At 45.0% G+C, this 85,523-nt stretch carries 63 protein-coding genes, 2 tRNA genes and 1 pseudogene; 27 read left to right on the top strand and 39 right to left on the bottom strand.

Annotated features, from left to right (window positions below; all coding sequences use genetic code 11):
• Positions 1-149, top strand: a pseudogene (locus QUA40_RS03855) (IS4-like element ISSysp3 family transposase); the annotation flags it as partial.
• A 64-nt stretch (positions 150-213) separates the two neighbouring features.
• Here the strand turns inward: QUA40_RS03855 and QUA40_RS03860 are convergent.
• The 3 genes from QUA40_RS03860 to QUA40_RS03870 all read right to left on the bottom strand — a co-directional run bounded on the left by QUA40_RS03860 (position 214) and on the right by QUA40_RS03870 (position 1,741).
• Positions 214-612 (bottom strand): alr0857 family protein, encoded by a 399-nt coding sequence (locus QUA40_RS03860; protein WP_333121919.1) that lies wholly within the window; start codon positions 610-612, stop codon positions 214-216.
• Positions 613-758: 146 nt separating this feature from the next.
• Positions 759-1,274: an HNH endonuclease gene (locus tag QUA40_RS03865; protein ID WP_333121920.1), complete on the bottom strand. Its 516-nt coding sequence runs from the start codon at positions 1,272-1,274 to the stop codon at positions 759-761.
• A 212-nt stretch (positions 1,275-1,486) separates the two neighbouring features.
• Positions 1,487-1,741, bottom strand: a complete 255-nt coding sequence (locus tag QUA40_RS03870; protein WP_333121923.1) for a hypothetical protein — start codon at positions 1,739-1,741, stop codon at positions 1,487-1,489.
• Positions 1,742-1,834: 93 nt separating this feature from the next.
• On the opposite strand from QUA40_RS03870, the gene QUA40_RS03875 reads away from it, so the two are divergent.
• Both QUA40_RS03875 and QUA40_RS03880 read left to right on the top strand, forming a co-directional pair.
• Complete coding sequence (locus QUA40_RS03875) at positions 1,835-2,170, top strand: ribbon-helix-helix domain-containing protein (protein ID WP_333121924.1); 336 nt, start codon at positions 1,835-1,837, stop codon at positions 2,168-2,170.
• A gap of 262 nt (positions 2,171-2,432) precedes the next feature.
• Positions 2,433-3,782, top strand: coding sequence for a D-alanyl-D-alanine carboxypeptidase (locus QUA40_RS03880; RefSeq protein ID WP_333121926.1), 1,350 nt, complete (start codon positions 2,433-2,435; stop codon positions 3,780-3,782).
• Between the two features lie 257 nt (positions 3,783-4,039).
• Here the strand turns inward: QUA40_RS03880 and QUA40_RS03885 are convergent, their stop codons facing one another.
• Positions 4,040-5,146, bottom strand: coding sequence for an N-acetylmuramoyl-L-alanine amidase-like domain-containing protein (locus QUA40_RS03885; protein ID WP_333121928.1), 1,107 nt, complete (start codon positions 5,144-5,146; stop codon positions 4,040-4,042).
• A 179-nt stretch (positions 5,147-5,325) separates the two neighbouring features.
• Here QUA40_RS03885 and QUA40_RS03890 point away from each other — a divergent pair, with 179 nt between their 5' ends.
• Entirely contained in the window at positions 5,326-6,822 is a 1,497-nt protein-coding gene (locus tag QUA40_RS03890) for a serine hydrolase (protein WP_333121930.1), read from the top strand.
• Between the two features lie 464 nt (positions 6,823-7,286).
• Here QUA40_RS03890 and QUA40_RS03895 read toward each other — a convergent pair.
• Positions 7,287-7,358, bottom strand: a tRNA-Gln gene (locus QUA40_RS03895).
• A 101-nt stretch (positions 7,359-7,459) separates the two neighbouring features.
• A complete protein-coding gene (locus QUA40_RS03900; RefSeq protein ID WP_333121932.1) occupies positions 7,460-10,234 on the bottom strand; it encodes a GAF domain-containing protein in 2,775 nt (924 codons plus the stop codon).
• 772 nt (positions 10,235-11,006) lie between these two features.
• On the opposite strand from QUA40_RS03900, the gene QUA40_RS03905 reads away from it, so the two are divergent.
• The gene (locus QUA40_RS03905) at positions 11,007-11,393 is read left to right on the top strand and encodes a response regulator (protein WP_333121934.1); all 387 of its coding nucleotides are present in this window, start codon (positions 11,007-11,009) and stop codon (positions 11,391-11,393) included.
• A gap of 147 nt (positions 11,394-11,540) precedes the next feature.
• On the opposite strand, the gene cheB is transcribed toward QUA40_RS03905, so the two are convergent.
• The 10 genes from cheB to QUA40_RS03955 form a co-directional block, all read right to left on the bottom strand.
• Positions 11,541-12,626, bottom strand: coding sequence for a chemotaxis-specific protein-glutamate methyltransferase CheB (gene cheB, locus QUA40_RS03910; RefSeq protein ID WP_333121936.1), 1,086 nt, complete (start codon positions 12,624-12,626; stop codon positions 11,541-11,543).
• A gap of 152 nt (positions 12,627-12,778) precedes the next feature.
• Positions 12,779-15,280, bottom strand: coding sequence for a hybrid sensor histidine kinase/response regulator (locus QUA40_RS03915; RefSeq protein ID WP_333121938.1), 2,502 nt, complete (start codon positions 15,278-15,280; stop codon positions 12,779-12,781).
• Between the two features lie 135 nt (positions 15,281-15,415).
• Positions 15,416-17,236 carry a methyl-accepting chemotaxis protein gene (locus QUA40_RS03920; protein WP_333121940.1) on the bottom strand — a complete coding sequence of 607 codons (1,821 nt, stop codon included), beginning with the start codon at positions 17,234-17,236 and terminating at the stop codon, positions 15,416-15,418.
• A gap of 471 nt (positions 17,237-17,707) precedes the next feature.
• Positions 17,708-19,171: a methyl-accepting chemotaxis protein gene (locus QUA40_RS03925; RefSeq protein WP_333121942.1), complete on the bottom strand. Its 1,464-nt coding sequence runs from the start codon at positions 19,169-19,171 to the stop codon at positions 17,708-17,710.
• A 340-nt stretch (positions 19,172-19,511) separates the two neighbouring features.
• A complete protein-coding gene (locus QUA40_RS03930) occupies positions 19,512-20,630 on the bottom strand; it encodes a chemotaxis protein CheW (RefSeq protein WP_333121943.1) in 1,119 nt (372 codons plus the stop codon).
• Positions 20,631-20,748: 118 nt separating this feature from the next.
• A complete protein-coding gene (locus tag QUA40_RS03935; protein ID WP_333121945.1) occupies positions 20,749-22,407 on the bottom strand; it encodes a CheR family methyltransferase in 1,659 nt (552 codons plus the stop codon).
• Positions 22,408-22,737: 330 nt separating this feature from the next.
• Positions 22,738-24,507, bottom strand: a complete 1,770-nt coding sequence (locus QUA40_RS03940; RefSeq protein WP_333122014.1) for a R3H domain-containing nucleic acid-binding protein — start codon at positions 24,505-24,507, stop codon at positions 22,738-22,740.
• A 131-nt stretch (positions 24,508-24,638) separates the two neighbouring features.
• Entirely contained in the window at positions 24,639-25,790 is a 1,152-nt protein-coding gene (gene ldpA / locus QUA40_RS03945) for a circadian clock protein LdpA (protein WP_333121947.1), read from the bottom strand.
• A 425-nt stretch (positions 25,791-26,215) separates the two neighbouring features.
• Complete coding sequence (locus QUA40_RS03950) at positions 26,216-27,538, bottom strand: four-carbon acid sugar kinase family protein (RefSeq protein ID WP_333121949.1); 1,323 nt, start codon at positions 27,536-27,538, stop codon at positions 26,216-26,218.
• Between the two features lie 192 nt (positions 27,539-27,730).
• A complete protein-coding gene (locus QUA40_RS03955) occupies positions 27,731-28,399 on the bottom strand; it encodes a hypothetical protein (protein WP_333121950.1) in 669 nt (222 codons plus the stop codon).
• 96 nt (positions 28,400-28,495) lie between these two features.
• Here QUA40_RS03955 and QUA40_RS03960 point away from each other — a divergent pair, with 96 nt between their 5' ends.
• On the top strand, positions 28,496-29,665 hold the full coding sequence (locus QUA40_RS03960) for an IscS subfamily cysteine desulfurase (protein WP_333121952.1): 1,170 nt from the start codon (positions 28,496-28,498) through the stop codon (positions 29,663-29,665).
• Between the two features lie 257 nt (positions 29,666-29,922).
• Here the strand turns inward: QUA40_RS03960 and QUA40_RS03965 are convergent, their stop codons facing one another.
• Positions 29,923-30,945 carry a glycosyltransferase family 2 protein gene (locus tag QUA40_RS03965; protein ID WP_445301119.1) on the bottom strand — a complete coding sequence of 341 codons (1,023 nt, stop codon included), beginning with the start codon at positions 30,943-30,945 and terminating at the stop codon, positions 29,923-29,925.
• Positions 30,946-31,000: 55 nt separating this feature from the next.
• Positions 31,001-31,729 carry a C40 family peptidase gene (locus QUA40_RS03970; RefSeq protein ID WP_333121955.1) on the bottom strand — a complete coding sequence of 243 codons (729 nt, stop codon included), beginning with the start codon at positions 31,727-31,729 and terminating at the stop codon, positions 31,001-31,003.
• 95 nt (positions 31,730-31,824) lie between these two features.
• Here QUA40_RS03970 and QUA40_RS03975 point away from each other — a divergent pair, with 95 nt between their 5' ends.
• Positions 31,825-32,763, top strand: a complete 939-nt coding sequence (locus tag QUA40_RS03975) for a serine hydrolase (RefSeq protein WP_333121957.1) — start codon at positions 31,825-31,827, stop codon at positions 32,761-32,763.
• Between the two features lie 219 nt (positions 32,764-32,982).
• Positions 32,983-34,746 (top strand): macro domain-containing protein, encoded by a 1,764-nt coding sequence (locus QUA40_RS03980; RefSeq protein ID WP_333121959.1) that lies wholly within the window; start codon positions 32,983-32,985, stop codon positions 34,744-34,746.
• Between the two features lie 118 nt (positions 34,747-34,864).
• Here QUA40_RS03980 and QUA40_RS03985 read toward each other — a convergent pair.
• The 4 genes from QUA40_RS03985 to alr all read right to left on the bottom strand — a co-directional run bounded on the left by QUA40_RS03985 (position 34,865) and on the right by alr (position 38,359).
• A tRNA-Ser gene (locus QUA40_RS03985) sits at positions 34,865-34,953 on the bottom strand.
• A 97-nt stretch (positions 34,954-35,050) separates the two neighbouring features.
• Entirely contained in the window at positions 35,051-36,190 is a 1,140-nt protein-coding gene (locus QUA40_RS03990) for a patatin-like phospholipase family protein (RefSeq protein WP_333121960.1), read from the bottom strand.
• Positions 36,191-36,237: 47 nt separating this feature from the next.
• Positions 36,238-37,131, bottom strand: coding sequence for a mechanosensitive ion channel family protein (locus QUA40_RS03995; protein ID WP_333121962.1), 894 nt, complete (start codon positions 37,129-37,131; stop codon positions 36,238-36,240).
• Between the two features lie 10 nt (positions 37,132-37,141).
• Positions 37,142-38,359, bottom strand: a complete 1,218-nt coding sequence (gene alr, locus QUA40_RS04000; RefSeq protein ID WP_333121963.1) for an alanine racemase — start codon at positions 38,357-38,359, stop codon at positions 37,142-37,144.
• A gap of 134 nt (positions 38,360-38,493) precedes the next feature.
• Here alr and QUA40_RS04005 point away from each other — a divergent pair, with 134 nt between their 5' ends.
• Positions 38,494-40,074, top strand: coding sequence for a peptidoglycan-binding protein (locus QUA40_RS04005; protein ID WP_333121965.1), 1,581 nt, complete (start codon positions 38,494-38,496; stop codon positions 40,072-40,074).
• Between the two features lie 96 nt (positions 40,075-40,170).
• On the opposite strand, the gene QUA40_RS04010 is transcribed toward QUA40_RS04005, so the two are convergent.
• From QUA40_RS04010 to QUA40_RS04025, 5 genes are all read right to left on the bottom strand, one after another.
• Positions 40,171-41,190 carry an S-layer homology domain-containing protein gene (locus QUA40_RS04010; RefSeq protein ID WP_333121967.1) on the bottom strand — a complete coding sequence of 340 codons (1,020 nt, stop codon included), beginning with the start codon at positions 41,188-41,190 and terminating at the stop codon, positions 40,171-40,173.
• A 78-nt stretch (positions 41,191-41,268) separates the two neighbouring features.
• Complete coding sequence (locus QUA40_RS28935; RefSeq protein ID WP_445301120.1) at positions 41,269-41,349, bottom strand: DUF3370 family protein; 81 nt, start codon at positions 41,347-41,349, stop codon at positions 41,269-41,271.
• 24 nt (positions 41,350-41,373) lie between these two features.
• A complete protein-coding gene (locus tag QUA40_RS04015) occupies positions 41,374-42,255 on the bottom strand; it encodes a hypothetical protein (protein WP_333121968.1) in 882 nt (293 codons plus the stop codon).
• Between the two features lie 318 nt (positions 42,256-42,573).
• Entirely contained in the window at positions 42,574-43,179 is a 606-nt protein-coding gene (locus QUA40_RS04020; RefSeq protein ID WP_333121969.1) for a DUF1517 domain-containing protein, read from the bottom strand.
• A 456-nt stretch (positions 43,180-43,635) separates the two neighbouring features.
• Positions 43,636-44,181: a hypothetical protein gene (locus tag QUA40_RS04025; protein WP_333121971.1), complete on the bottom strand. Its 546-nt coding sequence runs from the start codon at positions 44,179-44,181 to the stop codon at positions 43,636-43,638.
• Positions 44,182-44,538: 357 nt separating this feature from the next.
• Between QUA40_RS04025 and rfbB the strand changes: the two genes are divergently transcribed.
• The 4 genes from rfbB to hpsJ-A all read left to right on the top strand — a co-directional run bounded on the left by rfbB (position 44,539) and on the right by hpsJ-A (position 48,413).
• Positions 44,539-45,645, top strand: coding sequence for a dTDP-glucose 4,6-dehydratase (gene rfbB, locus QUA40_RS04030; RefSeq protein WP_333121972.1), 1,107 nt, complete (start codon positions 44,539-44,541; stop codon positions 45,643-45,645).
• A 385-nt stretch (positions 45,646-46,030) separates the two neighbouring features.
• On the top strand, positions 46,031-46,882 hold the full coding sequence (crtA, locus tag QUA40_RS04035; RefSeq protein ID WP_333121974.1) for a cyanoexosortase A: 852 nt from the start codon (positions 46,031-46,033) through the stop codon (positions 46,880-46,882).
• Positions 46,882-47,550, top strand: a complete 669-nt coding sequence (locus QUA40_RS04040) for a cyanoexosortase A system-associated protein (RefSeq protein ID WP_333121976.1) — start codon at positions 46,882-46,884, stop codon at positions 47,548-47,550. Before crtA ends, QUA40_RS04040 begins: the two co-directional genes overlap by 1 nt.
• A gap of 185 nt (positions 47,551-47,735) precedes the next feature.
• Positions 47,736-48,413, top strand: a complete 678-nt coding sequence (gene hpsJ-A, locus QUA40_RS04045) for an HpsJ-like protein, cyanoexosortase A-associated (RefSeq protein ID WP_333121977.1) — start codon at positions 47,736-47,738, stop codon at positions 48,411-48,413.
• A gap of 429 nt (positions 48,414-48,842) precedes the next feature.
• Here the strand turns inward: hpsJ-A and QUA40_RS04050 are convergent, their stop codons facing one another.
• Both QUA40_RS04050 and rpaB read right to left on the bottom strand, forming a co-directional pair.
• Complete coding sequence (locus tag QUA40_RS04050) at positions 48,843-49,484, bottom strand: cofactor assembly of complex C subunit B (RefSeq protein ID WP_333121978.1); 642 nt, start codon at positions 49,482-49,484, stop codon at positions 48,843-48,845.
• 69 nt (positions 49,485-49,553) lie between these two features.
• Positions 49,554-50,285 (bottom strand): response regulator transcription factor RpaB, encoded by a 732-nt coding sequence (gene rpaB, locus QUA40_RS04055; protein ID WP_071587789.1) that lies wholly within the window; start codon positions 50,283-50,285, stop codon positions 49,554-49,556.
• Positions 50,286-50,448: 163 nt separating this feature from the next.
• Here rpaB and radA point away from each other — a divergent pair, with 163 nt between their 5' ends.
• The 8 genes from radA to QUA40_RS04095 all read left to right on the top strand — a co-directional run bounded on the left by radA (position 50,449) and on the right by QUA40_RS04095 (position 72,072).
• Positions 50,449-52,005 carry a DNA repair protein RadA gene (radA, locus tag QUA40_RS04060; protein WP_333121980.1) on the top strand — a complete coding sequence of 519 codons (1,557 nt, stop codon included), beginning with the start codon at positions 50,449-50,451 and terminating at the stop codon, positions 52,003-52,005.
• A gap of 171 nt (positions 52,006-52,176) precedes the next feature.
• A complete protein-coding gene (locus tag QUA40_RS04065; RefSeq protein WP_333121981.1) occupies positions 52,177-52,407 on the top strand; it encodes a type II toxin-antitoxin system prevent-host-death family antitoxin in 231 nt (76 codons plus the stop codon).
• Between the two features lie 338 nt (positions 52,408-52,745).
• A complete protein-coding gene (locus QUA40_RS04070) occupies positions 52,746-53,600 on the top strand; it encodes a TIGR02587 family membrane protein (RefSeq protein ID WP_333121982.1) in 855 nt (284 codons plus the stop codon).
• On the top strand, positions 53,597-54,001 hold the full coding sequence (locus tag QUA40_RS04075) for a TIGR02588 family protein (protein ID WP_333121983.1): 405 nt from the start codon (positions 53,597-53,599) through the stop codon (positions 53,999-54,001). Before QUA40_RS04070 ends, QUA40_RS04075 begins: the two co-directional genes overlap by 4 nt.
• A gap of 981 nt (positions 54,002-54,982) precedes the next feature.
• Positions 54,983-60,682, top strand: coding sequence for an AAA family ATPase (locus tag QUA40_RS04080; protein ID WP_333121984.1), 5,700 nt, complete (start codon positions 54,983-54,985; stop codon positions 60,680-60,682).
• 393 nt (positions 60,683-61,075) lie between these two features.
• The gene (locus QUA40_RS04085) at positions 61,076-66,853 is read left to right on the top strand and encodes an amino acid adenylation domain-containing protein (RefSeq protein ID WP_333121986.1); all 5,778 of its coding nucleotides are present in this window, start codon (positions 61,076-61,078) and stop codon (positions 66,851-66,853) included.
• A gap of 278 nt (positions 66,854-67,131) precedes the next feature.
• Positions 67,132-70,992 carry a beta-ketoacyl synthase N-terminal-like domain-containing protein gene (locus QUA40_RS04090; RefSeq protein ID WP_333121988.1) on the top strand — a complete coding sequence of 1,287 codons (3,861 nt, stop codon included), beginning with the start codon at positions 67,132-67,134 and terminating at the stop codon, positions 70,990-70,992.
• 45 nt (positions 70,993-71,037) lie between these two features.
• A complete protein-coding gene (locus QUA40_RS04095) occupies positions 71,038-72,072 on the top strand; it encodes a methyltransferase (protein ID WP_333121990.1) in 1,035 nt (344 codons plus the stop codon).
• Between the two features lie 344 nt (positions 72,073-72,416).
• Here the strand turns inward: QUA40_RS04095 and QUA40_RS04100 are convergent, their stop codons facing one another.
• From QUA40_RS04100 to QUA40_RS04135, 8 genes are all read right to left on the bottom strand, one after another.
• Positions 72,417-73,010 carry a CPBP family intramembrane glutamic endopeptidase gene (locus QUA40_RS04100; RefSeq protein WP_333121991.1) on the bottom strand — a complete coding sequence of 198 codons (594 nt, stop codon included), beginning with the start codon at positions 73,008-73,010 and terminating at the stop codon, positions 72,417-72,419.
• 46 nt (positions 73,011-73,056) lie between these two features.
• Positions 73,057-74,232: a DUF3326 domain-containing protein gene (locus QUA40_RS04105; protein WP_333121993.1), complete on the bottom strand. Its 1,176-nt coding sequence runs from the start codon at positions 74,230-74,232 to the stop codon at positions 73,057-73,059.
• Complete coding sequence (locus QUA40_RS04110) at positions 74,229-74,420, bottom strand: hypothetical protein (protein ID WP_333121995.1); 192 nt, start codon at positions 74,418-74,420, stop codon at positions 74,229-74,231. The genes QUA40_RS04105 and QUA40_RS04110 overlap by 4 nt, the downstream gene beginning before the upstream one ends.
• A gap of 57 nt (positions 74,421-74,477) precedes the next feature.
• Complete coding sequence (locus QUA40_RS04115; protein ID WP_333121996.1) at positions 74,478-74,795, bottom strand: 2Fe-2S iron-sulfur cluster-binding protein; 318 nt, start codon at positions 74,793-74,795, stop codon at positions 74,478-74,480.
• Between the two features lie 262 nt (positions 74,796-75,057).
• Positions 75,058-75,603 carry a Uma2 family endonuclease gene (locus QUA40_RS04120; RefSeq protein WP_333121998.1) on the bottom strand — a complete coding sequence of 182 codons (546 nt, stop codon included), beginning with the start codon at positions 75,601-75,603 and terminating at the stop codon, positions 75,058-75,060.
• Positions 75,604-75,715: 112 nt separating this feature from the next.
• Positions 75,716-76,897 carry a GTPase gene (locus tag QUA40_RS04125; RefSeq protein WP_333122000.1) on the bottom strand — a complete coding sequence of 394 codons (1,182 nt, stop codon included), beginning with the start codon at positions 76,895-76,897 and terminating at the stop codon, positions 75,716-75,718.
• 203 nt (positions 76,898-77,100) lie between these two features.
• The gene (locus QUA40_RS04130) at positions 77,101-77,640 is read right to left on the bottom strand and encodes a Uma2 family endonuclease (RefSeq protein ID WP_333122002.1); all 540 of its coding nucleotides are present in this window, start codon (positions 77,638-77,640) and stop codon (positions 77,101-77,103) included.
• Positions 77,641-77,834: 194 nt separating this feature from the next.
• Positions 77,835-78,476, bottom strand: coding sequence for a PD-(D/E)XK nuclease family protein (locus QUA40_RS04135; protein ID WP_333122003.1), 642 nt, complete (start codon positions 78,474-78,476; stop codon positions 77,835-77,837).
• A 236-nt stretch (positions 78,477-78,712) separates the two neighbouring features.
• Between QUA40_RS04135 and QUA40_RS04140 the strand changes: the two genes are divergently transcribed.
• Both QUA40_RS04140 and QUA40_RS04145 read left to right on the top strand, forming a co-directional pair.
• The gene (locus QUA40_RS04140; protein ID WP_333122005.1) at positions 78,713-79,660 is read left to right on the top strand and encodes a hypothetical protein; all 948 of its coding nucleotides are present in this window, start codon (positions 78,713-78,715) and stop codon (positions 79,658-79,660) included.
• A gap of 47 nt (positions 79,661-79,707) precedes the next feature.
• Positions 79,708-83,175: a tetratricopeptide repeat protein gene (locus QUA40_RS04145; protein WP_333122006.1), complete on the top strand. Its 3,468-nt coding sequence runs from the start codon at positions 79,708-79,710 to the stop codon at positions 83,173-83,175.
• A 133-nt stretch (positions 83,176-83,308) separates the two neighbouring features.
• On the opposite strand, the gene QUA40_RS04150 is transcribed toward QUA40_RS04145, so the two are convergent.
• Complete coding sequence (locus QUA40_RS04150; RefSeq protein ID WP_333122007.1) at positions 83,309-83,752, bottom strand: hypothetical protein; 444 nt, start codon at positions 83,750-83,752, stop codon at positions 83,309-83,311.
• Between the two features lie 144 nt (positions 83,753-83,896).
• Between QUA40_RS04150 and QUA40_RS04155 the strand changes: the two genes are divergently transcribed.
• On the top strand, positions 83,897-84,109 hold the full coding sequence (locus QUA40_RS04155) for a helix-turn-helix domain-containing protein (protein WP_194009260.1): 213 nt from the start codon (positions 83,897-83,899) through the stop codon (positions 84,107-84,109).
• A 57-nt stretch (positions 84,110-84,166) separates the two neighbouring features.
• On the top strand, positions 84,167-84,379 hold the full coding sequence (locus QUA40_RS04160; RefSeq protein ID WP_333122008.1) for a helix-turn-helix transcriptional regulator: 213 nt from the start codon (positions 84,167-84,169) through the stop codon (positions 84,377-84,379).
• A gap of 35 nt (positions 84,380-84,414) precedes the next feature.
• Here QUA40_RS04160 and QUA40_RS04165 read toward each other — a convergent pair whose 3' ends face one another.
• Positions 84,415-84,783, bottom strand: a complete 369-nt coding sequence (locus QUA40_RS04165) for a hypothetical protein (RefSeq protein WP_333122009.1) — start codon at positions 84,781-84,783, stop codon at positions 84,415-84,417.
• A gap of 108 nt (positions 84,784-84,891) precedes the next feature.
• Here QUA40_RS04165 and QUA40_RS04170 point away from each other — a divergent pair, with 108 nt between their 5' ends.
• Positions 84,892-85,128 (top strand): DUF4160 domain-containing protein, encoded by a 237-nt coding sequence (locus QUA40_RS04170; RefSeq protein WP_333122010.1) that lies wholly within the window; start codon positions 84,892-84,894, stop codon positions 85,126-85,128.
• On the top strand, positions 85,109-85,417 hold the full coding sequence (locus QUA40_RS04175; RefSeq protein WP_333122012.1) for a DUF2442 domain-containing protein: 309 nt from the start codon (positions 85,109-85,111) through the stop codon (positions 85,415-85,417). The genes QUA40_RS04170 and QUA40_RS04175 overlap by 20 nt, the downstream gene beginning before the upstream one ends.
• Positions 85,418-85,523 lie beyond the last annotated feature (106 nt).

The following is an 85,523-nucleotide window of genomic DNA, read 5'->3' on the forward strand; positions in this document are numbered from 1 at the left end:
CTTGGTTGATTGCTCGACTTGGGGGTTGGTCTGGTTATAGTTCTCAGAGACCTCCCGGAATGCCTACCCTTGTTCATGGACTCCGACAGTTTGAATCCATCTTTTTGGGATGGAAACTAGCTCAGAATCAACTTGTGTGTACACGGTAGATAAGGAGAGAGGGGGAAAGAGAGAAATCTTCCCTCTTCCCTCTTCCTTGTTCAACATCCGATATTAATCGCCGACTTCCCCGACAACCTCCGCAGCAGCCTGAGTTTCGAGCCAAAGTTTGAGCAGCAAGAGCTCTGCCCGATCGCCCAACACAGTCGCAAACACGCCGTCAGCCCCCTCAGACGCGCCAGAAATCCACGTACCGCGCAGAGTGACTTCTACAAAGTCAGCATCAGCAACACAAAGCTCGATCGCATCGTTGTCGTTTCGGCGGGCCTCAGATTCCAACAGAGACAGCGCTGGCAAATTCGCCGGCAGCAAAAATGCCGCAGTGCTCGGTTCGACGCTGATGCTTTGACCAACTCGCATAGCCAGCACAACTCGCAGCGCCACTAACTGTTCGGGAGATTGAGCCAAACGCTCGAGGTTAAAGCCCGTTTCAGTGTAAGTCAACTTCAGCATATTGACAGCCTTAAATTTGGAATTGAAAGTTTAAAATTGGTAATTGAAAATTGGCGATCGGGAACTGGTAATTGGGAGTTAGGGCAGATTTTAGATGAGAATTACGCATCAATCTAAAATCTAAAATCTAAAATTCTTCCCATGCCCTATTCCCCAATTTGGTATTCGTGCCAAAACAGTTCGGCAAAAGCAACAGTGGGGTGTATGGGGGCCTTCGGCTTAGTTCGCAGAGACATTCCAGCTTCTATGGGAGTTCGATCGCCCTTACGAGAGTTGCACCGTTCGCAAGCCGTCACCACGTTGTCCCAAGTATGCGGGCCACCCTTCGATCGAGGCATCACGTGATCCAGCGTCAAATGCCGATTGCTACCGCAGTATTGGCAAGAATGAGCGTCGCGGCGCAGAACTTCCCGGCGATTGACCGGGGGTACTTTCCAAAGGCGTTCCCTGTTACCAAAAGTCAAGCGGATTTGTTCGGGTACGTGGATGCTGGTGCTGGGCGATCGTACCAGCCAGCCGTTGCCGATGCTAAAATCCAGAGGTTCAGCCTTGCCTGTTACCAAAAGTACGATCGCCCGTTTGATGTTGACACGGCTCATCGGTAGGTAATTCTGAGAAAACACCACCACAGATTGCCTCAATACATCAGTTACTACGTTCACGGCTTGCTCCTCCTCATCAATTTTGGATTTTAGATTTTAAATTTTGAATTTTGCTTGCTTCGTCAGCATTGGCTACATCTGGTTTTTTCCCAGTTCCCCAAGCGGATCGAATTTCTCAAATATCCAATCAAATGCCCCCGCTTCTCTTACTTAGAAGCGGGGGCTAGAAAAACTGCTAAAGGCAAATTTTCATCCTGTCTTGGTACAGTCGTTTAGCTGTACCTCCCGCTTCGCGTATCTCGATATGGCTGTGCCACTTGCAGACCGTGCTGGTCTACCTCGTTGTAATGAATTTCTGCAATTTCTCCTAATCCACTATAACCGTGTTTATTTAGGCCCCGGCCCGCCCACGAGGTCGCTGCGACAGTCGCCAAACCCGTGCTAAAGACGTGCCGTAACGACTCGGAGCGACCCGTGGGGCGATCGCACTTCAGTTGATAGGTGGAGTAGGTGGGGAGAAATTTCACAGCAGGGAGAAGGTGGTTAAGAGGCTTTCAATCTAGCTGTAAACATACTACACTGATATTACACATATGTCCACCCGTCACGGAGAAAAAATTATGCATACCCTACCTAGAACCTCAACCACCGAAATGGAAGTCACCAGCATTCGACTCGAAAAAGAACTCAAAGAGAGACTAAAAGAGCTCGCAGGCAATCAAGGCTATCAAGCTTTGATTCGAGATTTGCTCTGGAATTACGTGCAACAGAAGTCTGGAGAGTATCGGCAGATGTTTTCTCGATCGGATATTCGAGCCAGCATTAATGCCACAGCACAGCAAGAGGAACGCTGCGCGCTTACAGGAGAGTTGATCCGACCGGGCGGGCCAATGTTATTAGGCCTGACAATGCACGGCGAAATGGTGCCGCTGAGTATAGGGAGTATGGCTGGATAAACCAGTTTATCGAAAATTTGCGAGAGCGATCAGCCTGGGGTGAAGGCCCCAGGCGCTGAAGATGGGTTTCCGAAGCATTTCAAGGAGATATATTTAACGAACCGCGAAGACGCGAAGTGCGCGAATAAAGATTAGAGAAGGAAGAAGATAGGCAATTTTAGCGGTTCGGGAGTTTGGTAACGCAGATCCGGAGGCTCGCCCCACGCGCGAGAAGAATGCTAAACTTTCCATCGGGCGTGCCGAACAGACGATCGTACATTTGATGAAAAAAATTAAAGTAATGCTGAAAAACCGCTACTTGACTGCTGCGAGTTCGATCGCCCTTCTCACAATTATCACCGGATGTGCAGCTACTGAATCGCCCCAACTTGCATCTCCCTCTCCTGTAGCTGAATCTTCCCCGCCGCCAGTTAAACCAAGTCAGCCTCAGCCCTTAATAGTCTCTGCTACCAATCCCGAAACCCCCACAAATACCAAAATCCAGCAATATCTCAACGGGTTGGCCGCCCAAGGTTTTGCCAAAGAAGACCAAGGCATCTGGATGCAATCAGGCAATACTTTGCTAGCCAATCATCAAGGTACAGTTCCTCTCTCGGCCGCTTCTATTACCAAAGTAGCAACATCTCTCGTCGCGCTGCAACAATTCGGGCCGGAACATCAATTTATTACCTTAATTGGTACAACAGGAAAAATAGAAAACGGCGTATTAAAAGGCGATTTAATTGTACAGGGAAGCGCCGATCCGTTGTTTGTTTGGGAAGAGGCGATCGTCCTCGGTAACGCCTTAAATCAAAAAGGGATCAAGCGAGTTACTGGCAATTTGATAATTGTCAATAAGTTTTACATGAATTTTGAATTAAATCCCCTCACATCTGGAAAATTGCTCAAACAAGGATTGAACAGTGAAATCTGGCCCAGCGAAGCCGCCGCCCAGTATCAAACACTGCCTCCAAATACGCCGAAACCCCAAATAACAATTGAGGGTACTGTCAAAGTTTTGCCAGCACCTCCCAATGACGTGCAGCCTTTAGTCAAACATTATTCTTTGCCCCTTGCCGAACTGATCAAAAAAATGAATCAGTACAGCAACAATCTCATGGCAGATATGCTAGCTGATACTGTCGGCGGCGCCAAAACAGTCGCGCAAAAAGCAGTAGCAGCAACCGGAGTTCCTCCCGGAGAAATTCAACTCGTCAACGGTTCGGGATTGAGCGAAGAAAATCTCATTTCTCCCCGGGCTGCTTGCGCGTTGTTTATAGCTTTAGAACGCTATCTTGAACCTTACAGCATGACAGTTGCTGATGTCTTAACTGTAGTTGGGAAAGATAAAGGAATACTGTCAGAACGGCCACTTCCCAAATTAGCAGTGGTCAAATCTGGCACGTTGGATAATGTTAGCGCTTTGGGCGGAGCGCTACCAACTCAAAAACAAAAAACAGTGTGGTTTGTGATTATGAATCGCGGGGAAAATGTCGAGACATTTCGCACTCAGCAAGAGGTTTTGCTGAAAAGCTTTTTGAATGAGTGGGGAAGTGTTAAAGTTTCGCCGCCGGAATTAACCCCAAATCCCACTAGAAATAGTAAGGTATCTCGCAGCGAAATTGTTCAATAAGCTGTTGTGCATTTAAATTGTCTATTCGGGGTGGGTTCGCCTGCCCACCCCCCAAGATAGTTTGTAGGGTTCATCAGCACAGAATACCTCTTACCAAAATCCCACAATTTCTTAAAATTATCTGCGTTCATCTGCGTTTATCTGCCTTCAATCTGCAGTTTGTTGATTATTATCGAAGATTTATGCAATAAGTATAGAGATTTTGAATTTGCAGCTAAAATAATGCAAGCTGATGCACCCTCCCAGCACAAACCAATTTAATTAGGTGTTCTCGCCCTAGCTACTACAATGCCGATCGCACTTTCGACTCTGCTAATATATCTCTGCAAGTCGTAAGCAACTGTCACCTCCCCAGCCGGCGAAGCGTGAATTAAACCCATATTGCCGTCAGCATTGCGGTAGACTAAACCAGTGTGGGTGACATCCAATCCTTTAAGATCCGTCGCTACCGCTACAATATCCCCCGGTTTTAACTGAGAATAAAGACTTTTGATCTGATTTGTCGGGATGTAATTAACAGTAGTTTTGGCTAAGTCTGCTTCTTGGCTGAGAATGCACTGATAAGTTGCTTCGTCTTTGACCATTTGCGGGTAACTGCTGCGGTGCTGGCTCATGAAATTTAGTGTTTTATTCATGGGTACTCCGCCTAATTCAGCGGTGATATTTTCCACAGTTTGACGTTTTTGATTGTCGTTAATCCATTCGGAAAAATAGTGCAATCTGCTACAATAACCGTTAATTTTACCGTTTACATACCGCTGTTCTTCTATGCGATTTACAAAATTTTGATAGTCGTAATCTTGTACTGCTACGCCCCTGGCGATCGCCAAAACGGTTTCTACAAATAAAACACAATCAAATTTATTCAAAGTTACGAGCAACTTCTCTTCGCCGGATTTGTCCAGCAAACCCTCGGCGTAGGGCTTTCCTCGGAAATTATCGGCGATCGCCTGGACGATTTCTCCGATCGAGCGATCGTGCAAATTTTGTTGTTTTGCATACTGTACAACCTTTTCAAAACGTGCTATGTCTTCTGGTTGTGCAACGGTTTCTCTCTCTGTATTATTTGAGTCTGGTCGTCTCGCCAGCACCTTCAGCAATTCGGAATAGGAAATTTCCGCTAAATTGTTGAAGTCCCACAACATACTCGGAAAACTGGAAACAGTTTGCTTGTTTGTTACTTTCAGATTTTCGCTTTCTCCCCTCAAGGAAAACGCTACATCCGCGCCCTTTTCTGCTGTTTGTCTATCGACAACATATCCCGTAGCAGATTGAGACTGAAATGCCCAAACATCAGGTATCAAAGAATTATTCACGCCGACGATCGCAAATCCCAAAACCGCCAGACTCCAAAAAATTCTCATATTTTTCAAAGGATTTTGCTTCAACTCAGTGCTATCCTGAAAATTTTACAATTACTAGAAGTCTCAATCAGCCTAGTAGACAGATGAAATTGGCAACAGCGGACTAGATCGATACACTTGTCATTTAGATGCCGCCCTATTATAAACTGATCGTGCGAGTTTGATACCACAACACTGTAATGCAAGTAGAACGCCGACGCCGCCCCATCGGGCCCCAACGCCCAATCGAGTCCCGACGCCAAAGCAGCGAGCGTCCAGTCCAGTCCCGACGCCAAAGCAGGGAGCGTCCAGTCCCATCTCGTCGCCCAATCCAGACCCAACGCCCAATAGACTTGTTGCAAAAGTCGCTCTCAATTCTTGAAATTATCTGGGTTAATCTGCGTTCATCTGCCTTGTATCTGCGGTTGACCGATCGAGCAAAGATTCATGCAAGAGGTATAATCCAATCCCGACCCCAAAGCAGCCAGCGCCTAGTCGGGCCCCGTCGCCAAAGCAGCGAAGGCCCAGTCCCGTCTCGTCGCCGAGTGAGGACGAAATTTTCTCGGCTCAAATACCGTAACATTTTGTGTTTAATTGCCGGGGCGATCGCGTTTTTTTGGCTCGTCACAATGCCCTTCAGAATTCGCCGTCCCCCAGAACCCCCAGTCATTTTGCCTCAACAGGCCGTCTCGCCTCAAGAAGCACTCTCGCCGCCGACAATTCAAACATCGGAAAATTTAGCCGATCGTCAAAGCGAGCCTACCTTTAGCTACAACATCAAAACACCTCCCAATCCCGTTTACTCTCAAGAATTGCAAGGGATTGTGGATGAATCTGTGAAAATTGCAACCAGCAAAGGATTGCCGGCAGAACGGCTATCAATTACCTTATTTGATGTCAGCAATTCCAAAACTCACACCTTTGCCGGATATCAAAATCAAACTCTCCGATTTCCCGCTAGCGTTGCCAAGTTATTTTGGATGGCCGCCTTTTACTCAGCCATAGAAAAAGGCATAATTACGCAAAGAGAGTCGGCCTTTAAAGATGACCTTGAACAAATGATTCGCGTCTCCAACAATGATGCTGCCAGCAGGCTTTTAGACAAACTCACAGATACAAAATCCGGCGGACGGCTCGCAGGAGAAGAGTTGCAAACATGGCTGAAAAAGCGCACTCAAATTAACACATTTTTCCAGTCAGCAGGCTACAATGATATTCGTATAAGCACCAAAAATTATCCCATATACTATTTGAGGCAAGAAGGTCCAATCGGTCGCGACTTGCAATTGCGGGGCGATGCTTCTCAGCCGATTCGCAATCAAGTAACTACCGACCAAGCCGCCAGATTAATGTATGAAATCTATACTAGACAAGCGGTTTCTAGCATCGCCAGCCGCAAAATGGCTTACTTGTTAACGAGAGACTTGGACCCCAAGGCATGGAAAAATGACCCCAGCAATTCGATACAAGGATTTCTCGGCGAATCTTTACCAACTAATATTTATTTTGGTTCCAAAGTGGGCTATACTTCCACATCCCGCAGCGAAGCGGCATTTGTCAGAACTTTAGACGATCGCGCGATTTATATTTTAGTTGTTTTCGCCGACGATCCGGCTTATTCCAAGGACGAAACAGCATTTCCAGCAATTTCCCGATACGTGTTCGATCGGCTAAACGCTCGCGGGCCCAGCAGTTAGGAGTGATATTGAGTAGGGCCGATTGACTGTTGACTGTTGACTGTTGACTGTTAGTGGAAAAACTGAAGGATGGTTGATATCAAATTCGGTAGCATCCGAATTATTCATATCTCTGTTCTCTTTCTCTGTTTTTTCGGCGTCAAGAGCGGTTTAATCATTCCAATGCAACCGGATTTGATATGAGTGTTGAATGTTGACTCGATTTTACAATTCCGGCGCACTCAGAAGTGATATTACGCACAAACAACGGTTTCTGCGAAAAATGGGTACTGACGACCAAAAAAACCAATTTCTTGACCACAAATCTAGGCTTTTAGGTAAAACCCGCAGCAAGAAAGCCGATTTCTTCTATCCTGTGAGCAAGTCCTAATTAGGTTTGTAGTTAGGAAGTCGTTTTTCTATCGTCTGTCAAGAGCTAACTCTAAACGATGAGTTAAACAATTTATTGACCGGACACAATTTAACTGGGGCGAAAGGATTCGAACCTCTGAATGGCTGGACCAAAACCAGCTGCCTTACCACTTGGCGACGCCCCAACGTCTTAACCTTCACTATCTTAACATTCAAACACCGCAATCTGTCAAGCATTTTGACAATAAAATTTAAAAAATCTTTTGGAAACCGATCGCCTGCAGGTTTATTCTTGGATCGCACGGGGGCGAGCTACCGGGATTTCAATACTGAAATCTGCTCCCTGTCCAGGTTTCGAGATACAGTTCAAGCTTCCTCCGTGTTTTTCCACCACAATCTGGTAGCTGATAGACAAGCCGAGTCCCGTACCCTTGCCCACAGGTTTAGTGGTAAAGAAAGGGTCAAACAAGTGGCATTTAGCTTTTTCTGCCAATCCGGGTCCGCTGTCTTGAATCCGAATCACCACAACTTGACCGCTCGACTTTCCTGACTCACCAGCCTCCGAGTTTGGGGCCACCACCGCCGTCGAGATTTTGATCGTCTTGGGTGGGGGCTGATTTTCCAAAGAGTCGATCGCATTCGCCAAAATATTCATAAATACTTGGTTTAGCTGTCCGGGATAGCACTCTACCTTCGGTAAGTTGCCGTAGTCTTTAATTACCTCAATTTCTGGTATTAGCCCATTTGACTTCAAGCGGCTCTGCAAAATCAGCAGCGTGCTGTCCATCCCTTCGTGAATGTCCACCAGCTTCATCTCTGCTTCGTCATGCCGCGCGAAGTTCCGCAGAGACAGGACAATTTGGCGGATGCGTTCAGTTCCCATCTCTATTGAAGACAGAATTTTCAGCAAATCCGGCACCATGAAATCAACATCGATTTCTTCGTTTTTCTCGATAATTTCGGGGCAAGGATCGGGGTAGTGCTTTTGATACAAGTGCAGCAAATCCAGCAAATTTTTCATGTACTGCTTGCAATAAGTCAAGTTGCCATAAATAAAATTAACCGGATTGTTAATTTCGTGGGCGACGCCGGCGACCATTAGACCGAGAGAGGACATTTTTTCGTTTTGGATGAGCTGAGCTTCTTTCTGCTGCAACTGCTGCAAAGTTTCCGTCAGTTGGCGGGCTTGAGTTTGGGCGGCTAAGGCTGCCGCCCGGGTTTGGGCGTAGAGTTCGGCTTGGTCGATCGCGATCGCCAGTTGATCAACCACCGCTTGCAGCAATTCCACTTCGCTCGTCGTCCAGGAACGGTGGCTGCTGTAATGGTTGCAAACTACAGCACCCATTTGACCGGAGCGAGTCTTGAGTGGCAGCAGCAGGTTAGAAACAATCCCGAGACTGCTCAAAAAAGCTCGTGTGGGCGGTTCTATGCACAGTGCTGTTGCCGCGTCCCCGATCCGGAGGGTTTGACGGTTGCTAATTTTCTGGGCCAGCAGGGTTACTTGTTCGATCGGGTATTCTGTGAGCCGCTCTTTCAGTTCTGGATTTGCCGCCTCGTGGGTGATTGCAAAGCTTGGCTGCCCGTCTCGCGAGATTGAATACCACAAAAAGTAGCACTGGTCAACCTGCAACAAGCTGCGAATTTCGTTGACAGCCGTATCTAAAATTTTGTCGAGGTCGAGGGAATTCCGCATCTGGCTGGCGAGGCCCAACAGCAGGCCGTCGCGGCGGCTCAACAATTCTTCTCGGGCCGCGTGGCGATCGATCGCCACGGCGATGACGTTAGCCAGGCAGCCCAGAACTTCTAGCGCTCCGTCGCTTGTCAAAGCGCTACTGCATAGAACCATCACTCCCACCAGCCGCTCCTCGACAATCAGCGGATAGGCAATGGCGCAGAGAGACCGGTTCGACATTAGGCATACAGGAGCCGTTTGGAGTTTTCCCGGTTCTGCTCGCACCCAATCTTCTCTTTCCCCTGCCCACTCTTCGCTGCTGAGTCCTGAATTGGCCTGCAATTCTAACTGCTCTGTCTGCGGGTTGAACGTCCAGATGCTCGCCCCTGTGGCGTCGAGGTACTCTACCATTGCCTCGGTGCAGCGGTTTAGGATGGCCGATAGTTTCCCGCCTTGTCCAAGGGCTGCACCGACTTTAACTTGCAGGGTGCCCAAGCGCGTGAGCTCTTGTAGCGGGGCTGCCGTTAGTTGGCCCTGGGAGGTGTCCTGGGATCGGGCAACGATTTCTCGGATTTGTTTGGGCTCGGGAGCCTGCGCGATGCCCGCTGAATTTTCCCACAAATATTGAGATTTGCCGATTGGCCCGAGCGTCGGGAGCTTTATTGTTCGGTATATTCTCGTGCCGCTCTGTGGCGTCTGTACGGCACACAAGCTGGATCGGTTCGAGCCACGAACTGACTCCGAGATTTGCTGGGTGTCCGAGGTGATATCTTCTACTTCTGGCAACTGTTTCTGGGCTTGGACTAATTGCCAGCGCAGATCCACCAAACTCGCAACTTGCCGACCCAAAGCTTCTATAGCTTCTATCGTTTCTTTTGTCAAGTCTCTCGGCACGGAGTCCATGACCGATAGCACTCCCAGCATCTGCCCATCTGAGGTGACGACTGGGATTCCGGCGTAAAATTTCACGAAGGGGTAGAAAACGGTCAGCGGATGCTCGGCAAATCTCACGTCTGTGGAAGCGTCTCGGACAATGGCTGCGGGCGGTTCCTTAAAGGAATTTGCAGGGGGTTCGATCGCAGATTCGGGAGCCACTGGCGGTTTTTGCAGGGAAATTGCCCAGTCAAATTCCGAGTTTGAGTTTGAGCCAACGGCGAACTCTTCGGGAGTTCGGTCAACCGCGCCAGCACAAAAATTCAGGTAACGATCGGCCAAAGTTCGATCGAGACCTAACTGCGACTTCAACCAGTGGCGGTTGCCGTCAATCAAGCTCAAGAAAGCAATAGGAGTTCCGCTGATATGAGCTGCCAAGCCGACCAAATTGTCCAAGCAAACCTCTGGAGCAGAGCCAAGAAGCTGATATAAGTCGATGTTATGAAGCTTGAACACTTTTTTTACCAAGAGGCAAGGGTGCTTTTATCATGTGTAACTGCCCGTCTAGTTGGTGCCAACCGCCCTTCTCAATACTTCCCTTGAAAAACAAGCTATGAATTTTGTGCTGGGAGAATGTGGGCGCAAGTCCCGCGCAGGCTGGCGCCGAACTCAGACTAACCTCTTGACTGACAGGGAAACTTTTGAGTTATGGGAGTTAGACCACCCCTGATCTAATACTGTATTAATTATACTTCCAGTTGACTATGCTTTTGAATACCTCCGGCTCTCTAAATCTAAGAGCCTCTGTTGGGAGGAAGCACCTTTCCAAAATATATGGCGATTGCTTATCTAGAATTTTTTAATCAGTTTAAGAGTATTTTAACAGACTTGTCTAATCCTAGGTAGCTGGCTTGCTGGTAAATTTAAATCATGGACTTGTGCCACAATACCAGTGTCCTTTACCGAGCTGTGCCGCAGCCTGCTGTTCAACTACAGTTAGGAGATTAACTACAAAAGATTGCTAAGATGTTAAAATTTGTAACAATAGTTTATCTAACTCGACCGTCTAGGGTTTATGGGCCCGGATGCACATTTGGCAACTGTTGTAATCGCCGATCGACCATTCTCCCAATCCCTTTTTTCGAGTTTGAAGTAAAAAAACAGGGGTAAAGTTTCTACTAACGGTCTAACGGGCCTGGCAATTATTGCCCAGAGGCAACTCTCAAAAAATGACCCGGGGAATTATGTTTTGTATTTTCAACAAATATAAATAAACAGGGAGAAGAATATGTGTGCAAGTAGTAGTCAAATACCAACTATTTTGGCAGTTGATGATAGTGTCGTGATGCAAGGACTTGTTAAACAGGCCTTAAGCAAAGAGTTTAGAGTTCTCGTAACCGACAATGCAGTGGATGCTTTGTCAACGATTTATCACGAACAAATTTCGGTTTTGTTGCTCGATGTTTCAATGCCTGGTATTGACGGATTGGAACTCTGCCGCACTGTCCGCAGCTTGCCTCAGTTTCAGAATTTGCCGATCATAATGCTGACAGCGCGAGATGGAGCCTTTGATAAGGTACAGGGGCGTTTGGCGGGAGCAACCGAGTATTTAACTAAGCCGTTTGATGCTGATAAATTGCGCGAGGTAATTGGTAAGTTTATCAAAATCAAATAATCGAACTTAGAAAAAAAATTAGTTTTGAGTAATTAATGAAGTAATTTGAGTAATTAATGAACTAAAAAGTTGCGATCGTCCTTTAGAACCCCGACTTCTTTAACCAGTCGGGGGGCGGGGTATTGTTCACTATTTGGGGGGTCAGTCCTAAATTTTTAATTTTGCCAGGAGTAGAGGAGCGATCGCGCTGACAGGTAGAATATATTGGGCGGCACAGAGAGCGATCGCTTCTTTGGGCATCCCGAAAACAACGCAACTAGCTTCATCTTGAGCAATGGTCAAGCCGCCGATTTGGGCGATCGCCAACATTCCGTCCGCACCATCTCTACCCATTCCTGTCAGCAAAACTCCCGCCGCAGCCCGACCGTAAACTTTAGCAACTGACTTAAATGTTACCGTTATTGAGGGGCAATGTCCCACGACATTATCAGATTGAGAATAAATAAAACGCCCTTGAGAATCCAATTCTAAATGACGTTTTTCTGGCGGGAAATAAACAATACCCGCTTGCGGTAATTCCCCCAAACCAGCTATTTTTACAGCCAGTTTAGATTCACCAGCCAGCCAATCAACTAATCCTTGCAAAAAACCTTCACTGATGTGCTGGACGCAAATTACAGGCACGGGAAAATTAGCCGGAAGCTTAGAAATAATCGCGTACAGTGCTTGAGGCCCCCCTGTAGAAGCCCCTATAGCCAATACTTTAATAGCTGGAGATTTAACATTTTCGTTGGAAAATTTGTAATTAGGAACTGGTACTTGGCTAATTTTTACACTTTTGTTATAATTTTCTGTCTCTACCATTTTTGGATGCCGTGTAAATACTTTAACTCCTGAGAGTATTTTAATTTTAGCTATTAATTGATTTGCCAGACGAGCATAATCTGATACCAACCCGTTAATCGGTTTCGGAAAAACATCTAATGCACCAGCCGTTAACAGTTGAAATACATTCTGAGTATCACCAATTTGTACAGAAGCACTAATTACTAAAATTGGTAGTGGATATTTCTTCATTACTTCTTGTGTGAATTCTAGCCCATTCATTGGCGCCATATTCAAATCCGTACAGATTACTTCTGGATGAACTTTCGGGATTAATTCTAGTGCTTCTAATCCATTGGAAGCGGTTCCTACAACTTGGATTTCTGGCGAGGAATCAAAAATTCGTTTGAGGACGATCGTAACTACTGGAGAATCTTCAACTAACAATATTTTAATGGGCGATAACATCACTTTGTTGGGAAATTATTGGGGATGGGAAATTGGAAATGAGAAATTGGGCATCCATGCACTGGGAATTTTTCATTGGACATTGGGCCTTGGGCATTGCTAATTGGTAGTAAATAACCAATGGCTAATAACTAATTACTAAGGACTAATGACTAAACTAACCGTTTTAGTGTCTCTACCAGCACATCTTGATTGAATGTACCTTTAGGAATATAAGCATTTGCCCCGGCATCAGCCCCTCTTTTTCTATCTTCATCCGACGCCAAAGATGTCACTAAAATTATTGGCAACTCACTGTATTCTTTTTGCTCCCGAATCTTAATAGTTAGCGCCAAACCGTCTAAATTTGGCATTTGCACGTCAGAAATCACTGCATCAAAGTAGCGAGTTTTTAATTTATGGAAAGCATCCAATCCATCAACCGCTGTGACAACTTCGTAACCCGCACCTTCGAGGATGCGCTTTTCTTGAGTGCGGGTACTGATGGAGTCTTCTGCTAAAAGTATAACTTGTTTTCGGCTGACCGTCTCAATGGGCGATCGGACACCAGAAACCGCACGCGGCGAAACTTGCTGGCGTACAGATTTTATCAAATCGTGGGGATTGAGTACCATACAAACTTCCCCCGTGCCGAGAATCGTTGCACCTGAAACATTTCGTACCCGTTTCAGCAATTGACTTTGGGGTTTAATCACCACATCCTGTGCCTCAATCAAATCATCTATAAATAATCCCAATTTTTCCTCCCCAACTTTCAAAATAATACAAGACTTTTTCGGAGAATTTGATGTCAGAGATTCTCCCATTATTTCCCTGTTTAATTCTTGCCAACTTTCCGGTCTCAATTCCAGATTGTTAGGTAGCCCTCCTCTATTATTCAATTCTAGTAAATCTACTAAATAAGCAACTGATACTGGCTGAGTATTACAAATTATCGTTTCCTTACCTTCGACTGTAAAAATATCAGAACTAGCCACCAGCATTGCCATTTCTACAAACTTAATTGGCAGGGCATACGCAATAGATTTAACCCTACAAATTAATACATTGGCAGTAGCTAGCGACGTGCTGAGTTGCAGCCTAATAGTGCATCCTTGTCCTGAGATAGATTCAACTTGAATGGTGCCTTTTAGTGCTTCAACATTAGCCCGAACTACATCTAGACCCACCCCCCTGCCAGAGACTTCAGTAACAAATGTTCTGGTTGAAAAACCGGGAGCAAAAATCAGTAATTGAATTTGGTTTTCTGTCATAACTGCAAGTTCTTCCGGGGTGCAGATGTTGCGTTTGACAGCAGTTTGTTTAATGCGATCAAGATTCAGCCCCTGCCCATCATCAGCAACTTCAATGATAATGTTGCTAGCAGTATGGTAGCCTTTAATTCGGAGAGTAGCACCGGGAGGTTTGCCGAGCTTTTCGCGTTCGGCGGTTGTCTCGATGCCGTGGTCGATCGCATTGCGAATCATGTGCATCAAAGGGTCTTTCATTTCTTCTAAAATGCGTTTATCAGCTAGAGTTTCTCCCCCTTCAATTACTAATTGAACTTGTTTTCCTTCCCGCTTCGCCAAGTCTCTAGCCGCTCTGGGAAATAGATTAAAAATAGTAGACAAAGGCAGCAGTCTGAGAGTGCGAATTCCTGATTCTAATCCCTCCGTAATTAATTCTAGTCTGCCCGTATCTTCATCAACTCGATTTTTCAATTGCTTTACTAGAGAGCCCAGAAGTTCTAAATGTTCTTCTGTACGCTGGTAATAATTCTGTAACTGTATGAATATCGTGTTTTGTTGAGACGCATTTTTATCAGTTTCTATTTTATCAGTTTCTATCTGATGAAGCTCTAACCGATTTATAAAAGCTTCTCGGCTCCAATCTTCCCACAAATCTGTAAGCTTTTCGATCTCAGCAAGTCGGTGTACTAGCCTATTTGTAGTAACCGTAAGTTCCCCAGCTTGAGTCATTAAATCGTCTAAATTTTGGGTAGTAACGCGAATTGTTTCGATGCGGTAAGACGAACTAGAAGAACCCCTAACAGTCGGCTCGGGAGCCGATGGAGCAGCTTGTCCAGAAGCGGCAGGTAAGTTTTGAGCTTGCAGTAATTCGTGCTCGGAGGGTAGCGTAAAAAAAGAGGAATTATTATCTGAATTAGCGGCGGCAGAAGTTATAGTGTTTGTTTCTAGTGGCGGCATTTCCGAATAAGTAAATGGCGTTTTTACTAATTCTTGTTCGGGTACTTGTGAAGATTCTGGCTCTGCTGTCATGGCGACTGGCTGAGGCTTGTTAGAAGCACTCATCATGCTAGCGAGGACGTAAAATGTATTGACGCCGGAATCTTGGCCCGTGATGGCTTCGTCAACAAGTTTGCGGATGGCGTCTAAACCTTGCGAAAGTCGATCGCTAATATCTGGATTGAGTTGAGTTTCTCCCCGCTTGACGCCTCCCAAAATATGCTCTATTTGATGAGCTAAAGATGCTACATTTTTTACCGCCAGCATCCCAGCATCGCCTTTAAGAGAATGGGTTTCCCGCAGCAATTCTTCTAACTTAGCTGAGTCCCCGGGGTGTTGTTCCAAGTACAGCAATCCCTCGTCTAGTTTCTGCAAGTGTTCTTCACTAGCGATTTTAAATACATCTCGGAGTTCTTGATCTTCAATCATATATATCTTTGGGTAATCGGTAATTGATCATCAATAATCTGTAATTGGTAATCCGTAATTAATCTCCCTTCTGCCTTCTGCCTTCTTCCTCCCTTTGACTAGGCGATCTGACGAGTCTTCGTTCTTCCTTTTTCCCTAAACTACAGATTTGAGATTTAATGCAGCTTCGTTTAGTTTTTGAGTGCCGATTTTGACTTGAGTAATGCCGCTGACTGTTTGAGATGCGCCTTGGTTGAGAGAATTCATGGCATCACCTACTTGCTGAATAGCGATCGCCTGCTGTTGAATATTAAACGAAATTTGTTGGTTCCTGGCAAACACCAGATTGCAAGCTTCCCTAACACCCGTAAAAGCTTCTGCCGTATCTCGTGCTGTTTGTACCCCTGCTGCTGCTGTTTTGCGTCCCTCTTCTGTTGCTTTCACCGTCGAGTCGATCGCACGTTTAATCTCTGGAATAATACCATTAATCTTTTGCGCCGCTTCTTGGCTTTCGTCTGCTAATTTACGAATTTCCCTTGCTACCACCGCCAAACCTCTGCCGTACTCACCCGCTCTGACTGCTTCGACGGCGGCGTTGATAGCTAGGATATTCGTCTGGCTGGCTAAATCGCTAACCAAACTTGCTAAAGTCGAGATATTGCCAATCTGAGCTGTGCTATCATTAAGTCGCTGATTTTGCCGAGCAATTGCCACCACAGCTTCTCTCAAACCCAGCATTTGATTGAGAGTTTGCTCAACCATTTGAGTGCCTTCTTCCGCGAGATTTAAAGCTTGGCGAGCTGCGGCGGCAACAGCCTCAGCTTGCTCGGCTGTTTGCTGAGAATATCTGCCCAAAGTTTCTAAAGTTGCAGTTGTTTCATTAACTGAGACAAATTGCTGGCTGACTATTTGCTCTTGCTCGTTCATATTAGATACTATCTGGATTGAAAATGCAGAGATTTGGGAAACCAATCTCTGAATTAGCTTAACCATTTTTCCCAGCATAAACAATCCTAATGCCAGCACAATACCTAGGGAAAATATAGTAATAATCGCCGCTACTTTTTGTAAAATAAAAATAGAAGCAAAAAGCGAACTCTTAGGTGCTTGATTCACAATAACCAGAAAATTTTTGTTATTTTGTTTGGTGGGAAAAACTGTATTATAGCTAATAACTCGATCGCTGAGGTCTATATTGCCTTGACCACCGGAAAGTATTTTAGTAACTAGGTCGGCTGAATAATCTTTGTGGAGATTTTCATCGGTTTTTTTGTCAGAACCCCATTCTTTTGTAGGATTAGGATGGTAGATATAGTTACCATCTTGATTTACCATAAAAGCTTGAGCTGAATTTTCATTATTTATCTCTTTAACTCTATCGATGAGACTGTTCCCCAAAGAATTAGAAATCAAAATGCCTTTTCTTTCTCCTTTGGTATCAAAAATTGGAGTAGCGTGGCGAATTGTTGGCTTGTAAGGAATTTCTATTTTACCGCGTTCCTGATTCAGATTGAATTGAGACACATAGATTTCTCCAGGTTTGAGCTTCATAGTTAAGTAAAAGTAATCCCTATGAGCTTGATTTTGCAGTTGGGAATCGGGAATAATTTTTATATTTTTGCCGTCAGAATTTAGGCGCACTCGCTCGTTACCTTTCTCATCTATGTAACGCAACTGCATATAATATGGCTTGACTTCCATCATTGATGAAAATAGGATTTGCATTCGCTCGACCCAACTTTGATAAGTTGAATTAGTTTCTACGTTTACTCCATTTCCCTCTCTAGCTCTTATCATTTCTAGAAGAGGGGGGCATTTGCGGAAGAACAAAACATCGTCACTCATATTTTCCAAAGTGTTAACAATTTGCCCTCCGCTGGAGACGACACTTTCAGCAAGGTGACTCAATGCTAAAGTTTGCAGTGCTGCTGCAGAAGAAGAAATTCCATACCAGCCTACAAGAGATACTGGAATCAAGGTACTTAAAATTAGGAGCAGTAGTAGTCGGTGTTTAATTCTTTTGAAAAATGTATGGATCATTAAAAATTGCTAATAGGTAAGGGATAGTTGGTCATGGGTAATTGGGAATTGGTAATTAATCTTCCTTATTCCTACAGTGCTGATTGGAGATTTTGGGCTACTTGATTTACGTGTTCGGTGCCGAGGTTTACTTGAGAAATGCCAGTGGCAGTTTCCTGAGCTGTTAGGTTGAGATAGTTAACGGCTTCAACTACATCCTGAATCGCGATCGCGCAAACAATCGCTTTAATTCTTTAATATAAATTTTTATTTTATTTGATCGTAACTGATCGCTCATACCATTTTAGATTTTAAATTTTAGATTTTAGATTAAAAAATTCAAAAGTTGGGAATCACTCATTAGTATCTGGCTTGGGAGCTTGCCTACCGTTGCATTATTTTTCAAGACGATCAGAACCGATCGCACTTCTAAACAATTGCTTTTAAATCTAAAGCAGCTTCATTCAATTTTTGAGTACCGACTTTAGTTTGAGTGATACCGCAAGCCGTTTGTGCCGCTGCTTGGTTGAGAGAGTTCATAGCTTCCACCACTTGTTCGATCGCGATCGCTTGCTGTTTGGCATTCAGCGAAACTTGCTGAGAACTCACAACCACGTTGTTAATTGCATTAGCCACTCCGGCAAATGCCGCAGTGGTTTCTAATGCAATCTTCACCCCAGCTTCCACAGTTTTAGTACCTTCATCTGTCACCATTACCGTTGAATTAATCGCTTTCTGAATATCAGTAACTAACAGATTAATTTGCGTGGCAGATTTTTTACTGCGATCGGCAAGTTTGCGAATTTCTGATGCCACAACGCCGAAACCCTTGCCGTGTTGACCCGCCCGCACTGCTTCCACCGCAGCATTTAGCGCTAACATATTAGTTTGATTTGCCAAATCGCTAACTACAGTTGAGATATTACCAATGCGATTGGTTTGCTCGCTCAACTGCATAATTTGCCCTTGCATATCCTGCACTTTAGTTTTCAGGGTTGCCATTGCTTTTAAAGTTTCTTCGACAGCTTTTGTACCTGCGCCCGCTAAAGTTAAAGCTTGCATTGCTTGAGATGCAGCAGTTTCTATCTGCTGTGAAGTCGCCCTAGAAGATGCGCCCAATTCGTCCATCGTCGTAGTAGTTTGATTGACTGAAGCTGCTTGCTGTGTTGCCATGCGTTCCTGTTCTTCAACTGTTGCTGCAATCTCAGTGGAAGAACTCGCGATAGAACTAATGGCGCGATCGATAGTTGCCACAATTCCTGACGAAATCAGCCAAGCTATACCCGCACCAAACAGCACTAACAGCAACGAACCAACCAGCAGCGTCGATACCAAAAAGCTTAAAGCTTGCTTCGTCAGTTGCGTTTTTTGCTTAACCAAACTTAATTCGGTTTCCCGAAATTCCAGGTTCACTTTCAAAAATTCATTCACTACATTTTTGTACTTTTGTGTATTAAATACAGCGATGGCTTTCGCTGTCTGATTTTGCAGCACTAAGCGAATAATGTCTTTGTTACAACCATCATAATATTGCTTGACTAGCTCTCGCATCCTCTGCAAACGAATTCTCTGTTCGGGATCTTTAACGGTCGGCGCTACATTATCCGCCGACTGCTGAGCTAACTCTGCACCTGTGTGAAAATCCGTTAAAGAATCATTACTTTTATTAATTAAATACCCACGTAGCCCCCGTATCATTTGCTCGGCACCTAGGGATATATTAGTTGTTTCTCCGAGTACGTGCTGTACCCTTTCCGTTTCTTGGAAAGTTTTCAACACCTGATTTGTAGTAAAGATAACTACTAGGGGAAACCCTAAGTATATAGCTGCTGGCCCTAGATATCCGAGCAGCATCTTGTTTCTAATGTTTAAATTGTTAAGTTTAGCAAACATCTTTTTTTTCTCCATTTAAGATAGCATTTCCCTTAGTAATGTTATGAGGCTGCGATAGTGGCTAGGAGTCCCGTGCTGGCAATTGAAATAATCTGGCAACTTCTGGGATAAATGCCGTACAGGGACAAGATAAAATAGTATCATAGCAAATTTTGTTCTAACCTGTTGCAGCATTCAGATTTTATTTTTAGGGCGACATCGAAGCCTACCCACAAAAGTTTAAATCTAAATAAGTGTACAAATAGATGCGCGCCAGCTTATTACTATCTTTTCTTTGGTTTCCGGTGGGGCGGACTTGTTCGTGGAGGCGCGACCCGATTCCCGGCTAAAATATCTTTTTTCAAACCTCCTCATCAACAACAATTCCCCCTTTTGTCAGCAATTTTTGCAAGTTGAGAACAGCGATAATTTTTTCTTCGTAAAAAGTGGTACCCTGCAGATATTCGCGGTTTGCCAAATTTATTGCAGCAGGAATAGCTGCAAGCTCTGCCCCATTCAAATATATAATATTTAAGATTTCGTCAACAACTATACCTGCCACCACATCTTCAATTTCAACAACGATCGCCTTAGATAAAGATTTTGTATCCGCCGACATATTTAAAACATTCCGAATATCTACTAGCGTCAGAATCTCGCCGCGCAAATTCATATTTCCAATAATGCGATCGGGAGTGCAAGGAACCGGAGTTACTTGGCGAATGTCAGTAAATTCGCGCACTACCTCTAGATTAATACCAAAGTATTCGCCGTTCAAAACAACGAGGGCCAGCGACATATTAATTGCAGCAGAATTTTCGCGATCGCCCAATAGCCTCAAATTGTCAGCTCGCGCTCTAAAAATTGCCTTTTCTTCCGGCGTAGCATTCGGGCAAAAAACGTGAGGCTGGCTCAAAACTTTAGCATCTTCCGCTAACAATTTTGGATCTCTTTCTAACGGCAAATTTTTGCCATCTACCTTGCCTGCGGCAGCCCAAGAGCCTGCACCGCTTGCAGAAACTGGCATTTGGGCCTCTGTTTTTTCGGGAGAATATCGAATTAAACGATCGAGATTGAGCAGCATGGTAATATCGGCTTCACAGCGGGCAAATCCAGCTACAAAACGATGCGACGCCCCTGCCTTTTCTCCCCCGTAAGATAGCTGCGGAGTTATCGCGTTTTCGGGGATATGCTTGACTTCGCTAACTTCATTGACAATGATAGCAACTCGAAATTCTTGCCATTCTATGACGATCACGCTATTTGTCAAACAATATTCTTGCCAGAGATATCCCAAACGGAGATTCAGATCCATCACGGGCAGAATTTCGCCCCTGAGATCGATCGCCCCTACAATATCTTGAGGCGCTTCGGCGATGCGTGTCAGCTCCGGCAGAAAGAAAATTTCCCGAACGCAGCCGACTTCTACACCGTAGAGCAAACCGTTCTGTTTAAATATAAGATACGGCTTAGTTTCCATATTTACTTTGACACTTTATTTACTAGGACTTGCGAAAAAAAACCGGTTTCTACGATCGTATTGGGTTAGGCAGCGAGGCATCTACAAATAAACCAGGTTTTTAGGTTCTCCCAGCGCATTAGTTTTGTTGGCTGTACAATTTTACCAATTTTTTTTTCACATCCATCAATACTTGACTCGCTGTCATTTTTCCCTCCTGCTCGATCAGAGTATTGGGCGGTAGTTTTTGGAGAAGCTCGCAAGATGAGTTGTACATTTTAATAGCTATATGTAGCTTACCTTCTTTATTGTATATATTCCCTAGTTCTAGATAAGCTAAAACAAAATATGGGCAAAGATAAATAGTTTTTTTCAAGAATAATTTAGCTTTTTCCAAATCGCCCTGTTCTTCAGCAATGTGAGCTTGCAAATAATAAGGAAATACTGACATAGCATCTGCTTTGCTAGCTCGGTTGCAGTGTTCGATCGCCTGAGAATACTTACCTAAATTTGCATAAATCCTCGCCAACAAATAATCAGCATCAAAAGTCTGAGTTTGGAGGGATAACGCCTGTTTTGCCTTGTCAATCGCCTCAGTATAATCTTTATTCTTCAAGCAGTCTTTGGCTTCTAAAATTAGCATTAAATAAGTTTTTTGAATTTTCTTTTCTACAATAGGATATAAAAATGCCCCATCCTTACCCGCCAAATCTCTCTCCACATAGGGAGTTCCCAGCGTATTTACCAACCCAGTATCTGCTGTTAACAGCGACCCGATATCCGCAAGCTTGCCGTTAGCAAAACTAGCTAGCAGGGTTAGTCTCGGTAGCAACTGACCGCTGTCGTCCTCAACTTTCCCTGCCTTTCCCGATTCCCCAAACGCCGATTTTGCCTTGAATGGTGATGCAATCAAAGGCTCTATTTTACCTAGTTCCTCCCCTAGGACATTCTTGGCTTGATAAACAACCGACTGCAGGAAAACTTTTGGTTGAAAATCGTCCATCACGTGATTGTGAACTTCAGCGTGACCAGTCATTAAATATCCTCCATGTCTCAGCGTCTTGGCAAACTTTTTCAATACCTGTGAAATATATTTATCTTCAAAATAAACAAAAACATTTCTGCACAGTATCAAATCCATGTTATTAATATCTGTGTGAATATTAGGAAAATTCTCGGTCACTAAATTTACACAGCTAAAGCTAACTACTTGGCACAAATTCCTGTCGATTTTCCAATCGATTTTCCGCCTCTCGAAATACTGCCTTTGCAGTTCCGGGTCAATCAAGCGAAACGACCAAAGGCTATAAATTCCTCGCTGCGCTTTTTCTATTACTTCTTGATTGATATCACTACCTAAAACTAAAATTTTCCATTTTTTCCAATCAGGAATTAGCTGTTTTAAAATAATAGCTAAAGAATAAGGTTCTTCACCAGTTGAGCAGCCAGCACTCCAGATTCGCAGCGTTGGCTTAATTCCCAATGTCTCGTACAATTTTAATTTGTGAGCAATTAATTCCGGGAGAATAACTTTTTCCAGTAGAGAAAACTGTCCTTTGTCCCGCATGAAATAACTTTCGTTGGTCGTCAACAGCAACGATAGTTCTCGCCATTCGCTTTGGCTTTTCAGACTCGGATCGGCTAAGATTTGATAATACTTCTCGGGAAAGGGTATTTTTACAGCTTTCATCCGAGTTAAAAGTTTTTGACATAAACCAGCTCTATCTTGCGGGCGAATTTGTAAACCCATGTGAGCCGCAATTAATTGAATAAATAGGTTAATTTGTGCATCATTCATATCAACCCTGCTAAATTTGTTTAGGTAGAATCTGCTATTATCGGGAATTGGTAATGGGGGAGGGGCTAGGCATTTGAGCCGATCGCACTCACCAAAAAGATACCTACGCAAATAATATCATGTCCGGTCGATCGACCCCACGATTCGGGTCGGGGCAAGTTGACGCTTAGCTACTGCCCCTTTTACAGATCAGGCGTAAATCCCCCCCACAAAAATTATCGTGAATTTAGCGGGCATGATATCAAAGGCAAAAGGTAGAAAACAGAAGCCAGGAAAAAATTCGGCCGTTTGCCTTCTACCTTCTGCCTTCAAAAGCATCTATCTCCAACTTTAAGCTGGAAAAATCCGCAGGCGGCGATTGGGTTCTTCCCCAAAAGAGTGGGATTTGAGGTGATAGTGTTCCACCAGTTCGTGCTGCATTTTACGGACGTTGGGAGAACGGGGCAGGAGTTCCACCGGCTGTCCCTTGGGAATGACAATTTGCTCGACAGCCAAGCGGGTTTCTTCGAGGGCTTCGAGCTCGTCAGAAGAACCGCTGCGGGCGAATAAGGCGAGGTCTGCCACTTCCGGGGTACCTGGGTCATCCATGTCCAACAGGCGCCGCAAAGCTCTCGCTACGTGGGGAATAGTGCCGGCCTTGATTGTGTGCAGGGGAACTTGGCGAGTTTTGGCCAAGTGCCTTAATTTTGACTGGTTCCGCACGTTCGATCGCAAAGCCAAAACCACGTCAGCACTTTCAATATCCTTCGTCAACTGCACCGGCAGATTCAGCGTCGAAATCACCTGTTCGAGCTGGTGGCGAGCTATGCCATAAGGATAAACGTGGAGGGGTAAATCTTCGCCGTTAGGGCCGACGTTTTGGGAATAACGTCCGCGCTGCTGGGGTACTGGTTCGATCGACAGGGATTCTTCGAGCAGTTGCTCGAAATACCGAGTCTCAGCCACCGGCGCGCTCTTAGCAGCGAAGTTCTCGCTGGGAGCGGGCATCGGCACCATTTTGCCAGCACTCCGCCACCCAGAGATCGGTGTGACGGGGCGGATTGGCGATACAGCAGCCGGGCCGCTGGAAGCTGCCATCCCCGGAAACCGGGCGGGGGGAGCGGCCGACTCGCGCTCGATAATTACTTCTCCACTGTCGCTGACACTTCTGATTTGCTGGTTGGGTTCGCGTCCCCGCAGCAGAGTGTCGATCGAATCTGCAACTCGCTCGTGTATTACCCAGCGCTGGCGTTCCAGCATTTCGACGGCAATTTCAAAAGTTGGCGGTGCTTTGCGCTCCAAAACCGTTTTTTGAGAACCGCGGCGTCTCGCCTCGTCATCTCCCAGCGTCACCGCTTGGATGCCCCCAATTAAATCTGCCAGAGTCGGGTTTTTCATCAAGTTTTCGATCCGGTTCCCGTGGGCGGTACCGACCAACTGCACGCCCCTTTCCGCGATCGTCCGAGCCGCCAAAGCTTCGAGCTCCGTGCCGATTTCGTCAATCACGATCACTTGCGGCATATGGTTTTCCACTGCTTCGATCATGACTTGGTGCTGGAGTTCGGGACGGGAAACTTGCATTCTGCGAGCTCTGCCGATCGCTGGGTGGGGAATATCTCCATCTCCGGCAATTTCGTTGGAGGTGTCGATGATTACCACCCGTTTTTCCAAGTCATCGGCGAGCACGCGGGCAATTTCCCGCAGGGCCGTGGTTTTGCCAACCCCGGGGCGGCCGAGCATCAAAATTGACTGACCGGTTTCCACCAAATCGCGGATTATGCCGATCGTCCCGAACACAGCGCGGCCCACCCTCAAAGTCAAGCCGATAATCTCGCCGCTGCGGTTGCGAAGGGCGCTAATTCGGTGCAGGGTTTGCTCGATACCGGCTCGATTGTCGCCGCCGAAGTGGCCGACTCGCTCGATGCAATATTTGAGGTGTGCCTTGGAAACCGGCGTTTGGGAAAGAGGTTCGGCCAAGGATGGAAAACGAGCTTCAGGTTGGCGGCCCAAATCCATGACAATCTCAATGAGATTGTTGCGCTGCGGGTGCTGCTCTAAGGGCTGCCGGATCTCATCTGGCACGATGTCTAATAATCTGTTGAGGTCGTCTGTAATCTGCATTCGCCTCGATGTGTTCGGTGACGTTTTCAACTTTTTAGTCATTAGTCATTAGTCATTAGTCATTAGTCATTAGTCATTAGTACCAATGCCCAATTCCCAATTCCCAATTCCCAATTCCCAATTCCCAATGACTAAAATTCTTTGAGCTGGGAAACTAGAGAACGAGCTAAACTCACGGCCTCCCAAAGAAGTTCTGGGACGGCTTCGAGCTGAGTCAACCGAGGTGTTTGAGCTTCGGTTGCGCTGCAAGCGGCTGCAACCGGAACGGCATAGGCTCGATCGGTCTGCATTGTTTCTAATTGTTCTAAAATTGGCGATAGCAAAACCCTGGCATAGCTGCCGTAAGCTATACCTGCAATGTGTGGGGTATCAGGAATGGACAAATTTTTCCGATCCTCCCTCATCAGTCCCTCGGCTCTGAGCTTGCTGACAGTGTGAGCATTAGTGCCGCCTGCAAGTTGCACGTATCCCGGCAACTGGGCAGCCAAAACTTTTTGACCGAGTTTGACCGCGGCTCTAGTAGTTCCTGTTCCGATATCTCCGCTCATTGGCCTACCGTCCGTTTGCCAAATTAGGGGACAAGGAAGAGGGGAAATTATTTGATAGAGTGTCCGCAAATAATCAATCAAACCGTCTCCATCGGGGCAACTAATTGCTATTACCTTGAGTTGAGCGACCCAGGGAGCTATGCTCGACCAAAGTCGCGCAAAATCTGCCTCTCTGCCTACTTGCGTGTGGATTTCTAGGGCGTCGGCACCGGATTGCAAGATTAAAGGTGCGATCGCGCTGGGAGCAGACACGTAAGAACGAGTATAAATCAGTTGGCTCGGACAAATCGGCAGACAGCGACCGCAGCCATAGCACTGCTGGTCTATCACCCCGGAAAAACCCCTGTCAGCACTCTGAAAAACTATTGCTTCGGCTGGACATATTTTTTCGCACGGCCGCCAGCAGTCCGCCGGACAATCGGCTGGGTTGAATTCGGCTTTGCGAAAATGCGGGTCTTCCCCATCGTTTAAACTCACCATCAGCAACGGCAACCCTTTGCCGCCAAACCTGCGGTTTTGAGTTCTTGCCTGTAATTCGCTGGCCACTTGTAGGGCTTCTTTCGCTGCGGCGACGGCGGCGGGATCTGCCGCGACATCGATACAGTCAGCGCCTGCTAGGGTGTAAGCCAAGGTGAGATTCCGTACAGAAGGCAGGTGTTGAAAGCTCGCCCCACAGATCAGCTTGAACCAATGGCCATCTTTTAATGAGTTTAGGGGATGATAATGTTCTGTCACCCTTATATGCTAATCCTTTCAGCTAAAAATTACGAGGTGGAAATTTCTACTTTATTTTAAAATTTAGGCGGGTACAAGCTGGAAACGCTACTGATAGCAGTAGCTCTGGTGCTATTGGCTCTATATGTAGAGTTCGGAGGTAACTATTTTTGAGAAATCTAATTTTTTTGAGAGTGACTAAGGATGAGGGGATTTTTAACTTTGGCGACCGCTTTGACTTACAGACAGACTCTCTATCATATCATACTTGGGTGGATTTGGCAAGGAAAAAGTAGACTTGAGATTTTTTTGAAGTTGCCGTCCTAGGGCAATTGCCATAAAGTTCGATCGAGCATTGAAACCCATCGACCAACCGCAGATGAACATTCTCCTCCCTAACTAGAAGCTAAATTCATCTGCGTTAATCGGCGATTCAACGATCTATACTACTTGCTCAGCCGCTTGTAAACAGTAGCCAAAGCATAACTATCCCCCACATTTCCCGGAAACAAAACTACTGGTAAATTGGGAAACAGAGGATGATCAGCTTCGGTTTTGACCACCGAACAACCGGCAATAATTTGACCGATTTGCCTGACACTTTTTAGCGACAAACCTGTACTCAAAACATCATTAGAAGTAATGCCGCCCTTGCTAATCAAAAACCCGATATCTGCAGGCAGTCCCCGCACGATATCCATCAATAAAGCAGAAACCGCCTCTCCAAATTTTAACCGGACTTCGGTATTTTCAAATTCGAGTTCCTTGCGGCTGGTATAAATTACAGGCGTTTTGCCATCTGCATTAGCAGTGCGGACTTTTTCGAGAATTTCATCGAGGATTTGGGTGCGATACTCGGGTGAATCTTCTAGCAAGTGAGATACATCTATTTCAATGCTAACTATATTGGGTTCTTTTAACAAGCGCTCCAATTGTTCCGTAGTTTTCTTAACGTGGGAACCAACTATTACTGCACCCGGTTTGCCATCCCTCACATATTTTGCCATTTCGTCGGCTGCTACTGGCTGCGGGCCGAGGTCAGCTAAGGATGTTAAAATACTCGCTGCGCTGCGGAATAAAAACTTTTTGCCTTGACTGACTGCATTGAGAATGTGTTTGGCAAATGTGTCTAAATCGCCTTGGCTTTGGCCGTCAACAACTGCACATTGGTTGTCTGTCATGTCCATGAGTCGATCTAAACTTCCGTAGCGAATATCGGCGAGTAAAATGCGATCGACTGCATCAGCGGGGATGCGACCTTTGGTTTTTTCTTCTACATAGTCTGGCAGGTAACTGTGACTGTACCCAAAGACTGAATCTTTGGCAAATTCGGTTTCGTGTACTGGTGTCGGGACACTGTTAACTATTAGGTAGTGCACGCTGTGGCGGGTAATTCTGCCTCCTTCAAAAAAGGCGGGAATTAGAAAATGGGCGTCGAAGGGGCCAAGTTCTTCGGCGATCGCGTCGGTTTCGATGGGATAGTGGCCGCGCAGGGTAGAATCGGAACGGCTAACTATTAGGAAGTCTTCGATTTTTTCGCTGGCGATCGCCCTTTTGAGATTTTGGCACACTTCGCGGGTGACGGAGGCTGCTTTTTCGGGAGTTAGCGATCGAGTATTTGTCAGTATGAAGAAAATCGGGCACTTGTCGCGCAGCCCCAAACGCAGGGTGTCTTCGTCCCAACGTGTCAGCAGCAAGCAACTGTGCACGGTTTGAGAACCAGTCGGATCGTCGTCGAGAACTATAATCTTGGGTTTAACAGAAGACATACTGACCTGGTTGTTAACGTCACCTTTCCAAGATATCCTTACCTGTTACGTAACAGGAAAAAATTTACAATAATTATGATATTTTTTTCACAATTCTCATAACTTATAATTTGGAGAATGTGTTTGAGTTAGATCTGTTCAGTAAGCTGCATATTGCTACTGGCTAAGAGGCGCACGCAGCCGTGCACGCTACTAAGTTTTGCCATTTTTAAAATTAGCAGCGTTTCGATCTTGCAACTTTTTCATTTCTGCTTGAACTCCCACCGCTACCTGCAAAGCTTCGTTGAGCAATCGTCCTTGTTCGCTGGCTCGATCACTAATTTGCAGAGCATTCAAATTTCTTAAGTTATTGGCAAACAATTCGGAGTTAGTAGCGACAAATTTTTTGTTTTCCCTGAGAATTCTTTCGGTTTTCAAAGCTCGAACTAAATCGTCTCTGATTAGCTGCAAGGCTTGAATGACTTTTGCGCGATCGCCGATTTTGACTTCCGCATTGCCAGCATCTTCTATCTTGTCATTAATTTCAATCGCTTTGATTATACCATTATAGCGATCCACATCATCAAAAAGATTGATTAAATGTTTGTTTTGGCGACTGCACCGAATTTTCCACGCATCCTCAAGGATTAAACCGGCGATCGCAACCAAGTGAAGGGCGAACCACAACAAATAAGCTCTAGGAAATATCGCAACCAGTAGCCAACAACTGATTAGAAGCAAAACAATTAAACCGACTGTTTTCAAAGCTTCGCGGGCAAACTTAGTCGCTGTCGGCGGCCGGTATACGCGATCGGGCCCCGCGCCGCTGAGGTGCTTGATCTCACCGACAGTAATTTCTAATCCCTGAATGTCAGGTCGCATAAATCTTCACAAATATTTGTTAATTATAAAGTTTTGTTGTAGAACTAGGGGCTCGTCTACAATAAACCTAACACTTTTTTCAACCAAAACTGCACTATGTCCGCACGTCCTATATACCTCGACAATCACGCCACAACCCCCGTAGACAAACGGGTACTTGATGCAATGCTGCCGTATTTCACCGAACAGTTCGGCAATGCAGCCAGCATCAACCACGTCTACGGCTGGGAAGCAGAAGCAGCGGTAAAACAGTCCCGGCAAATCATAGCAGAAGCGATCAATGCTTCCCCCGAAGAAATTGTTTTTACCAGCGGTGCCAGCGAAGCAAATAACTTAGCGATTAAAGGTGTCGCCGAAGCTTATTTCAGCAAAGGAAAGCACATTATTACAGTAAAAACCGAACACAATGCAATTCTTGACCCCTGTACCTATTTGCAAAAATTGGGGTTTGACATTACTGTTTTACCGGTTAAAAGCGACGGGCTGATTGATATAGGCGATTTGATCAAAGCGATTCGCGCAGAGACAATTTTAGTTTCAGTGATGACGGCTAACAACGAAATTGGTGTCATCCAGCCGATCGCAGAAATTGCGGCAATTTGTCGCGGAAATGACATTCTTTTTCACACAGATGCGGCACAGGCGATCGGCAAAATTCCCCTCGACGTAGAGGAGATGAATATCGATCTAATGTCCTTGACAGCCCACAAAATCTACGGGCCAAAAGGTATCGGTGCTCTCTACGTGCGCCGCAACAAACCGAGAGTGCAGCTAGCGCCACAAATGCACGGAGGAGGCCACGAACGGGGAATGCGATCGGGAACTCTCTACCCACCGCAAATAGTTGGGTTTGCCAAAGCCGTAGAATTAGCAATTGCCGAAATGGAGTCGGAAACAGAACGAGTGGTTAATTTGCGGCAGCGTTTGTGGGAAAATTTGAGTGAATTGGGGGATGTTTTTCTCAACGGTCATGCTACTAAGAGATTGCCGGGGAATCTCAATATTAGTGTAGCCGGGGTTGACGGTCAAGCGTTGATGTTGGGTTTGCAACCGGCAGCGGCAGTTTCTTCGGGATCTGCTTGCACTTCGGCGAAAATATCTCCATCTCATGTTTTAGCAGCGATCGGGCGATCGGACAAATTAGCTTATGCTTCAATTCGGTTTGGTATTGGCCGGTTCAATACCGAAGCAGAAATAGATGCAGTCTCCCAACACGCGATCGCAACTATTCAATCTCTCCGACAAGCACAAAAAGTTATGAGTTAGGATTTAGATCGCGATCGAATCCGGCTTAAATACCTCCTTATTTCTTAAGTCCTCGTCGGCGGACTTCGTGTGGGTAGACCTGGTTTCAACCGCCGACTTCCTTTAGACCTCTTGCATAAATTTTTGATTTATCTATCAACCGCAGATGTAAGGCAGATAAACACAGATAAACGCAGATAATTTCAAGAATAGCGAATGAATGCAAGAGGTCTTTTGTCTGTGTAGACCTGGTTTAAACCGCCGACTTCCTTTGACTCTTATTTAGAACCAAACACCTCCCGCACCCGATAAATCGGTTTTCCCTGCGACTCGTGATAAGTCCGCATCATCACTTCCGCCAGCAAACCAAAACAAAATAACTGCACGCCAGTTAACAGCAAAACCACAGCCAAAATCAGCAAAGGACGATTGCCAATACTTTGACCAAAAGCCAATTTCAGGAAAGTCAAATAAATCCCTAAAACCGTTCCCAACGTCATAGAACTCAGTCCCAAAAGTCCAAAAACGTGCATCGGTCGAGTCAGGAACTTTTTCATAAAAGAAATAGTTAACAAATCCATCAACACCCGAAAAGTCCGCCAAATGCCGTACTTACTTTGACCGAAACGGCGGGCGTGATGCCGTACCGGAAGTTCTGCAATTCTCGCCCCTTCAATAAACGCCAACGCTGGCAAAAAGCGGTGCAATTCCCCGTAGAGATTCAAGTCGGCTACCAACTCGGATTTATAAGCTTTCAAAGAACAGCCGTAGTCGTGCAAATTTACGCCTGTAACGCGACCAATTAACCAGTTCGCAATTTTAGAAGGAATCAACCGACTAATAGTATTATCCTGCCTATTTTTCCGCCAGCCGCTAACTAAATCGTAGCCTTCATCTAACTTTGCCAACAATAGCGGAATATCAGCCGGGTCATTTTGCAAGTCGCCGTCTAGCGTCACAATAGCACGGCCGCGAGAGCGATCAAAACCTGCCGACATGGCAGCAGTTTGCCCGTAATTGCGGCGCAAAATTACAGCACAAAGGTCATCACGACTGCTGGCTAATTGCTGGAGAAGTTCAGCAGAACCGTCCTTAGAACCGTCATCTACACAAATAATTTGATAGCTGAGTCCAGATGGTTGGATAGAAGAGGCGATCGCCTCAATCAAATGAGGTAAACTTTCCACCTCATTATACACCGGCACCACCACTGAAACGTCGAGAACAACCTCAGCGTCAGCCTGCTGTGCAGCCAATTTTTCCAAAAATAATGCAGCGTCCATTGCTTTGTTAGATAACATCAGTAATCATTAGTCATTGGTCATTACTCATTAGTCATTAGTTAACAGTCAACCGTCAACCGTCAACCGTCAACAAGTAACTAGGTTGATAACTTGCCACAACTTTACCATATCCCCGCAATTGCTGGTAATAAGCTTGGCTGACTCGATCGCCATCCTCCGACAAAACATCTATACCGATACCGTTGCGACCTTGTGCTTGTCCAGAACTGTGAATGTAGCGATTATCTCCGAGATATAATCCTACATGAGTTGCTTTTTCTGGCGTACCAAAAAACACTAAATTTCCCGGTTCTAAAGCACTGAGATTAATAGGTTTAGTAAAACCTTCCTGCTGATAAGCATCCCTCGGCAACCAGATGTCCGCAGCCACAAAAGCAGCTTGCATCAATCCCGAACAATCATAATTGGGGCCCACTGTACCGCCCCAAAGATAATAATTGGATTGGTTCATAGCCTCACGAGCAAAAGTAATTGCAAGTGGCAATTTTTCCCTAACTTCTGCCTCAGAAAGCACCAGAGGATGATACAATGTTTCTGCCACATCAAGCAATTCGACATCTCGAATATCCAGCCATCCCGGATAATCATCTTCGCACAGCCGCACCATCACAGCGTTTGTATCCAAGTTTACATCGCTCTGTCTTACGGACTGTTCGACGACGCGCAAATGTCGCCCCAGAGCTGCTTGAGTGGCCAATCGATCGCACTTTGGGGAATCGTAAATATTTATGTGCGATCGCGCCCGGTACTCCACAAGATCAGATAATTTATAATTGGCCATTGCTAATTGCTCATTGTTTGCTGTTAATTGTTCGCATTTAACGAGAGATTGCCATTAGCTGCTAGCCGTTAACCGTTAACCGTCAGCCATTAACCATGACATTTTTCCACAAAGACGAACAATTAGAAAATCTCGGCATTAGCATTATAGACTCCGCATTGTCAGAATTTACAGGATTAAGTGGCGATCGTACAGCCATTACCTGGATAGTCTACGATCCGCCGGTGCGAGTCAATACAGGCGGCGCCCTGAGTGCAGAAGAATTTTGGAAATATGAACCGCGAGGTTTTAGCGCCAGAGCTTCCGAACGAATTTATCCAGCCAGCATCGTCAAATTATTCTACCTCGTTGCCATCTGGGAATGGGCCCAAAAAGGCATGATTAAAATATCGCCAGAATTAGAACGCGCCGTCCGAGATATGATAGTTGATTCTAGCAACGACGCCACCGGTTTAGTAGTAGACGCCCTCACCGGCACTACTAGCGGCCCAGAATTATCACCAGGCCCCTTTGAAACTTGGAAACAGCAGCGAAACATCGTCAACCGTTACTTTCAATCATTGGATTGGCCGGAATTACAAAATATTAACGCCAATCAAAAAACTTGGTGTGACGGCCCCTACGGTCGCGAGCGAGCAGTTCTGGGAGAATTAATGGAAAATAGAAATATGCTGACCACAAATGCAACTGCGCGTTTGCTGCACAGTATAATCGGCGGCGTAGCTGTTTCTGCCAAAGCATCGCAAGAAATGATGGGTTTAATGAAACGCAGTTTAGACCCCGCAGAATTAAAAGCAGATCCTGAAAATCAAGTTACAGGTTTTTTAGGCGGCGGATTGCCAGAATCAGCAAAATTGTGGTCAAAAGCGGGACTGACAAGTCAAGTTCGTCACGATGCTGCTTATATTGAAGTACCGGGTTTGCGGCCGTATTTGTTGGTTGTATTTACAGAAGGGAAAGAGAATAGCAAGAATGAAGAAATTTTACCTTTTATCTCGCGGCAAGTTGTCGAAGCGATGAAAGCACTTAATTAAAATTTAACTTGTAAATTGACCCAACTTAAAATTTTTGTGGAGTCTGCTCTTATGCCAGCCCCAAATTAGGTGGTTAAAGATACAGCAGGGTGCAGGTTTATGGAGTACAGAGGCAGCAGTTTATAAAACACTTTCGTCGGTGCTTGGGATTATAAGTGTACTCAATTCACCTGCACCCTGCTGTATCCTTTAAATAGCGAGATATAAAAGAGGTCAAATATGGACATACAGCTTATCCCTCTACGTGCTGCCGTTTGTTCCGAACGCTCAACGACTCTAGATGTTTTAGTCAGAATTACGCCCCCAGCAACGGAAAAAACAATTGAGCGACCGCAGCTTAATTTAGGTTTAGTAATCGATCGCTCTGGTTCTATGGAGGGACAAAAAATTGAATACGCACGGCAAGCAGCTAGTTACGCAATCGAACAGTTGTTGCCAAGCGATCGCGTTAGTATCACGATTTATAATGACGAGGTAGAAACCTTAGTCCCTAGCACCCTGGCCACCCATAAATCGCACCTGAGCCAGCAAATTCAAACCATACATCCTCGCAACAGAACGGCACTGCACGCCGGATGGGTGCAAGGAGGAATTCAAGTTAGCCAACACCTCAATCCAGAACACTTAAATCGAGTCATTCTCTTATCAGATGGACTAGCCAATATAGGCGAAACCAATCCAGATGTAATTGCCTCCGATGTGAAGGGTTTAACTAAACGGGGTGTCAGCACTACCACAATGGGAATTGGTGATGATTACAACGAAGACTTGCTAGAAGCAATGGCGCGGAGTGGGGATGGCAATTATTATTACATTCAATCTCCCGAACAATTGCCAAGTATTTTTCAACAAGAATTACTGGGCTTAATGGCGACAGTTGGCACAAATGTCACCTTGGGAATTGAGCCACAAGCTGGAGTAGAAATGGTTGAGGTACTCAATCAGCTTGATGTCAACCAGAATGGTCGGTTTCGCTTACCTAATTTAGTCATTAGTAATCCAGTTGATGTAGTCGTGCGGCTGAAAGTGCCAGCTATGACAGAGGAAGTAGATTTATGTTATTTTCGCCTCAGTTGGAACGACCCCGAACAACCACAGGAGCAAAAAATCCGCGTTTCCTTGCGCTTACCCGTCGTCAGTGCTGCACAATTAGAGGAATTTCCCTTCAACTCTGAGGTACGACAGCAAGCGATTTTAATGATGACAGGACGCGCCAAAAAAGAAGCCGTCAGACTGGTAGATGGAGGGGATTACGATCGCGCCAGCCAACTATTGCAGCAGACAAAACAGCAGTTGCTCAATAATCCCGATCTGCCGATGAGTGCGCCAGAAGCGGAAGCACTCGCCGACTTGGAAGTACAACTTCAGGAGCGAGAGTATAACACATATCGCAAAATGTCCACTCAGCAAAGCTACAGCCGTAGTAGTCAGCGCAGTAGCGGTCATGTCAGCCTTTTATACGCTTATCGCAAAGGCCCTGTCTTGGGGAATATTACTGAAAATTTAGGAGTCGATGCGATCGTTAATTCCTGCGATCGCCAATTATCCAATTCTGGTGCCATATCCAGTGCGATTCACCAAGCTGCTGGGCCACAACTGCTGACAGAATGTCGCCGTTTAGGTGGTTGTGAGGAAGGAGATGCCAAAATTAGTCCTGGCTATAATTTACCAACGCCGTGGGTGATTCATACAGTTTGTCCACCTTGGCGCGGTGGCTCTCATGGAGAGGAACAGCTCTTAGCACAATGTTACCGGAGTTGTTTAAAATTAGCTGTACAGCATTCACTGCGGAGTATTGCTTTTCCAGCTATTGGAACGGGAGCAATGGGTTTTCCAGCCGATCGTGCAGCAGCAATTGCTTTTGCAGAAACCAGTCGCCTTCTTTCAACATCTAGTGCGATCGGGTCTATTCTTTTTGTTTGTTTCGATTCAGATACTCATCGTTGCTTCCAAAATGAATTCTTGAAAATTTCTGGTTTGTAATGGTTTTAGTAACAGGACGAAGGTAAAACGCGATCGCTTTAGAGCCCCGACTTCTTTAAGAAGTCGGGGCTCTGGGTCTTCTGTTTTTTTAGGTGGGCTTACTTAGAACAACTTAGAACGGAGAGGGAGGGATTTGAACCCTCGAAGGATGTTAACACCCTTAACAGATTAGCAATCTGCCGCTTTCGACCACTCAGCCACCTCTCCAAGATGACAGTAACTAACTATAGCACACACATCCTCTTCTTGCCAACCCCTAATTCAAAAATTCCTCAATCCCTTTCCCTGTCTAGCATCCGCGACCTCAACCGCCCGCCCCTTCCCCAAAGCCCCTAGCCTTCAAGTGCTTTTCCCAACTAAAATTAGAACTCAAAAAGAACCTCTTAGTATATAAATATCCCAAGCGGTACAGGTGAGCCTTGCGATCGGCATCGAGATTAAAGTCCGTCGTCGTCACCCCAGCTTCAGTCACATCAATATTAATCACCCTGCCCTTATCCATTTCCCGCTGGTGATAGCGGTCTCTTGCTTTCATCATCGTTCTGAACATCGCAGCCAGCATCGACAGCGGAGTATCAATCTTAACTTTATTCTCAATTCCAGTATCAACTAATCGAAACCCAAAGGTAAACCAGCGGGGCACAGCGGCAGTCGAACCGACGGATGGTTTGTCATAAATCCACAGGGGGAAATTGCTCAGAATTCCGCCATCTACAATTAAGTCATCGCCCAGTTTTCCTGGTTCAAAAAATAGCGGAATACTCATGGACAACCGAACGGCTTCAGCAACGCTAAAATCTTCAGCACTATTGAGGTGCAACTGTTCATACAAAGCATCGGAATCCGTCGAGTCGCGGCGGTGTAAGTCGTCGGGGATAACCAACATTTCACCGCGAGTGAGGTTAGATATTACTACTTTTAATTCCCGGTCTTTTACGATTTGTTTGACATCGGCAAAAGTTTGCAATTTACCTTGACTGAGCGTTGCTTCCAGCCACTGCCGGAACGGCTGCGACGAATATTCTCCCATCTGACGGCTAACTGTGAGGAAAAGTAGCGTCCAAGCAGGAGATTGCAAGTCGTCGGCGGGGTCGCCGTTTAAAATTAGAGGACTGTTTTTTTTAGTTAAAAATATGCTGTAATCTAGCTGTCCTAAAATTTCCTCTAAGTCATCTATTGACAAGTCGGTTGCCAATACTGCGGCAGTAATTGCACCTGCCGAAGTCCCGGCCAATTTTCGCCAGCGGATGCCCAAATCGCTACAGCACCTGAGTGCTCCTAAAAATGCAACTCCGCGCACGCCACCGCCTTCAAAAACCCCGTCGGCATAAATTTGATCGTTTTCGTCGGGAGGCGGAAATTTGCTGAGAATTGTTTGTTTCTCCGTTGCGGTCATTCTGACACCGGGTTCTTGCAAAATTTGCTGCGGATACCACTTACTCATGGGAAATACCTCGGATCGATTGGGGATTTTAGATTTTAGATTGATATCTATTGTTCTTGATTTTTGTCGGCATCCATTGCCTCTTTGACGTATTGTTGAACTTGCGATCGCACTTGTTCGTAGGCCACCGACGCGCACCAAGGTCGGAGAGATAAAATAGTTGTATCGGGAGTAATCTCGGCGACCAAACAAGTCGGGGGCGGATTCTCCAACACCAGCGGGTGAGAGTGGGCAATTTCTAATAACTCAGCTACAGTTGGACGGATTGGCCGATCGCCAATATCAATCCTCAAGTCTACTCGCCTCGTTCCCATTGCCGTTGTATTTTTCAATGTACCGTTAAACAACTGATTATTCGGGACAATAATTTTTATGCGATCGTCTGTCACCACGGTTGTTGAAAAAATCCCGATGCTGTCCACCACTCCCTTAACATCCGCAGCTTCGATCGCATCTCCGACTTCAAAAGGCCGCAAACTAATCAACATTACCCCAGCCGCAAAGTGCGACAAAGTATTTTGCCACGCCAAACCAATCGCCAAACCCGCTGCACCCACCACCGCAACCACGCTGGTAGTTTGAATTCCCAACTGATTTAAAGTGGCAACTACTCCCACTACCAAAATCGTAATTTCAGCCGCTTGAACTAAGAATTTCCGCAGCGTGGCTTCGGTGCGACTCAGTGCTCGGCGAGTCACGCGGCCAGCAAAGCCGATCGCAAATCGCGTAATTAACAAAATGCCGATCGCCCACAGCACTTGAGGTACAATTTTAAACCCCAATTCTACGAATTTTTTCGAGAATTCTTGGGCTACTGCCAAGGCTTGTGTTCTTTCTGTATCTAGCTGGGAATACAAGGTTTGGCTTATTAGTATAAATGTCCCGATCGCTGTCATATTAATTGGTATTTGGTATTTGGTAATTTTTCTGTCAACTGTCAACTGTCAACTGTCAACTATCAACTGATTTTTTTTCCACTGCTACGCGGGGCAATCGGTGTTTAAAACCGCAGAGAATTTCCCACGAAATAGTTCCTAAAGTCGCGGCCCAATCGTCAGCAGTAATTTGATATTCCCCATCTTTGCCCAACAGCGTCACCACTTCGCCGACTTCTAAATTGGGAATATCGGTTACATCCAGCATTAACTGATCCATCGTTACCGCGCCCACTTGCCGCACGAATTTACCCCTGATTAAAACCTGCATTTTATTAGAAAGATTGCGCGGAATACCATCTGCATAGCCGATACCAATTACGGCAATCTGTGTCTGCCGCTGAGCTATAAATTGATAGCCGTAACTGACGCCGGTTCCTGCTTCAATTGTTTTCACCTGCGTTACCCTAGCTTTTACCTGCATTGCGGGCTTCAAATTGGCGATCGACTGCAAGTGAGGTGCTGGATAAAGACCGTAGGTAGCTAAACCGACTCGCACTAAATCGTAGTGCAAATCCGGGTCAGCGAGGGCGGCAGCAGAGTTAGCCAAGTGGAGGCGAGGGGGGTTAATTCCTGCTATTTTAATTTGCTCGATCGCCTGTTGAAACCGCTGGTGCTGCTCTCTCATAACTGCGGGGTCGGGACTATCTGCTGTCGCCAAGTGAGAGTAAATACTGGCTAATTTTAAATTGGGCAACCGCTTGACTAATTGCACAAATTCTGTAGCTTCCTGCCAGGGCGTACCCAAGCGAGACATTCCCGTATCCAAGTTAGCGTGAACTGGCAAAGATTGGTTAAGACCCGCGAGAACTTCGGAAAAAATTAAGGCTTGTTTGGCAGTACCAATAGTGGGCTGCAAGTGCCATTGGGCGATCGCCTTTACCTGTTCCGCTGTATGGGTTGCTCCCAACAGCAAAATCGGCGCTTCTATCCCAGCTTCTCGCAATTCTATTCCTTCCGGAATTGTCGCCACTCCCAGCCAACTAGCACCTGCTTGCAATGCTGTTTGACTGACTGCAACAGCACCATGCCCGTAAGCATCCGCTTTCACAACTGCCATCAGTTCTGTGTGGGGAGATAAGAGCTTTTTAAGCTGTTTTACATTGTGAGTTAAAGCTGCTAAATCGATTTCTACCCAAGCCCGCTGGCAAAGCCCCCCATAAGCCTCCCACAGCAACGTCTGGCGGGATTCTTTTGTCGTTGATTCTGCGGCTGTTGGTTCCCAACTCAACATTGTCGATCGCTCCTACTTGCTTGCACCATTAAAAACTGCTCGGATATTTTACCCTAAGTTTGATTATAATAATATTCTCTCTTTAATCAAAGTTAACTGGTGTATCATAGCACCAAAAATACCCGGTAAAAAATATGGACGGACTGGCCTACCTACATTTAGCTGAAACTTGGGAAACGGCTGCGGGTCAAACTCGATCGACTAACTCAAAAATGCACCTGAATTTAGCCTATAGTCCTTTACTTTTCTTTACGTTCGCTCTCACAATTTTAAATTTAGTCAATCCCGCACTCGCCATCAAAAAAGGCGATTCAGGTTCAGAAGTAGCCAAACTCCAGAAAAATCTGCAAACAGCAGGATATTTTAGCGGTAAAACTACAGGATTTTACGGTTCTCTCACCCGGGCTGCTGTGAAAAAGTTCCAAGCAGACAACAACCTGAAAGTTGACGGAATTGTCGGCCCTAAAACCTTGTCAGTGCTGAAAGGTAAGCCGGAAGACGCCAGCATAGAAGCTACGGAAAAAATATCGCCAAATGTCGATCGACCTGAGCCATCTTCTACGGCCACAGAAAACACAAACCAACTCGAAGATACAACTAAAAATCAGCCCCAAGAACCTCTATTTCAAGAACCCTCTTTGCCACCATTTAAAACCGAAACTCCCGAGGCTCAAGACAGCGAATTACCACCCAAAAAAGGGGTAAATTTTCCTGCAAACACTCAAGGGAAAATGACTTTGAAAAAAACTATTTACGGCAAGATATCGCCAAAATCAATAGTTTATTCGGGAGCGGGTTTGTTTTTTGCTCAAAACATGATGTACAGCCACACAATCACAGTTTACGACAGGAACTTTAAATTAGTCAAGACTATTCCCGATACAGTAAACTTATCGAAGTTCGGCTTTTCTAAATTCAAAGGCAATTATCAAGGCTCTCCAGTAGAAGCTGCTTTTTCAACAGACGGCAAATATGCCTATGTATCCAACTATCAAATGTACGGTTCGGGGTTTAGGAATCCCGGCAGCGACAGGTGCTCTCCAGCGGCCAAACACGACCAAAGTTTCCTGTACCGCATCAATACCCAAACTTTGAAAATAGAAAAGGTAATTCCTGTAGGTGCAGTTCCGAAATTCAATGCTGTTTCACCTGACAACCGCTTTGCGCTATCGAGCAATTGGTGCAGTTGGGATTTGAGCGTAGTTGATATCAATAAAAATCTCGAAGTCGAGCGTGTGAAACTGGGTGCATATCCTCGGGGTATTGTGGTCACTCCCGACTCAAAAAATGCCTATGTTGCCATCATGGGTTCTTCCGATATTGCGAAAGTGAATCTCATAGACTTTTCGGTAGAATGGCTGAAAAATATTGGCAATGCGCCGCGTCATTTGACGCTCGATCCCAATGGAAAGTATCTTTATGCCACTTTAAATGGTGAAGGAAATGTGGCAAAAATTGACCTAAAAACGGGTAAAGTGGTGGACAAAGTTTCTACAGGAAAAGCACCTCGCAGCATGACCATTTCTGATGAGGGAAAACTGCTTTATGTGGTAAACTATTTCTCGAATACTGTTAGCAAAGTTAGGACGAGCGATATGAAAGTGCTGCAAACAGTGAAGGTTAATTCAAGTCCGATCGGGATTACTTACGATCCGGAAACTAATCAGGTTTGGGTAGCTTGCTATTCGGGCAGTATTATGGTGTTTCAAGATTAATTTAGTTGTTTGGTAGTGAGGGCTTCAGTCCTGACTACAAACAAGAGCGATTAAATGTTATTGTGGGGCGTTGCTCTGAGCAACGCCCCTAAAATATTACTTGGACAACTTTAAAGGCTTCACAACATACTCAGAAGACTTAGCAGGTACTTGACCTTTTTTTGCCATAGCTTGGTAAATCATGGCTGCTACTTCAGCGCGAGTTGCTGTTCTATTAGGCTGCAAAAGTGTGCGCTTCGGGTGGTTAACAACAATGCCAGCTTCGGTGGCTGCTGCTACTTTGTTAACTGCCCATTTCGGCACTTTTGCGCTGTCTGTATAAACCTGTAAAGTTTTGGTTGCTTTCGCTGACCGTTTCAGGTTTAAACCGCTTGCCAATGCTGCGATGACTTCGACGCGGGGAATATTTTTGTCGGGACGGAACTCATTGTTTGGGTATCCTTTAAGATATCCAGCTTTGACGGTGTGGTCGATCGCAGGAGCGGCAGGGTTCTTATCTTTTACGTCTTTAAAATCAATCGGTTTTCGGATCGGCTTTTTGTCCTCGGACATTCGCTGAATTAATCGCGCTAGTTCGGCTCGCGTCATCGGTTCGTCGGGGCGAAATTTGTTGTCGGTGGAATCAGCAAAAATTTTCCGATCGACTAAAGCGACAATGAACGGACGCGCCCAATATTTGTCTGCAACATCGGAGAATCTACCTGGCCCAACTTTGGCTTTAGCTGCTTTCGGTTTGGTCGTTGCTGGAGCAGGAGTCGATCGCGCAATTGGCTTGGGAGGAACAACGATTACACCCACCGGAGGATTTTCCGGTAAAACCGGTCCTAAAGGTGCCACAGGTGCGACTTCCCGTTGTGAAGGAATGAGCGTTGTAGCGGGCGATCGCACATCCGAATTCGGCGCCGCGGGCGTTAATATTCCCGGGCTCGCGGGTGTAACAGCAGGCTGAGAAAAAACGGCTGGAAATTGCCAACTTCTGGCATTCAATCGATCGGGATTTTTACCTGTTACCCAAAATAAAATTGCTCCCATCGTGCCGAAGGCAACCAAGATCGCAATCAATTCATCCAATCCTAGAGGATTTCTTTCCCCTGACGGGGGTTGTGAAGAAGACATACTTGTCACCTACATATCAATGTAGAAATTAAATCACATATTTTTTTAGTCTGGGGGAAACAGAGAAGGCTAAATCAACTATTCCAAAGTTCTCACTCTCAATACCTGCGACGGCGTGGCATCCAGAGGATAGATAAAATCAACTTTTACCGATGTCAGTTGCTGATTTTTGCAATCTTCAACTCAGCGCCTTCTACTCCCGAAAGAGCGAGTCCGACTCGGTTGACGAGAATTCCTGCCGCTACCAAAACTCGGACTTCGCCTTTGCTGCGGGGAAGTTGAGTTGGGAGCTCGCCTCAAAGTGCTGCCACCGTAACCCGAACCGGTCGATCGATTGCCATTTGGCCGTGCTGAGGGTCTTACTGGCTGGTTATATGTGGGCGATCGCAAGCGGCCGGTCGTCCTTAAAACTTGACGGTTTCTCACCTCATGAGGCGGAGTTTGGTAGCGAGTTTGATATTGGTTAACAGCTTGGCTGTAAGTATTGCCATACCCCCCATATCCTGTCATAATTCCCGGCTGATAGACTGGCGGCATATAATATTGCGGTCTAAATAACAAACTGCCGATCGCCTGACCGGCTATAGCCCCAGCAAACGGTGCCCAGAAGCCTGATTGCTGTCTCACTACTACGGTTTGGGGCTGACCGGTTTGAGGGTTATTGACAGTTTCAGTCACGTTGTGAACGTACTCAATTTTAAAATCTTCTGTCAAATGCAAAACCGCTTGATTGTTATCCAGATTGAGATAACTTTTCTTGCCTGCCGATATTTCTTCCTCTGTTAAGCGAGCCATTTGCAAATCCCTAGTGCGGTAAACTGGGGGACTGCCACCGGGAGTATTGAGCAACATTAAACTGTATTCGCCATCCGCATCGTCGTAGGTAGCTTGCTGTACGGGATATTGACCTTGACTCAAGTTATTATTTGGTGCAGGACGCACTGTGTTAATATTTGGATTGCCAGCAGGATTTGTATAAGTTTCTGTGCGAGGTGAACCGCAGCCGGTTGCCGTCCACAAAAAAGTTAAAGCCATTAAATAAATTGTCAGTTTTCGCAGCATCATAAATAGTAATTGGTAATTAGTAAGCAAGAAGGAAGAAGCAAACAACTTCTAGCCCTGGTTCTGTGAATTGCGTGTCCTGAATCAAGGTAATTGGTAGTAATTATCAACGACTCGATTGAAATCAGATCGCCAATTCAGCTCGCCGTCAGGACTTGAGTCCTTATTTATTCCCAGCTTGAGGAATTCCGTCATCACTACAAATCTTTGTTATTTTCCCTCTTTTCTTCTCATCCGCTGGGAGTGGACATCGTTCTTGTAGCAGCTAATTCTCTTCCCCCCTGCGCCGATTCGCTTTTCTACTGGGGATTTTTCTAGTTTTTAAAGGGGAATAAGTTCGGGGAAATTGACCAACACTTGGTCGTTGGTAAGTTCGTCTCCCAACTGGGCGGGAGAAAAGTGAACTTGCACAGCTCGGAGCCTTTCTTGGTAATGTAAATTAATCAGGGCTTTTAAACCGACTTTCAACGCGCTGATGTCAGCTAGGTCAGTTTCTAGGGCAGGAACTTCGCCTTCATAAGCAACTGTCAGCATCACTACGACATTTCTAGTTACCGGCAAAGACAAGGGGGCTTTTTTATCGTAAACAGATGTGCTGTATTGAGGCTCACTGAGATAGCGATCGGCTGAATCAGTGAAAAGTTCATCCACATAATCGCCGGCTTCGCCTTCCTTCCAAAAAACATCGCCTTCATTGGCGGCTGCTTGCCAGTAGTTGTCGTATTGCAACAGGTGATTGCAAATTTCTACAAGACCTTCTCCTAAAACTGCTAGGTTGCCATCGGCATCAATTGCTTTTCTGGCGGTGTGGTTGAGAACTCCTAACAGCGGTGCAACTTCTTCGCCTGTTAGGTGAACGAACACCCGGCAAACTGCCAATCTAGTTTGACCTGTAAATTGATTGAATCGATCGCGCCAAGCATTCATAACCTATAGTTGTAATCTGTAGGGCTATATTTCCCACCGTAGCAGGCGATTTGAACTTTTGCCGTCTACCCTCAGATTGATCTGAAGAGTATTTTTAGCGATCGCCTCGGCAGCGTACTGTCTTGCTTTGAGTCATCTAATTTTATAGCAGTTTTCAATCGGATCAAATACAGTAGGGAAACGGAACTGCCTTGTCCTGACGGGTATCTACGATTTTTAATAATAATGGGTAAAAATTTGAGGATTGTAGCAAGACTTTTTAAAATAGATATTAATTCGGCATTCGTTTGCTTCGCCGGAATATGATATTGTGTGCGATCGATTAATCGGTCAATTGTTTGCAGTGCTTCGCGATCGCAATGACAAGAAATTGTAGGGGTAGATAACTTTGCCGCAAAAAACCTCCAATCGTGCAAGATTGGAGGTTTGCTGAGCGAATACTTGGGTTTGAGATAACTATTTGACGATCGCGCTTTGGACTTGTTCGCTCGCAATTTCAGAACTCAACTCGGCAACTGGCGAAACCGGCAAATCCAGCTCACCGCCCGGAGCTTCTGGGTGTTCGCGAACGGCTGCAACCGCATCTGCTGACTCAGCTACAGCACCCGCCGCCGCCAAATCGAGCAACGCCGGAACTTCCAGGTATTCAGAAACACCTGCATCTGCGATCGGATCGATCGACTCTTCAAAAACTTCAAAATTATCGGTCATCGCAGCGCAAGCAGCAGAAGCGCGCTTGCCGGCGCGGTAGCTCATGTAGGCCGCACCGCCACCCAAAACTCCCGCCAAACCGAGGAAACCGAGAGCTGCTGTTTTGTAAGATTTCCACGGATTCATTCGCTCCGAGCCGCCGGAACCTAGGATCGTTGTCGGAGAACCAGATTTAGCCGCCCCAGATTTGCTGTAGGGAGAGGGGAAAGCAGATGCGGCGTCACCTATCGCGATGCTGCTTGCGATCGCGACGACGGAAGCAAGGCCAGCTAACACTTGAAACTTCTTCATGGTGCTCTGGAGATTGTAAAGGATAATGAAAAAATTAATGGTAACAGCTCTTTACAAATCTATCAACTCGGCGCGCCGTCCAAATCGCGGATCGATCGCAAATGTCAGCTATAGCCTCACGCAATTCAAATTTAAAATTGCCCGCTTAAACATTTAGAATGTTTGCTGTGTAAGCGTTTCGGCTAAAAAAACGTTACAAGTTAAAGTTTTGTGAACCAATACTTTGATCGCGCCCAACTTAGAAAATCTGAGGTAAGACAGTAGAAAATTTAGTTACATGGCAGCAAACACTTGGTGACAAACTACTTTTAAGGCTACTTTTGTAAAGGCTTAGTTATTGGAATAACTCTTATTTTTATGACAGACAACGCGACTCAAGGCATGGAGCGAGATCCTCGCCGATTGTTGGTGACGGGCGGGGCTGGATTTATCGGCTCGAATTTTGTGCATCACTGGTGCAGTAGCTATCCGGGCGATCGAGTAATCGTACTCGACGCTTTAACCTACGCCGGAAACCGACAAACCCTGGCAACTTTGGAAGGAGGCGAAAATTTTCGGTTTGTGCAGGGGGATATTTGCGATCGTACCTTAGTCGATACCTTGCTCAAAGAAGAAAACATCACCACAGTCGCGCACTTTGCCGCAGAATCCCACGTTGACAGGTCAATTATCGGGCCTGCCGCCTTTGTTCAAACAAACGTTGTCGGAACCTTCACGCTTTTAGAAGCCTTCCGCAAGCATTTTGAAGCAATTGATGAGGCATCTCTCAAAGCACAAATGCGCTTTCTCCACGTTTCTACCGACGAAGTTTACGGTAGTCTCGGCCCCGATGACCCAGCCTTCACAGAAACAACTGCCTACTCGCCCAACAGTCCCTACTCAGCTTCCAAAGCTGGTAGCGACCACCTCGCCCGCGCTTATTTCCACACCTACGGCGTCCCGACAATTATCACCAACTGTTCAAACAATTACGGGCCCTATCACTTCCCAGAAAAGCTCATTCCATTAATGTGCATCAATATGCTATTGGGCAAACCGCTGCCAGTTTACGGCGACGGTCAAAACGTGCGAGATTGGCTCTATGTTCTCGACCACTGCCGCGCTTTAGATGCCGTTATTCACCGTGGTCAGCCTGGGGAAACCTACAATGTTGGCGGCAACAACGAGGTAAAAAATCTCGATTTAGTAAAAATGCTGTGTCAGCTAATGGACGAATTAGCTGAGGATTTACCCGCCCGTCCTTGCGAACAATTGATCACATTTGTCAAAGACAGAGCCGGGCACGATCGGCGTTATGCTATTGATGCCAACAAAATTAAAACTGAGTTAGGTTGGACTCCCTCAGTAACCGTTGAAGAAGGTTTGCGGCAGACTGTAGAATGGTACTTAGCCCATCGCCAGTGGTGGGAACCCCTGCTTTCCGAGGAATATCAAACTTACTACCGGAAAGTCTACTCTAATTAATCTCCCCTGGACGCACGGGCTACCAAAAACCAGAACCAGTAAAAAACTGGTTTTCCAGCTCAAGAGTGCGTCCAGAAAGGTTTCTGTCTTGCCTTCAAGCTTTACATTTAAACTCCCGACGCCGAAACCGGGTTAGAGAAAGGAAAATTTTTAGTTGAGTGCGATCGATCAGAGTTAAAAAACCTGTTTTCTTTAATCTTTGCGCCTAACTTCAGATTTAATTAGGTGGAGGTAACTATCACACACATTCGCCATTGTCAATCATTGTGAAGATTTAGTTAAAAATCATCCGAAACGCATAAATTCAAGTGTTTGTAGCTGATAATTTTAATAGAGTTACAAGATTAAGCATTTTAGAAGCTTTTAGGAAAAACAAAAAGCAGCAATGACTGAAATAAACTGGCTCAAGCACGTCCAAGAACCTAAATACTGGCTGTTAGGCATCGCCTCCGGTTTGATTGCCCTGCACCTAACTCTGACTTCAAGAACAAACGACACTGACCTGTTCGGCACAATGTTCCTGTTTTGGGGAGTCGTAGCATTTCTCATTTGGGAAAGGCACGAATCCTTAACTTTTGAAAGCGGAGTTTTCAGCAGCTTATTTGGGGTATCGTTAATTGCTTTAATCTTGCTCAAAAGTTCGTCGATATCTGGATACGACTTTTTTATCAGAGCAACGCCTTTTTTGTCTGCCATCAGTCTCGCATTGCTGGCTTCCGGCACAAAAGGAGTGAAACAATATTGGCAGGAACTTTTAATTCTTGCGTATACAGCTATTCCTCCCGGATTTATCGGAGTATTCGTTGATGTCGCCCTATTAACAGCAAAATTTTCAGCTTTCCTCCTGCACTATCTAGGCTTTGAAGTTGTGCGGAAAGGGGTTTTGCTAATTCTGGAAAAGGGCAGCGTAGAAGTTTATCACGGCTGCTCGGGGGTGAATGCAATGCTACAATTGTTAGGAATGGCTTTGGTATTCTTGTTGATGTTCCCTACCACGGTGGGTCAAAAAATTGTAGTACCACTCGTGGCAATAATAACTGCATTTGTAGTGAATGCCGCGCGAGTTGCTCTCATGGCCGTGCTGGTATCGCTATCTCAACCCGAAGCATTTAAATACTGGCACGCAGGAAATGGTTCGGTAATCTTTTCTATGATTGCGGTATTTATTTTCGGGTTATTCTGCTGGTTTGCAATTTTGAAAGACCAACCCCCAAATAAGGAAGGACAGAATTGCTAATGGCTATTACCTCTTGGAAACCACTTAGGCTTTCCCTGTTGGCTGTTACTTTGGGAGGGGTTTTGTTGGTTGCCGGAAAATTGGTTTTCTATCCATCGGACGGCAAGAATGTGGCAACCCCGTTTGAGTTTCCCGAGTCGGTGCCTCTAGCCGATTGGAAACTAAACAAGAGCGCGCCCCTGAAACTTAGCGACAATTCAGAATTCAAAGCGGCCAGGAAATATGAATATCAAAAAAATAGCACAGCTCTAGAAATAGAGATGCGCTATGCGGTAAACACCATTGGGGATGTGGAAGGTATGATGAAAGGACATACTGTTCTCAAGTCGTCTCCTGGTAAACTAGCATTAGTAAACACTCAAGGCGCGGGGTTTCACGGAATTTTGCAACAGCAAAATCGACTGTATTTGAGCTCGTGTATCAATCCTCGGGGCGGTGCTACAATCACTTCCCAACAGTTTAGATATAATCGAAATACTAGCGATTGGCAGCCGAACCGCATTCTGTTTTGGTTGTTGGGTAGGGGAAATATTCAAGACCGGCGCTGTTTGTGGACTCAGATGTCTGTGCCTTTGGATAAAACAACTCCAGAAGATGCCAAAAAAATTCTAGAGAATGCTTGGGTTTCTTGGTATGAGTGGTGGCAGCCGCGATTCCCCGAGCCTTGACTCGATTCAGTCGATTTTAGCTTTTAGCTTTTAGCTTTTAGCTTTTAGATTTACTCCAAAGGACAATCTGGAAGCTGGAACAAAAGTCTAAAATTTTTGACTCTCCACGACTGTTGTCGGGGACTTGTATCCGTTCTTGGGCGGGGTCAAGAGAGATTTTTCTTAACAACAACTCTGATTATTTTATGAATGACTTACAAGGCGAACAAGGTTTTTCTATCTACAGACTGCGTTGGATTGGCTACGGTCTATTAATTTTGTCTGTATTAGATACGATCGCAGTTCTTATACCAGCCAATTTTGGCAATCGTCTCTGGGAATTGCAGACGATTGGGGCAGTAGTGGAACGGGTGCCCGTTCCTTTACTGGCAATGGCGCTGATATTTTTTGGCGAAGGTTACGACCGCAGAGGTTTGGAAGAGGTTTTTTTGAAGGTTTTGTCTTGGGTATGTCTGCTGCTAGGTCTGGTTTTTCTATTGATGTTGCCTTTGGGAATTTTTGGCACTATCTACGTCAACAACCAAAACAACCAGCAAATTAATACTCAAGCAAACCAACAATTAGCTCAGTTGCAGCAGGTGGAAGATCGGCTGAATAAGGGTAGTCCTGAAGATTTAAGGAATTTGGCGGGGGAACTTACCCGTTTGGGGGTACAAGCGGATGCACAAAACCCACAGCAATTGAAAGAGCAAATTCTTTCGAGAATTACTCCGGCTAAGGAACGGTTACAGACGCAAAGTGCTGCGGTTCAGTCAAGTCAGCGCTTGGGGTTATTTAAAAATGCTATTAAGTGGCTGCTGGGCGCGCTGATTTCTAGTGTTTTGTTTTTTACGATCTGGCGCGGTACTGATTGGGCTCGCTAGTAGTTTTGAGTTTTGAGTTGAGAGTTTTGAGCTAGTAAGGTGCAGCGCACCCGGAGAGCGTTGTTGAGCACTAAGATGCGCCCTGTACACGCAGCCCGCTCTGGAGTGGTTAAGAAGACCCTCAAACTCGGGAAATTTCGTTGGGGGAGCGCTCCCTCTTCTTCTTTTCAAAAGATATCGGTAATAAATCTTGTTTATTGCCGATAACCAACACCTAGAATGAGGCAAATTCGTCGTTAGCGCAGCCCTCGAAGAGGGTCGCACCTTGATAGAGCTGGCATTGTGCAATCCACAATCCAAAATCTAAAATCCAAAATCTAAAATCTAAAATCTAAAATCTAAAATCTAAAATCTAAAATCTAAAATCTAAAATCTAAAATCTAAAATCTAGAATCCAAAATCTAAAATCTAAAATCTAAAATCTAAAATCTAAAATTGATTGATGGTATTTTCTAGTTTGTCGGCAATGCCTTCAATCCAGTTTTCATCTTGTTTGGTGTAGCTGCGGGGCGCGTTAGCACCTAAGATTAAAACGCCTTGGCTGCCGATAGGTTGACAGATGACTCCTTGGGTATTTTCTGGCAAATAGTCAAATTCAATTTTGCCGGGATAAATATTGAGATTTACTAAATAAACTGGTTTATTTTTGTCGAACACTCGCTGCAATATAGGCCCTGGTTTGACTTCGGGATTGATGCCTAAAATGCCGCGCCGCAATAGGACTTTTCCCTGATACACAATTACGATCGACCTTGTGGCGGTATTTGTCAACAGCAAACGCGACGCCCAGGCTAATTCTATTTTCACGGCATCCGGCAAATCCGGCGCAAATTCAAAACCTTCTTCGCCGATAAGTTTTACGGAATCGGGCGATCGCGCTTGTACCTGCTGCCACAGCAAACCTGTTAAAATCAGCAAAGCGCTGATGATTACTCCCAAAGCGTCCGATCGAGCTTGAGAATCTGTAATTTGCTGTGTCAGCAAGCGGTTGACCATTAGCAGCGTACCTGCTAACCCTCCTGCAACTAAGGGCAATTGCCGCAAAACTTTATTGGGATCAGATTTAGTCATTAGTCATTAGTCATTGGTAATTGGTAGTTGGTAATTTAACTAATGCCAACTGCCAACTGCCAACTGACTTTATCCTACTTCTCCAATTTCGACAATTCGCTGGAAAAGATAGCCTGTGCCGCGGGCGGTGAGAATTAATTCGGGATTGCTGGGGTCGTCTTCCAACTTTGCCCTCAGCCGCGAGATGTGAACGTCCACTACGCGGGTGTCTACGTGGCGTTCGGGCGTGTATCCCCACACTTCCTGCAAAATTTCTGATCGCGAAAAAGGCTCTCCAGAACGGCTGACAAGCAGTTCTAACAGGCTGAATTCCATGCCCGTGAGCCGAATTCGTTCGTCGCCCTTGTAAACTTGGCGCTTGTTGGTGTCAATCCTAATATTGGTGACGTGGATGACTCCAGAACTGGGAATTCCCGAGGCGCCGTTTTTGTCAACCCGGCGCAGTACCGAACGGATGCGGGCTTCGAGTTCTTTGGGAGAGAAAGGTTTGACGACGTAATCGTCTGCGCCCAATTCTAAACCGGTGATGCGATCGGCTACGTCTCCCAAAGCAGTTAGCATGATGATGGGTACGTCTGACTCTTTACGCAACTCCTGACAGACGCCGTAACCGTCTAGCTTCGGCATCATCACGTCCAAAACCACTAAGTCGGGTTCGGTGTTGCGAAATGTTTCGAGAGCTTCTTCGCCGTCAGCAGCGGTGACGACATCGTAGCCAATCATGGAAAGGCGAGTCTCCAGAATGCGGCGGATACTGGCTTCGTCATCGACTACCAGAATTTTTTCTTTATGGTTTTCCAAGTTACCGAGCACTCCTTAAGTTACATTTCAGATAATGTTATTTTTTTGTACCCTATCATAGAAGACACAAATTGAATCCTGTGTGGGGATCGGTCTGAAAGCTTGATAATTGCTTTAACTCAGACTTTTCCAAATTTTAAGGGTGACTATTTATCATAAAACAATGCCTAAGCCTCGAATACAATATATTTGTCGGGAATGCGGCTATGATTCACCACAATATTTTGGCAGATGTCCGAGCTGTCAGAAGTGGGATTCTTTTGACGAGCAGTTAGAACAACCTACTGCTGGTGTGCCGCGGGCTGGTTTAACTGGGGTGACAACTAAGACAGTGGGCGGTTCGCCCCCTGATAAGTCGAAGGGTCAACCAAGGGTATCTTTCAGATTATCGCAGATTTCCGACCAAACTCAGTCTCGCTGGCCTTCTGGTTACGGGGAGCTCGATCGAGTTTTGGGAGGCGGGATTGTTCCGGGTTCGCTGGTGTTGATTGGCGGGGAACCGGGAATCGGGAAATCGACGCTGCTGTTGCAGGTGGCGAATATGTTGGCCCGCAAGGATAGGATACTGTATGTCAGTGCGGAGGAGTCTGGCCAGCAGGTAAAGTTGCGATCGCAGCGTTTAGGTGTAGCTAATCCGGTTGATTTGTCAACTAATGGCGGACATAAATCTGGCAGTAACGGGGAAGTTAAAACAGATTTTGAGGACAATTCAGCGGAGAATTTCTATTTGCTTCCAGAGACGGATTTAGAGGTTGTTTTGCGGGAGTTGGAGTCGCTGAAACCGAATGTGGCGGTAATTGACAGCATTCAAACTATTTATTTTGCTAGTTTAACATCAGCTCCAGGTTCGGTGGCTCAGGTGCGGGAATGTACATCTGCTTTGATGCAGGTGGCGAAAAGGGAAAATATTACTTTATTTATTGTCGGTCACGTTACGAAAGATGGAGCTTTGGCGGGGCCGAGGGTTTTGGAACATTTGGTAGATACTGTACTTTATTTTGAGGGCGATCGTTTTGCTTCTCATCGGCTTTTGCGATCGATGAAAAACCGTTTTGGCGCGACTCACGAAATCGGTGTTTTTGAAATGGTAGCAAACGGTTTGCGAGAAGTAGATAATCCGTCGGAGTTATTTTTAGGCAATAGAGATGAATTTTCTCCCGGTACTTCGACGACTGTTACTTGCGAAGGAACTCGACCGATTTTAGTAGAAATTCAGGCGTTAGTTAGCCCTGCAAGTTTCGGTTCGCCACGCCGCACTACTACTGGTGTGGACAATGCTAGATTGCAGCAAATTTTAGCTGTTTTGGAGAAAAGAGTGGGGATTCCTTTATCTAAATTAGATGTGATTTTGGCGACGGTGGGCGGGTTGAAGGTGGACGAACCGGCTGCGGATTTGGCGGTGGCGATCGCCGTTGTGGCCAGTTTTCGCGATCGGGTAATCGATGCGCGCACAGTTTTGCTGGGGGAAGTTGGTTTGGGGGGACAGGTGCGGCCAGTTTCGCAATTAGAGTTGCGGCTGAGGGAGGCGGCTAAGTTGGGGTTCAAAAGGGCGATCGTTCCTAAGAATCAACCGGTGCCAGATTTGGGGATGGAGATTATTCCCGTAGCGAAAGTAATCGATGCAATTATTGCAGCGATTCCGGCTACTCCGGCTCAGTTGCAGCCTGGTGATTTGGAGTTTCAGCCTGTGGATTTGGAGTCAGAAGATTTATCGAATTGAGTTAGAATGGTGATGTTGTAATGATCGCGAATTAAATAACTTACAATTTTAATTGTTATTGTGGGATGGGCGTCCCGCCCGTCCAAAAAAGACGGGCGGGACGCCCATCCCACAAACTTGTGGAAGTTATTTAATTGTCATTCCTAAATTGATATTAAGGAGGCCCAATTTATGTATTTATTAGACATAGTTGAGGCTAAAGAAAAGCTTCTGGAATTAATCGAAGCGGCGATGATAGGTGAAGAAGTTGCGATTAGTAAAGATAATCAGCCTCTTGTAAAATTAGTAGGAATTACCAAACAAGCTAAACCGAATCGGCAAGCAGGAAGTGCTAAAGGCATGGTTTGGATGTCCGATGATTTTGACGAACCGCTAGAAGAATTTAAGGAGTATATGGAATGAGGCTGTTGTTGGACACTCATGCCTTTATTTGGCGAAGGCGATCGATGCAATTATTGCGGCGAGTCCGGCTAAACGGGTTGAGTTGCAGTCTGTTTATGTGAAGGAAGAGGAGTTGTCTAATTGAGTTAGAATGATATTGTAAATTAACAGTAAGGAGGTACGAGTTATGTATCAAGTAGATATTGTTGAGGCCAAAGAGCCGATTGCGGAATTAATCAAAGCGACGATGAGATGTTTAATCGCTTATGCACAAAGTTGAGTGCAGATGCTATCTACGATAACACTTGAAATATGTCAAATTAGAAATTGCCTTTTTTGAGGTGCGTTTACAATCAAACATGAAAAAATCAAAAAGACGCAAAAATCAGTGGTCAAATGAACTAAACGACATCATTCGAGGTGCATCGGGTGGCTTTTTGTTCGGTATTCCGCTGCTTTATACGATGGAGGTTTGGTGGATAGGTTCCTCTACTAAACCAGCGCAAATGTCGATCGCGATCGCAACTACTTTTGTCGTCGTTTTCTTGCTGACTCGCACTGAAGGTTTTCGCAAAACTAACGACATCCGCTGGCTAGATGCTGCAATCGATACCGTAGAAGCGATCGCCATCGGCATTGTCTGCGCGGCTTTGATCCTGTTTTTGCTCAGGGAAATTACGCCGGAGACTCCACTGCAAGAAACTCTGGGGAAAATCATCTTTGAAGGCCTGCCCTTTGCCTTGGGAGTTGCCCTGGCCAACGGTTTCTTGAGTGGCGATCGCTATCAAAGTTCAGACAGCGAACAGGAACCTACCATTAATGCAACTCTAGCAGATATCGGCGCTACTTTAATCGGCGCGATGATCATTGCTTTCAACATCGCCCCAACTGACGAAATTCCCATGCTAGCGGCAGGTATTTCGCCACCTAGGCAATTAGCAATTATCGCCGCTTCGCTGCTAATTTCCTACGGTATTGTATTTGTAGCAGGCTTTACTTATCAAGCAAAACGGCAGCAGCAGCAAGGGATTTTTCAGCGTCCCCTCAGCGAAACTGTTATGGCGTATTTAGTGTCGCTGGCGGCTTCTGCATTTATGATGTTTTTTTTCCACAAACTCAGTTTTGACGACCCGTGGTCGATTTGGTTGAACTATACGTTAGTATTGGGATTGCCGGCGACTATTGGCGGCGCCGCGGGGAGGTTGGCGGTATGAGTCAAAGTAATAACGAACAGCAACAAAAAAGAACTCCTGCTGAATGGGTGACATTTGCGATCGCCTGCTTCATCCTTTTTACCCTCACCGGACTCGTACTCTACAACTGGGTAACTAAAAAGCAGGAACCTCCGGTTATTTCTGTTACTCGCAACTCGCCAATCCGCGAAACTCAAGGGCAATTTTACGTGCCGTTTACAGTAACTAACACGGGCGGCGAAACGGCAGAGTCCGTGCAAATTATTGCCGAACTGCGCGTCAACGGCGAAGTCTTGGAATCCGGCGATCAGCAAATTGATTTTTTGTCAAGTGGCGAAACTCAAGAAGGAGCTTTTATTTTCAGTCGCGACCCCAGTCAAGGTGAGTTGATTGTGCGATCGAGCAGTTATAAACTACCTTAGTAGTGCTAAGTAAGTAATCATACATCGTAGTGATGTACAAAATATCACATGGCACTGATGTGATTTTCTAGCGATTAGGAAAAAGACCAGGTTTTTCCGGTAGTGCCCTAGATGTAAGGATGGTATATTAGCAGTGGTTCTTGCTAATCTATCCCTGACTACGCCTCTTTGTCGTAACTGTTATTCTTACCAGACTGTCAAAAACGGTCGCATTCACAACAGTAAAAAACTGTTTAAGTGCCTTAAGTGCGATCGGCAACTCGTTGAACATCCGCATTCATAAAGTGATTGAGAAATAGACACGAGAACTAATTGATCGATTGTTGTTAAAACGTATTTCACTTGCGGGGATTGCTCGCGCGGTTCCGATTTCTCAACAATGGTTCCAAACATAAGTTAATGAGAAATATGCTGGGGTACCCCGAAGCGTGGATTGAAGCCGTAGGAGAAGCGAGTTATTTACCTGTCTCCTTTTTCTCCCGATTTAAATCCGATTAAAAGCACAAGAGTCTAAGCTCAAATAAGATATACATTCGGTGGGTACACGTAAGTAGTGACACCTAAGAGTCAGTAATTGTACGGATTCGACTCCATCGCTCTCAAACTATCAAAAAGTGGTTGACTGATTGTTGTTACTGTACCTCATACGGTTGAAAATCGCTGTCACCAAAGATGGGTAGGGGCGGTTTGAAAAAGGCTAAATGTTTCCTAGCAATGATTACGGGCTAAACCTGCCTCTACCTACAGACTATTTATATTTTTTTGCCTCTCCCTCTCTACTTAGGGGCGAGGTGTGGTATCCTATTTAGATATAAAGGGTCATATATTCTACCCGAGCTAATACTTCTTTTAAGGTAATTAACGAAAAACTTTTTTTCAGGTTTCTCTTTTAGAGAAAGAATGAAAGTTTTAGCAAAAATTTCCCAACATTTACTTTCGCACAAAATCAACTACTATAGTTTTAACATAGGTTCAATAATTATGAATATCAAAGCCAATTACAAGCTTCTAGAGAAACTTAATGAGGGTTTAAATACAGTAGTTTATCGCGCCGAGAGGAGAGCTGATCAGACTGCTGTAATCATCAAGCTTTTGAGAGCCGACTATCCTACTCTCGAAGAGATTATGCAGTTGAGACATGAATATGAAATCTCCCGACATCTCAATTTAGAAGGTATTGTCAAGCCCTATGGATTGGAAAATCATCGTAATGGTCTAGCACTGATATTGGAAGATTCAAAAGGAGAAGCCCTCAAAAACTTTTTGAATGGTCGCCAACTTGAACTCAAAGAGTTTTTGGAAATTGCTATTCAGTTAGCAGATGCTCTGGGTAAGTTGCACGACAACCAAATTATTCATAAAGATATTAAGCCGACAAATATCATCATTACTCCTGCTACGCTCGACGTAAAAATTACTGACTTTAGCATTGCCACGCGCTTGTCTAGAGAAACCTCAACACTCAGCCATCCCACTTTACTAGAAGGCACACTCGCCTATATATCGCCAGAGCAAACAGGGCGGATGAATCGCTCAATTGACTATCGCACCGACTTTTACTCTTTAGGTATCACATTCTATGAAATGCTGTGCGGTGAAGTGCCATTTAAGGCTACAGATCCGATGGAATTAGTTCACTGCCACATCGCTAAACAGCCTGTCCCCCTCTGGGAAATTATATGGGCAAAAGAGCAAAATAACAGAGTAGAAAATACCAGCGCTCATCCCACATTTAAAATTCCAAATGATGAGATTATAAAAGCGATTTGTGACATAGTGATGAAATTATTAGCCAAAACTGCTGAAGATAGATATCAAAGTGGTTATGGTCTCAAAGCGGATCTAGAACAATGTTTAAATCAATTAAAACAAACTGGCAATATTTCAAACTTCATTCCGGGTGAGCGTGATAAGTCCGGTCAATTTTTGATCCCACAAAAACTGTACGGACGAGAAGCACAAGTAGCCACACTGATGGATGCCTTTGAGCGGGTTAGCACGGGAACAGCCGAACTCATGCTCGTTTCCGGTTACTCAGGAATAGGTAAATCTTGCTTAGTTTATGAAATCCACAAACCCATTGTCGGAGCAAGAGGTTATTTTATCGCAGGCAAGTTTGACCAATTTAAACGGAATACTCCCTATGCAGCTTTAATTCAAGCTTTTGAAGAACTCATTCGGCAATTATTAACAGAAAGTTCGGAAAAAATTAAATATTGGAAACAAAAAATTTTAAATGCTTTAGGGTTAAATACTAAAGTTATAATTGACGTTATTCCAGAATTGGAATTGATCGTTGGTCAGCAACCAGAAGTTTCTCAATTAGGAGCAAGTGAATCGCAAAACCGTTTCAATCTTACCTTTAAACAATTCATTCATATTTTTACCCAAAAAGCACATCCGCTAGTTTTATTTTTAGATGATTTGCAGTGGGCAGATTCAGCTTCTTTGAAATTGATTCATGTGCTACTTACTGACCGAGATAGCCAATATTTATTGGTGATTGGGGCCTATAGAAATAACGAAGTCAGCCCAACTCATCCGTTAATGCAGACTTTAGATAGTATTTATTCATGCGGAGCGATAATCAATAATATTGTCCTCCAACCATTGACACTTAGTACAGTCAATCAATTAGTTACTGATACCTTGGGTGACAACAGCTCATCAGCAGTTCCCTCTCTTGCTTATTTTGCTGAGCAACGCGGAGAAATTGAGGGAGAAAGTTGGGTTGCTAAACACAAGAACACTGAAAGAGAAAAGTGTAAGTTATTAGCTGAGTTAGTTTTCAATAAAACTCAAGGTAATCCCTTTTTTATCACTCAACTGCTCACATCCCTTTACGCAGAAAAACAGTTGACATTTGACTTTAGCATTGGCAGATGGCAGTGGGATATGGGGGCAATTCAAAGTGTTGCGATCGCAGATTATAATGTCGTCGAACTCATAGCCAGAAACATTCAAAAACTGCCTCCCGACACCCAGCAAGTTTTAAAGTTAGCAGCTTGTATTGGCAACCGCTTTAATTTAGACGTTTTGGCAATAGTCAGTGAAAAATCTATATCAGAAACGGCATCTGCTTTATGGGAGGGACTTCAGGCGGGTCTAATTTTACCCATCGGGGAAAGTGCCTATAAACTTCCTTTACTCTTCAGTGGTAATGAGTCATTGGTAATGGGGACTGGTCAAGGAACCCAATCAGAAATTAATACTTACAAAGTAGCCTACAAATTTTTGCACGATCGCGTACAGCAAGCGGCTTATTCTCTAATTTCTTCTGATAACCAAAAAACTACCCACCTAAAAATTGGTCAACTACTGTTACACAATACAGATCAAGACACCCTAGAAGAAAATGTCTTTGATATTGTTAACCAGCTAAATATCGGAGTAGATTTCATTACCGAGCAAGAAGAAAAATACAAGCTGGCTCAATTAAATTTAATAGCTGCTCGAAAAGCCAAAGCAGCATCAGCTTATGAAGCAGCAGTCACACAATTAAGAGTAGGGTTAAAACTATTACCAGAAAACACTTGGCAGAGTAACTACGATCTGACCCTCGCACTCTATGTAGAAGCGGTGGAAGCGGAATATCTCAATACCAATTATGAAAGGTCAGCCGCTCTTGCTGAAGTTGTTGTGAGCCAAGCTAACACCCTGCTCGAAAGAGTGAAAGTATACGAGCTACAAATCCAGTTTTATATGGCTCAAAATCAGATGTTAAAAGCCATTGATACTGGGCTGCAAGTGTTGGATATGCTGGGTGTTTCCTTCTCAAATGAAGCGGGTGACGGGGGTTTTGTCGTTGAGTTGCCTTCTCTCGCGGACTTGGACGATATCCCAGAGATGACAGACCCTTATAAAATGGCGGCTTTAAGGATAATGATGAGCGTCATCTCTCCTGCTTGTACGGTGAAGCCAGAACTTGTGCCACTGCTTGTACTTACCCAAACGAAGCTTTGTGTTGCATACGGTCATTCAGCACTAACGGCTTTTACATATGCTTTTTATGGCAATTTTAGGTATTCGATGACTGGAGACATAGATGCCGGATATCATGCAGGTCAGCTAGCTTTAAAGCTGCTGGATAAGTTTAATGTCAGAGAATTTCGCTGTAAAGTATCCAATTTATTTTATGGTACGCTCAGACCCTGGAAAGCTCATGTTAAAGACACATTAACATCTTTGCGAGAAGGGCTTCAAAGTGGACTAGAAACTGGAGATATAGAATATGCTGGTTATAATGCTACTATTTATTGCGCTAGCATATTCTTGACTGGGGAGCGATTAGATAGTGTAGAGCAGCAGCAAGGGCAATATCTTGATTTAGCCATCAAACTAAAACAAGACTATTCTATCTACTACATCAAGATATTTCACCAAATGACATTCAATCTTCAAAATCAAGCTGAAGATAAATGTCAGTTGGTTGGCGAGAGTTTTAATGAAACACAAATATTGCAGGTTTTTATTGAAACTAACAATAGAATTTTGCTGTTTATTACCTATCTTGCCAAGACAATTCTCTTTTATCTGTTTAGACAACCTAAAAATGCTGTTGCCAAGGCTAGTTTAGCAGCAGAACACGCAGTCAGTGTAATGAGCATGGTAGTTTCTGCTCCTCACAACTTTTATTACTCGCTGGCTCTCCTTGCTGAGTATCCCAACGTTTCAAGCTCGGAGCAACAACAATACATCAGCTTAGTAGAAGCTAATCAAGAACAAATGCAGAAATGGGCATTTCATGCCCCGTGTAACTTCCAGCATAAGTATGAGCTTGTGGAGGCGGAGAAAGCACGCATTCAAGGGCAAATTGTAGAAGCAATGGAATATTATGACCGAGCTATAAAGGGAGCTCAAGAACAAGGATACATTCAGGAACAAGCACTAGCATCGGAACTAGCAGCCGAGTTTTATTTCTCCCTCGGCAGAGACAAGTTTGCTCAAATTTATCTAACACAGGCTTACTACGGATATATTCGTTGGGGAGCTACAGCTAAAGTTAAAGATTTAGAATCTAGATATCCTTTGGTATTTTCCGAGATGCTGATGCGACAATCCATAGGCCTAGATATTAATAGGACAACAACAACATCGACCACGGGAGGAAGTTCGGCGGTTTTGGATTTGTCCAGTGTGAACAAAGCATCTCTGGCTTTGGCTGAGGAAATAGTTCTCGATAAGTTGCTGGATAAATTACTTAAAATTGTAATGGAAAATGCTGGAGCTACAACGGGCTGCTTAATCTTAAAAAAAGAGGGAAGTTTATTTATAGAAGCTAAAGCTTCTGTGGATAAAGAGGCAGTTGTATTGTGTTCAGAAGCACCAGTTGAAGACAGCGATTATCTGCCCATTTCCATAATTAATTATGTGGACATAGCTAAACAAAATGTGGTTTTAAATGATGCAGCAGTGTCACAAAGATTCATAAACGATCCTTACATCCTAAGAACAAAACCCCAGTCAATATTATCTATGCCTATTATTAATCAAGGCAAGCTGATTGCTATTATTTACTTAGAAAATAATATATTAACTGGTGCCTTTACAATGGAGAGGCTGGAATTATTAACAATACTTTCTTCACAGATAGCTATATCGCTTAAAAATGCCATGCTCTATGGGAGATTGGAAACCGCTACTCAAAACTTGAAAACAGCTAATGAACAATTAGAAGATTACAACCAAACGCTTGAACAAAAAGTAGAAGAGAGGACTCTGGAACTCAAACAAAAAAATAGCCTGCTGAGAGAACAAGCAATTCAACTTCAACGCACCCTAAAAGAATTGCAAGCAACACAGACTCAGCTAATTCAAACTGAAAAAATGTCAAGTCTGGGACAAATGGTTGCTGGTATCGCTCACGAAATTAACAACCCAATCAACTTTATCTACGGCAATCTTACCCCCGCTAGCGACTATTTTCATAACTTACTGGGGTTGCTAAATCTCTATCAGGAGCAATTGCCTAATGCAACTCCTGAAATTCTGAGTTTTGCAGAAAGTATCGATATGGAATTCTTAATTTCCGATTTTCCTAGACTGCTTGAGTCGATGCAGCTAGGCGCAGAACGCATCCGCCAGATTGTCTTGTCGCTGCGGAATTTCTCGCGCTTGGATGAGGCGGAAATGAAACCAGTAAATATCCATGAAGGGATCGAGAGCACTCTACTACTGTTGCAAAATCAGCTAAAAGCTAAGCCAGACCATCCTGGAATTGAAATTATTAAAGAGTATGGTCAGCTCCCTGAAATAGAATGTTACGCCGGCTTCCTGAACCAAGCATTTATGAATATACTCAGCAATGCGATTGATTCTATAGAGGAATCATTAGTGACTTTTCCTATAGCATCAATTCACAATAAAAAGTCACAAGTTCGTATTCGCACCAGTGTCATAAATACTAACCAAGTAGAGATTCGGATTGCCGACAATGGAGCGGGGATGACTGAGGAAGTAAGGCAGAAGGTTTTTGACCCTTTCTTTACTACGAAACCTGTCGGCTCAGGCACGGGTCTGGGGTTGGCTATTAGCTACCAAATTGTAGTAGAAAAACATCATGGTAGGCTGACTTGTATTTCGGCGCCTGGACATGGAGCAGAGTTCGTGATTGAGATTCCTCTCCACCAGGGAACTGAGCGCTTGGGGGGGGCTAAAGCCCAACTACCTACCTGTGATTGAGATTCCTCTCCACCAGGGAACTGAGCGCTTGGGGGGCTAAAGCCCAACTACCTACCTGACTTAAGGGTTGATTCCAAGGTAGGTAGTTGCGCTTGGGCGCTCTTTGGGGGCTAAAGCCCAACTACCTACCTAAATGTAGATGAAATAGTGACCGCGATCGCAGAAATACCGCGATTAACATATATCATAAAGTGATTAGGTGATGGGGCAGCAAAAGTTTACCGAGCTTAGCTTTATTGGATGGTGCTAGGCGCTATCACTCTCACCTGACTACCAATTTATTTAAATAATTTAAGCCTGTTGGTTATGGTCTGCTATTGACTCCGCAAGTCGGATGGGAACGGAGCAAAAAACTCAAAAAAACTCAGTATTCCCTATCTAAGGAAGAATAAAATGCTAGGTAATTTTCAAGATACTTGCATTCACCAGCTATTTGAGTTCCAAGTAGATCGATCGCCTGAAGCTATTGCGGTAATCTTTGAAGGGAAGCAGCTAACTTATCAGGAGTTAAACTCCCAAGCTAACCAGTTGGCGCATTATCTGAAGACTCTCGGTGTCGGGCCAGAGGTACTGGTTGCAGCCTGCGTGGAGCGCTCCTTAGAGATGGTGGTAGGTCTGCTGGGTATTCTCAAAGCCGGCGGAGCTTATGTGCCACTAGATCCACATTATCCAGTAAACAGGCTGGCATTCATGTTGGAACATTCGCAGACGCCTGTTTTGCTGACACAACAGCATTTAGTCGAGTCTCTTCCCGAACACCAAGGGCGTGTCATCTGTTTGGATGGGAATTCAGAAATATTAGATAGCTTCACAGAAGAAAACCTAGACAGCGGGGTGACACCGGATAATCTAGCTTATGTGATTTACACATCCGGTTCTACTGGTCAACCAAAGGGAGTCGCGATCGAGCATGGCGGTGCAGTTAACACACTCCTCGATATTAACAACCGCTTTGAAGTAGGCAGTAGCGATCGCGTCTTAGCTCTATCCTCGCTCAGTTTCGACCTATCTGTATATGACATTTTCGGCTTGCTGGCTGCTGGAGGAACGGTTGTTATCCCCCAACCGTCAGCATCGCCCGATCCCGCTCACTGGGTCGATCTAATCGCGCAAACACAAGTCACCATCTGGAACTCCGCACCCGCCTTGATGCAGATGCTTGTGGATTATGCCGCTAGTCATAACAAAGATTTACCCTCATCTCTGCGATTAGTTCTTCTCAGCGGTGATTGGATACCGCTGACTTTGCCAGCTCAAATCAAAGCTTTAGTCGAGAGTGAATTGAATCAACCCCTCCCCAACCCTCCCTTTAGTAAGGGGAGGGGGCCCGATAGGGCAGGTGGGGTTTTGTACTCAAACCAATCTGAAACCCCTGCGGTCATTGGCTTAGGAGGTGCAACCGAGGCTTCTATCTGGTCGATTTTATATCCCATCGAAACTGTTGACCCAGCATGGAAAAGCATCCCTTACGGTCGGTCAATGACCAACCAACAGTTTTACGTGCTCAACGAAGCGATGGAGCAGTGTCAAGAGGGAGAAGTCGGGGAGCTTTATATTGGAGGAATCGGTTTAGCTAGATGTTATTGGCGAGATGAGGAAAAGACGAACAAGCGCTTCATCACTCATCCTCATACAGGCGATCGCCTTTACTGTACAGGCGATTTGGGTCGCTATCTGCCGGAGGGCAACATCGAATTTCAAGGTCGCATCGACCACCAAGTGAAAATTCGCGGCTTCCGCATCGAACTCGGCGAGATCGAAGCAGTGCTAGGACAACACCCCGACGTGCAGGTAGCAGTAGTCGCAGCACAAGAGGATGTACCTGGACAGAAGCGCTTGGTAGCTTATGTGGTTTCCAAAGTCACCGCCGAACGCACACCCTTCAAAAGCGAGTGTTTAGCCGAATTTGACGGCGATCGCACTTTTAAACTACAAATAGAAGACATATCAGTAGGTGGCATCGGCGTAGTCGGAGTTCCTGATAATTGGTCAAGAGGTAAACACATCCGCCTGCGCGTCGTACTACCCGGAGATACCGAAGAGCGATATTTTGAGGGAACTGTCGCTTGGTGTCAGGGAAATCAGGGGGGAATTGATTTATCTCTGACACCCACTGAAGAAGCTGTGATTCAGCAGAGTATAGACCATCTTTTAGAAACCCAAGGCTTCTTAAAATTTTTGCAACGCACCGTCGCAGCCAAGTTGCGTAACTTCCTGAAAGATAAGTTGCCCGAATACATGGTGCCTTCCAGCTTTATATTCCTAAAAAGCTTGCCGCTAACGCCGAACGGCAAAATAGACCGCCAGAAGCTATTAGCACCGGCCATTAAAAAAATTCCCGAAGTACGACAAGATTATGTAGCACCTCAAACTCCTGTCGAAGAAGTAGTAGCAGGCATCTGGGCGGAAGTTTTGGGACTAGAGCGAGTTGGTATCCGCGACAACTTCTTGGAATTAGGAGGTCACTCTCTGCTAGTCACGCAGATTGCAACTCGAATGCGAGACACTTTTCAAGTGGAATTACCGTTGCGTACCCTGTTTGAGTCTGCTACAGTCGCCGACCTTGCTCACAATCTGGAAATTGCCAGTCAAAAAGCTCCCATACCCCAGGCTCCGCCGATTCAAGCAATTTCGCGCGATCGGGACTTGCCTTTGTCCTTCAGCCAGCAACAACTGTGGTTTTTATGTCAACTCGCTCCCGATACACCTTTCTATAACGAACCGATTACCATTCGCCTGCCTGGTTCCGTTAATATTTTCGCACTAGAGCGTAGCATCAGCGAAATCATCAAGCGTCACGAAATTTTGCGAACCACCTTTGCTGTGGTAGATGGGCAACCAGTGATGGTGATTCAAGATGCTTTTAATTTTGCTTTGCCAGTGGTGAATCTTGAGGAATTACCAGAGACAGAACGGGAGACTGAAGCCTTGCGGCTGGGTACTTTGGAAGCGCAACAGCCTTTTGACCTTACCGAAGGGCCGCTGCTGCGGGGTACTCTTATGCAGTTGGGCGAGACAGATTATAGGTTGTTCCTGACGATACACCACATCGTTATTGATGCTGTTTCTCTATACAGCTTGTTTCTGAAGGAATTGGGGACTCTTTACACCACCTTTTCTTTGGGATTGCCATCGCCCCTCCCAAAACTGTCGATCCAGTTTGCGGACTTTGCCTACTGGCAACGGCAATGGCTACAGGGAGAAGTGCTGGAAAATCAACTGAGATACTGGAAACAGCAACTCGCTGATTTGCCAACACTGCAACTGCCCACAGACCGATCGCGATCGCTAGTGCAAACCTTCCGGGGTGCGAGGCAATGTCTAGAACTACCTCTGAGCCTAACCGAGATGCTTAAGGATCTGAGTCGTAGAGAAGGTGTCACCCTGTTTATGACTTTGATGGCAGCATTCCAAACCTTGCTCTACCGCTATACGGGGCAGACTGACATTGCGGTGGGCACTGCCGCCAACATCCGCAATCGCCAAGAACTAGAGGGAATGATTGGTTACTTCCTCAACACCTTGGTACTGCGTACCGATCTTTCTGGCAATCCTAGTTTTGAGGAACTGCTGATGAGGGTGCGGGAGGTAACATTAGGGGCTTATGCTCACCAAGAAATGCCCTTCCCGAAGCTCGTAGAAGAACTGCAACCGGAGCGTAATCTGAGCTATAACCCTTTGTTTCAAGTCGCATTTGTCCTTGAACCCCCGCTTGCCGAAATGGATTCGGGCTGGGCGATTAGTCAGCTAGATGTCGATACCAGTACGGCGAAGTTCGATCTTTACCTGGAGCTTGATGAGAGACCATCGGGCATCATTGGTCGCCTTGAGTACAATACTGACTTATTTGATGCTGCGACTATTCGTAGAATGTTGGGAAATTTTCAGACTTTACTCGAAGGCCTAGTCGCTAACCCAGAGCAGAAAATTGGCGAGTTGCCTATTTTAACTGAGTGGGAACGGCAGCAATTAGCGGCGTGGAATGATACCGTAACTGATTATCCTAAAGATGTTTGCATACATCAGTTGTTTGAAGAACAGGTAGAGCGATCGCCCGATGCTATTGCATTAGTCTTTGAAGATGAGCAACTTACCTATCAAGACCTCAATCAACGAGCGAATCAATTAGCCCATCACCTTCGGAATTTAGGTGTGGGGCCAGAGGTATTGGTGGGTATCTGTGTAGAGCGTTCCTTGGAAATGGTAGTGGGACTGCTGGGCATTCTCAAAGCTGGCGGGGCTTATGTACCGCTAGACCCGGCTTATCCCCCAGAGCGCTTGGTCTTCATGCTAGAAGATGCCGAAGTAGCAGTGCTGCTGACTCAGGCGCGGTTAGTTGAATCTCTTCCCCAACATCAAGCGCGTATCGTTTGTCTGGACACAGACTGGGAAATCATAGAGCGACAGAGTGAGGAAAATCCTGGATACAGCGTAACCTCTAAGAACCTGGCTTATGTGATTTACACTTCCGGATCTACAGGCAGACCAAAGGGCGTACTGGTAGCGCACCGAGGACTATGCAACCTCGCCAAAGCACAGATTAAGATATTCAACGTGCAACCGAACAGTCGTGTCCTCCAGTTCGCCTCTTTGAGCTTCGATGCCTCGATCTGGGAGGTTATCATGGCCTTGCTGGCGAGAGCGACGCTAGTAATGGGAACGCGGGACTCCCTGCTGGCAGGGGCACCTCTGATTCAGCTATTGCGCGACTTTGCGATCGCCACTGTGACGTTACCACCGTCAGTGCTGGCGGTACTCCCCGCTGACGAACTACCCGCATTACGAACAATTATCGTCGCCGGAGAAGACTCTTCCCCCGACCTTGTGGCTAAGTGGGCACCAGGTCGTCGCTTCTTTAATGCTTATGGGCCGACTGAATCGACAGTTTGTGCCACAGTCGCCGAATGTACTGATAGCACCAAGTCTCCTCCCATCGGTCGGCCTATTGCCAACACCCAGGTCTATATTCTGGATATTCAAAAACAACTTGTTCCTATTGGCGTACCCGGAGAACTATACATTGGTGGTGATGGTTTAGCACGGGGCTACCTCAACCGACCCGAACTAACTAGCGATCGCTTTATCCCCAACCCCTTTAGCAACGAATCGGGTTCTCGCCTCTATAAAACTGGGGACTTAGCCCGCTATCTACCTGACGGCAATATCGAATTTCTAGGCCGCATTGACCACCAAGTGAAAATTCGTGGCTTCCGCATCGAGTTAGGAGAAATTGAGGCCGTATTGAGCCAACACCCAGATATTCAGGAGTCTCTAGTTATCAACCGCGACGATTCCTCCGGCAACCAGCGCCTAGTAGCTTATATTACTTCCAACCTCAGACCAGAACGAGTGCCTTATCAAAGCGAGTGTCTGGCAGAATTTAATGGAACTTCTACGGTGAAACTTCGCACAGAAGATATTTCGATCCGTGGTGTCTGCGTAGTAGGAATACCAGATAATTATCAGCCCGGTAAACCTCTCCGTCTGTACCTGCGTATACCTGGTTGTAGTGAGGAGCAATGGTTAGAGGGTAGGATCGTTTGGCGACAAGGCCCGCAATGTGGGATTCAGTTCGCCCTCACCCAGAGTCAGCAGATTCTAGTTCAACAAAGCATAGACTATCTTCTGGAAACTCAGGGCTTCTTGAAAGTTTTGCAACGCACAACAGTCGGCAGCTTACGCGACTTTCTGAAGCAAAAGTTACCGGACTATATGATACCCTCCAACTTTGTGTTTGTGAATCATTTGCCACTCACACCCAATGGTAAAATAGACCGTAAGGCACTGCCAGCTCCCGATGTTATTAACCCACATTTAGAAACAACTTATCTCGCACCCCAAACTGAGATTGAACAAGCTATTGCCACAGTTTGGCAACAGATATTACAATTAGAAAAGGTAGGTGTAGATGATAATTTCTTCGATTTAGGTGGTCATTCGTTACTGATGGCTCAGGCTCATAGCCAACTGCGAGAAGTGGTGGATAGAGAAGTTTCAATGATTGAAATGTTTAAATATCCAACCATCAGCTCTTTGGCGAAATATTTAAGTGATGAGTCAGAGGAAAAATCCTCTGTTGGACAAAGTCGCGATCGGGTTAAAAAACAAAAAGAGGCAATGAATCGGCAGAAGCAAAAACAATCGCTAAAGGGAAAGAATAAAAATGGATAAATCTGAAAGTTCCGACTCTATGAGGTACGTTGTTGCGCTTCAGCGCTCTTTGATGGCGGGGACCCAACAACATACCGCTTCAAACTCTGCGCTTGTGTTCTCAAAGAGGGCTAAAGCCCAACTACGTACGTCCCAAATTCTGCGCTGGCATCGCAAGCTACACTTGTTGCGCTTGTGTTCTCAAAGAGGGCTAAGACCCAACTACGTACCTTCCAAATTCTGCGCTGGCGATCGCTACAGAAAATAGTCCGAAGTATTGTTACAACCAAGGAATAAAAATGGATAACTCTGAAACTTCCGAGTCTATAGAAGGTATCGCTATCATCGGCATGGCAGGTCGCTTTCCTGGTGCGACAAATGTTGATGAGTTTTGGGAAAACCTATGCGATGGTGTGGAATCTATTTCTTTCTTCTCTGAACAAGAACTAAAAGCTTTAGGTATTGACGAGTCAGTGGTGCGTGACCCGCGCTATGTAAAAGCAAAAGCTGTACTAGACGATATTGAGTTGTTTGATGCTCCATTCTTTGGGTTTAATCCTAGAGAAGCTGAAATCACAGATCCACAACACCGCTTTTTCTTGGAGTCGGCTTGGGAGGCTTTAGAAAATGCTGGCTACAACTCGGAAACTTACGAAGGTTCGATTGGGGTTTATGCAGGTGCAGGGAGTTTCAATACTTATTTCTTGAATAACCTTTATCCGAACCGTCAGCTCAGAGAATCCCTGGGCGATTACCAGTTGGCGATCGCGAATGAGAAAGATTTTCTATCCACTCGCGTTTCTTATAAATTAAACTTGAAGGGACCGAGTATTACTGTCCAAACAGCCTGTTCTACTTCATTGGTTGCTATCAGCATGGCTTGCCAAAGCTTGCTAAATTACCAGTGTGATATGGCTTTAGCTGGTGGCGTTTCTATAGGAGTTAACCAAAAGACAGGATATTTTTATAAAGAGGGAATGATTCTTTCACCAGACGGTCACTGTAGAGCCTTTGATGCGAAAGCACAGGGAACTGTTAGCGGTAGCGGTGTGGGAATTGTGGTTTTGAAGAGATTAGACGAGGCGATCGCAGACGGAGATTATATTCATGCAGTAATCAAAGGCTGTGCTATTAATAATGATGGTGCTTTCAAAATTGGCTACACAGCTCCCAGTATAGATGGTCAGGCGCAGGCGATCGCAGATGCTCTGGCGATCGCAGAAATTCCCCCAGAAACCGTCACTTATATAGAAGCTCACGGAACCGGAACACCCCTCGGCGATCCCATCGAAATCGCTGCACTGACGCAAGCTTTCTCCCTCGAAACTAAGAAAAAAGGCTTTTGTGCGATCGGTTCGGCAAAAACCAATATCGGACATTTGGATACTGCCGCTGGTGTCACTGGCTTAATCAAAACTGTCCAGGCTCTCAAACACCAATTAATACCACCTAGCTTGCATTTTGAACAAGCCAATCCCAAGATAGATTTTGCCAACAGTCCCTTTTACGTTAATACTAAACTTTCCGAATGGAAAGTAGGTAAAACGCCGCGCCGTGCTGGAGTTAGTTCTTTTGGAATCGGTGGAACTAATGCTCATGTGGTGCTAGAAGAAGCACCTAGTGTAGAAAAATCTGGACAATCCCGACCATCACAACTGTTGGTTTTATCTGCAAAAACTAGCTCTGCACTTGATTGTGCAACGGTAAATTTGAGCAACTATTTAAAGCAGCATCCCGATGAAAATCTTGCTGATGTTGCTTATACGCTTCAAGTTGGTAGAAGAGCTTTCAGCCATAGACGCATAGTAGTTTGTAATGACATTGAAGAGGGCGCCATCGCTCTCGACAATCTCGATACCAAACGAGTTTTTACCAACTTACAAGAGTCCAAAAATCGACCTATCGTGTTTATGTTTTCAGGACAGGGTTCGCAGTACATCAATATGAGCTTGGAACTCTACCAAGTTGAAACAACATTTCGCGAACAGATCGATATCTGTTCGGAAATTCTTAAACCTCACTTGGGAATTGATCTGCGCCACGTACTTTATCCAAATGAAACACAAGCAGAAGCAGCTACAAACCAACTAAAGCAAACTGCTATTACACAACCAGCACTATTTGCGATCGAGTACGCTTTAGCTAAATTGTGGATGTCTTGGGGAGTTCATCCCAAAGCGATGATTGGTCATAGCATTGGTGAATACGTAGCAGCTTGTTTGGCTGGTGTTTTCTCCTTAGAAGATGGCTTATCCTTGGTAGCTGCACGAGGTCAATTAATGCAACAACTGCCGAGTGGTTCCATGCTTGCAGTTCCACTCCCAGAACAGCAAGTCCAAGCATTTTTGGGCAATAAACTCGATTTAGCGGTGATTAACGGAGCATCTATGAGCGTGGTTTCAGGTGCTACTGAGACCGTAGATGAATTGGCACAAAAACTACTCGATCAAGGTGTAGAGTGTCGCCGATTGCACACTTCTCATGCCTTCCATTCACAGATGATGGAGCCAATTTTAGAACCCTTCACCGAAAAGGTAAAAAAAGTTAAGCTGAAAGCGCCTAAAATTCCATATTTCTCTAACGTTACTGGTAATTGGATTACAGCAACGGAGGCGACAAATCCGAGTTATTATGCTCAACATTTGCGACAAACAGTACGCTTTGCAGAAGGCTTACAAAAGCTATTAAAAGATCCAAATCAAATATTGCTAGAAGTGGGGCCCGGACGGACGTTGAACACGCTAGCAAAACAGCATCCTAATAAGGGGGCCCAGCAGATTGTACTTTCTTCATTGCGCCATCCACAAGACCAAAATTCAGATGTAGCTTTCTTACTTACTACATTGAGTAAACTCTGGTTAGGAGGAGTACAAATAGATTGGTCTAAATTTTATGCTCAGGAGCAGCGTTATCGTCTCCCATTGCCAACATATCCGTTTGAGCGCCAACGTTACTGGATTGAAGCACCAGGAATCGAGCAACCGATTAAAATTGCATCTTTACCAGATGAAAATTCCCAACCCGTAGATTCAACACCACACCACTCTAGACCGGATTTACACAATACCTATATTCCTCCTAGAGATGAAATTGAGCAAACTATTGCTAGTATCTGGCAAGAATTTCTAGGTATCGAGCAAGTAGGAATTAATGATGATTTTTTTGATTTAGGCGGGGACTCATTATTAGCAGTTCAACTGATAACTAAATTAAACGAAACACTGAAAACATCCTTGTCTCCCCATAGCCTCTTGCAATCATCGAGTATTGCTGCTTTGGCTGCATTAATTAAAGACAATGCCGACTTATCGGATAATTCTAACCAGCCACTACAGCCAGCTTCTGAATCTTTGTTAGTAGAAATTCAGCGCGGTAGTTTTAAGCAACCTTTGTTCTTAGTCCATCCGGTAGGGGGTCACGTTTATATTTATCGGGATTTAGCACGTTATCTAGGTTCAGAGCAGCCTATTTTTGGAATACAAGCGCACGTCTCAGATGGGGAAACTGAGTCTTTTACTAAAGTTGAGGAAATGGCTGCTCGCTATATTGAAGCAGTGCGACTTCAACAATCTGAAGGCCCCTATTTTTTGGGTGGTTCTTCCTTTGGAGGCACTGTTGCTTTTGAGATGGCACAGCAACTCAATGCCCAAGGTGAAAAGATAGCGCTGCTAACTTTAATAGATACTCCTGGGCCCGGTCAAATGCCTGTTTTAGAAACGGAAGATGAGACAGCAATTTTGCTATATTTACTAGGCGTTGGTTTCAATCTGTCTCTTTCTATGGATGTCCTTCAAAAACTTGATCCAGATGAGCAACTTCTCTACTTTTTGGAGCAGGTAAAGATCGCTAATAGGGTAGTGCCTCCAGATTTTGGTTTACCTCAGATTCGCCAGTTTCTTCATCTTTTTAAAGTACACGCCCAAGCGATGCTAAATTACATCCCTCAAACTTATGGAGGTCGAATTATATTTTTCCGTGCTACAGAACAAAATGAAGTTAATGCCAAAAATCCAGAATTACCTTGGATTGAGGTTGCTCCGGCAGGGGTAGAAGTTCGAGGAGTGCCGGGAAATCATATTACTATGAATTATCCCCCTCATGTTCAGGTTATGGCTGAACAACTTAGAGTATACCTTGATGAGGCAAGGCAGCTAATTTAGATTTGGTCTTTGGTTTTTAAATAGATAACTTTCAAAGGAGGTGCTATGGCTTTATATACAGAAAATGCCCAACCCGAAGGCGAAAACTCATCGTCATTGCTACTAGAAATGATGTATGGTTTTAAAATATCCCAAGCTCTTTTTGTCGCGGCAAAATTAGAAATTGCAGATATTCTGAAAGATGGTTCTAAGACTGCTGATGAACTTGCGAAAGCTGCTGGTGTAAATTCTCAGGGTATTTATCACCTGATGCGTATGCTAGTAAGCGTTGGTGTATTTTCTCTAGAAGATAATGACAAGTTTCAATTAAATTCTCTGGGAAAACATCTCCTAATGGGTACTTCTGATTCTTTACGAGGTACGGTTTTGGCAATGGGTGATGAACTATATCAGGGATGGGGGAATTTACTCTACGGTATAAAGACTGGAGAAACTCCATTTGAACATACTTTTAAAACTAATTTTTATAGCTATTTAAAGCAGAATTCTGATGCGGCAGTAAATTTTAATGAGTGGATGAAGGAGACAACAAGGGAGTGGCTGCTTCCGGTGCTTGAAGCTTATGATTTTTCAGACGTTAAGACACTTGTGGATGTTGGAGGGGGAATTGGAACCCTAACGGCTGTGATTCTGAATGCGAATCCCAAGCTACAAGCGATTTTGTTCGATCGCGAAGATGTTGTGGTTGATGCGAATCCGGTTTTGGAAGTGGCTGGAGTTGCAGATAGGTGTCAAATAGTTGGAGGCAGCTTTTTTGAGGCAGTTCCCCGTAGTGGCGATCTTTACTTACTCTCTCGTGTCCTCCTCAATTGGGACGATGGTCATGCTATTACAATTCTTAAAAATTGCTATCAAGCTATGACAGCTAAAGATCGGCTGATGATTGTTGATTTTATGTTGCCTGAAGGCAAAATGTCGCCATTTATTGGTATGGGTAGCCTAACTTTGTTTATTCTCGGGGGTACTTTCATGCGGACAAAGGATGAGTTTTATAATTTACTTTCCTCCGCAGGGTTTAAAGTGACTAATATGATAGAAACGAAAGGGCCAGTAAGTGTGATCGAGGCAAAACCTGCTTGACTTTACTAATCTAAAAACACCGGAATTATTCTGGTGTATGATTACTATTGCTCAATTAATCTCAATTTTATTATAGCAATTATGAAAAGTTGTCCAACAATCACAAACGTAGGTTAGGTTGCACTTCGTTCCACCTAACCTCAGGACTGTAGGAATATTTTTCATAATTGCTATTATCGGGATTTGAACAAATTTAAAGTCCAAACAAAGCCTAAACTTGCTATTTGTCAGGCAAATACGTCACCATTATGTTGCAGCCAAGCGAAAAAACGATCGTACTTTGACTGTGCGATCGCATTCCTAGCGATTGAAATCGCCCGCTTGATGGTCGATATCCATCTATCCTACCGCTTCACCAGATTGTGTTCCCACTTCCAAACACAGCTAGAAATCAAATTCGTACAGATATGAGCCGTAATTGGCACTAACAAATTCCCAGTAGCTAAAACGCTGTAACCCAACAGCAATCCGACAGCCGTTGCCCAAACAGCATAAGGCCACTGATCCATGCCTCCCAAGTGCAGAATGCCGAAACAAAAACTCGATAAAACTAAACCGGTAACATTCAATCCCAAAGCCGACAGCATCACGCCTCGAAATAGCAATTCTTCGCTAAGTCCCGGCAGCAGTCCCAGCCAAATTAAATCAGGCCAAAACAAAGGTTTGAGCACTACTTCCAAGTAAACATCAGCACTCCGGCGATAACCCGGCCAGAGGTGATAAACGATCGCACTGCCACCTGTAATTGCCAGTCCGATCGCACATCCTTTGAGCAAGTCGATTCCTATCAATTTGACTGGCAAAAGCGATACCGATCCAAATAGCAACCACAATTTAGCTACCGCCAGCAACATAATTGCTGTCACGCCCATTGCTACTAAAACTTGGGTGCGCGTCAAGGGTTCAATTTCAGGGTTTTCGGGAATTTTTTCTGCCACTTAATCACTTTTAGATTTGAGGTTTGAGATTTTAGATTTGTTTAGTTTAGTTAGACAAACAACGCAGGGAGGAGATGTCTGCACCCAAGGAAGCTGGACTGATGCCGGCCCGCAAAGCGACCAAAACTCCGATCGCCTCTAAATATGAGTTTACCTGCAAAGCTTTAATTCCGAGTTTTTCTGGAGTCGCCTGCATCTGGGTTTTGTTGTCGCCGACAGCGATGATTTGTACGGACGATCGCCCACTCAAACTCAGAATAGCACTGCCGCCGCAGGCTGTGGCGGGTATCACCACCGCATCGACTCGATCGGCCCACAAATCCTGGGACTCGAAATCTCGCCTGTTTGCATAGAATTTCTCTCTTGTGGGGTGGGCATCTTGCCCGCCCAATACCTGCGCGCGGGCAAGATGCCCGCCCAATACCTGCGACACGCAAGATGCCTGTCCCACAGTAGGAGTGACAAATTGGGGAGCTTTGCTGAGGCCGGCAAGCACGCAAGGTAGGAAAGTATACCCGATTTCCTCAGCAGCAGATCGCGGGGACAGGTGCGGATCGAGGGGAAGTGTAGACAGCGCCGGGGCGTGGGCGCAGGGGATTTTAAACGTCCTGACGATGAGGTGGCTGATCACAGCTTCCGCGCCAGCGAGAGGGTCAACTCCTTTGCCGCGGCGGTAGTTTTCGAGGGCGAGGCTGCCTTCATCGTCGGGAAATCTGGCCACAACTGCGATCGCCTCTACTCTTGCTTGTTCGATTAATTTTTCTGCAGCGCGCAATAAACTGTCTGGATTGCCGATCGTCCCCCAGGATGCCCCTGATTCAGAAATACGCAATTCTACTTGCAGAGAGCGATCGGTTAAAACACAATCAGTTATATTCAAACCCAATGTAGCTCTCGCTGCATCAGCCGCTTGCAAGTGGCGCAACTGCAAGTCTGGTTCAATGCCGGCATCGAGGATTAAGCCGATGCGATTTTGATGTACCGGTTGCAGGCCCCAGCATCCGGCAGCAAATTTGTCAAGGGCGTAACCTTCAACGTAGAGAGCGTTAGGTATCGGCCAATAAAGTTGAGCGCCGTTGAGGACGTTGGGGTGAGTGATCAGGGTGTCTGAAATTTGGGCGATCGCCCTAGCCACGGGCAGCGCATCTCCTGCAAACCCACCAATCGAGGCTCCAACGCCTGTGGGGACTATCAAAACCACTGTTAAAGGGCGCCAGTTCACACTGTTGCGGGGGATGCTTCCACGAGCACGTAGCCTTCTACCACAGCCTTTTGCCGATCGACATCCACGTCTGTGACTGCCCACCGCAGGGGTTCCCCGTGCTTTTGCAGTTCAATTTTAATAGCCGAGTGCAATTCTTCGGCGGTATCGTGGAGGTCAACTTCTGCGGAAATGAAATGGGTGGTCATAGGGCGATCCATAGTGGTTTTACCGCTAACGGTACTTAGGTCAATTTTAGCTTAGTCCTAGGATTTACCGAATTGGCGATCGTACACAATGTCTTCTTTTTCGGTTTCTATCTTCAAGTTCGATCGGGGAAAAGAAACGCACAGTAACACATAACCTTCGGCCTGAAGTTCGGGACTGACGCCCATGCAATCAACTTGCTTAACTTGACCCTCAATAACTTTAGCAGCGCAAGTAGTACAAACCCCCGAATTGCAAGAGTTCGGCAAATCAATCCCAGCGGCGATCGCAGTTTGCAAAATTGGTTTATCTTCCGGCACTTCTACGGTATAGGTGCTGCCTTGGTGAAGTAATTCAACGGTGTAAGTTTGAGACATATTTCGATTATTGGTTTTAATTCCTGATCGGAATTTACGCTAGATTTGCAAACAAAGCAATGAGTATTTTACCGCTGTTGGTGATTTTGTGCAAATTTACAACTGCTGTTTTTATTGATAATTTTTTTTATTAATTGGCTGGGGCGAGCGATGGCGGGACGCCCCGCAAGCTACGGCATTTTGTCAACGACTTTTTCACAAATTATCACGAGGAGCGCGGGCGAACTCTGCCAAAAAGCACTTATGTAACTAATGTTTGCCTTCAAGCCAACAACTCATCAACCGCAACACTAAAACCCACCAACACTAGCTGAGTGCTGATTATAGAACCCAAGTTAAAACTTAACTTTTGAGTTTGAGTCACAATCATTATCCAGCGACTTTCGGGAAAAACAATCCAAACTTCCAGACAACCAGAATCTAAATACTCTTGTGCTTTCAAAAATATATCTTCCGCAATATCAGTAGGAGAAACTATTTCAGCAATTAAGGGCGGACTTTGAGGCAAAGTAGGAACATCGCCATATTCAGCAACAAGTTCAGCAGTCAGATAAGCTACATCAGGGCGGCGCACTCGCCTGTCAGTACGACAAGGAACTTCTGTATAGACTTCGCCATCTTGTCCGCTAGATATCTTGTAACTTCTCCAAGAATAATCTAGTCTAGATTGGATTCGACTGTGTTTTACTGTCATGCCATTTTTCTCCAAGATTTGCCCGTCCACCCATTCCATATCATCGGCGGGACAGGCTATAAAGTCTTCTAGAGAAACATTTTCTGATAAAACGGGTGTCATCACCATAGCCATCTACTCCCTTTTGCAGAATTAACTGATATTGTAGTGTTTTTTGCGATCGGTGCAGTGACTGGACTTGCGGAAAACATCTATATCCTATTAATTCCTCCTTACCCATTCCTATCTACTCAATATCAATTTGATTGGGAGGCTTAGGTTGATTCTGTTTGTCATCGTTCAAAGTTTTACGCCCAGAACTAGCATAATCCTTGTACAATTCCACAAACATCTTTGTCAACTGCTGCAAAGAAAGTTGTTCCCCATTAACTTGAGCTTTCATATAAGCTTTAAGCACTTCAATGTAAGCCAAACCGAGGGCAAGCGTGAGAGTTGCTGCCGTTGCACCGGAGATTGCACCGCCGACAACAGTTCCCGCACCAGGAATCATTTTAATCAAATTAGTAACAATACTTCTGCCAACAGCAGTAACCCCGCCTGTGCCGCTAATAGCAGACAGCATCGCCGAAATAAAACCCTTATCAAAGGGCATTCCAAAAATCACAGTAATATTAGCAATCATTGCCGTTTGCATCGCCATCAAAATCGGCGCATCAGCAAACGGTACAGGAGTCGCACCGACAATTGCAGAACCTGCAACATAAGCACTTAGATACTTAAATGCCATATCGGATTTGAGCGCAATATTTGCAATTTGTTCTTTAACAAAAGCTTTTTTAGCTACTTCCGGCAACAGTTGAAAAGTTGCATCTACCAACTTATCTAAACCGTGAGATTTTACTGTATAATCCTCATCTATTTCTTCCGGTTCAGCCATGACGGGGATGATTTGACTGACGGGCAAATTCATGTGTTCCAGTTGCTTGAAAAACTCACCCGGCTTTTTAGATGTCGTCTGAGTCAGCACTAAAAGAACTGGTACATCTTTGACTTCCATTTCTTTTAGCCAGCTTTCCTCGACAGATTCTATTCTATTGGCGCTGTGATTGATGCAGTACCAGATGACGTGAATGTGTTCTTTGGGGTGCAGGAGTCTTTGGTCTTCAATCAGCTTAGCAACGTTTAATTGAATAACTTTAATTTGTTCGGCGTTGAGTTCGAGTCCGGGAGTATCGTAGACTGTAATTGGGCAATTCGGTTTGGTATATTGGCGAATGCCTTGATTGATGGGGCGGCCGACTCCGGTTTCTGCTAAACGCTGGCGAAAAACGGAATTTATTAGGGTACTTTTGCCGACGCCGGTTTTGCCGATGACTAAAACATTGCACTGTCCCACTTGGTTTTCTGCGTCTTTGAAGGCGTAGTAACTTCTATTTAATAGCTCGTCTAGGGAAAAGTCGTCTGACATGGCGGTTTGCTCCGATAATGGTGGGATATTAAATCTGGATTAAACACCACCGAATAGAATTCCGAGGCTCTACAAACGAAGTCCGCCTTCGCGGACTGGGGTAGTCTTAAGAATATTGTAGCAATTTGATTTAAGAACTGGTACAACGGGTAGAGGAGAGTTTTGTGTGGCGTGCTGCTACATGAAAGGTTATAAACTTTAGTTTAAGCTAGCAATCGATCGACATCGATGCTAAAACCTATGAGGATTTGTTGGGTGCTGGCGGTATCGCCGGCTCTAAATGTCAATATTTGATTTTGAGTCATCACAAATACTAAATGACTTTCTGGAAAAACTAGCCAGACTTCCTGACAGCTAGATTCTAAATATTCCTGTGCTTTGAGAAAGACATCTTCAGCGATATCGGTGGGTGAAACTATTTCGGCAACTAAAGGGAAACTTTGGGGTAAAGTGGCAAGGTTGCCAAATTGTGCAACTAATTCGGGTGTGAGATAAGCGACATCGGGGCGGCGAATTTGTCGGTTGGTGCGGCAAGGAACCTCGACATAAGCCTCTCCACCTTGTCCGCTAGAATTTTTGTAATTTTTCCAAGCTTCCCCCAGGCTTAACTGAATTTTCCCCGTCTTGATTGTCATGCCATTTTTCTCCACCTGTTTGCCGTCCACCCATTCCATGTTGTCGGGCGGAGCGGCGATGAACTCTTCTAGAGCTAAATTGTCTGATATTATGGTAGCAGTGACCATAGTTATTTCCTCGCTTTTACAAAATTCACTTGTTACTATTATGAGCGATCGCCCTTGCCGATCGCACTTTGACCCACACTGCTGAAATTATACTGTAACGCCGTCTGGCCGAGCAACGTAGGTTGACTTGCTTCTAATAGCGACAGCTTTTAACCTGTCGGTTGTCGGCATTACGGGTATTTCCGGCGATCGACTTATGCAAATAAATCAGTTTCTCGGCTCATTTTTACAGAACAGCAGGCAGAGGGAACCTTACAATAGCGACATTCCCAATCGCTAGGTTTTGGGTTGGGAGGTTGAGAAGTACAAAGCATCGCAATTAACTGCTGCAAACGCTGTCTAAATTGCTCATTAACATACCACTTGGGAATATCTAAAATCCCATCTCCATAAACTAAGCGACCGTGGGGAATGTGACCTTTAAACAGATTTTTGGTTTCCGGGGCAAAGGGCAACATTGACATATAGAGAAGCACTTGCATTTTATGTGAATCTTTGCGCTTGCCTGTTTTGATATCTTCGACAACAGCCCAATCATCTTTGATAGCAATGATATCAGGTCTGCCGGCAACGCAGATATCAAAGGTTTGACCTTTATATTTGAAGGAATTTTGATTTTCAACATAGACAGTGAAGCCTTCAGTTTGCAGTTGTACTGCTCGTTGAATCAGCTTTTCTTCATGTTCTGAGGGGTCATAGGTGCTCGGTTGTTTTTCAAATTGATAGTGAGTTCGTTGCCATAATGCGTGTAGGCAATCTTTTTCGGTTGCTAAGACTTCGGCAATCCCAGTTACAGTGGCGTAGGGATTGAATCTTTTTTGCGCTTGTGTTGGCATATTTTTTAGAGGTATGTTTGGGATGTCTTTACCATGACACCCACTCCCAAATAATGTCTAGTTAATTTCAGATTATGGTTGGTGACAATAAATGATAATTTGGAGTTATTAAATAATTGCAAATAATGTCAAATTATGGCAAATTATTTTAAATAATGACTTGGCGCTAAGCAGTTGCCAGCTAGATACAAGCTTGCTAAGATAAGCTCATAAGGCTGAGTTATAGCAGTGGATGTATGAATCTTAAGCAAAATTTTCAAAACCAAATAGCTGAATCGCTGTTCGGTGCAAATGTGAGTGAGGAGAGGGTTTGTTTCCTTAAGCGATTTGCCCCGAAAAATCACCCGGATAAGAGAGAAAGCACTCATAAAGAAATTGCTAAATTAATGAAAAACGATTTAGCAGTTTATTGCGAAGAGAAAATCAATCAAACCATTCGGAAAGTGATTGAGGTAGTTCATAAAGCCTACGGAGAAGAGATGAAAGCGGATGGCGTGAATATTGAGGCGTTGTTAAATCTTAAAGCAGGGGGGACACTTAAAGGAAAAGAAGATCAAGAGAGTCACAAAAAATTTAGTCCTTGGAAAGAGGCTTATAAGTGGCTGTGGAATCATAAATACCTGCGGTGGGTTGATATTAATGGTTGGGAGATTTTAAAGAAGCAAGCTAAAACTGCTCCCGATTGGATACAGTTTTTAACTGAGCAAGAAATGGCATCAGTGGGAGTTGGTACTAGAGCACTTAAGCCGCTCTCGCCTCGGTCTTATGCACGAAAAATTGACCCCACAATTCCCATTAATCAGCCGTTGTCGATGAGGGTAGATTTGGCATATCCTAACTATCAAATGCTTTTGTTCTATCGCAGTGCTGAGATGAAATATATACTCTGTCCATCTTTGGGATATGCACCTAATGGTGTGAATCAACCACCGATGACGCTGCCTCAAGAGGGTTCTGTGGCAGATGATAATAAAGAAAGGTTTACTTTTGAAGAACTAGGAAAGGAAGAATTTTTAGCAATTGCAGTGGAGAAGCCTTTCAATTTAGATTGGTTGATTCCCCGTGAAGAGGAAGCTTTACCGGAATGGAATGCTGAACGGCTTAAAGAGTTATTTGAACAATTGGAAAGAGATAGCAATTGGCAAGTTTTTTATCAAAGTTTTGAGGTGGTGGAAACTGCGTAATGGGAGTGGGAAATCCTAAAAAAAATAACAGAGAAGAGAGGAAAAAAATGTACGAAAAGCGCATAACCGCCTATTTGCAACTCATCCAAAAACTGCGCGAAGCTTCTAATCGGGAAAAATTGAAAATATTAAACTCATACTCCGGGTTACTCGATCCCGGACTTTTGGAAACGATAATCGCAGTCGCCAAACAATTTGATGATGAGGGCAACCAAAATGAGGCTAACTTTTTAACTAACATTGCCTTAGAATTGGGTAAGTTTCTCGCTAAGGATCATCAGCCAACGGCAATCAGAAAACAGACAGCCGATATTTTATTGAGTTGGGGAAGGATTCAATATTATATTAGCCAGTTTATTGTCGCTTTTCAGTGCTGGCAACAGTGCCTTATCATTTATCAAGCGATTCAAGACCATGAAGGGGAAGCTAATTCTCTGGGACGTTTAGGCTTGGCTTACGATTCTTTGGGAGCATATGAACAAGCGATCTATTTCCACCAAAAGCATTTAGATATTAGGCGGGAAATTAAAGACCGCCCAGGAGAAGCGATTTCTCTGGGAAATTTAGGCAATGCTTACCACTCTTTGGGACAATATGAACGAGCAATAGATTTCCAAGAACAGTCTTTAGCCATTAAACGGGAAATCGAAGACCGCTCAGGGGAAGCGGCATCTCTGGGAAATTTAGGCAACGCTTACCACTCTCTGGGACAATATGAAAAAGCGATCGATTTCCACAAACAGTCTTTAGTCATTAAAGAGGAAATCAAAGACCCCCTTGGTAAAGCGAATTCTCTGGGAAATTTAGGCAATGCTTACGACTCTCTGGGACAATACGAAAAAGCGATCGATTTCCACGAAAAGCATTTAGGTATTAGTCGGGAAATCAAAGACCGCAGAGGGGAAGCAAATTCTCTGGGAAATTTAGGCAATGCTTACAACGCTCTGGGAAAATATGAACGATCAATAGATTTCCACAAACAGTCTTTAGCTATTAAACGGGCAATCAAAGATCGCAGAGGGGAAGCAAATTCTCTGGGAAATTTAGGTAATGCTTACCACTTTCTGGGAGAATATGAACGAGCAATAGATTTCCTAGAACAATCTTTAGTTATTAAACTGGAAATTAAAGACCGCTCAGGGGAAGCAACTTCTCTGGGAAATTTAGGTAATGCTTACCATTTTCTGGGAAAATATGAACGAGCGATCGGGTTCTACGAACAGTCTTTAGCCATTAGTCGGGAAATCAAAGACCGTCAAGGGGAAGCTAATTCTCTGGGAAATTTAGGCAGTGCTTACCTTTCTCTGGGACAATTTGAACGAGCGATCAGGTTCTACGAACAGTCTTTAGCTATTAGTCGGGAAATCAAAGACCGTCAAGGGGAAGCGGCTTCTTTGGGAAATTTAGGCAGTGCCTACCTTTCTCTCGGACAATTTGAACGAGCAATTAATTTCTACAAAAAGTGTTTAGCCATTAGTCGGGAAATCAAAGACCGCTTTGGGGAAGCAAGTTCTCTGGGGAATTTAGGCAGTGCTTACCACTCTTTGGGAGAATATGAACAAGGGATGGCTTTCCACGAAGAGTATTTAGCTATTAGTCGGGAAATCAAAAACCGCCTTGGAGAAGCAACCTCTCTCAATAACATCGCCAATGCTTACCGGAAATTGCAGCAAACAGAGAAAGCCATTAAAAACTATCAAGACAGCCTCAAAATTGCTACTCCCAAAACCATACCTCCCCTGTGTTTCACAGCAGGTCAAAACCTCGGTAACATTGCTTTGATAAAAGGCGACTGGCAACTCGCATTAGAAGGATACGAACCCGCCTTGCAAGCAGTCGAACTACTCCGCAAAGCTTCAACTACCGACGATCGGCGCCAAAAAATCATTGCAGAAGCCTTTTCAGTTTACGCCAACGCCATCCAATGCTACATCAACCTCAAAAAATACGATCGAGCCGTCGAAACCGCTGATCGTTCCCGATCGCGCCACCTCGCCGACTTATTCGCCAGCAAAGACCTCTACCCCCAAGGCGAAATTCCCCCCGAAGTCGAAGCATACTATCGCCTGCAACAACAAAGCGATCGTTTGCGTTCTTCTGACAATGACGGAATGAAAGAACTGGCTACCAATCGCCAGCAAACCCCCAAGGGCGAGGCCATCATCGAAAAGATTAAAGAATTAGATGATGAAAAACAGAAAGCTTGGCTAAAAATTCGCAGCATAGACCAAGTTTTGGCAGCTCAATTGCAACCAGCCCCCCTCAGTTTCGACCAGATGCAAGCCTTAATTCCCGATGCCGAAACCGCCATCCTCAATTTTTACACCACTGCTGAGCATACCCACATTTTCATCTTGCGCCAAAGTCAACCAACCCAACTCCACACCTGCGAAGGTCAAGGACTTGAAACCTTGCAAAATTGGCTATTCAACAAGTGGTTAAAGCCTTATGTCGAAAACCAAACCGCATGGCGAAATCAAATGGGTGAAGTTCTCCACGAACTCGCTAACCGCCTGCAAATTAATCAACTTATTCCCCAACATCTCAACGGCATTCAAGAACTGATTATCATCCCTCACCTGTACCTGCATCAAATCCCGTTTGCTGCCTTACCATTAAACGAGCTTCCCATTCCCCACAGCAATGCCTCAGACAGAACACGCGGCTTAAAACCTCTCAGCAAACCCACCATCACCCCTGCCAAAACCCCACCCCAAAAACAACCCGAATACCTCAGCGATAAATTTCGCCTCCGCATCGTTCCCAGTTCCCAAATTCTCAACTTTTGTCACCAGCGAGGCAACCTCAAACCTGCCACAATGGGAATCGTGGAAAATGCCACAGGCGACCTCGTTTTCACTGGCTACGAGTGCGAAACCCTGGCAACCATGCACCAAATTGATAAAAATTCCCGCCTCCAATATCAGCAAGCGACGATCGGCAACTATCAAAATTTACTCAACCAAGTGCAAGTCCTTCATTCCAGCCATCACGCCAGTGCCGATCTGAATAATTCCCTAGAATCCAAACTGCATTTATTTGATGGCGATATCAACCTCGGTCGTGTTTTTACCTGGAGATTTTCCGACTTAGCCGAAGTGTTCCTCTCCTGCTGCGAAACTAATTTAACCTTTACCCAAGTTACCGACGATCCGCTCTCCATTGCTAGCGGTTTCCTCTGTGCGGGTGCGCGAAATGTGGTCAGTACCTTGTGGGCTGTAGATGATTTAGCAACCGCTTTATTTTGCATTTTATACTATCAGGAAAAGCAGCACAATAGCCGATCGCAAGCGCTAAGAAAAGCACAATTGAAGCTACGAAGCTTGACAGGTGATGAGTTATCTGCTAAATATAAACGGCAGTTAGAGGATTATTTTGAGCAGCAACAAAAAGGAGAACAGCAAGCAGAAATTGTCAAAAATGTGCGATTGCGTTTAGATTTGCTTGGCCGCCAAGAATTGCCGTTTGTTAGTCCCCATTATTGGGCGGGGTTTGTATCGCAGGGTTTGGCGTAGGAGAAACAACAGCATTTACATTTCTGGACAGATCAAAACCACAGAAACCGGGTTTTTTACCGTATCTGCAGGCTGCATGGCATCTTCTGGGCAAAAAACCCGGTTTCTAACCACCCCTGCGTCTAGGACTAATTTAGAAATGTTCCAGTAGAGATTTCTCTTGTGCGTAAACCTTTCGCAGCGACTCCAGGGCGATCGCCCCCAACATCAATTTAATCACCCCCACCATTTCCCCCCACTCCAACAATTCAGAAACAGAAACAGCTTTCTGAAATCTATCCGCATAAAAATCCACCCAAAAATCCGGCGCGTGTCTCTCTTTCTGACTCGCTATCCGGCGCTTCCAGTAACCAAAATCTAAACCAGAGGGCGATTCCACTCCCAAAACAGGCGGAAAGTCGGCATAACTGACAAACCGACTCATGCCTTTGGCGTGCACGTACAGGATATGCGCCCAGCACTCGAAGCGATATATTTGTTCTATCTTGATTTTCAGCAGCCGCCCGATCGCCTCTTTCGTCACAAACCGGCTCAATCTGTGTCTGAGGGTTGATTTTCGCGAAAATTTTGTTAACATGATGTTAACCAAATCCTTTGTAAAGAGTACAAACTTTTGTAAAGGGATTGAATTTGGATAGGCGATCGCTTTTTAGTTTTCCAGACCTGGGGGCGATCGCTTTTTACGATATTTTTATTAAAAACTAAATCTAGTTTTTTGTCAATGGGTTTAATTAGATTGCGGGTTAAAGAATTTGCTGCTGAGAAAGGCTGGACGATCAAAGAGGTTTCAGAGCGATCGGGAGTCATTTACAGCACACTCAGCACCTATTCACGTTCTCCGGGAATGGCAATGGTTGATTTTACTTGTCTGCTGAAGTTGGCACGTACTTTTGACGTGATGGTGGAAGATTTGGTTGAGGTGGTAAAAGAGTAGTCGATCGCTTTTTACAGTACAATCGGATGACTTATATCAATCACATCTCAAGAGCTTATGGGCTTAATTAGATTGCGGGTTCGAGAATTTGCTGCCGAGAAAGGCTGGACGATCAAAGAGGTGTCAGAGCGATCGGGCGTCGTCTACAGTACGCTGAGAACCTATGCCCGATCGCCCGGATTAGCAACAGTTGACGTGACGGCCTTGCACAAGTTGGCGAAGACTTTTGATTTGTCGATCGAAGATTTGTATGAGATTGTGCAGGAATAGTCGATCGCTTTTACGAACTAATTATCCACTCAATATTATTCGACAGTTGCTAGCATCTGATTGACAGACTCACCCCGTTGTAGCGCTTCCCAATCAGATGTAACCGGTTGGTAAGAACAGTAACACACCACAATTCGCTCCTCAGTATCGGAAGCAGAAAACTGCTGAACGCGAGTAACTACCCAATCTCCATCTTTCCCGTGGGTGACTCCATTACCGGGGTCAGAGAGATTTTCATAATCGCGGGTTTTGTCCCCTACTTGAGGAATTTCTGGGTTTTCTTCCCAAGTCCAATTTTCCCAAAGTATATTAGTTAGACCGCCCCTCGGCATAAGCTGACGTTCTTCCCAACCCGGAGCACTGATGCTTTCGGTTTTGTAGACAATCCAGATTTTTTTAGTCATTTTTTTAAAGACGATCGCACAATCGCGTTCAATAGTTCGACTATATCAGAGATGAAAGCTCGTGCATCGGTTAAAATAGAGAAGTCAGTTTGTGATTAATGAGTCTGAATGCCTACGTTACTCCGAGTCGGCCCATACCGTTTCTTCTGCTATGCGGGCGATCGGGATGAACCACCGCACGTTCACGTTGAGCGCGATCGAGAAGAAGCTAAGTTTTGGCTTAGTCCAGTTCGCCTTCAAAATAATAAAGGCTTCAATCGTACAGAAATCAATGGTATTCAGAAACTTGTTGAAGAACATCAAGAGCAGTTATTAGCGGGTTGGAATGACTTCTTTAATGGTTGAGTTGCTAGAAATCCCCCAAGCACAAAACGTAGTTGTTACAGACGACACGCTAACAGTCGATCTATCCGATGGTCGTACTATTTCTGTTCCTTTAGCTTGGTATCCTCGGCTATTGCATAGCACACCAAACGATCGCAATAATTGGCGATTTATTGGTGAGAATGAGGGAATGCACTGGCCAGATATTGACGAAGACATTAGCATCAAAAATATCATTCTCGGTAAACCATCTGGAGAAAGTCAGAAGTCATTTCAGCGGTGGTTAGACGAACGCGGGCAGATAGTCTAATAACAAATCTGGCTTAAACATAAACACCTTTCTTAGGAATGAGAATTAAATAACTTCCACAAGTTTGTGGGATGGGCGTCCCGCCCGTCCAAAAAGGACGGGCGGG

Origin of the sequence: Microcoleus sp. Pol11C3 (assembly GCF_036701485.1) — a bacterium.
Lineage (GTDB): Bacteria > Cyanobacteriota > Cyanobacteriia > Cyanobacteriales > Microcoleaceae > Microcoleus.

Coding starts and splice junctions, on each gene's coding strand:
- alr (WP_333121963.1), bottom strand. CDS start 38,359: ATGTTGAGTTGGGAACCAACAGCCGCAGAATCAACGACAAAAGAATCC.
- crtA (WP_333121974.1), top strand. CDS start 46,031: ATGACTGAAATAAACTGGCTCAAGCACGTCCAAGAACCTAAATACTGG.
- QUA40_RS04165 (WP_333122009.1), bottom strand. CDS start 84,783: ATGACTAAAAAAATCTGGATTGTCTACAAAACCGAAAGCATCAGTGCT.
- QUA40_RS04095 (WP_333121990.1), top strand. CDS start 71,038: ATGGCTTTATATACAGAAAATGCCCAACCCGAAGGCGAAAACTCATCG.
- QUA40_RS04120 (WP_333121998.1), bottom strand. CDS start 75,603: ATGGCTATGGTGATGACACCCGTTTTATCAGAAAATGTTTCTCTAGAA.
- QUA40_RS03970 (WP_333121955.1), bottom strand. CDS start 31,729: ATGGCCAATTATAAATTATCTGATCTTGTGGAGTACCGGGCGCGATCG.
- QUA40_RS04110 (WP_333121995.1), bottom strand. CDS start 74,420: ATGACCACCCATTTCATTTCCGCAGAAGTTGACCTCCACGATACCGCC.
- QUA40_RS03950 (WP_333121949.1), bottom strand. CDS start 27,538: ATGTCTTCTGTTAAACCCAAGATTATAGTTCTCGACGACGATCCGACT.
- hpsJ-A (WP_333121977.1), top strand. CDS start 47,736: ATGAATGACTTACAAGGCGAACAAGGTTTTTCTATCTACAGACTGCGT.
- QUA40_RS03935 (WP_333121945.1), bottom strand. CDS start 22,407: ATGAATGATGCACAAATTAACCTATTTATTCAATTAATTGCGGCTCAC.
- QUA40_RS04065 (WP_333121981.1), top strand. CDS start 52,177: ATGTATTTATTAGACATAGTTGAGGCTAAAGAAAAGCTTCTGGAATTA.
- QUA40_RS03905 (WP_333121934.1), top strand. CDS start 11,007: ATGTGTGCAAGTAGTAGTCAAATACCAACTATTTTGGCAGTTGATGAT.
- QUA40_RS04145 (WP_333122006.1), top strand. CDS start 79,708: ATGTACGAAAAGCGCATAACCGCCTATTTGCAACTCATCCAAAAACTG.
- QUA40_RS04160 (WP_333122008.1), top strand. CDS start 84,167: ATGGGCTTAATTAGATTGCGGGTTCGAGAATTTGCTGCCGAGAAAGGC.
- QUA40_RS04020 (WP_333121969.1), bottom strand. CDS start 43,179: ATGAATGCTTGGCGCGATCGATTCAATCAATTTACAGGTCAAACTAGA.
- QUA40_RS04140 (WP_333122005.1), top strand. CDS start 78,713: ATGAATCTTAAGCAAAATTTTCAAAACCAAATAGCTGAATCGCTGTTC.
- QUA40_RS03875 (WP_333121924.1), top strand. CDS start 1,835: ATGCATACCCTACCTAGAACCTCAACCACCGAAATGGAAGTCACCAGC.
- QUA40_RS03880 (WP_333121926.1), top strand. CDS start 2,433: ATGAAAAAAATTAAAGTAATGCTGAAAAACCGCTACTTGACTGCTGCG.
- QUA40_RS03975 (WP_333121957.1), top strand. CDS start 31,825: ATGACATTTTTCCACAAAGACGAACAATTAGAAAATCTCGGCATTAGC.
- QUA40_RS04025 (WP_333121971.1), bottom strand. CDS start 44,181: ATGAAGAAGTTTCAAGTGTTAGCTGGCCTTGCTTCCGTCGTCGCGATC.
- QUA40_RS04115 (WP_333121996.1), bottom strand. CDS start 74,795: ATGTCTCAAACTTACACCGTTGAATTACTTCACCAAGGCAGCACCTAT.
- QUA40_RS03885 (WP_333121928.1), bottom strand. CDS start 5,146: ATGAGAATTTTTTGGAGTCTGGCGGTTTTGGGATTTGCGATCGTCGGC.
- QUA40_RS04015 (WP_333121968.1), bottom strand. CDS start 42,255: ATGATGCTGCGAAAACTGACAATTTATTTAATGGCTTTAACTTTTTTG.
- QUA40_RS04135 (WP_333122003.1), bottom strand. CDS start 78,476: ATGCCAACACAAGCGCAAAAAAGATTCAATCCCTACGCCACTGTAACT.
- QUA40_RS03940 (WP_333122014.1), bottom strand. CDS start 24,507: ATGCAGATTACAGACGACCTCAACAGATTATTAGACATCGTGCCAGAT.
- QUA40_RS03980 (WP_333121959.1), top strand. CDS start 32,983: ATGGACATACAGCTTATCCCTCTACGTGCTGCCGTTTGTTCCGAACGC.
- QUA40_RS03915 (WP_333121938.1), bottom strand. CDS start 15,280: ATGATTGAAGATCAAGAACTCCGAGATGTATTTAAAATCGCTAGTGAA.
- QUA40_RS03925 (WP_333121942.1), bottom strand. CDS start 19,171: ATGTTTGCTAAACTTAACAATTTAAACATTAGAAACAAGATGCTGCTC.
- QUA40_RS03890 (WP_333121930.1), top strand. CDS start 5,326: ATGCAAGTAGAACGCCGACGCCGCCCCATCGGGCCCCAACGCCCAATC.
- QUA40_RS04085 (WP_333121986.1), top strand. CDS start 61,076: ATGCTAGGTAATTTTCAAGATACTTGCATTCACCAGCTATTTGAGTTC.
- QUA40_RS04075 (WP_333121983.1), top strand. CDS start 53,597: ATGAGTCAAAGTAATAACGAACAGCAACAAAAAAGAACTCCTGCTGAA.
- QUA40_RS03960 (WP_333121952.1), top strand. CDS start 28,496: ATGTCCGCACGTCCTATATACCTCGACAATCACGCCACAACCCCCGTA.
- cheB (WP_333121936.1), bottom strand. CDS start 12,626: ATGTTATCGCCCATTAAAATATTGTTAGTTGAAGATTCTCCAGTAGTT.
- QUA40_RS04070 (WP_333121982.1), top strand. CDS start 52,746: ATGAAAAAATCAAAAAGACGCAAAAATCAGTGGTCAAATGAACTAAAC.
- QUA40_RS04125 (WP_333122000.1), bottom strand. CDS start 76,897: ATGTCAGACGACTTTTCCCTAGACGAGCTATTAAATAGAAGTTACTAC.
- QUA40_RS04010 (WP_333121967.1), bottom strand. CDS start 41,190: ATGTCTTCTTCACAACCCCCGTCAGGGGAAAGAAATCCTCTAGGATTG.
- QUA40_RS04155 (WP_194009260.1), top strand. CDS start 83,897: ATGGGTTTAATTAGATTGCGGGTTAAAGAATTTGCTGCTGAGAAAGGC.
- QUA40_RS04170 (WP_333122010.1), top strand. CDS start 84,892: ATGCCTACGTTACTCCGAGTCGGCCCATACCGTTTCTTCTGCTATGCG.
- QUA40_RS04175 (WP_333122012.1), top strand. CDS start 85,109: ATGACTTCTTTAATGGTTGAGTTGCTAGAAATCCCCCAAGCACAAAAC.
- QUA40_RS03930 (WP_333121943.1), bottom strand. CDS start 20,630: ATGGAAACTAAGCCGTATCTTATATTTAAACAGAACGGTTTGCTCTAC.
- QUA40_RS04080 (WP_333121984.1), top strand. CDS start 54,983: ATGAATATCAAAGCCAATTACAAGCTTCTAGAGAAACTTAATGAGGGT.
- QUA40_RS03860 (WP_333121919.1), bottom strand. CDS start 612: ATGCTGAAGTTGACTTACACTGAAACGGGCTTTAACCTCGAGCGTTTG.
- QUA40_RS03965 (WP_445301119.1), bottom strand. CDS start 30,945: ATGTTATCTAACAAAGCAATGGACGCTGCATTATTTTTGGAAAAATTG.
- radA (WP_333121980.1), top strand. CDS start 50,449: ATGCCTAAGCCTCGAATACAATATATTTGTCGGGAATGCGGCTATGAT.
- QUA40_RS04150 (WP_333122007.1), bottom strand. CDS start 83,752: ATGTTAACAAAATTTTCGCGAAAATCAACCCTCAGACACAGATTGAGC.
- QUA40_RS04005 (WP_333121965.1), top strand. CDS start 38,494: ATGGACGGACTGGCCTACCTACATTTAGCTGAAACTTGGGAAACGGCT.
- rfbB (WP_333121972.1), top strand. CDS start 44,539: ATGACAGACAACGCGACTCAAGGCATGGAGCGAGATCCTCGCCGATTG.
- QUA40_RS03955 (WP_333121950.1), bottom strand. CDS start 28,399: ATGCGACCTGACATTCAGGGATTAGAAATTACTGTCGGTGAGATCAAG.
- QUA40_RS04130 (WP_333122002.1), bottom strand. CDS start 77,640: ATGGTCACTGCTACCATAATATCAGACAATTTAGCTCTAGAAGAGTTC.
- QUA40_RS03990 (WP_333121960.1), bottom strand. CDS start 36,190: ATGAGTAAGTGGTATCCGCAGCAAATTTTGCAAGAACCCGGTGTCAGA.
- QUA40_RS04090 (WP_333121988.1), top strand. CDS start 67,132: ATGGATAACTCTGAAACTTCCGAGTCTATAGAAGGTATCGCTATCATC.
- QUA40_RS04050 (WP_333121978.1), bottom strand. CDS start 49,484: ATGACTAAATCTGATCCCAATAAAGTTTTGCGGCAATTGCCCTTAGTT.
- QUA40_RS04040 (WP_333121976.1), top strand. CDS start 46,882: ATGGCTATTACCTCTTGGAAACCACTTAGGCTTTCCCTGTTGGCTGTT.